This is a genomic window from Pseudomonas syringae (genome assembly GCF_002157375.1).
Classification (GTDB): domain Bacteria; phylum Pseudomonadota; class Gammaproteobacteria; order Pseudomonadales; family Pseudomonadaceae; genus Aquipseudomonas; species Aquipseudomonas syringae_T.
The window spans coordinates 1-115,343 of the sequence record NZ_MTSA01000015.1 but is presented as its reverse complement, the minus strand read 5'-3'; the positions used below and the strand labels follow the sequence as shown (position 1 = coordinate 115,343).

101 protein-coding genes, 2 tRNA genes, 1 rRNA gene and 7 pseudogenes (1 of these 111 running past the window's edge) are annotated in these 115,343 nt (G+C 57.5%); 76 read left to right on the top strand and 35 right to left on the bottom strand.

Annotation, left to right across the window (positions count from 1 at the left end; translation table 11 throughout):
* The 3 genes and pseudogenes from BW686_RS19470 to BW686_RS19460 all read left to right on the top strand — a co-directional run.
* Nucleotides 1–405, top strand: the 3' portion of a protein-coding gene (locus BW686_RS19470) for a S41 family peptidase (protein ID WP_084919135.1). 933 nt of this gene lie to the left of the window's left edge; only the last 405 of its 1,338 coding nucleotides appear in the window; its start codon lies beyond the left edge, outside the window; its stop codon occupies nucleotides 403–405.
* 3 nt (nucleotides 406–408) lie between these two features.
* Nucleotides 409–1,191, top strand: a complete 783-nt coding sequence (locus BW686_RS19465; RefSeq protein WP_084919134.1) for a divergent polysaccharide deacetylase family protein — start codon at nucleotides 409–411, stop codon at nucleotides 1,189–1,191.
* A 158-nt stretch (nucleotides 1,192–1,349) separates the two neighbouring features.
* Nucleotides 1,350–2,855, top strand: a pseudogene (locus BW686_RS19460) (trypsin-like serine peptidase).
* A 4-nt stretch (nucleotides 2,856–2,859) separates the two neighbouring features.
* Here BW686_RS19460 and BW686_RS19455 read toward each other — a convergent pair.
* The gene (locus BW686_RS19455) at nucleotides 2,860–3,615 is read right to left on the bottom strand and encodes a substrate-binding periplasmic protein (protein WP_084919133.1); all 756 of its coding nucleotides are present in this window, start codon (nucleotides 3,613–3,615) and stop codon (nucleotides 2,860–2,862) included.
* 214 nt (nucleotides 3,616–3,829) lie between these two features.
* Here BW686_RS19455 and BW686_RS19450 point away from each other — a divergent pair, with 214 nt between their 5' ends.
* Nucleotides 3,830–5,350 (top strand): trypsin-like serine peptidase, encoded by a 1,521-nt coding sequence (locus BW686_RS19450; RefSeq protein ID WP_084919132.1) that lies wholly within the window; start codon nucleotides 3,830–3,832, stop codon nucleotides 5,348–5,350.
* Nucleotides 5,351–5,407: 57 nt separating this feature from the next.
* Here BW686_RS19450 and hisF read toward each other — a convergent pair whose 3' ends face one another.
* From hisF to BW686_RS19415, 7 genes are all read right to left on the bottom strand, one after another.
* Complete coding sequence (gene hisF / locus BW686_RS19445; RefSeq protein WP_002551458.1) at nucleotides 5,408–6,178, bottom strand: imidazole glycerol phosphate synthase subunit HisF; 771 nt, start codon at nucleotides 6,176–6,178, stop codon at nucleotides 5,408–5,410.
* A gap of 19 nt (nucleotides 6,179–6,197) precedes the next feature.
* On the bottom strand, nucleotides 6,198–6,935 hold the full coding sequence (gene hisA, locus BW686_RS19440; protein WP_084919131.1) for a 1-(5-phosphoribosyl)-5-[(5-phosphoribosylamino)methylideneamino]imidazole-4-carboxamide isomerase: 738 nt from the start codon (nucleotides 6,933–6,935) through the stop codon (nucleotides 6,198–6,200).
* A gap of 93 nt (nucleotides 6,936–7,028) precedes the next feature.
* Entirely contained in the window at nucleotides 7,029–7,289 is a 261-nt protein-coding gene (locus BW686_RS19435) for a DUF2164 domain-containing protein (protein ID WP_084919130.1), read from the bottom strand.
* Between the two features lie 4 nt (nucleotides 7,290–7,293).
* Entirely contained in the window at nucleotides 7,294–7,932 is a 639-nt protein-coding gene (hisH, locus tag BW686_RS19430; protein ID WP_084919129.1) for an imidazole glycerol phosphate synthase subunit HisH, read from the bottom strand.
* Nucleotides 7,932–8,525: an imidazoleglycerol-phosphate dehydratase HisB gene (hisB, locus tag BW686_RS19425; RefSeq protein ID WP_005896079.1), complete on the bottom strand. Its 594-nt coding sequence runs from the start codon at nucleotides 8,523–8,525 to the stop codon at nucleotides 7,932–7,934. The genes hisH and hisB overlap by 1 nt, the downstream gene beginning before the upstream one ends.
* A gap of 92 nt (nucleotides 8,526–8,617) precedes the next feature.
* The gene (locus BW686_RS19420) at nucleotides 8,618–9,817 is read right to left on the bottom strand and encodes an amino acid aminotransferase (protein WP_084919128.1); all 1,200 of its coding nucleotides are present in this window, start codon (nucleotides 9,815–9,817) and stop codon (nucleotides 8,618–8,620) included.
* Between the two features lie 339 nt (nucleotides 9,818–10,156).
* Nucleotides 10,157–11,818, bottom strand: coding sequence for an OFA family MFS transporter (locus tag BW686_RS19415; protein WP_084919127.1), 1,662 nt, complete (start codon nucleotides 11,816–11,818; stop codon nucleotides 10,157–10,159).
* Nucleotides 11,819–12,306: 488 nt separating this feature from the next.
* Here BW686_RS19415 and BW686_RS19410 point away from each other — a divergent pair, with 488 nt between their 5' ends.
* The 4 genes from BW686_RS19410 to BW686_RS19395 all read left to right on the top strand — a co-directional run bounded on the left by BW686_RS19410 (nucleotide 12,307) and on the right by BW686_RS19395 (nucleotide 16,134).
* A complete protein-coding gene (locus BW686_RS19410; protein WP_084919126.1) occupies nucleotides 12,307–14,532 on the top strand; it encodes an AsmA family protein in 2,226 nt (741 codons plus the stop codon).
* Nucleotides 14,533–14,620: 88 nt separating this feature from the next.
* Complete coding sequence (gene mutY, locus BW686_RS19405) at nucleotides 14,621–15,688, top strand: A/G-specific adenine glycosylase (RefSeq protein ID WP_084919125.1); 1,068 nt, start codon at nucleotides 14,621–14,623, stop codon at nucleotides 15,686–15,688.
* On the top strand, nucleotides 15,685–15,957 hold the full coding sequence (locus BW686_RS19400; RefSeq protein ID WP_084919124.1) for an oxidative damage protection protein: 273 nt from the start codon (nucleotides 15,685–15,687) through the stop codon (nucleotides 15,955–15,957). The genes mutY and BW686_RS19400 overlap by 4 nt, the downstream gene beginning before the upstream one ends.
* 101 nt (nucleotides 15,958–16,058) lie before the next feature.
* Nucleotides 16,059–16,134, top strand: a tRNA-Phe gene (locus tag BW686_RS19395).
* 158 nt (nucleotides 16,135–16,292) lie between these two features.
* Here the strand turns inward: BW686_RS19395 and BW686_RS19390 are convergent.
* On the bottom strand, nucleotides 16,293–16,664 hold the full coding sequence (locus BW686_RS19390) for a ribbon-helix-helix domain-containing protein (protein ID WP_256898925.1): 372 nt from the start codon (nucleotides 16,662–16,664) through the stop codon (nucleotides 16,293–16,295).
* Nucleotides 16,665–16,794: 130 nt separating this feature from the next.
* Here BW686_RS19390 and BW686_RS19385 point away from each other — a divergent pair, with 130 nt between their 5' ends.
* From BW686_RS19385 to BW686_RS19365, 6 genes and pseudogenes are all read left to right on the top strand, one after another.
* A complete protein-coding gene (locus BW686_RS19385) occupies nucleotides 16,795–17,049 on the top strand; it encodes a type II toxin-antitoxin system RelE family toxin (RefSeq protein WP_084919177.1) in 255 nt (84 codons plus the stop codon).
* The gene (locus BW686_RS19380; protein WP_084919123.1) at nucleotides 17,033–17,359 is read left to right on the top strand and encodes a helix-turn-helix domain-containing protein; all 327 of its coding nucleotides are present in this window, start codon (nucleotides 17,033–17,035) and stop codon (nucleotides 17,357–17,359) included. The genes BW686_RS19385 and BW686_RS19380 overlap by 17 nt, the downstream gene beginning before the upstream one ends.
* Before the next feature lie 75 nt (nucleotides 17,360–17,434).
* The gene (locus tag BW686_RS19375) at nucleotides 17,435–17,713 is read left to right on the top strand and encodes a hypothetical protein (RefSeq protein WP_004655093.1); all 279 of its coding nucleotides are present in this window, start codon (nucleotides 17,435–17,437) and stop codon (nucleotides 17,711–17,713) included.
* A gap of 323 nt (nucleotides 17,714–18,036) precedes the next feature.
* Nucleotides 18,037–18,813 (top strand): annotated as a pseudogene (locus tag BW686_RS27590) (PAS domain-containing protein); the annotation flags it as partial.
* 63 nt (nucleotides 18,814–18,876) lie between these two features.
* On the top strand, nucleotides 18,877–19,383 hold the full coding sequence (locus tag BW686_RS27585) for a methyl-accepting chemotaxis protein (RefSeq protein WP_373271041.1): 507 nt from the start codon (nucleotides 18,877–18,879) through the stop codon (nucleotides 19,381–19,383).
* Nucleotides 19,384–19,532: 149 nt separating this feature from the next.
* Nucleotides 19,533–20,018, top strand: coding sequence for a hypothetical protein (locus BW686_RS19365; RefSeq protein ID WP_084919121.1), 486 nt, complete (start codon nucleotides 19,533–19,535; stop codon nucleotides 20,016–20,018).
* 44 nt (nucleotides 20,019–20,062) lie between these two features.
* Here BW686_RS19365 and gabP read toward each other — a convergent pair whose 3' ends face one another.
* A complete protein-coding gene (gene gabP, locus BW686_RS19360; protein ID WP_084919120.1) occupies nucleotides 20,063–21,454 on the bottom strand; it encodes a GABA permease in 1,392 nt (463 codons plus the stop codon).
* 60 nt (nucleotides 21,455–21,514) lie between these two features.
* On the opposite strand from gabP, the gene BW686_RS19350 reads away from it, so the two are divergent.
* The 6 genes from BW686_RS19350 (at nucleotide 21,515) to BW686_RS19325 (ending at nucleotide 26,253) form a co-directional block, all read left to right on the top strand.
* Nucleotides 21,515–21,919: a hypothetical protein gene (locus BW686_RS19350; RefSeq protein WP_256898923.1), complete on the top strand. Its 405-nt coding sequence runs from the start codon at nucleotides 21,515–21,517 to the stop codon at nucleotides 21,917–21,919.
* A 60-nt stretch (nucleotides 21,920–21,979) separates the two neighbouring features.
* Nucleotides 21,980–22,753, top strand: coding sequence for an ABC transporter ATP-binding protein (locus BW686_RS19345; protein WP_084919118.1), 774 nt, complete (start codon nucleotides 21,980–21,982; stop codon nucleotides 22,751–22,753).
* 14 nt (nucleotides 22,754–22,767) lie between these two features.
* Nucleotides 22,768–23,532, top strand: a complete 765-nt coding sequence (locus tag BW686_RS19340) for an ABC transporter substrate-binding protein (RefSeq protein ID WP_084919117.1) — start codon at nucleotides 22,768–22,770, stop codon at nucleotides 23,530–23,532.
* Nucleotides 23,533–23,598: 66 nt separating this feature from the next.
* Complete coding sequence (locus BW686_RS19335; RefSeq protein WP_084919116.1) at nucleotides 23,599–24,294, top strand: ABC transporter permease; 696 nt, start codon at nucleotides 23,599–23,601, stop codon at nucleotides 24,292–24,294.
* On the top strand, nucleotides 24,291–24,980 hold the full coding sequence (locus BW686_RS19330; protein WP_084919115.1) for an ABC transporter permease: 690 nt from the start codon (nucleotides 24,291–24,293) through the stop codon (nucleotides 24,978–24,980). The genes BW686_RS19335 and BW686_RS19330 overlap by 4 nt, the downstream gene beginning before the upstream one ends.
* Before the next feature lies 1 nt (nucleotide 24,981).
* A complete protein-coding gene (locus BW686_RS19325; RefSeq protein WP_084919114.1) occupies nucleotides 24,982–26,253 on the top strand; it encodes a methyltransferase in 1,272 nt (423 codons plus the stop codon).
* A 296-nt stretch (nucleotides 26,254–26,549) separates the two neighbouring features.
* On the opposite strand, the gene BW686_RS19320 is transcribed toward BW686_RS19325, so the two are convergent.
* Both BW686_RS19320 and BW686_RS19315 read right to left on the bottom strand, forming a co-directional pair.
* Entirely contained in the window at nucleotides 26,550–26,876 is a 327-nt protein-coding gene (locus BW686_RS19320; RefSeq protein WP_084919113.1) for a DUF6124 family protein, read from the bottom strand.
* Nucleotides 26,877–27,299: 423 nt separating this feature from the next.
* A complete protein-coding gene (locus BW686_RS19315) occupies nucleotides 27,300–28,313 on the bottom strand; it encodes a J domain-containing protein (RefSeq protein WP_084919112.1) in 1,014 nt (337 codons plus the stop codon).
* Nucleotides 28,314–28,798: 485 nt separating this feature from the next.
* On the opposite strand from BW686_RS19315, the gene BW686_RS26915 reads away from it, so the two are divergent.
* From BW686_RS26915 to BW686_RS19290, 4 genes are all read left to right on the top strand, one after another.
* The gene (locus BW686_RS26915) at nucleotides 28,799–29,026 is read left to right on the top strand and encodes a hypothetical protein (RefSeq protein ID WP_179149318.1); all 228 of its coding nucleotides are present in this window, start codon (nucleotides 28,799–28,801) and stop codon (nucleotides 29,024–29,026) included.
* Between the two features lie 56 nt (nucleotides 29,027–29,082).
* Nucleotides 29,083–29,158: transfer RNA gene (locus BW686_RS19305), tRNA-Thr, on the top strand.
* 136 nt (nucleotides 29,159–29,294) lie between these two features.
* A complete protein-coding gene (locus tag BW686_RS19300) occupies nucleotides 29,295–29,918 on the top strand; it encodes a hypothetical protein (RefSeq protein ID WP_143514202.1) in 624 nt (207 codons plus the stop codon).
* Between the two features lie 692 nt (nucleotides 29,919–30,610).
* Nucleotides 30,611–31,231 carry a LysE family translocator gene (locus BW686_RS19290; RefSeq protein ID WP_084919174.1) on the top strand — a complete coding sequence of 207 codons (621 nt, stop codon included), beginning with the start codon at nucleotides 30,611–30,613 and terminating at the stop codon, nucleotides 31,229–31,231.
* A gap of 61 nt (nucleotides 31,232–31,292) precedes the next feature.
* Here BW686_RS19290 and BW686_RS27215 read toward each other — a convergent pair.
* Nucleotides 31,293–31,545: pseudogene (locus BW686_RS27215) on the bottom strand (IS66 family transposase); the annotation flags it as partial.
* Nucleotides 31,546–31,719: 174 nt separating this feature from the next.
* On the opposite strand from BW686_RS27215, the gene BW686_RS19280 reads away from it, so the two are divergent.
* Nucleotides 31,720–32,469: a hypothetical protein gene (locus tag BW686_RS19280; RefSeq protein ID WP_084919110.1), complete on the top strand. Its 750-nt coding sequence runs from the start codon at nucleotides 31,720–31,722 to the stop codon at nucleotides 32,467–32,469.
* Between the two features lie 10 nt (nucleotides 32,470–32,479).
* Here BW686_RS19280 and BW686_RS19275 read toward each other — a convergent pair whose 3' ends face one another.
* Together BW686_RS19275 and BW686_RS19270 are read right to left on the bottom strand one after the other, a co-directional pair.
* Nucleotides 32,480–32,953 (bottom strand): GNAT family N-acetyltransferase, encoded by a 474-nt coding sequence (locus tag BW686_RS19275; RefSeq protein WP_084919109.1) that lies wholly within the window; start codon nucleotides 32,951–32,953, stop codon nucleotides 32,480–32,482.
* A gap of 81 nt (nucleotides 32,954–33,034) precedes the next feature.
* Nucleotides 33,035–33,357 (bottom strand): annotated as a pseudogene (locus tag BW686_RS19270) (GNAT family N-acetyltransferase); the annotation flags it as partial.
* A 134-nt stretch (nucleotides 33,358–33,491) separates the two neighbouring features.
* Here BW686_RS19270 and BW686_RS19265 point away from each other — a divergent pair.
* The 3 genes from BW686_RS19265 to BW686_RS19255 all read left to right on the top strand — a co-directional run bounded on the left by BW686_RS19265 (nucleotide 33,492) and on the right by BW686_RS19255 (nucleotide 34,834).
* A complete protein-coding gene (locus BW686_RS19265; RefSeq protein WP_084919108.1) occupies nucleotides 33,492–34,022 on the top strand; it encodes a hypothetical protein in 531 nt (176 codons plus the stop codon).
* Between the two features lie 240 nt (nucleotides 34,023–34,262).
* Nucleotides 34,263–34,502: a type II toxin-antitoxin system RelE/ParE family toxin gene (locus tag BW686_RS19260; protein ID WP_084919107.1), complete on the top strand. Its 240-nt coding sequence runs from the start codon at nucleotides 34,263–34,265 to the stop codon at nucleotides 34,500–34,502.
* 5 nt (nucleotides 34,503–34,507) lie between these two features.
* A complete protein-coding gene (locus BW686_RS19255; protein ID WP_084919106.1) occupies nucleotides 34,508–34,834 on the top strand; it encodes a helix-turn-helix domain-containing protein in 327 nt (108 codons plus the stop codon).
* An 85-nt stretch (nucleotides 34,835–34,919) separates the two neighbouring features.
* Here BW686_RS19255 and BW686_RS19250 read toward each other — a convergent pair whose 3' ends face one another.
* The 5 genes from BW686_RS19250 to BW686_RS19230 all read right to left on the bottom strand — a co-directional run bounded on the left by BW686_RS19250 (nucleotide 34,920) and on the right by BW686_RS19230 (nucleotide 42,178).
* The gene (locus BW686_RS19250) at nucleotides 34,920–36,194 is read right to left on the bottom strand and encodes an OprD family porin (RefSeq protein ID WP_084919105.1); all 1,275 of its coding nucleotides are present in this window, start codon (nucleotides 36,192–36,194) and stop codon (nucleotides 34,920–34,922) included.
* A 224-nt stretch (nucleotides 36,195–36,418) separates the two neighbouring features.
* Nucleotides 36,419–36,625 carry a hypothetical protein gene (locus BW686_RS19245; RefSeq protein WP_179149320.1) on the bottom strand — a complete coding sequence of 69 codons (207 nt, stop codon included), beginning with the start codon at nucleotides 36,623–36,625 and terminating at the stop codon, nucleotides 36,419–36,421.
* A 220-nt stretch (nucleotides 36,626–36,845) separates the two neighbouring features.
* Nucleotides 36,846–37,952 (bottom strand): agmatine deiminase, encoded by a 1,107-nt coding sequence (aguA, locus tag BW686_RS19240; RefSeq protein WP_084919103.1) that lies wholly within the window; start codon nucleotides 37,950–37,952, stop codon nucleotides 36,846–36,848.
* 5 nt (nucleotides 37,953–37,957) lie between these two features.
* Entirely contained in the window at nucleotides 37,958–38,836 is an 879-nt protein-coding gene (gene aguB / locus BW686_RS19235) for an N-carbamoylputrescine amidase (protein WP_084919102.1), read from the bottom strand.
* A gap of 429 nt (nucleotides 38,837–39,265) precedes the next feature.
* A complete protein-coding gene (locus BW686_RS19230; RefSeq protein ID WP_084919101.1) occupies nucleotides 39,266–42,178 on the bottom strand; it encodes an aminotransferase in 2,913 nt (970 codons plus the stop codon).
* Nucleotides 42,179–42,417: 239 nt separating this feature from the next.
* Between BW686_RS19230 and rfbB the strand changes: the two genes are divergently transcribed.
* From rfbB to BW686_RS19205, 5 genes are all read left to right on the top strand, one after another.
* Nucleotides 42,418–43,500: a dTDP-glucose 4,6-dehydratase gene (rfbB, locus tag BW686_RS19225; RefSeq protein WP_084919173.1), complete on the top strand. Its 1,083-nt coding sequence runs from the start codon at nucleotides 42,418–42,420 to the stop codon at nucleotides 43,498–43,500.
* Nucleotides 43,501–43,580: 80 nt separating this feature from the next.
* Nucleotides 43,581–44,126 carry a dTDP-4-dehydrorhamnose 3,5-epimerase gene (gene rfbC, locus BW686_RS19220; RefSeq protein ID WP_084919100.1) on the top strand — a complete coding sequence of 182 codons (546 nt, stop codon included), beginning with the start codon at nucleotides 43,581–43,583 and terminating at the stop codon, nucleotides 44,124–44,126.
* A gap of 170 nt (nucleotides 44,127–44,296) precedes the next feature.
* Nucleotides 44,297–46,105 carry a sensor histidine kinase gene (locus BW686_RS19215; RefSeq protein ID WP_179149317.1) on the top strand — a complete coding sequence of 603 codons (1,809 nt, stop codon included), beginning with the start codon at nucleotides 44,297–44,299 and terminating at the stop codon, nucleotides 46,103–46,105.
* Nucleotides 46,102–47,487 (top strand): sigma-54-dependent transcriptional regulator, encoded by a 1,386-nt coding sequence (locus tag BW686_RS19210; RefSeq protein WP_084919098.1) that lies wholly within the window; start codon nucleotides 46,102–46,104, stop codon nucleotides 47,485–47,487. The genes BW686_RS19215 and BW686_RS19210 overlap by 4 nt, the downstream gene beginning before the upstream one ends.
* A complete protein-coding gene (locus tag BW686_RS19205; protein ID WP_084919097.1) occupies nucleotides 47,474–47,947 on the top strand; it encodes a YiiD C-terminal domain-containing protein in 474 nt (157 codons plus the stop codon). Before BW686_RS19210 ends, BW686_RS19205 begins: the two co-directional genes overlap by 14 nt.
* Before the next feature lie 182 nt (nucleotides 47,948–48,129).
* Here BW686_RS19205 and cysQ read toward each other — a convergent pair whose 3' ends face one another.
* The gene (gene cysQ, locus BW686_RS19200; protein ID WP_084919096.1) at nucleotides 48,130–48,972 is read right to left on the bottom strand and encodes a 3'(2'),5'-bisphosphate nucleotidase CysQ; all 843 of its coding nucleotides are present in this window, start codon (nucleotides 48,970–48,972) and stop codon (nucleotides 48,130–48,132) included.
* A complete protein-coding gene (nudE, locus tag BW686_RS19195; RefSeq protein ID WP_084919095.1) occupies nucleotides 48,969–49,535 on the bottom strand; it encodes an ADP compounds hydrolase NudE in 567 nt (188 codons plus the stop codon). Before nudE ends, cysQ begins: the two co-directional genes overlap by 4 nt.
* 96 nt (nucleotides 49,536–49,631) lie before the next feature.
* Between nudE and yrfG the strand changes: the two genes are divergently transcribed.
* The 5 genes from yrfG (at nucleotide 49,632) to BW686_RS19170 (ending at nucleotide 55,187) form a co-directional block, all read left to right on the top strand.
* On the top strand, nucleotides 49,632–50,312 hold the full coding sequence (yrfG, locus tag BW686_RS19190) for a GMP/IMP nucleotidase (protein ID WP_084919094.1): 681 nt from the start codon (nucleotides 49,632–49,634) through the stop codon (nucleotides 50,310–50,312).
* 41 nt (nucleotides 50,313–50,353) lie between these two features.
* Nucleotides 50,354–51,235: a LysR family transcriptional regulator gene (locus BW686_RS19185; protein ID WP_084919093.1), complete on the top strand. Its 882-nt coding sequence runs from the start codon at nucleotides 50,354–50,356 to the stop codon at nucleotides 51,233–51,235.
* 102 nt (nucleotides 51,236–51,337) lie between these two features.
* A complete protein-coding gene (gene fdhD, locus BW686_RS19180) occupies nucleotides 51,338–52,174 on the top strand; it encodes a formate dehydrogenase accessory sulfurtransferase FdhD (RefSeq protein WP_084919092.1) in 837 nt (278 codons plus the stop codon).
* Complete coding sequence (locus BW686_RS19175) at nucleotides 52,171–54,507, top strand: FdhF/YdeP family oxidoreductase (RefSeq protein ID WP_084919091.1); 2,337 nt, start codon at nucleotides 52,171–52,173, stop codon at nucleotides 54,505–54,507. The genes fdhD and BW686_RS19175 overlap by 4 nt, the downstream gene beginning before the upstream one ends.
* A gap of 215 nt (nucleotides 54,508–54,722) precedes the next feature.
* Complete coding sequence (locus BW686_RS19170) at nucleotides 54,723–55,187, top strand: glycine zipper domain-containing protein (protein WP_084919090.1); 465 nt, start codon at nucleotides 54,723–54,725, stop codon at nucleotides 55,185–55,187.
* A 55-nt stretch (nucleotides 55,188–55,242) separates the two neighbouring features.
* Here the strand turns inward: BW686_RS19170 and BW686_RS19165 are convergent, their stop codons facing one another.
* Nucleotides 55,243–57,171 carry a RecQ family ATP-dependent DNA helicase gene (locus BW686_RS19165; RefSeq protein ID WP_179149316.1) on the bottom strand — a complete coding sequence of 643 codons (1,929 nt, stop codon included), beginning with the start codon at nucleotides 57,169–57,171 and terminating at the stop codon, nucleotides 55,243–55,245.
* Nucleotides 57,172–57,350: 179 nt separating this feature from the next.
* Here BW686_RS19165 and BW686_RS19160 point away from each other — a divergent pair, with 179 nt between their 5' ends.
* On the top strand, nucleotides 57,351–58,172 hold the full coding sequence (locus BW686_RS19160; protein ID WP_084919088.1) for a hypothetical protein: 822 nt from the start codon (nucleotides 57,351–57,353) through the stop codon (nucleotides 58,170–58,172).
* A 618-nt stretch (nucleotides 58,173–58,790) separates the two neighbouring features.
* On the opposite strand, the gene BW686_RS19155 is transcribed toward BW686_RS19160, so the two are convergent.
* Nucleotides 58,791–60,956: a M48 family metallopeptidase gene (locus tag BW686_RS19155; RefSeq protein WP_084919087.1), complete on the bottom strand. Its 2,166-nt coding sequence runs from the start codon at nucleotides 60,954–60,956 to the stop codon at nucleotides 58,791–58,793.
* Nucleotides 60,957–61,647: 691 nt separating this feature from the next.
* On the opposite strand from BW686_RS19155, the gene BW686_RS19150 reads away from it, so the two are divergent.
* From BW686_RS19150 to BW686_RS26910, 18 genes are all read left to right on the top strand, one after another.
* The gene (locus BW686_RS19150; protein ID WP_002551426.1) at nucleotides 61,648–62,397 is read left to right on the top strand and encodes a hypothetical protein; all 750 of its coding nucleotides are present in this window, start codon (nucleotides 61,648–61,650) and stop codon (nucleotides 62,395–62,397) included.
* Nucleotides 62,398–62,466: 69 nt separating this feature from the next.
* Entirely contained in the window at nucleotides 62,467–63,000 is a 534-nt protein-coding gene (gene tssB / locus BW686_RS19145; RefSeq protein WP_002551425.1) for a type VI secretion system contractile sheath small subunit, read from the top strand.
* A gap of 14 nt (nucleotides 63,001–63,014) precedes the next feature.
* Complete coding sequence (gene tssC / locus BW686_RS19140; RefSeq protein WP_084919086.1) at nucleotides 63,015–64,517, top strand: type VI secretion system contractile sheath large subunit; 1,503 nt, start codon at nucleotides 63,015–63,017, stop codon at nucleotides 64,515–64,517.
* Between the two features lie 27 nt (nucleotides 64,518–64,544).
* A complete protein-coding gene (gene tssE, locus BW686_RS19135; RefSeq protein WP_084919085.1) occupies nucleotides 64,545–65,027 on the top strand; it encodes a type VI secretion system baseplate subunit TssE in 483 nt (160 codons plus the stop codon).
* Entirely contained in the window at nucleotides 65,027–66,859 is a 1,833-nt protein-coding gene (gene tssF, locus BW686_RS19130; protein ID WP_084919084.1) for a type VI secretion system baseplate subunit TssF, read from the top strand. Before tssE ends, tssF begins: the two co-directional genes overlap by 1 nt.
* Nucleotides 66,823–67,893, top strand: coding sequence for a type VI secretion system baseplate subunit TssG (tssG, locus tag BW686_RS19125; protein WP_084919083.1), 1,071 nt, complete (start codon nucleotides 66,823–66,825; stop codon nucleotides 67,891–67,893). Before tssF ends, tssG begins: the two co-directional genes overlap by 37 nt.
* The gene (gene tssH, locus BW686_RS19120; protein ID WP_084919082.1) at nucleotides 67,890–70,493 is read left to right on the top strand and encodes a type VI secretion system ATPase TssH; all 2,604 of its coding nucleotides are present in this window, start codon (nucleotides 67,890–67,892) and stop codon (nucleotides 70,491–70,493) included. The genes tssG and tssH overlap by 4 nt, the downstream gene beginning before the upstream one ends.
* A 25-nt stretch (nucleotides 70,494–70,518) precedes the next feature.
* Nucleotides 70,519–71,274, top strand: coding sequence for a type VI secretion system lipoprotein TssJ (gene tssJ, locus BW686_RS19115; protein WP_084919081.1), 756 nt, complete (start codon nucleotides 70,519–70,521; stop codon nucleotides 71,272–71,274).
* A complete protein-coding gene (gene tssK, locus BW686_RS19110) occupies nucleotides 71,271–72,614 on the top strand; it encodes a type VI secretion system baseplate subunit TssK (RefSeq protein WP_084919080.1) in 1,344 nt (447 codons plus the stop codon). Before tssJ ends, tssK begins: the two co-directional genes overlap by 4 nt.
* Nucleotides 72,611–73,324 carry a type IVB secretion system protein IcmH/DotU gene (icmH, locus tag BW686_RS19105; RefSeq protein WP_084919079.1) on the top strand — a complete coding sequence of 238 codons (714 nt, stop codon included), beginning with the start codon at nucleotides 72,611–72,613 and terminating at the stop codon, nucleotides 73,322–73,324. Before tssK ends, icmH begins: the two co-directional genes overlap by 4 nt.
* A gap of 30 nt (nucleotides 73,325–73,354) precedes the next feature.
* Nucleotides 73,355–77,272, top strand: a complete 3,918-nt coding sequence (locus tag BW686_RS19100; RefSeq protein WP_084919078.1) for a type VI secretion protein IcmF/TssM N-terminal domain-containing protein — start codon at nucleotides 73,355–73,357, stop codon at nucleotides 77,270–77,272.
* Between the two features lie 31 nt (nucleotides 77,273–77,303).
* Entirely contained in the window at nucleotides 77,304–78,227 is a 924-nt protein-coding gene (gene tagF, locus BW686_RS19095) for a type VI secretion system-associated protein TagF (protein WP_084919077.1), read from the top strand.
* Nucleotides 78,224–80,716: a type VI secretion system membrane subunit TssM gene (gene tssM / locus BW686_RS19090; RefSeq protein WP_084919076.1), complete on the top strand. Its 2,493-nt coding sequence runs from the start codon at nucleotides 78,224–78,226 to the stop codon at nucleotides 80,714–80,716. The genes tagF and tssM overlap by 4 nt, the downstream gene beginning before the upstream one ends.
* A 154-nt stretch (nucleotides 80,717–80,870) precedes the next feature.
* Entirely contained in the window at nucleotides 80,871–81,389 is a 519-nt protein-coding gene (locus BW686_RS19085) for an Hcp family type VI secretion system effector (protein ID WP_084919075.1), read from the top strand.
* Between the two features lie 90 nt (nucleotides 81,390–81,479).
* Complete coding sequence (tssA, locus tag BW686_RS19080; RefSeq protein ID WP_084919074.1) at nucleotides 81,480–82,577, top strand: type VI secretion system protein TssA; 1,098 nt, start codon at nucleotides 81,480–81,482, stop codon at nucleotides 82,575–82,577.
* Nucleotides 82,578–82,754: 177 nt separating this feature from the next.
* Nucleotides 82,755–83,180 (top strand): DUF2628 domain-containing protein, encoded by a 426-nt coding sequence (locus tag BW686_RS19075; RefSeq protein ID WP_084919073.1) that lies wholly within the window; start codon nucleotides 82,755–82,757, stop codon nucleotides 83,178–83,180.
* A 35-nt stretch (nucleotides 83,181–83,215) separates the two neighbouring features.
* Nucleotides 83,216–83,536 (top strand): hypothetical protein, encoded by a 321-nt coding sequence (locus BW686_RS19070; protein ID WP_084919072.1) that lies wholly within the window; start codon nucleotides 83,216–83,218, stop codon nucleotides 83,534–83,536.
* A 97-nt stretch (nucleotides 83,537–83,633) separates the two neighbouring features.
* On the top strand, nucleotides 83,634–83,795 hold the full coding sequence (locus BW686_RS26910; RefSeq protein WP_179149315.1) for a hypothetical protein: 162 nt from the start codon (nucleotides 83,634–83,636) through the stop codon (nucleotides 83,793–83,795).
* 925 nt (nucleotides 83,796–84,720) lie between these two features.
* Here the strand turns inward: BW686_RS26910 and BW686_RS19065 are convergent.
* The 7 genes and pseudogenes from BW686_RS19065 to BW686_RS19025 form a co-directional block, all read right to left on the bottom strand.
* On the bottom strand, nucleotides 84,721–85,068 hold the full coding sequence (locus tag BW686_RS19065; protein WP_084919070.1) for a hypothetical protein: 348 nt from the start codon (nucleotides 85,066–85,068) through the stop codon (nucleotides 84,721–84,723).
* 3 nt (nucleotides 85,069–85,071) lie between these two features.
* Entirely contained in the window at nucleotides 85,072–85,626 is a 555-nt protein-coding gene (locus BW686_RS19060; protein WP_084919069.1) for an HD domain-containing protein, read from the bottom strand.
* Nucleotides 85,627–85,805: 179 nt separating this feature from the next.
* A pseudogene (locus BW686_RS27210) lies at nucleotides 85,806–86,131 on the bottom strand (hypothetical protein).
* 55 nt (nucleotides 86,132–86,186) lie between these two features.
* On the bottom strand, nucleotides 86,187–86,501 hold the full coding sequence (locus BW686_RS19045; protein ID WP_084919067.1) for an immunity protein Tsi6 family protein: 315 nt from the start codon (nucleotides 86,499–86,501) through the stop codon (nucleotides 86,187–86,189).
* Between the two features lie 477 nt (nucleotides 86,502–86,978).
* The gene (locus BW686_RS19035; RefSeq protein ID WP_084919066.1) at nucleotides 86,979–87,287 is read right to left on the bottom strand and encodes a hypothetical protein; all 309 of its coding nucleotides are present in this window, start codon (nucleotides 87,285–87,287) and stop codon (nucleotides 86,979–86,981) included.
* A gap of 214 nt (nucleotides 87,288–87,501) precedes the next feature.
* The gene (locus BW686_RS19030; RefSeq protein ID WP_084919065.1) at nucleotides 87,502–87,807 is read right to left on the bottom strand and encodes a hypothetical protein; all 306 of its coding nucleotides are present in this window, start codon (nucleotides 87,805–87,807) and stop codon (nucleotides 87,502–87,504) included.
* 8 nt (nucleotides 87,808–87,815) lie between these two features.
* Nucleotides 87,816–89,276 (bottom strand): DUF6861 domain-containing protein, encoded by a 1,461-nt coding sequence (locus BW686_RS19025; RefSeq protein ID WP_084919064.1) that lies wholly within the window; start codon nucleotides 89,274–89,276, stop codon nucleotides 87,816–87,818.
* Between the two features lie 659 nt (nucleotides 89,277–89,935).
* On the opposite strand from BW686_RS19025, the gene BW686_RS19020 reads away from it, so the two are divergent.
* The 11 genes and pseudogenes from BW686_RS19020 (at nucleotide 89,936) to BW686_RS18965 (ending at nucleotide 99,914) form a co-directional block, all read left to right on the top strand.
* Nucleotides 89,936–91,771, top strand: a complete 1,836-nt coding sequence (locus tag BW686_RS19020) for a type VI secretion system Vgr family protein (RefSeq protein WP_084919063.1) — start codon at nucleotides 89,936–89,938, stop codon at nucleotides 91,769–91,771.
* A gap of 21 nt (nucleotides 91,772–91,792) precedes the next feature.
* Complete coding sequence (locus BW686_RS19015; protein WP_084919062.1) at nucleotides 91,793–92,395, top strand: DcrB-related protein; 603 nt, start codon at nucleotides 91,793–91,795, stop codon at nucleotides 92,393–92,395.
* Nucleotides 92,392–93,531, top strand: coding sequence for a GH-E family nuclease (locus BW686_RS19010; RefSeq protein WP_084919061.1), 1,140 nt, complete (start codon nucleotides 92,392–92,394; stop codon nucleotides 93,529–93,531). The genes BW686_RS19015 and BW686_RS19010 overlap by 4 nt, the downstream gene beginning before the upstream one ends.
* The gene (locus BW686_RS19005; protein ID WP_084919060.1) at nucleotides 93,532–94,131 is read left to right on the top strand and encodes a suppressor of fused domain protein; all 600 of its coding nucleotides are present in this window, start codon (nucleotides 93,532–93,534) and stop codon (nucleotides 94,129–94,131) included.
* Between the two features lie 847 nt (nucleotides 94,132–94,978).
* Nucleotides 94,979–95,332, top strand: coding sequence for a hypothetical protein (locus BW686_RS19000; protein ID WP_084919059.1), 354 nt, complete (start codon nucleotides 94,979–94,981; stop codon nucleotides 95,330–95,332).
* 193 nt (nucleotides 95,333–95,525) lie between these two features.
* A pseudogene (locus tag BW686_RS26905) lies at nucleotides 95,526–96,165 on the top strand (RHS repeat domain-containing protein); the annotation flags it as partial.
* 315 nt (nucleotides 96,166–96,480) lie between these two features.
* The gene (locus BW686_RS18985) at nucleotides 96,481–96,936 is read left to right on the top strand and encodes an SMI1/KNR4 family protein (protein WP_084919058.1); all 456 of its coding nucleotides are present in this window, start codon (nucleotides 96,481–96,483) and stop codon (nucleotides 96,934–96,936) included.
* 278 nt (nucleotides 96,937–97,214) lie between these two features.
* Nucleotides 97,215–97,565 (top strand): annotated as a pseudogene (locus BW686_RS18980) (RHS repeat protein); the annotation flags it as partial.
* A gap of 225 nt (nucleotides 97,566–97,790) precedes the next feature.
* Complete coding sequence (locus BW686_RS18975; protein WP_256898900.1) at nucleotides 97,791–98,333, top strand: hypothetical protein; 543 nt, start codon at nucleotides 97,791–97,793, stop codon at nucleotides 98,331–98,333.
* A 235-nt stretch (nucleotides 98,334–98,568) separates the two neighbouring features.
* Nucleotides 98,569–99,120: a hypothetical protein gene (locus tag BW686_RS18970; RefSeq protein WP_084919057.1), complete on the top strand. Its 552-nt coding sequence runs from the start codon at nucleotides 98,569–98,571 to the stop codon at nucleotides 99,118–99,120.
* A 365-nt stretch (nucleotides 99,121–99,485) separates the two neighbouring features.
* Nucleotides 99,486–99,914: a DUF2628 domain-containing protein gene (locus BW686_RS18965; RefSeq protein WP_084919056.1), complete on the top strand. Its 429-nt coding sequence runs from the start codon at nucleotides 99,486–99,488 to the stop codon at nucleotides 99,912–99,914.
* A 69-nt stretch (nucleotides 99,915–99,983) separates the two neighbouring features.
* Here BW686_RS18965 and BW686_RS18960 read toward each other — a convergent pair whose 3' ends face one another.
* Nucleotides 99,984–102,437, bottom strand: coding sequence for an alpha/beta fold hydrolase (locus BW686_RS18960; RefSeq protein WP_084919055.1), 2,454 nt, complete (start codon nucleotides 102,435–102,437; stop codon nucleotides 99,984–99,986).
* Nucleotides 102,430–102,912 carry a cell division protein gene (locus BW686_RS18955; protein ID WP_084919054.1) on the bottom strand — a complete coding sequence of 161 codons (483 nt, stop codon included), beginning with the start codon at nucleotides 102,910–102,912 and terminating at the stop codon, nucleotides 102,430–102,432. Before BW686_RS18955 ends, BW686_RS18960 begins: the two co-directional genes overlap by 8 nt.
* A 266-nt stretch (nucleotides 102,913–103,178) precedes the next feature.
* On the opposite strand from BW686_RS18955, the gene BW686_RS18950 reads away from it, so the two are divergent.
* Nucleotides 103,179–103,979: a mechanosensitive ion channel family protein gene (locus tag BW686_RS18950; RefSeq protein ID WP_084919053.1), complete on the top strand. Its 801-nt coding sequence runs from the start codon at nucleotides 103,179–103,181 to the stop codon at nucleotides 103,977–103,979.
* A 119-nt stretch (nucleotides 103,980–104,098) separates the two neighbouring features.
* Here BW686_RS18950 and BW686_RS18945 read toward each other — a convergent pair whose 3' ends face one another.
* Nucleotides 104,099–105,580, bottom strand: a complete 1,482-nt coding sequence (locus tag BW686_RS18945; protein WP_084919052.1) for a YdgA family protein — start codon at nucleotides 105,578–105,580, stop codon at nucleotides 104,099–104,101.
* Nucleotides 105,581–105,735: 155 nt separating this feature from the next.
* On the opposite strand from BW686_RS18945, the gene BW686_RS18940 reads away from it, so the two are divergent.
* The 7 genes from BW686_RS18940 (at nucleotide 105,736) to BW686_RS18910 (ending at nucleotide 114,993) form a co-directional block, all read left to right on the top strand.
* Nucleotides 105,736–106,425, top strand: coding sequence for an HAD-IA family hydrolase (locus tag BW686_RS18940; protein ID WP_084919051.1), 690 nt, complete (start codon nucleotides 105,736–105,738; stop codon nucleotides 106,423–106,425).
* A gap of 20 nt (nucleotides 106,426–106,445) precedes the next feature.
* Nucleotides 106,446–107,453, top strand: coding sequence for an aldo/keto reductase (locus BW686_RS18935; protein WP_084919050.1), 1,008 nt, complete (start codon nucleotides 106,446–106,448; stop codon nucleotides 107,451–107,453).
* 317 nt (nucleotides 107,454–107,770) lie between these two features.
* Entirely contained in the window at nucleotides 107,771–108,508 is a 738-nt protein-coding gene (locus BW686_RS18930; protein ID WP_084919049.1) for a GntR family transcriptional regulator, read from the top strand.
* Nucleotides 108,509–109,277: 769 nt separating this feature from the next.
* Entirely contained in the window at nucleotides 109,278–110,075 is a 798-nt protein-coding gene (locus tag BW686_RS18925) for a DUF3050 domain-containing protein (RefSeq protein WP_084919048.1), read from the top strand.
* A 19-nt stretch (nucleotides 110,076–110,094) separates the two neighbouring features.
* Complete coding sequence (locus tag BW686_RS18920) at nucleotides 110,095–111,042, top strand: diiron oxygenase (protein WP_084919047.1); 948 nt, start codon at nucleotides 110,095–110,097, stop codon at nucleotides 111,040–111,042.
* On the top strand, nucleotides 111,039–114,482 hold the full coding sequence (locus tag BW686_RS18915; RefSeq protein ID WP_084919046.1) for a non-ribosomal peptide synthetase: 3,444 nt from the start codon (nucleotides 111,039–111,041) through the stop codon (nucleotides 114,480–114,482). The genes BW686_RS18920 and BW686_RS18915 overlap by 4 nt, the downstream gene beginning before the upstream one ends.
* A 34-nt stretch (nucleotides 114,483–114,516) precedes the next feature.
* The gene (locus BW686_RS18910; RefSeq protein ID WP_084919045.1) at nucleotides 114,517–114,993 is read left to right on the top strand and encodes an SRPBCC family protein; all 477 of its coding nucleotides are present in this window, start codon (nucleotides 114,517–114,519) and stop codon (nucleotides 114,991–114,993) included.
* Nucleotides 114,994–115,112: 119 nt separating this feature from the next.
* On the opposite strand, the gene rrf is transcribed toward BW686_RS18910, so the two are convergent.
* A 5S ribosomal RNA gene (rrf, locus tag BW686_RS18905) occupies nucleotides 115,113–115,228 on the bottom strand.
* Between the last annotated feature and the right edge of the window lie 115 nt (nucleotides 115,229–115,343).

Below are 115,343 nucleotides of genomic sequence, written 5' to 3'. Positions count from 1 at the left end.
GCGTCGGAAATCGTCGCCGGTGCCCTGCAAGACCAGAAACGCGGGATCCTGATGGGCACCGACACCTTCGGCAAAGGCTCGGTACAAACCGTTCTGCCGCTGAACAACGACCGCGCGCTGAAGATCACCACGGCGCTGTATTACACGCCGAACGGTCGCTCGATTCAGGCGCAGGGCATCAACCCTGACATCGTGGTACGCCGGGCCAAAGTCACCAGCGAAGCGGACGGCGAGAACTACAAGGAAGCCGACCTGATGGGCCACTTGGGCAATGGCAACGGCGGCGCCGACAAGCCGACCGTCAAGGGTGGCGCAGCGGCCAAGGCGCGTCCGCAGGATGACGACTTCCAGCTCAGCCAGGCGCTCAGCCTGCTGAAGGGGCTGAGCATCACCCGCGGCAACTGACGGATGCGCGTTCTCGCCCTGTTGCTGCTGACGTTCTCGATCACTGGTGCCGTTCATGCGGCGCCAGTCGAGAGCGCAGGCAAAGCGCCTACCGCTTACCTCAGCCTGATCATCGATGATCTGGGCCAGAATTCGGAGCGCGACAGCCGCACACTGGCGCTTCCCGGCCCGGTCACACTGGCGATCATGCCCGACACCCCACACGCCACCGACTTTGCCCGCGAGGCTCATCGCGCCGGTAAAACGGTGATGCTGCACATGCCGATGGACCCGGCCACAGGCCCATATGCCTGGCACCCCGAACTGCCTCTGCCCGAGCTGGAAAGCCGTCTCAATGCCGCGCTGCTGAAGGTGCCGTACGCCGCCGGCATCAATAACCACATGGGCAGCCGCATGACTGCCGAGCCTGTCGCCATGGCCTGGCTGATGGCCGAGTTGCAGCGGCGTCATCTGTTCTTTGTCGACAGCCGCACCAGCGCCAAAACCGTGGCCGCCGCCGAGGCGCAGCGAGCAGGTCTGGCCAGCGTCTCGCGCGATGTGTTTCTGGACGACGAACGCACCGCCGAAGCCATCACCCGACAGCTGCAAATCGCTATAAAACTGGCCCACAAGCAGGGTTCGGCCGTTGTAATCGGCCACCCCTACCCCGTCACACTGGACGTGCTGGAGCGCGAACTGCCTAAGCTGAAGGCTCAAGGTGTCGAATGGATCGACCTGCGCAGCATGATCAGCGAGCGTGGCAATCAGGCAAGCGCGGCGCACGGCAAGAACGGGCTGTATCGCTGAGCCGGCCCGCACGGAGTCAGCGCATTCCATCCGTGAAGTAAGGCAAATCTGTTTTCGATGCCCACTGCCCGTCAAGCCTTGATAACCCTGTCAATTCCGACTTAAAGGATAAGGTCTCCACAACGGAGACCAAGATACGGTTATCAAGGACGATAATGATGAAGCAACTCACACTCTCGGGAGCATTCTGCATCGCGGCGCTGCTCCCCTTCTCTGCCCATGTTTCCGCTACGGATCTGGGCGAGGGCCTGCTCTCTCTGGCCCCTTCGAAAGCACTGTTGAACGCGGACGGCTCACGCGATCACTGGAACGGCATTGGTCGCATCAAGAGCAAGACCGGCTCCAACTGCACTGCAACACTTATCGATACGCGAAGCCCGGACAGTCCGTCTGATGCCTCGGCTTATGTCATCACCAGCGGTCACTGCATCAATCGCCAGACCGGCATGATGATCACGGATGGCGAGATCGAAGGCAGTATCCAGTTCAACTTCTTTACCGACAGCACGGCACGCAGCTACCCCCTCAAGCGCGTCAACTGGAGCAGCATGCAGGGCGTGGACCTGGCAATTGTCGAGTTGCAGCCCACCCTCGATACGTTGATCAATGACGGAATCCGTCCCCTCAGACTGGCCACCGAAATGCCGGAGCAGGAGCGCGAGATTCTGTGGGTCGGAGCGCCGCTGAACAAGGACACCGGCCACTTGCGCATGGCGGCGTGCGTTCACAAAACCTCGCAAGAGATTCTGGAGCAGCCGTGGGTCTGGCGGCACACCGTACGAAACCAATGCCTGGACGTGGACACCGGCGCGTCCGGCAGCCCTCTTCTGACCCGGGACAATGGCGAGATTTATGCGATTCTGAACCTCACCAACCAGCCCCCGGATACGGAGCCCCCTGTCGAAGATCACAGTGATCAGGTACCCGGCTTCCCGCCGATGGTTGCCGACAGTAACTATGGCAATCCGGTTTCTGTCTTGAACACCTGCTTTGTCAGCGGCACCTTCGTGACAGACCCGGAACGATGCCAACTCTTCCCCACGTTTTCGGTCGATTTCGACACCTCGGGCAAGCAACCCGCGCAACGTGCAAGGGCCCGGCTGGACGCCGAGGGCAATAATGTCTATCCGTCTTGGGACCTGCGCTTTACGGTAGACACGCCCTTCTACCGCTAAAAGAAGGTCGATTCCGCCATGCAATGTGAAGAACGACGTGGCTATAGCCGTGCCATCGCATCACAGGAAGCCTCCATCGATGCGCTGGTCGATACCCGGATCGGCATCAACTGGATGTGCATCGTCGGCGTCTCGTCCGCCGAGGAGCGGCCAAGCAAAGGCCTGATGCGCAATGCGCTGACGCTGGCGATGGAGCTGCACCCGGCCGGACCTACGCCAGCGCCGCAACTGCAGGTGCAAAAGAGCCGGTTTGGCGCGTATTCGGTAAGCTGGATTCATGACTCGGAGCTGGTTGACTATCACACCGTCAAAACAGGGCCGCCGGAACTGACGGACTGTGCAGACCCTGAAGGTTTCAGGGCGCAGTTCCGCAGTATGGTCTTACGCAGAGAATCACTGCCGATGAAGATATGCACTTACGCCCATGACATCAATGACCAGCCTTCCGCGTTGCGAGAGGACATCATTCCTGCACCTGCAGCAGGTTGAACGGTTACTGATAGCGCGCCTTGGCGGCGTCCACCCAGCCTTCGGCGCGCATCTCGTCCAGGGCGCTTTGCAGGCGGGTAACAACTTCGTCGGGCGTGCCTTTGTTGAGGGCCAGGTACAACTCGGCGTGGTTGAAACGCAGCACCGTCTTCAGCCCGGTGACGCCTTCCAGCTTCGCCAGGTAGCGACCCACCGGGTCGCCTACTGCCCACAGGTCGATCTGTCCGTTGACCAGCTTTTTAACGTTATCGCGATCGCGCAACATCAGAATCGGATTCAGCCCGATGGCATTGAGGCGCTCGCCAATGGCGTCGCCCTTGTAGGCACCGACCTTGTAATCCCTGGCCTGCTCCAGTGACGTCAGGGTAATCGGGCTGTCACCGCGCGTGAGCATGATCCAGTCGTAGGAACCCACCGGGCCCACCCATTTGAAGAGTTTTTCCCGTTCGGGCAGGCGGGTGGTGGAAAACACGCCGTAGCCGGGATTCTCCAGCGCGAGTTTGTAAACGCGATCCCACGGAAAGCGCAGGGTCATGCTGTAACCGATGTTCGCGCGCTTGAACATCTCGCGCACGACCTCAGCAGCAATACCGTCGATGTTGTTTTCCTGAGCGAAATTCTTGCCATCGACCGCCATATTGAACGGCGGGAAATTTTCGGTCAGCAACACGACGGAATAAGGCGATGACGGGTCAGCACGAGCACCTTCGCCCAACAACACGCCGACCCCGATCAGGGCAAGAAATAGACGTTTGAACATGTTCCGGCACTCGATCGTGAACGACGCATGCAGAGTGCCGGGAACCCGGTGTACTGTCTAGCCCGGTACTCTGCGATGTCGCTTACAGACAACTCAGGGATGAACGTACGAAGCCCGGTCCTGAGGACAATCAGGCTCGGTAACTATTTACCTCACGCCTCGCCACAGAATCTTATTCAATGCCAGGTACCCATACCACTATCAAGGAATGATGATGGACATTGAAAAACCGGTTCTTCTGGCACTGTTCGCGGCGTCGATAACGACTGCGGTGTCAGCACAACAGCTCGACTTTGGCGACGGCATGCCACCTTTCACCCCCTCCATGCTGCTCGAAAACAAGGAAGGCAAGTTCGATCACTGGAATGGCATAGGCCGCCTGGAAAGCCGAGGCAACCGCATGTGTACCGCAGTGCTGATCGACCCGCGTACAGACCCGCAGACTGAAAGCTCTGATATACCCGCCTACGTGTTGAGCAGTGGCCATTGCACCTACACCCATCCGAGCCAGTTGGGTGTCGATCTGGAAATCGAGGGGCATGTTGAATTCAACTACTTCAAGGATCTTCCAAAAGCGCGAAAAAGCTATCCGCTGAAAAGAATCCAATGGAGCAGCCTGCGCGGCACGGACCTCGCGGTGCTTGAGCTGGATACAACGCTGTCCCGCTTGCTGGAGGAAGGCATAAAACCGCTGCTCATGGCAGACGGCGCGCCCAGCGTCGGCATTGACGTACTGTCCGTCAGCGCACCCGTGACGGCCACCGGCTACACGTTACGGATGGCGGCGTGCAAGCTCGAGTCGATAGCCAACATTGTCGAACACCCCTACACCTGGAATGCCAACCAGACCAACAGATGCGAAGACGTCTTGCCAGGCAGCTCAGGAAGCCCGCTCATTGATCGTCATACAAACAGGATCATTGGCATCATGGGCACCACAACCCGAGGTGCGACCGAGCAGGCCCGCTGTTTTGCCGACTCGCCCTGCGAAGTCAACGACGGGAAGGCGTCGTGGAGTGCCAATACCAACTACGCAAGCCCGATAGAATCCCTGCCTGCCTGTTTTGACGAGGGTGTGTTCGATATCGCTCGCCCCGCCTGCAAGTTGCAGCCCGCTGCGCAACTGACGCTCGCCAACCCGGACTACCGCAAGCATTACATCAGGCTCGAACATGATGAGAACGGAGACGTGATTGCCCCGCGCTGGGACATGAAATTCACCGTCAACACGTCAATGTTCAAGTTCAAGGCCACCCAAAACCCGCTCGAGTGCCGCGAACCCGAAGGATACCGAAGCTCCAGAGATGCGCGTACCGCGCATATCAACGCGATTATCGGCACTGAGCCGGGCCTGTATTCGCTGTGTGTAGCGGGCCATAACGGCCATCAGGGCGCGGAGCCGGGGGTGCGGGAAAATGCGTTCATTCACACGGTCGAGCTGGTCGAGGCGAACGAAACGCCTGCACCCCATGTGACCATCGAACGGCTGGATAACGGCAAGCACCAGGTAACCTTTATCGCCGGTTTACCGACACATGCCAGCCACGCTTATAAATTCGGGGCACCGGAACTCACGGACTGTGCTGATCCCACTGGCTACAAGACGGTCTTCTATAACTTCACCATCAGCCCGAAACTGCTGCCTGTCAAACTTTGTACGCTGGCAAAAGACGAAGCGGGCCATCCGTCAGAACCCCGAACGGACATGCTGCTGGAGCCCGAATCGGCAGGCTGAAACAACACGAGCGCAGCCTTTGTGAAAGGATGCGCTCGCGTTTCAGGACAATGTCACTCAGCGCACGACGATCCCGCGACTGGCCATATAAGCCTTGGCTTCGGGAACGGTGTATTCGCCAAAATGGAAAATACTCGCCGCCAGCACAGCACTGGCGTGGCCTTCGATCACACCGGCAGCCAAGTGTTCGAGGTTGCCGACACCACCAGAAGCAATCACCGGAATACCCAGGGCATCGCTGATCGCACGGGTCACGCCCAGGTCGAAACCGTTTTTCATGCCGTCCTGATCCATGCTGGTCAGGAGGATCTCGCCAGCGCCGAGGTCTTCCATTTTCTTCGCCCAGAGCACCGCGTCCAGCCCGGTAGGCTTGCGTCCACCGTGGGTGAAGATTTCCCAACGCGGGGTTTCGCCAGGACCTGAAACCTTCTTGGCATCGATAGCGACCACAATGCACTGCGAACCGAAGCGGGCAGCGGCCTCACCGACAAACTCGGGGTTGAACACGGCTGCCGTGTTGATCGAGACCTTGTCCGCGCCGGCGTTAAGCAGGTTGCGGATGTCCTGCACGGTCCGCACGCCACCGCCCACGGTCAGCGGAATGAATACCTGACTGGCCATGCGCTCGACGGTATGCAGCGTGGTGTCACGGCCATCGACGCTGGCGGTGATGTCGAGAAAGGTGATCTCGTCCGCACCCTGCTCATCGTAACGACGCGCGATTTCAACCGGATCGCCAGCATCGCGAATGTTCTCGAACTTGACGCCCTTGACCACTCGACCGTTGTCGACGTCCAGGCAAGGAATGATGCGTTTGGCTAGGGCCACAGAGTCAGTCTCCAGCTATTCAGCGTTGTTCGCGGTCGCAGAGCGCCTGCGCTTCAGCCACATCCAGCGTGCCTTCGTAGATCGCACGGCCGGTGATTGCGCCGATAATGCCCGGAGCCTTTGCATTCAATAGCGCCTGAATGTCGCCCAGGTTGTGGATGCCGCCCGACGCGATCACCGGGATTCGCGTGGCCGCCGCCAATGCGGCCGTGAACGGGATGTTGCAGCCTTGCATCATGCCGTCTTTGGCGATGTCGGTGTACACGATGGCCGACACGCCGTTGGCTTCAAAGCGTTTGGCCAGGTCGATGACCTGCACGGTGCTGACCTCGGCCCAGCCGTCGGTGGCGACAAAGCCATCCTTGGCATCCAGACCGACGATCACCTTGCCGGGGAACGCACGGCAGGCTTCGGCCACGAACTCGGGTTCTTTGACGGCCTTGGTGCCGATGATGACGTAGCTCACACCCGCTTTGACGTAGTGTTCGATGGTTTCCAGCGAACGAATGCCGCCACCGATCTGGATCGGCAGGTTCGGGTAGCGTCTGGCGATGGCCGTGACTACATCACCGTTGACCGGCTGACCTTCGAACGCGCCGTTCAGGTCGACCAGATGCAGACGACGGCAGCCGCCGTCGACCCACTTGGCAGCCATCGCCACCGGGTCATCGGAGAACACCGTGGAATCTTCCATCCGGCCCTGACGCAGACGCACGCAGGCGCCGTCTTTGAGGTCGATAGCGGGGATAATCAGCATGCTTATTCCTTGGTCAAAAAGAGCGGCAAGCTGCAAGCGATTCGCTGCAAGTCTGCATACTCACTGATTCTTGCAGCGTGAAGCTGCTTTTAGCTAATTCTTTTCGAGTGCCCAGAGATCACTTTCGATGCTCTCGAACCGCTCTTTAAGGTGCTGCTGAACATCGAAGATGGCGCGATTGTAGTAATGCGGGGCGATTTCGCGTGTGAACAGCTCCAGCACTTCCGCCACTTCAAACGACCCGAGCTCCAGCTCGAAGCGATCTGCAAACAGGCGCTTGAGCTTGTCGATCGCCTGCTGCTCATGCTCAGGCGAAAGGGTCAGGATCGGAGGTTTGCCCTTGGCTTTGCTCATGGGCTTACCAGCGACCATCCCAGGCGGCGAAATTCTGCAGCAATTGCAGGCCGTGGGTATGGCTTTTCTCCGGGTGAAACTGCACCGCGAAACGCGAACCGTCGGCCAGTGCGGCGGCGAAATCGAGGCCGTAGTGACCACGCCCGACCACCTGACGCTGATTGGCGGCATCGATGTAGAAACTGTGTACGAAGTAGAAACGCGCCAGGTCCGGAATGTCATGCCACAGCGGGTGATCCACCGCCTGAGCCACCTGATTCCAGCCCATGTGCGGCACTTTCAGGTGCTCGCCGTCTTCATGCAGGTCCTTGCCGAAGAACTTCACCTGGCCGGGGAACAGACCGATGCAGTCCACGCCGCCGCTCTCTTCGCTTCTGTCGAGCAACGCCTGCATGCCGACGCAGATGCCCAGAAACGGACGGTCCTGGCTCACTTCCCGAACGAGCGAATCAAAGCCCAGACGGCGGATCTCGGCCATGCAGTCGCGAATGGCGCCCACACCCGGAAACACCACACGGTCGGCTTCACGAATAACGTTGGCATCGCTGGTAATCAGCACACGGCCTGCGCCCACATGCTCCAGCGCCTTGGCGACTGAATGCAGATTGCCCATACCGTAATCGATGACCGCCACTGTCTGCATCAGAGCACACCCTTGGTAGAGGGCATCTGACCAGCCATGCGCTCATCCAGCTCGACAGCCATGCGCAGGGCACGACCAAAGGCTTTGAACACGGTCTCGATCTGGTGGTGAGTGTTGGTGCCACGCAGGTTGTCGATGTGCAGCGTCACGTTCGCGTGGTTGACGAAGCCCTGAAAGAACTCCTGAAACAGGTCCACATCGAAGCCGCCGACCGTCGCGCGGGTATACGGCACATGCATCTGCAGGCCCGGACGACCCGAGAAGTCGATGACCACACGCGACAGCGCTTCGTCGAGCGGCACATAGGCGTGGCCGTAACGACGAATGCCCTTCTTGTCGCCGATGGCCTGGCTGAACGCCTGACCCACGGTGATCCCGACGTCTTCGACCGTGTGGTGATCGTCGATTGCCAGATCACCCTTGCACTCGATGTCCAGGTCGATCAGCCCGTGCCGGGCGATCTGGTCGAGCATGTGCTCAAGGAAAGGCACGCCGATATCGAATCGGGCCTTTCCGGTGCCATCCAGGTTGATCGAGGCTTTGATCTGGGTTTCCAGAGTATTGCGCTCGACGTACGCCTTACGTTCGACCATCACCAGCTCCGCAAAATCATTGGGCGAAAAAAGGCGAGCATTATAGGCTCAGAAGCGCTCGCCATGAAGCAAACAGACGACCAACAGGCCATTTAGTGAGTGAAGAGGCTCGCGATTGCATCACACACTTTGTCGATATTCCCTTCATTAAGCCCTGCCATGCACACCCGACCGCTGCGCAGCATGTAAATGCCGTGAACGTCTTTGAGTTCATCAACCTGCTGAGGGGTCAGCCCGGTGTAGCTGAACATCCCGTTCTGCCGGAGGATGAAACCGAAATCACGCCCGGGGACTTTCTGCGCAAGCACCGACACCAGACGCTTACGCATCTCGATGATGCGCACGCGCATGGCTTCGACTTCGCTCAACCACTGGTCACGCAGGTGCGGTGTGTTGAGCACCCTTGAGGCCAGAAACGCGCCATGCGCGGGGGGGCTGGAATAGTTGCGGCGCACAGTGGCCTTGAGCTGGCCGAATACGTTGGCGGCCGAGGCAGTGTCTTCGCAAACCACCGACAGCCCGCCGACCCGCTCGCCGTACAGCGAGAAGATTTTCGAGAACGAATTACTGATCAGCGTTGTAATGCCCGCATTGGCCATCGCACGGATCGCATAGGCATCTTCGTCCATGCCCTTGCCGAAGCCCTGGTAGGCGATATCCAGAAATGCGATGAGCTGACGGTCCTTGATCACTTCGATCAATTGATCCCATTGCGCAACCGACAAGTCGGCCCCTGTCGGGTTGTGACAGCACGGGTGCAGTAACAGGATGCTTTGCGCGGGCAGGCTCTGAACAGAGTCGAGCATGGCGTCGAAGCGGACGCCGCCAGTCTGCGCATCGAAGTACGGATACGTGTTGACCTTGAAGCCCGCCCCTCCGAACAGTGCCAGGTGATTTTCCCAGGTCGGATCACTGACCCACACCTGAGAGTCCGGGAACGCATACTTGAGGAAGTCGGCGCCCACTTTCAGCGCGCCCGAGCCGCCTACGGTCTGGATAGTGGCCACACGACCGGCCTGCACCAACGCATGGTCCGCGCCAAACAGCAGGGTTTGAACCGCCTGCCGATAAGCCGCCAGCCCTTCCATCGGCAGGTACACCGAAGCCACCTGCTCGCCTTCAGCCAATTGCTGCTGTGCTGCGGCCACGCATGCCAGTTGCGGGATGCGACCCTGCGCGTCGTAATACAGACCGATGCTCAGATTGACCTTGTCCGCACGGGAATCCTTGCCAAAGGCTTCCATCAGCGAAAGGATCGGATCACCGGCGTATGACTCCACGTGGGCTAACATGCAAACAACTCCTTCAGGCAATAAAATCGGGGCTGACTAATGTAGCAGCGTCTGAAGGGAAACGGGCAGTGCGTCGAGCCAATCAGACTCACTCAACGGCAAAGTGTTGACGCTGTAGGAGCGAGCTTGCTCGCGAAAGCAATGGTTCAAACGCCACAGTTCCTGGAAAAGCTGTACTGACTTCTTCGCGAGCAAGCGAAGCGTCGCCCGGCTCGCGCCCACAGGCCCTCCAGCATCATGAAAGACATACCAACGCTAGAGCGTGCCGCACGAGAAGTCTGCGGGCAAAAAAAAGCGCCGGCACCGAGGTGCAAGCGCTTTCTTGTGACCTACAGGCTTTTAGTGAAACAGCACTGCGGTCTTTTGCAGGGTGACCCAGACGCCCCACGCCAGCGGGATGCCAACGGCCAGCCAGGCGGCGATGACCAGCGGCTTGCTGCTGTCGGATGCTTTCCACTCCAGCGAAGTGGTGGCATTGGCGCCCTTGTCGTGACCGATGGCTTGTTCAGCGGCCAGTTCGGCGTCCGTCATGAAGTACTTGTCGGCCACCGGACGAATCAGCAGGTTGCAGATAAAGCCCAGCACCAGCAGACCCGACAGGATGTACAGCGTGATGTCATACGCATCGGCACGCGCAACACCGTGGCTGAGTTGGTACTCGCGCAGGTAGTTGACCAGTACCGGACCCAGCACACCTGCTGCTGCCCATGCGGTCAGCAAACGACCGTGGATCGCACCGACCATCTGCGTACCGAACAGGTCAGCCAGATACGCCGGAACCGTCGCGAAACCACCACCGTACATTGACAGCACCACACAGAACGCCGCAACGAACAACGCAATGCTGCCCATGTGACCCAGTGTCGGAACCGACGCGTAAAGCAGGAAGCCCAGCGCGAAGAACACGAAGTACGTCGCCTTGCGACCGATGTAATCCGAGCACGAAGCCCAGAAGAATCGACCACCGATGTTGAACAGGCTCAACAGACCCGTGAAGCCCGCAGCAATCGCAGCAATGGCTTTCAACTGATCAGCATTAAGCTGGCCGAACGTCAGATCGTTACCCAGCAATTTACCGGCGAACACTTCCTGCAGCAGCGGCGAAGCCATGCCCAGGATGCCGATACCGGCCGAAACGTTCAGGCACAGCACCAGCCAGACCAGACGGAACTGCGGCGTCTTCCAGGCCACGCTGACATGCACGTGACGGTTGGTGATCATCGAGTTCTTGGCCTTGGCCGCCGGAGCGGTCCAGCCTTCAGGTTTCCAGCCGGTAGGCGGAACGCGGTAGCCCAGAGCGCCACCGATCATGAAGACGAAGTAGATCACCGCCATCACGACGAAGCTCTGCCAGACGCCAACACTTTCAGCCGATGCAAAGTGGCCCATCAGCGCAGTGGCCAGAGGAGCGCCCACCATCGCGCCACCGCCAAAGCCCATGATCGCCATACCGGTAGCCATACCGCGCTTGTCCGGGAACCACTTGATCAGGGTCGACACCGGGGAGATGTAGCCCAACCCCAGACCAATACCACCGATCACACCCGACCCTAGCCACATCAGCCAGATCTGGTGCGTGTAGATACCCAACGCGGAAATCAGCAGACCACCACACCAGCACAGTGCCGAAACAACACCGGCCTTGCGTGGACCTGCGTGTTCCAGCCAGCCACCCCAGATGGCAGCCGAGCAACCCAGGAAGATGAAGAACAGCGTGTAGATCCAGCCCAGCATGGAGATCTGCCAGTCACAGGTCGACGCGAACATCTGTGCGAAGAACCCCATGTCCGGTGTGCAAGCAACAGGCGTGGTAACACCGACTGCTTTGGACAGTGGCAACCAGAACACCGAAAAGCCATAGGCCATACCGATGCAAAGATGGATTGCCAATGCGGCAGGTGGAACAAGCCAGCGGTTGAAACCGGGCTTGGCGATAATGCGCTCTTTGGACAAGAACGCAGGCTGAACGGCTTCGCCGCCCAAGGCTGTACTTGTGCTCATTATAATTACCCCAATGTGTGAAGCTCGCAGATGGTCCGCTGGTCCGCCACAGACTCCATGACGTGCGGCCATGTCTGTTTTATCGGCAGGTTATTCAGATACGTGACAAAAAGACGCACCCGACCCAACAAAAACGGAGACTATCACTCTCTGATGGCAAATAAGCATCTTCTTACATCCTTTTTATTATCACTTTCAACACGTTAATCCACGCTGTCTATTACCCCATAGATGCACTCAATTAAGCGGTACAGAAAATGTATTCAGTCGTTAGTTAGGCCACTAACTTCCTGATCTGCCTGACTCACGCCACACCCCCAAAAGATATATCGTGGTGTGTCGAGCCGCTCACCGTCGGTACGCCCCGAAGGCACGTGATCGTTTCGAACCCGTCCTCGAGGTGCAATAACGGCATCCACGGCCCGGGATGCTCGCCGGGGCGGTATACTCCCGGGCTAATTTTTGAACATCGACACAAGGACTCGCCCATGAAAGCGTTCGGCAAAATCCTGGGGCTGTTTATTCTCGGGCTGTTGCTGATCATCGTGGCTCTCGGCTTCGCCCTGACCCACCTGTTTGATCCCAACGACTATAAAGACGAGATTCGACAGCTGGCACGCGACAAGGCCAACGTCGAGCTGACGCTCAATGGCGATATCGGATGGAGCCTGTTCCCGTGGCTCGGCCTGGAATTGAACGACGCCCACGTTGCGACCCTGACCGCCCCCGATCAGCCGTTTGCCGATGTGCAGATGCTGGGCCTGTCCGTGCGTGTTCTGCCGCTGCTTCGCCGCCAGGTGCAGATGAGCGACATCCGTGTCGAAGGCCTGAACCTGACGCTGCACCGCGATGAAAACGGTCATGGCAACTGGGAAGACATCGGCAAGCCGGCAGCGGCTTCCAACGACACGCCCGGCGAATCGACACCCGCGCCGGCACCGGACGCACCTAAAGCGGATCGCCCTGCCCAGCCGATCAGGCTGGACATCGACAGCCTGACGGTCAACAACGCACGTGTGGACTACAGCGACGCCAGAAAAGGTCGCACGTTCACGGCCGAGAGTATCCAGTTGAGCACCGGCCCGATTCGCGAAGCGTCCGACATCCCGATCAAACTCACGGCGTTCCTCAGCACCAACCAGCCCGTTGTGCGCACCAAGACCGAACTGGTCGGCCAACTGCGCATGGACCGCGTGCTCAAGCGTTATCAATTCGAAGACATGCGCCTGTCCGGCGAAGTCGCAGGCGAACCGTTGCAGGGCAAGACCGTTACCTTCTCGGCCCAGGGCCAGTTGCTGGTAGACCTTGCCGCGAACATTGCCGAATGGAACAGCCTCAAAATCTCGGCCAACCAGTTGCGTGCGCTGGGCGAACTGCGCGCCCGCGACCTGGACAAAACCCCACAGATCAGCGGCGGCCTGTCCATCGCCCAGCTTGATCTGCGCACGTTCCTCGAAAGCATCGGCCGGCCCCTTCCGGCCATGACCGAGGGCGCACTCAGCAAGGTTGAAATGGTTACCCGCCTTGCCGGCACGCCCACCAGCCTTGCGCTGGAAAACCTCAACCTGAAAGTCGACGACAGCAACTTCACAGGCCGCATCGCCGTGGACGACTTCGCCCGACAGGCGCTGCGCGTCCAGCTCAAGGGCGACACGTTCGATGCCGACCGTTATCGTCCGGCCGAAAGCGAGGAAAGCAAAGGCGCCAAGGCCGCCCGCAAATCCGAAGTTCAATCGGGCGAAGCCGCCGCCGTTGCGGGCGACTCGCCGCTGCCGGAGCAACCGACCAAGGCGGCCTGGAGCACGGCGAAGCTGCTGCCGCTGGAGCGCTTGCGCACGCTGGATGTCGAGGCTGACCTGAGCTTCGGCAAACTGACCCTGAACAAACTGCTCATCGACAACGCGGCGTTCAAGACCCAGGCCAGCGGTGGCCTGATCAAGCTTGATACGTTGAGCGGCAACCTCTACAACGGCGACTTCGAGGTCAAAGGCAATCTGGATGCACGCCCGGACATTCCGGTGGCGAGCGTGCAGACGCGCATGGCCAAGGTGCCGGTCGAGCGCGTTCTGGAAAGCCAAGGCCAGACGCCGCCGGTACGGGGCCTGCTGACGCTGAGCAGCGACCTCACCGGCAAGGGCAACAGCGAAAAAGCCCTTATCGACAGCCTCAACGGCACCGCCAGCTTTGCCCTCAATAACGGCGTGCTGGTCAATGCCAACCTGGAACAGCAACTGTGCAAGGGCATCTCGACCCTGAACCGCAAGCCGCTGACCGGCGAACCGCGCGCCAAGGACACGCCCTTCCAGCAGCTCAATGGCAACCTGGTGGTGCGTAACGGCGTGGCCAGCAACCCTGACCTCAAGGTCCGGATTCCCGGCATGACCGTCAACGGCAATGGCGATGTGGACTTGCGCGTGCTGGGCATGAACTACCGCGTCGGCATCATCGTCGAAGGCGACAAGAGTGACATGCCTGACCCGGCCTGCGAGATCAACGAGCGCTACGTCGGCATCGAATGGCCGGTGCAGTGCCGTGGACCGCTGGAACTGGGTGCCAAGGCGTGCCGCCTGGACAAGGAAGGCGTCGGCCAGATCGCTGCAAAACTGGCAGGCGACCGGATCAGCGAAAAGCTTGAAGACAAGCTGAACGAGAAACTGGGCGACAAGGTCAGCCCGGAACTCAAGGACGCGCTCAAGGGACTGTTCAAACGCTAACGCAATGAACGACGGCGGAGCGTCAGCCCAGGCGCTCCACCGCACCGGCAAAACCCTTTTCACACCCCGACGACGAGAGCCACCCGGCATGCAACCCGAACAATTCTCCAGCGCCGTGCTGGACTGGTACGACCGTCATGGCCGGCATGACCTGCCTTGGCAACAAGGCATCACGCCTTATCGGGTCTGGGTATCGGAAATCATGCTTCAGCAAACACAGGTCAGCACCGTCCTGAATTATTTCGACCGCTTCATGGAAGCCTTGCCGACCGTGCAGGCGCTGGCTGAAGCCCCCGAAGACGAAGTGCTGCACCTGTGGACCGGGCTGGGTTATTACACCCGCGCCCGTAACCTGCAGAAGACCGCCAAAATCGTGGTTGCCGATCACGACGGCGAGTTTCCCCGCGACGTTGAACAACTGATTCTGCTGCCGGGCATCGGCCTGTCCACGGCTGGCGCTATTGCCAGCCTGAGCATGGGCATTCGCGCGCCGATTCTCGACGGCAACGTCAAACGTGTTCTGGCGCGCTTCACGGCGCAAGAGGGCTACCCCGGCGAACCCAAGGTCGCCAAACAGCTGTGGGCCACCGCTGAGCGCTTTACGCCGCACAGCCGGGTCAACAACTACACCCAGGCGATGATGGACCTCGGTGCCACGCTCTGCACCCGCAGCAAACCCAGCTGCCTGCTTTGCCCGCTGGAGCGCAGTTGCGAGGCGCACATGCTCGGCCTGGAAACCCGCTACCCGATCCCCAAACCGCGCAAGACCGTACCGCAGAAACGCACTCTCATGCCGATGCTTGCCAACGGCGACGGCGCGATTCTGCTTTATCGCCGTCCTTCCAGCGGCTTGTGGGGCGGTCTGTGGAGCCTGCCGGAACTAGATGACTTCGCTGAGCTGCAACACCTGGCCGCGCAGCACGCGCTGGAACTGGGCGAACACCACGAACTGCCGGAGCTGATCCACACCTTCAGCCATTTCCAGTTGAGCATCGAACCCTGGCTGATCAACGTCCAGGAGTCGGCCCATCACGTGGCCGAGGCCGACTGGCTCTGGTATAACCTCGCCACCCCGCCACGCCTGGGCCTCGCTGCCCCGGTGAAAAAGCTGCTCAAACGCGCAGCCGACGTATTGAACGCAGGAGAGTCGTCATGACCCGTACCGTAATGTGCCGCAAATACAAAGAAGAACTGCCCGGCCTGGAACGCGCCCCGTATCCTGGCGCCAAGGGCGAAGACATCTTCAACCACGTCTCGCAGAAAGCCTGGGCCGACTGGCAGAAACACCAGACCCTGCTGATCAACGAGCGCCGCCTGAACATGATGAACGCCGACGATCGCAAATTCCTTCAGACCGAGATGGACAAGTTCCTCTCAGGCGAAGAATACGCCCAAGCCGAAGGCTACGTTCCCCCCGAAAAATAAAGCGTTCCACGCAGTGAAGGTCGTAAGCGTCGGTAATAATTCAAATTTTTAAAAAAACACGCTTGACGACCTCCTGAAAAACAAGTCTAATGCGCCCCGTTGCCCAGATAGCTCAGTCGGTAGAGCAGGGGATTGAAAATCCCCGTGTCGGCGGTTCGATTCCGTCTCTGGGCACCACCTTTCGTTTTCAGGTGATGCCAAGCACACCCGAAAGCACACAAGAAGCCCGCCCCGTGCGGGCTTTTTGTTGTCTGGGTTTTCTTTGGCGCGCGCGTGAGTAATGACTCGCTTTACAAACCAGCAAGTCAGTCGCTGTCAGATATAAGAAGGCTCATTCATCCGCTCATGCAGCAGGTGCAAGCCGATACCCAGCCCTTCGCTTTCAACGCTCTCTGCTTGAACTGATCGACATTGAATGGGCGAGACTCCCCGCTCGACTCGCCTTCGATCAGCGCCAGCCGGATGGCTTCGATGCCAGTTCTCCGAGCTTGCTCATGCCGGATAAAATCGCGATTACATCCGCTGTCATGGGTACGGTCGCCCAAGTCGACCGGCTCTTTTACACAACGGTGCTGCTGTCCAACCAAGGCGATGATTTTCCTTACGGCTTCCATAATTGAACCGCAGGTTCGCTTATTGATGATGATGCCAACATCATCACATTGTTGCGCAGCGCTGGGCGACCGGGCAAAGCGCATAGCGTCCATTAATGAAAATCCGGGCGACGTCACGAAGCAGCTTCACCTACGGAAACATCAAGACAAGGAGAAACGATTGCCTCCGGACCAAACATAAGCAAATATTTGAAAAAGCTTATAAAAGACCTATATTTTGCCTATAAACTCCGTCAGCTGGACTCGAAAAGCCGTCAAGCAGCTCTTGAAGCTACATAGTCAGCATCAGGCCCAGGTTCGCGATGCAGTTACCCTGCTTGAAACCATGCCGGACGTCATTAATGTCAAAGCCCTGACCCACAACCAGTACGGGTATCGGCTGCGAGTAGGCACCTACCGTGTACTATTCGATTGGGATGGATCAGTCAGGATTGTCAGCATTCAAGAGGTAAAAAAACGTAATGAGCGCACCTACTGACGTTCAGATAATCAACGGTCCCGACGGAAAGCCGGCCTTCGTGGTAATTCCCTATGCGCAATACATTGCCACGAATAATGCTGAAAGTGACCTGATCCCCCACGAAGTGGTCAGCCGCATGGTCGACGGTGCCTCTCCCATCAAGGCATGGCGTGAATATCTGGGCCTCACCCAAGAACAGGTCGCCGAGCGCATGGGCATCAGCCAGCCGGCTTACGCGCAGCAAGAAAATGCCACGAGGCCTCGTAAGGCCACACGCGAAAAAATCGCGGCGGCCTTCGACATCAGGGCGGACCAGCTGGCGCTGTGAGCACCCCCATCCCATTGAACTAATTTTCCCCGCCCGCCCTCGAAGCCATACATTTGCTTTCACAAGGAACATTACGTGCTCAAGTTTACTGCCTCTGCCCTCATCATCGCTGCCACCCTCGGTCTGGCTGCCTGCGACAGCAAGTCTGAGCAGAAAGCACAGGATGCTCAGGCTCACCAGGAAAAATCCCAAGAGAAGATGGAGTCTGCTCAGGACAAGGTGAACGAGGCTGCCAAAGAGAACACCGAAGCGGCCAAGGACAAAGCGGCGTCCAAGGAAGCGGCGGCTGAAGAGTCGAAAACCTTCGTGCCGACCTCCGAAGTGACCAACACCATTCAGCCGGAAAAAAAGTGAAAACAGTGAAAACTCTTCACAAACTTTTCACAGGCGGCACGGCATTGTAGAGCTGCTCCCAAGTGTGAATCCTTAAGCCCGCTCCCCCATCGCGGGCTTTTCTTTGTCTGACGTTTGGCAAATGCCGGAGTGAAGCGATCACTCGGCAAGCAATCACAGAAGCACTTCCCTTCAGACACTCCACCCGAACGGGTCTACGTTTTTTTGACGCCCGAATTCCGTCCAGTCTTTTTCTCTACGACCTGCACTGACAAATTAATGTCGCAACCTTTTGTGTCGATACCCTGATCACGCAAGTCCACAAGTACACCAAGGGGCAGGTTATGTTCGGGAACAAGAGCAAAGCTGAACTGACAGCCATGAAGGCCGAGGTAGATGGACTCAAAGGACTGACAAACGCACTGGAAAAATCAATGGCGGTGGTCGAGCTTGGCCTCGACGGCAAGATCCTTCGCGCCAATGATAAATTTCTCGCCACGATGGGTTACCGAGCGGAAGAGCTGTCCAGCAAGACACACCGCGACTTCTGCGAGCCGGAAATGCTGCGCAGCCGCGAGTATGCCGATCTCTGGGCGTCCCTGAAGGCTGGCAAGTTCATCTCCGGCACGTTCAAACGCATCAACAGGAACGGGCAAAGCGTCTGGCTTGAAGCCAGCTACAACCCGGTGTCCGATGCGCAGGGCAAAGTGATCAAGGTGGTCAAGTACGCACTGGACGTCACCGCGCGCGTCATGCTGGAGAACGAAACCAACAGCAAGCTCGCCGCCGTCGACAGGGCGATGGCTATCTGCGAATTCGAGCCCAACGGCAACGTGATCACGGCCAACAACAACTTCCTGCACGTCATGGGTTATTCGCTCGCGGAAATCAAAGGCAAACACCACCGATCGTTTTGTGAGCCGACACTGGTCAACAGCCCGGAGTATTCCGACTTCTGGCGCAAGCTGAACCAGGGCGAGTTCATCGGTGATCAATTCAAGCGCCTAGGCAAACATGGTCGGGTCGTCTGGCTTGAAGCAACGTACAACCCGGTTTTCGATGTGGACGGCAAGCTCTACAAGATCGTCAAATTCGCCAGCGACATCACTCACCGGGTTGAAAAGCAGGAGGCCGACGCCCACGGCGCTTCACGCGCTTACCATATCTCGGCAGAAACCGAGAAAGTGGCGGAACAGGGAACGCTGGTCATTCAGGAAACCGCCCGGGAAATGCGTCAGATTGCCGAAAACATCGGCGCATCCGCCAAGCTGGTCAGCCAGCTGGGGGACCGCTCTGAGCAGATTACGGCCATCGTCAACACCATCCGTGGCATTGCCGATCAAACCAACCTGCTGGCGCTCAACGCAGCCATTGAGGCTGCACGTGCAGGCGATCAGGGGCGTGGGTTTGCGGTGGTTGCCGACGAAGTCCGGCAACTGGCGGGCCGTACCAGCGGTTCGACCACCGAGATTGCTGAAATGATCGGCAAGATCCTCGCCGAAACCCGTGAAGCCGTCGCCAGCATGAGTGCTACCCAGGAAGGCGCCAATCGTGGCGTGACCCTGGCGGATCAGGCTGGACAGGTGATCGTTCAGATCCGTGACGGCGCGAGCGATGCGGTCGAGGCCGTCAACATGTTTGCCAATCGCATGGACGAAGCTGAAGCGTTTGCAAAGCCGGGCAAACGATGACGCACCGGTAACCAGCTGACGAAAACCCGCGCTTTGCGGGTTTTTTATTGGCCGGGCGCTGCATTGCGTGCGCCCGGCACCTTGGTTATCGAGCCCGTCTGCGTTTCAATAGCGGCCATTGCACTTAATCGCCAGCCAAAGGAACGCTCATGGCCTCGCCAGACAAACAGCAAAAACGTGCCAAACGCGCCAAGATCAAGGCCAAGCAGAATCGTTCGGGCAAGGCCGCAAACAGCCTTGTCCACCCGGTGTTTGCCTCGGAGCAGGTCAATCAGCCGTTCGATGACGTCGAGCTGGACCTCAACACCTTCGACTTCAACGACATCGTGGAGAACGGCTTCGACCCGGCCGACTATGACGACCTGTTCGTGGCCATGAAGGCCGCCGAAAACATCAGCCAGCTCGCGCTGTGCGTCGTCTTCCTGCAATACCCGGTATTGGCCCTGGTCGTTTCCGAAGAGGATGAGGACCCTGCCACAGACTTCATGATGGGTTTGCTGATCGTGTACCGCGCCATGTACCACGATGAAGACGAGGACGCCGCTATCGAGTGGATCGAAAGCCCTGCGTTCCAGAAGGATTACACCCTGGCGTCGGACTTGCTGATGAAGAGAGACACTAAAGCTGCACGCTGACCGGGATCGTGCCAACGCAAAGCGTCGGCACGATAAGCACTCGGTCAACCCAGCGCAGCAGCGCCTACACGCCCGGTCTTGCGACGGTGCGAAACGATCAGGCCGGCGCCGATCACCAACAGGCTGAGCACGCCGGTGGCGATGATTTCGATGCGGTGATCTTCCTGAATCAGCATGATCGTCAGCACCGCAACGATGAACGCGATCGCCGCCCAAGTCAGCCATGGGAACAGCCACATCTTGAAGTCGATGGCCTCGCCCGCCGCAATACGCTTCTGGCGCATCCGCAGCTGCGAAACAGCGATCACCAGGTACACCAGCAGCGCGATGGCGCCGGAACTGGCAAGCAGGAAATCAAACACGGCAGCCGGTGCGATGTAGTTGGCGAACACCGTCAGGAATGCTGCAGCAGTCGACATGATCACCGCCCAATATGGCGTGCCGCCCTTGCTGGTGCGCTTGGACAGCGCCGGTGCATCGCCACGCTTGCCCAGCGAAAACAGCATGCGCGAAGCGGTGTACAACGCCGAGTTGAGGCAACTGGTCACGGCGACCAACACCACCAGGTCCACGATCAGCTTGGCGTTCGGAATACCCATCGCATCGAGCACGGTCTGGTACGAACCCACCTCGGCCAGGCGCGGATCGTTCCACGGCACCAGCGACACCACAATGAAGATCGAAACCAGATAGAACAGAAAGATCCGCCAGATCACCGAATTGGTGGCCTTGGTGATCTGCTTGCCAGGGTTCTTGGACTCTGCCGCTGCGATGGTCACGATTTCAGTGCCCATGAACGAGAACATGGTCGTCAGCATTGCCGCCAGCACCGCCCCCATGCCATTGGGCAGGAAACCGCCGGTGTCGAACAGATGGCTGACGCCACTGACATTGCTGGTTGGCAGCAAGCCGAAGATCGCCGCCACACCCAGCACCACGAACGCGATGATGGCCACTACCTTGATCAGCGCAAACCAGAACTCGAACTCACCGTAGTTCTTCACACTGAACAGGTTGGTCGCGGTCAGCAGCAGCGTGATGACCAGCGTAAACATCCAGATCGCAATGTCCGGAAACCAGGCATGCAGGATCGTTGCGGCGGCGTTTGCCTCCAGCGGGATCACCAGCACCCAGAACCACCAGTACAACCAGCCGATGGTAAAACCGGCCCAGTGCCCGATGGCACGGTCGGCATAGGTCGAAAACGAACCGGTATCCGGTGACGCCACGGCCATTTCGGCCAGCATGCGCATGACCAATACCACCAGCGTACCCGCTGCGGCATACGCCAGCAGCACGGCAGGCCCGGCCTCTGCAATCGCGTGGCCGGAGCCGACGAACAAACCGGCGCCAATCACGCCAGCAATCGACAGCATCGTGATGTGTCGAGGTTTCAGCCCTTGTTCGAGCTCGGAAGAGTTAGCGGTACTGCTCATAAAACCACCTGTGCAAGACGAGCGAGACACACCGGAGCGTTACGTAAAGAGAAACCTACGGTGCCGTTCTTTATATTTTACGCAAGAATTACGCCAAAATATTTCAAAGATGACGTCGATCAGGGAATACGAGGCCTGTGGCTTGACCCGCGCGGCATGCGCGATGATGGCTTTTATATGCCGTCTGTAGGATTTGTTACCGAACGCCTCAGATTCGTCTACACGTACGCACCAAAAACGCCCCAAACCCCTCACCAGGCGCAAACATGGTGCAGCGATCAGGCCGCCGCTCAGCAAATGCTACTTCCAACACCGGGCCAAAGCTGGCAACATCGCGCCTTTTTCGCGCACGCCCCTGTTTTACCGGGCATTATGCTTGCCTTCCTGCGACCGTCCGCTGCCAAGATGAGACACCCCGTCGAGCGCCTCCATACTGGACGCAAGACGCCGATGGTTGTCCTTTAAACGCTGTGCTAGCGTGGCGCACGCCAGTAGCAGGCGCGCACACTTAAACGAGGACCCCACATGGCCGAGGCCACGCCCGCCCTGGAAATACGCAACCTGCACAAGCGTTACGATCAGCTGGAGGTGCTTAAAGGCATCTCGCTGACGGCACGCGACGGCGACGTCATTTCGATCCTCGGTTCCTCCGGCTCCGGCAAGTCCACCTTGCTGCGCTGCATCAACCTGCTCGAGAACCCGCACCAGGGCCAGATTCTGGTGGCCGGCGAAGAGCTGAAACTCAAGGCCGCGCACAATGGCGAGCTGCTGGCTGCCGATCACCGGCAGATCAACCGTCTGCGCAGCCAGATCGGCTTTGTGTTCCAGAACTTCAACCTGTGGCCGCACATGAGCGTGCTCGATAACATCATCGAGGCCCCGCGTCGCGTCCTCGGCCAGAGCAAGGCCGAAGCCATTGAAGTGGCAGAAGCCTTGTTGGCGAAGGTCGGGATCGCCGACAAACGTCACGTCTATCCCGCTCAACTGTCCGGAGGCCAGCAGCAACGTGCCGCCATCGCACGTACCCTGGCCATGCAGCCAAAGGTTATTCTGTTTGACGAGCCAACCTCGGCACTCGACCCGGAGATGGTTCAGGAAGTGCTCAACGTCATTCGCGCACTGGCCGAAGAAGGCCGGACCATGCTGCTGGTGACCCATGAAATGAATTTTGCACGTCAGGTATCAAGTGAAGTGGTGTTTTTGCATCAGGGAATGGTCGAAGAACAGGGCACACCGCAGCAAGTATTCGAAAACCCGCTGTCGGCACGGTGCAAACAATTCATGTCGAGTCACTGCTAACGGAGCAACACCCCATGCAGATGTATAAAAAGATCTTGATGATCGCGGCAGCCACACTGGCTTTCAGCAGCGGTGCCTTCGCCGAAAAACTGAAAATGGGCATTGAAGGCGCTTATCCGCCCTTCAACAGCAAGGACGCAAGCGGACAAGTCGTCGGCTTTGATCGCGAGATCGGCGATGCGCTGTGCGCCAAGATGAAAGTCGAGTGTGAAGTGGTGACGTCCGACTGGGACGGCATCATCCCGGCCCTCAATGCGCAGAAGTTCGACTTCCTGATCTCGTCGCTGTCGATCACCGACGAGCGCAAGGAGGTGGTTGATTTCACCAACCCGTACTACTCGAACAAACTGCAGTTCGTGGCACCTAAAACGTCGTCCTTTGACGTGTCGTCCATCGACAAGCTCAAAGAAAGCGTCGCCGGCAAGTCAATTGGCGCACAACGCTCGACACTGGCCAGCACCTGGCTGGAAGACAAGCTTGGCATCATGGACGCAAAGCTTTACGACACTCAAAACAACGCGTTCCTTGATCTGGTGTCCGGTCGCGTAGACGCCATGCTGGCCGACAAATACGCCAGCTACGAGTGGCTGAAAAGCGAAGCCGGTCAGAACTTCGAGTTCAAAGGCGAGCCCGTCGAAAACAACGACAAGATCGGCATCGCCGTGCGCAAAGGCAATGACGAGCTGCGCGAGCGCCTGAACGTTGCCCTGAAAGAAATCATCGCTGACGGCACCTACAAAAAGATCAACGACAAGTATTTCCCTTTCAGCATTCTCTGATTCACCTGACAGCGTCGCCGCTGCTTCAAGCCGAAGCGCGGCGACCGGTCCTGACAAAGCCTGCCCATGAACATTGATCTCCACGGATTCGGCCCGGCCCTTGCGGCTGGCGCGCTGATGACTGTCCAGCTTGCACTCTCGGCCTTGTGCCTCGGTCTGATGCTCGGGTTGCTTGGCGCCTTGGCCAAAACCTCGCCCTACAAGCCCCTGCAATGGCTGGGCGGCACTTACTCCACACTGGTGCGCGGCATTCCCGAACTGCTCTGGGTGTTGCTGATTTACTTCGGCACGGTCAACGGCATGCGCGCACTGGGCGAGCTGCTGGGCATTCCCGACCTGGCACTGAGCGCCTTCGCCGCCGGGGTAATCGCCCTTGGACTGTGCTTTGGCGCATACGCCACCGAAGTGTTTCGCGGTGCGATTCTCGCCATTCCCAAAGGCCATCGCGAAGCCGGGCTGGCGCTGGGCATGTCGCGCTCGCGCATCCTCTTCAAACTGGTGCTGCCGCAAATGTGGCGCATCGCCCTGCCCGGCCTGGGCAACCTGTTCATGATCCTGATGAAAGACACCGCGCTGGTCTCGGTGATCGGCCTGGAAGAAATCATGCGACACGCGCAGATCGCCGTCGGCTTCACCAAGGAAGCCTTCACGTTCTATATGGTCGCCGCCGTTATGTACCTGGGCCTGACCGTACTGGCCATGATCGGCATGTACTTCCTTGAAAAACGTGCCGGACGCGGCTTTCTGAGGAGCGCGACATGAACTGGGACGTCATCATCAAGTGGCTGCCGCGACTGGCACAGGGCGCGACACTGACCCTGGAACTGGTGGCCATCGCCGTTATTGCGGGGCTTATTCTTGCCATCCCGCTGGGTATCGCTCGCGCGTCCCGGCTTTGGCCGGTGCGCGCACTGCCCTACGCCTACATCTTTTTCTTCCGCGGCACGCCATTGCTGGTGCAACTGTTTCTGGTCTATTACGGCCTGTCGCAGTTCGACGTCGTTCGTCAAGGGCCGCTGTGGCCTTATCTGCGTGACCCGTTCTGGTGTGCCGTGATCACCATGACCCTGCACACCGCCGCCTACATCGCGGAGATCCTGCGCGGCGCGATTCAGGCCGTGCCGGTGGGTGAAGTCGAAGCTGCGCGTGCGCTGGGCATGTCGAAATGGAAGGCGCTGTTCTACATCGTGCTACCCCGGGCCGCACGCATCGGCCTGCCCGCTTACAGCAACGAAGTGATCCTGATGCTCAAGGCCAGCGCCCTGGCCAGCACCGTGACGCTGCTGGAGCTGACCGGCATGGCGCGCACGATCATTGCCCGCACCTACTTGCCAGTGGAGATCTTCTTCGCCGCCGGCATGTTCTACCTCGTCATGACCTTCGTGCTGGTGCAAGGCTTTCGCCTGCTGGAAAAGCTATTGCGCGTAGACGCGACCCAGGGACGCTGATATGAAAGGTGCTGGCGTTGACCCAGCCAGCACCTCGTCACGCGAAACCATCGATATGCCATCAGACCCATGCTTGCAGGATGAACACCTCGGCAGCCACTTCAGTGCGCTGGACAGCTTCCTGTTCGCGCATCAGGCCTTGTGGCGGCCCAAGCCGTTCACACACCTGCGCCTGCCGTGGGAAAGCAAATACCCGGAGCTGGCGCACTGGCTGCGGCAACGCACGCTGGATCAGGCAGAAGCCGCGCACAACCACCCGGAACAGCTCGACGCACCCTTTCCGTTCTCGCAACTGGCTGCCGAAGCGGTCGCGCTGAGCCACGTCGCCGAGTTGCCCGGTTATCCGCTGGAACCGGTCGATACACGCATGAGCGTCGATGTGCCTGGACGCAAATGGCAACAGATCGAAGCCTTCGCCAGCCACCTCGACATGCGTGATACCGCGACTCACTGGCTGGACTGGTGCGCAGGCAAGGGCCATTTGGGTCGTCGTCTGACCCAGCGCGGCCAAAGCCTGACCTGCCTGGAGCAAGACCCGGCGCTGATCGAAGCAGGCCTGGCCCTCAGCGCCCGGCAAGGCATCGAGGCGCGGCATGTGCAGCAAGATGTGATGGCCGACGACGCCTGGCGCTGCCTGCAACCGCATCACACCCCCGTTGCGCTGCACGCCTGCGGCGACCTGCACATCCAGTTGATGGAGCTGGCCAGCCAGACCGGCTGCCGACACATCGCAATTGCGCCCTGCTGCTACAACCGCACACAGCAAGACCACTATCAGCCGCTGTCCCGCGATGGCAAGGCATCGGGGCTGAAGCTGTCGCGAGACGAACTGGGCCTGCCCTTGAGTGAAACCGTGACAGCTGGCGCTCGCGTACGCCGCCAACGTGACACGTCGATGGCTCGCCGCCTTGGCTTCGACCTGCTGCAGCGCCGCCTGCGTGGCGTTGATGACTACTTGCCTACGCCTTCTTTGCCGACGTCATGGCTGGATGAGCCTTACGCTGACTACTGCGGTCACCTGGCCAGACTCAAGCATTTACCCGCCCCCGGTAAACAGGACTGGGCGCATCTGGAAGCTGCTGGCTGGCAGCGACTGGCCGAAGTGCGCAACCTGGAGCTGCTGCGAAACCTGTTTCGGCGCCCGCTGGAAATGTGGCTGGTGCTGGACAGGGCGATGTATATACAGGAGCAGGGTTATAGCGTCAGCGTTGGCGCTTTTTGTGACAGCCAGCTTACCCCTCGCAACCTGCTGATTCTGGCGCGAAAAACCTGAGGCAAAACACAGGAGCAACCTGTGGATAAGTCTGTTGATGAAAATGTGGATGAGTGCGTTAAAGCTTGGCGCGCCAGTTAATCAAGCCCCTGATTTTTTCTCGCCCTACTTCTCAATGCCCGCAAAAACAGTGCTTTGCGGCACAATCAGGCCTATTGCACATATCTGGTCACGCGCGCAAATTTTTATACGCCAATTGTGCATAAAGATTTGGTAAAGGCTCTGGCACAAGCCTGTAAGGCGATTGAATCGTGTACAGGTAACGGGCCTGTACACGATCATTTTGACGTGATGTTTCAGATCTCTTCCACGCACTCCAGCGAACGCTCGACCATGACTTTGGCCATTTCCATCATGTGCATGGAGGCGAAGGCCAGGTCTCGCTGCGAGCCGTCCAGTTCATCGCCAAGTTCGTGGGCAGTGGCCGTTGCACAACGCAGAAAATCCAGTGCATGCACTAACGTTGCTTCGAGGCTGATGAAGTCGAATTTGCTGTCGTGGGGTTCTTTGGGTGGTCGGGAAGTGGGCAGATAACACGCCATCGCACGCTTGACGACAGCCTTGTCGAAGACCGGCGCAGTGCTGGACTGTTTGTTGGGTGGATCGGGGGTTACTTTGACCATGCTTAGCTCCTTCTATGAAGTCGCTGCCAATTCGCTACTAAACGAAAGGCGGCGACTGTACGCGAGTTAGTAGACCGGTGAGCTAAGAACCGGCGCACCCGAAGGTGCCAAGCGCACAGCCGCCATAGCATCGGGACGAAGCCTGATGAAACGCGGTTGTGTTACGCCTTAACTCACTGCGGGCTACTAAACCCGATCGCTGATGTGCAGCGACGAAGGGATATTAGAAGCACAGATCGAGAGGCGCAAGCGGTCGGGGATTCTCTCGGAAATGTCCTTCAAAAGAAAGAGACCAAGCCTTCAAAAACCGGCCTGAAAGCGTTGCAAAAGATGATCTCTACGCACGATTGCCGAAGCCCGTGGGAGCGGACTTGTCCGCGAAGACTGAACAGGCGACGCCGCACTCACGTAATGGCTCAACCGCTAAAACTGATCATCCTTCAACCGCGTAAACGGCACACTACGGTTCTGCAACTTGCGCAACGTCAGCTTGTAGGCACTGGACTTGATCTGACTGCCCATCGGCGTTTCTTCCAGCAAAATACGGCCCGACGCAAACGCGCAGCCCGTACTCATCATCTTGTACTTGAGCAGGTACAGCCCAGGGTCCATCTTGGCAAAACTGAACACCGCCCCGGCCGGCACAAACGCATGCCGAAACGCTCTGCGCCCTACCGCATCCGTGACCTTGGCGTACACCGCCGACTCCCCGGCGGAGTTATCCACAGTAATCTGCGACCAGCCGTTGTCCTTGAGCAACGGCATGCCCTTCAGGTAACCCGGCTTGTCCGGCCACGGCTCGCCCATCGGGTCCAGCGCTGGCAACTCACACTCGGAAGCCACCGGCTCAACCGGCTTTGCCGTGCTGACCACGGGCGACTCAACCGCAACGGCCGGAGCTGGCTTGACCCACGTCTGCGCAACCGGCGCGGGTTCGGCCGGCACAAAAGATTTACCTGCGTTCGGGTCATACCCCATCCACGCCCCGCCCGCGCAAAAAACCACGAACAGCAACGCCCAACGCAACGCCTGACGGCGACGTCGACCACGGGGAGAGGATGCGGGAGAAGGAGAAGCCTTGGGAGTCGCCCCTGGCTGCACATTGCGCTGCGGCGCGACAGGCGCATGGGCTGACGGCGAACCATAAACATGGACCATCTGCCCTTTCACCGCCTGCGCCTGCCTGCGGCGAGCAGCGTCCGCACGGGCCTTGTGCTCGTCGGCAGCCAACTGCGCATCATACGCCGCACGCCGTCCGGCATCCGACAACACATCATGGGACGCATTGACGACGCCCATCATGTCCGAGGCGTAAGGATCGGAATTCCTGTCCGGGTGCAGCTTCTGCGCCAGCTTGCGATAAGCCTTCTTGATCTGCTCAGGAGAGGCATCGCGAGCAACACTCAGCAGCTCGTAATGCGTGGGTGTTCTCTGCATTGCACTTGCTGTCCATGGCCGACTGCCATTTTCGATACAACTGTATCGGCCACAAAAAACCAAACTCCAGCAAAAATGCCACGCCAGCGCCCCACAACAGGAACCACCGCACAGAAAAATGCCCGGATCCAGAGGATCCGGGCATTTCTTCAAGTATCGATGAAGCTTTCGTGAGCATCCAGACGCACATTCATGCGATTCAGACGCCAATCCTCAGCCCCACCTTGCGCACAACCCGAAAGGGCCAGACGCGATACACATGTCCTTCAACAACTCTTCAGTGAATGACCCGCCTGCGGCATACAACACCCGAAGCCCGGTTACGATCCATCGCATCACTCATCAGATAGTCCTTTATCTGCTGGCTGAAAAGCTAACGGCCTGTGCTGCTGACTCAGTAGCCCGGGCCGTTGAGAACAAGCCTATGCAAAGCACCCTCACCCTGCAACACCCCCAAAACGACCGCACCTGCCCAGCGCCTGTTCATGCACCAGATCGCCATCCTCGCTGGACGCATCGGTTTGCACCGCCTGGTTAAAAATCCACCGACCGCCAGCCCCGAAGCCCTCAACGACGAGCGGCAAAAACACACTCAAAACCACAGCACTCACACACCCCAAACAGACCAATCCCCCCAAACCAAAGGAAACGTCCTGCACCGCCGACGGCTCACGTCCGATGAAAAACGCCAACGGTCGATTTTTTTCAACTGAATCAGACAGCTAGGGTTTACAAGCGCATCAGACTCTATATACTCGCAGCCCATTACGCCGGTATAGCTCAGTTGGTAGAGCAACTGACTTGTAATCAGTAGGTCCCGGGTTCGACTCCTGGTGCCGGCACCATACGCAGCAACAAGAAAGGCTCACCGAAAGGTGGGCCTTTTTTGTTTTTGGGATTGGAAACGCTGGAGCAGACGTCTAGTGATATGCACGGAGCAATCACTCATGACACAGGTTCACATTCAATATGGAGGAGAAAATGGCAACCACCGTACAAGAAATATTGGCCCGAAGCGGAGCTCTGGGCTACATCGTAGGCATATTGGTAGCCTTCCAATTTGCTCTCAAGCTGCTCAAATCATCCTTCGATTTTCATAACGAGCACCTGGCTCAGCGCAAATTCAAACGTTTGAAGGAAATGAGCGCATACACAGTGGAAGGCAGCCTGCCCCATGAGTTCTTGAAAACCGCTGCAGGCGCCGAAATTTTTAAGACCACCACAAAAATCGATACCTCGCCTAACAAAGCCAAGGCGCTCATGGCAGCGCACGCTGCGGGAAACCTGACACTGGCGGATATGAAAGTGGTGGCGAAAAGTATCGACGTTTCCCCCTCCGGGCGCGTAGTAGTCGTCAATATTCCAATAGACAAGAAGGTATCGGCCTACGCTGGCGCTATTTTGGCCGGGATGCTATTCATCTACTGCAATATCGTCATGGCTTACCTGGGTGTCACGGGAAAACCCCAAGCTCAAATGGCAGGTCTTTTCATCATGTTCTGCGGCACACTGGTAGCACGCGGGATGTCTACAGAACTTAGACACCTGAAAAAAATCAAAAAGCTCCAATCACAGCTGGACGCCAACCCACTTGTCGTCACATAAGACACGCAACGCACAATTTTCTGTCGCTCACCGTAAAAATGATGTGCCCCAATCCAAAGCTGCTTCACTACGTCTTAATGCTGTTTAGCCTGCATGCTTTTCGTAAAATCTGGCCAAGTCATCTTCCAAACCTCCACGTCGCCCTCGCGAGCAAGAGGGGCCGTCTTTAGCAGGGAGGTGTAAGCCTTGAGTTATCGGAGACCGCATAAGCAACTGACTGGAGCAATTGGCAGAGCCTCAAGAGCTGGGTCAAGAACTCAGCATTGGTTGCCTCAGACCAAGCTCGGCCGTACCTGAGAGTCAGGTGTATGGTGGTCACTGGGTCTCCATTCTGAGCAGACTCAAGCGAGTAACGTTCACCATCCGAAAATGCACCTTGAGCAGATCCAGGGAACACCGACTCTAGAAATGTGATCACGACCTCAGGGCATCCAATATCTAGCACATCCTCAACGTTGGACAGATCCTCTTCACTGAGGTCTGTAGGCTTCAAAATAATAATGTCAAAGCTCATTCCTGCGGGCTCCCATCTTGTAATCCATTTGGCATCAGCATTGTAAGCGTCCGGGGGATACACCTTTTTGAATGCGCCAGCGTCCTGACAGTACATGCTCCACTCAGGACCCTAAGGACAGTGGCACATGCGGCAGCTCAATTGTAAGATTGAAGCAAAAATGGTTATGGATCTCCATATGAACCTTGCGACACTAGCGTTATTCCTGCCCGCCTGCTTTGCCCTGAATATGACGCCAGGGCCTAACAATCTGTTGTCGATCAGCAATGCGACACGCTACGGATACCGCACATCATGCTTGGCAGGTGCTGGTCGCTTGATAGCGTTCGCGGTGATGATTGCGCTGGCTTCGACAGGCTTGGCCGTAGTGCTGCAAACTTCAGAGTTAATCTTCTATGGGATCAAAATAGTTGGCGCAGCATATCTTTTCTATTTGGCATACCAGTTGTGGAGCGCTACACCGCAAGCGGAAGCCGAGTCAAAGAACGTCCCGTTAGGTCTATACGCGCTGGCAAGGCAGGAATTCCTCGTCGCCGCTGGTAACCCCAAAGCCATCCTGATTTTTACCGCGTTCTTGCCTCAATTCGTCGACCCAACGGCAGATATTGGTTCTCAGTTTACGTTGCTCGGTCTTCTGTTTTTGGTGTTGGAGTGGATTGCCATTGGCATCTATGCGTACATCGGATTGCATATGCGCCGCTGGTTTGCTCTGCCTCGTGGCAAGCAAATGTTTAACCGTTGCTGCGCTGGTTTGTTGTCGGCTGCCGCCTCGATGCTATTGATGACACGCCGAGCGTGATCCGCAGTAATTGGATGGCGTTTAGTGCCTCTGACTTATCTGCAAGGTTGGATGGTTGCCGCTTGTGTGGATGCAAATGATCAGTTTCACTCACCCGTTGCGTCGGCAGGCGCGTGAGAACGCCTTTTCAGATAAACAACCGGATCATACCTTCTGCCGCGCAGCCTGAATCAAGCTCATGATCACAACTGCCCGTTCGACGCTACGCAGCGATCCTGCAAAAAGCCAGTTCTTGCGTCCAAAAGCCCTTGGACGGATCCGGTTTCGCACCAATTATTGATAGGTACGGCCCCGCCATCAAGGTAGAACGTCAGATGCCCCCTTTTTTCCAATCTGATAAATGCTCGACCGGCTCTGATGGAGCGCCAGAATCACTTTTATACGCTTGCCCGAAACATCTTGAACAGGTTGGCCCGACCAGCCTCTGTTAAAGCTGCCCTGAACTGCGTCGATACCCTGTCTACACCCCGCAATCATGGATCGATGAAATGGTTATCTCACTTACCCCCGGCAACAACACGTCTCCAACCGTCACCCTTCCCCATTCTGGCGTGACGCTCACTCCGCAACCGCTCACCGACGCGCAGAAGGAAGCGCTGAAGAACGCTGCCGCCAATACGCCTGTCACCACGCCTGCCGTCGTTTATCACCCCAGCACCGAGACCCCGGCGACTACAGAGCCGATGGTGGTGATCGAGACATGGATTGGCCGTTCCCAGTCACCTGAGTTCCCGCAGAAGGCTGCCGAACACAGGACGTCGACGGAGGCGTTGAAGACGTCGTATGAAGCGTTCAAGTCGACGCTGGCGTCGGTCTATCCGGATCTGGCGAGCAAGAAGTTCGGCTTCACGATTGAAGCGAGTGGCAATTTGAAGGCGACTAACAGTTCTGGTGAATTGAGCGAAGCGGACACCAAACAGCTGAACACGCTGTTGAATGCGTCCAGTGGGCTGAAAGCGGCAGCCACCACTTATCGCGAAACGGCCATTGATATGGTCGATGCCGACTCGCCGTGGAGCGGCAGTTATCTGGGACGGTACAACCTGACCAAGGAGAACTTCGCCAACTCGCTGGATTTGGGCGCTTTGTTTATCCCCAAGACGTCGACGCCATCCAAGGAGCAAATGGACGGCATGTTCTTCAATCAACTGGCTTACAAAGGTGAGCTGCACACCCAGGAAACGGAAGCGGCGATGCTCGCTGCGCGTGCGGCTGAAAAGGCCGCGACAGCGGGCTGATCACAACCCGTTAGCGTCTCATCAGACGTTGCGGGCGAATGTAGTAGTTGTCGAACTCGCCACTTTCAACGAGCTGAAACCCGTGGCGGACGTAGAAGCGGTTGGAGTCGCTTTCTTTCAGGGCGACCACTCGTATTGTCGATGCGGTTGCATCCGCTTGTGCGAACACCTGCCGAAGCACGGCAGAGCCAATGCCCAGCCCTTGAGCAGCCGGCTTGATATATAGGTGATCCAGCAACAGGCCATCGCTGGTCGGTTTGACGGCCATGAAGCCGACCTTGCTGCCGTCTACCTGAATGTAGTGAGTGTACATCGCAGAAAACCCTTCTCGAAAACGCTCTCGGGCGCGCACCGGATCGAACCGGCCAACACGTTCGAGGCTTTCGCGCATGGCTTCGATACGTATGGCCACCAACGTTTCGAAATCTTCGGGTTGGACCGTTACCAGGGTGATGTCGGGGTCGGTCTTGCGGGTCAATGGCATTCGGGTCGCTCCCTGCTTATTGGCAATGTCACTTGCGCTCGTGGTTTTGGGCAACAGATTAATGCCCGGTCTGCCTTCACGTCAGGCGCTCGAAGTGCCTGTCTGTAGCGCCCGCGCCAACCACTCATCCAGACTTCCACCTCGAACTGTCCGCTGACAAACGCCCCGTCGTGTGTGCTCACTTTGCGCATGCCTTCGTTGATCGAGATGCGCCGCGAGGCTTCATTAGGGGCGGCTTTGGGCACTTGCATCAGGGGCATACCCATCACGTCGAACCACTGTCGATTGGTCAAGCGGCAGGCCTCTTTCATGTAGCCGTGGCCTTGCCAGTCCGGGTGCAGCCAGAAGCCGCGGTTGTTGCCGGGGTGGGTCATCAGGGTGATGCTGCCGATGATGTCGTGGGGGTGATGGTCATGATGATGCCCCTGTTCGTCGAAAAGTGCTCACTGGATGAACGGTCCCGTCTACCGGGATTTAAGTCGAACTGCTGGATGCAAGCGGGGGTCTATCCAGCATCTTTTACACATCGGTAACACCAGTGCCCAGAATCATAACGGATGAAACTCCCGCGAAAGTCGTGGATGAGCAGCAGGTCAAATTGTTTGGCTCGCCCAAGGAACGGCTGGACTTTTATCGACGCGAAATTCATTACGAAACCACTAACCTCTCCAACCGAACCAACGCCTATTTGTCGGCGCAGTCATTTCTGGTGATCGCCTACGCGTCGTCAATGGCCAACATGAACCCGGAATGGGGCGTGATGTTCACGCTGGTGATACCGCCGATGCTGGCCTTGCTGGGGCTGCTTAGTACGCTGTTCGCCTGGCCGGGTATTCGGGCGGCCTGCGACATCATCCAGCATTGGCATCACAAACAGGCTCAACTGCTGCTCAGCGAGCCGGTCATCGGGCTGACCTATGACGACTCGCCATTGTTCAGCGATTGGGAGTCCAGTGAAACCGGGCCGAAAAAATCCTTGCTGTTCTCCAAGCGCAGTCCTTGGTTGTTCAGCTTTTTCTGGATATTCCTCGGAAGTTTCGCCGTGTGTGTTCAGTTGATTGCGGATTGAGAGCGCGGATCCAGGAAGATGATACCGGTAAAGATGTGATGCATCGCATCACACATCGGGCGCCCTTTTACGATCAAAATCCAGGCGCCAGATTGCCTCGCTGGCAGCCTCTGCTTTCTCAGTTCTGAAAAAGCATCTGACACTAATCCTTCGATCAAGTATTCAGTCCGTAGCTGCAAGCGTGCAAGCTCTCATGCACTCATCGACCCGCATTGACGCCGATCGTCAAGAGGGCCGCACCTGGAATACCCGTTCTCCAGCGGGCTGCATGGTACTCGACACAGCCACATGCGTGAGTTACGTGTGCAAAGCGCAGCCAAGCCAATCAGGATCTTTTATGCATTTGATCCCACTCGCACCGCGATCCTCCTGATAGGTGGAGACAAGACAGGAGATAAGCGATTCTATGAACGGATGCTGGCTATCGCAGATCGTCTTTATGACGAGCACCTTGCAGCACAGCAAAATGAAGACAGGTAGCCATCATGGCCGGAAAAAAATTTTCAGCTCTACGCGAAAAAATGTCGCCCGAAGCTCAGGCTCGCGGGCAAGAAAAGTTTGAACAACTGCGCTCAGAAATGGATCTCGCCGAGCTTCGCCGTGCAAGGCTGCTTTCCCAAGAGTCGCTCGCTCAGCTTCTGCAGGTCAGCCAAGGCAGCGTGGCGAAAATGGAGAAGCGTACTGACATGTACATCAGTACCGTCAGACGTTTTATAGAGGCTATGGGGGGCGAGTTGATCGTGACGGCCCGATTCCCGGATCACGCGATACATATCACTCAATTCGCCGATATGGGGAAACCGAAAGACTGATCAGCCATGCAGCATTAAGCGGAACCGTTAAAAAATGCCCCGGCTAGAAACCGGGGCCTCTTGTTACGGCTTGACCGCTACCCCGTCAGAAAACGCTGATCGGATAATCCACGAAAATGCGGGTTTCATTGCCATCGTTGTTGTAGGCCTGTGCGTCGTCGGAGACGCGCAAGAATGAGTTGCGCAGGCGGATCGAGAGGTCTTTGGCCGGGCCGCTTTGGACCACGTAGGTCAGCTGGCTGAAGATCTCGCGCTCGGTGCCGTCGCCGCTGCCAACGGTGCCGTCGTCGATGTTGTCACCGCGCACGTAGGCGGCCTTGTAGCTCAGGCCCGGCAGGACGAGGCCGGACAGGTCCACGCCGTAGGCTGCTTGCCACGAGCGCTCGTCCTTGCCGTTGAAGTCAGACCAGTAGGAATTGGCGAGGTAGATGGTGTTGCCGCCATCACCAAAGCCACCATCGTTGCGATAGCCGCCGTAGGCGTAACCCATGTCACCGGTGCTGCGCTGGTGCGCTAGGGTAAAGGAGTGGATACCGACGGCCCAAGTCGCCGCCAGGCTCCATATTTTGTTGTCACGCGCGTCGCTGGTGGTGAAGTCTTTATCCAGCCTGGTCTTGTAGCCGTTGAAGTCGAAGGTCAGGGACTGGTCTTGCGGCAGGGCAAAGACGTAGTTCAGGTTGATGTACTGCTTTTTGAGCACGTCTTCGTTGTCGGAGGCGTAAAACGCAGCACTGAATTCATCGGTGAATTTGTAGCTGGCGCCATAGACGTTGATGCTTTTCAGATCACCGCTGTCGCGACCTTCGGCACTTTTGCGGGCTTCCTGGGTGAAACGCCCTGCAACGACTTCAAGCCCGTCAATCTCTTTAGAGGTGATCAGGGTGCCGGTGTAGCTTTCTGGCAGCAGACGAGAGTTGTCGTAACTGAGCACCGGCAATTGCGGCATCTGCTCGCCGTATTTGATGATGGTATTCGAAAAGCGCGCCTTAACCGCCGCGCCTGCGCGGGACAGGTCATCGGCCGCAGCACCACTGTCGCCCTGCTTGAAGAAATCGATGCCGCCATTGCCACTGCGTCCCTTGCCGCCGTCCAGGCGAATGCCGTACAGCGCAAAGGCATCGACGCCCACACCGACCGTGCCTTGCGTAAAACCGGACGCGAACGTGCCCATGAAAGCCTGGCCCCATTCGGACTTGTCTTCACGGCCATTCTTGAAGTCGCGGTTGATGTAAGCATTGCGCAGGTCGACGTTCAGATGGCTGTCTTCGACGAAACCTTTCGAGTCTGCCTGCCCCTGGGCCAAGGCCTCACCGGCGCTGATGATGCCCAAAGCGAGCATGCCCATACGTTTGTTAAGCATCTTGTCTTCCTTTTCTGCACATTGACATGCGCTGTGGCGACGGCTATTGGCCGTCCTGGCTTCCAGTCTCTGAACAAGCAGCATGGAAAGCCGCACGAGGTCATCGCAGTGGACTACTGATGCACGTAGAAGGGTCAAGCCACAGGCAGTGGGGCGCGAATGCTAGTCCCGGTGCCTGGGGGTGTCAAACACCCGGATGATCAAACTGAAGTCTGGTGTATGACCTAATCTGTCAGCACGCGGAAGAGTGCTTCAAATTCCGCATCGTTGAGCAATCCTGCGGGGTAGCGCTGCAATAACATTGCGCGCACGTCCGGTCTTGGTTTTGCAGGCCTGGTTTTCCTTAACCACTCCGCCAGCAACTGGCGGGCCTCGTTACTGGGGGAAGCAGACAAACCACGTACATACTGCGGGTTCATACCTGCGTTCATAACGAAAACCTCTTGATTCATGAGGGGCTAAATCTACTGGTGCCATATGACAGTCAAGCTAATAAAACGGGTTTTCGCCAACCGAATTTACTGTCACGGCCGATAAATCTGATGAGGGACGTTATAGAGTAACGCATAAAAAAAGCCCATCAGATGATGGGCTTAGTAGAGCAAAATCGGGACCAGCCAGTTACTGCAAGATACAACTAGTTACGAAGTATTACCCTTTAAAGGGGGCGGGTTGTTGCTGCGTCAGGCAATGAATATTGCCTCCACCCAGCAGTAACTCACGGCCCGGGGTCATCACCACCTCGTGCTCCGGAAACAGCTTTTGCAGGATCTCACGGGCCTTTTCGTCCATCGGATCGTCGAAGCTCGGTGCAATGATGCCGCCGTTGACGATCAGAAAGTTCACATAAGAGCCGGCCAGACGCACCGATGGGTTGCGTTCCTGGCTGCCATGCACCTGATCGACGCCCGCGCATTCTTCTTCTGTCGCGAACAATGGGCCTGGAATCGGCATTTTATGAACGATAAACGCGCGACCCCGTGCGTCCACAGTGTTTTCGAAAATACTCAGTGCCGCGTGACAACGTGAGTAGTTGGGGTCTTCGGGATCATCGGTCCAGGCCAGTAGCACTTCACCCGGGCGCACGTAACAGCAGAAGTTATCCACATGCCCGTCAGTTTCGTCGTTGAACAGGCCGTCAGGCAGCCAGACGATTTTATCCACAGCCAGATAGTCGCTCAGCACCGCTTCGATCTGTTCACGGGTCAGGTGAGGATTACGGTTGCGGTTGAGCAGGCACTCTTCGGTGGTGATCAGCGTGCCTTCGCCATCGACATGGATCGAACCGCCTTCGAGCACGAAGCCTTCGGTGGCGTAACGTGGGCAACGCTCGATTTCCAGCACCTTGCTGCCCAGTTGCGAGTCCAGGTTCCACGGCGAGTACAGCCCGCCGTCGAAACCGCCCCAGGCGTTGAATGCCCAATTCACGCCACGCACTTCGCCACGCTCATTGATGACGAAGGTCGGGCCGCTGTCACGCACCCAAGCGTCGTTGCTGCTCATTTCCACAACGCGAATGTTCGGCATATCCAGACGCGCACGAGCGTTGTCGTACTGCCCGGCAGACACCGCGACGGTCACCGGCTCAAAGCGAGCGATGGCTTTGGCCACTGCAACGTGTGCGGCCTGGGCGGGCTTGCCACCCAGGCGCCAGTTGTCTGGGCGCTCTGGCCAGACCATCCAGATCTGGGTTTGCGGCGCCCATTCGGCGGGCATGTGAAAACCATCGGCGCGCGGCGTGCTGTTGAGCGTGGTCATGGCGATCAGGACTCCAGCGAACCGTCGAGGGTCTTGACCGCGCCGTACAGGTTCGGACGGCGATCGCGGAATGTGCCCCAAGCGCTGCGGATGTGCTCCAGTTCGTCCAGGTCGAAGCTGTGGACCAGCACGCCTTCTTCGGTTTCGTTGAGCTCGGCGACTTTTTCACCGAACTGGTTGGCGATGAACGACGAGCCGTAGAAGGTGATGTCGTAACCGTCCTGTTCTTCGTTGCCGATGCGGTTGCTGGCGATCAACGGCATCAGGTTCGCGCCGGCATGGCCTTGTTGCACACGCTGCCAATGGTCGCGGGAGCTGATGGTCTTGTCATGCGGCTCGCTGCCGATGGCGGTCGGGTAGAACAGGATTTCTGCACCCTGCAACGCCATGCTGCGTGCGCACTCCGGGAACCACTGATCCCAACAGATGCCGACGCCGATCTTCGCGTAGCGGGTCTGCCAGACCTTGAAACCGGTGTCGCCCGGGTTGAAGTAGTACTTTTCGTGGTAGCCAGGGCCGTCCGGGATGTGGCTCTTGCGGTAGATGCCCAGGTTGGTGCCGTCTGCGTCGATGATCGCAATGGTGTTGAAACGCGCACGACCCGCCAGCTCGAAGAAGCTGATCGGCAGCACGACTTGCAGCTCTTTGGCGATCTTCTGGAAATGCTTGATGGCAACGTTGGATTCAAGAGGGGTCGCCAACTGCAAGTAGTCCGAGTTCGGCTTCTGGCAGAAGTACGGGGTTTCGAACAGTTCCTGAATCAGGATGATCTGTGCGCCCTTGGCGGCAGCTTCACGGACCAGCTTTTCAGCGGTCTCGATGTTGGCTTCCAGATCCCAGGAGCAGGCCATCTGGGTAGCAGCGACAGAAACGATACGGCTCATGAAAATATCTCCAGGGGCGGTTGCAAGGACTTATCACCATAGCAGACGGGCGATGACGATTATGGCGGTCTTTATAGCGGATAAAAATCGGGTTTAAAAGGGTATTTCTTCTTTTAATCCGGATTACCTAGAATTTATATCGATATAAATCTATATACAGGCTCAACTTGGCACTTGAGCGCGGCCGACAATGTGACGCAGAGCGTCACGCAATGCGTTCCCACGCTGGAGCGTGAGGAACGAGCGGTGTTCGGGACGACGCCGACCGTGCGCAGCAAGCAACATCCGGGAGGACGCTGACCGCGCAGCGAGCGACATCCGGGCCGACGCTGACCTTGCGCAGCGAGCGGCCTCCGACCCCCTATCGTGCCGACGCTCCGCGTCGGTATGCCGTTCTGGACGCTCTGCGTCCTCTGTCAAAAACAGCGCCTACTCCAGTTCACGCAAGACCTTCGACACGTTATCGACAAAAAAATCCACACTCTGGCGGGTGGTACACATGGGAGGTTTGACTTTGAGGATGTTCAGGTAATCACCGGTCGGCTGCATGAAGATGCCCAGCTCACGCAGGCGTTCGCAAAGTTGCGCGGTTTCTTCGCTGGCAGGCTCCAGGGTCTGGCGGTCACGGACCAGCTCTACGCCCAGATAGAAACCCGTACCATGCACGGCACCGATCAGCGGGTGTTTATCGGCCAGCGCCTGCAAACGCGCCTTGAAGTGGTCACCGACAATCCGGGCGTTGTCCCATAGTTTTTCCTCTTCCATGACATCCAGCACCGCCATGCCGATCCGGCAACTGACCGGGCTGCCGCCGGATGACGAGAAGAAGTAACCCTCTGCCTCCAGCGCCTCGGCAATCTCACGGCGGGTAATCACCGCGCCCAGCGGGTGGCCGTTGCCCATGCCTTTGGCCAGAGTAATGATGTCCGGCACCACGCCCTGCTCTTCGAAGCCCCAGAAGTAATGACCGAGACGGCCATAGCCCACCTGCACTTCATCGGCGATGCACACACCACCCAGGGCGCGAATCTTCTGGTAGACCTGTTGCAGGTAGCCGGGCGGCAGCGAAATACCGCCTGCATTGCCATACACCGGCTCGCAGATGAAACCCGCCACCTGACGTTGCTGCTCGGCCAGCGTTGCCAGCACCTGGTCGACGCTGCGCACATAATCCGGCGCGCTGTCCGCCCCCCGGAACGGCCCACGATAGGTGTTGGGCGCGGTGACCGGATGCACCCAGTCAGGGCGGGTGCTGAGCGCCTGCGGGTTGTCGGCAATCGAGGTGGAAATCGCATCGGTCGCCACCGACCAGCCATGATAGGCCTCCAGCACACTGAGCATGTCGCGCCCGCCGCTGTAGGCCCAGGCCAGGCGAATCGCCAGGTCGTTGGCCTCGGTGCCGCTGTTGACCAGAAACACCCGGTCCATACCAGCAGGCGCCAGCGCGAGCAGACGCTCGGAAAACTCGGCAATGGCCGCGTAGTGAAAGCGCGAATTGGTGTTGAGCAGCGACCACTGCCGGGCCGCTTCATGGGCCATGCGCGGATGACCGTGGCCGAGGACGGCGACGTTGTTGAGCATGTCCAGATACGAACGGCCCTGCATGTCGATCAGGTGGTTGCGCCAGCCGCGCTCGATCTGTGGCGGTGCCTGATAATAGTGTTTTTGCGACCGGGCGAAGCTCGCGTCACGGCGCGCCAGCAAGGCCGCCGAGTCCTGAAGCGCGGGCGCATCGCAGTCGAAACCCAGCAAGGCCGAAGGCGACGGGCAGAACCTGCGCCAGGCTGCTGCCCATGAAGGCGTCGTGAACAGTGGCGGGCTGAGGTTTTCAGCGGTACACAGTTGCAGCAGCACCGAGCCAGCGCCCTGCCCGATCAGCGCGCCTGCCTGAACCCGGTCAGGCAGCGCAACGTCCGGCAACACGCCCCATAGCTTCAGGCTTATCGAGTCACCGATCAGCAATAACGCTGCATCGGCGGTCAGGCGCAACGCAGCGTCGAACGGAGCATGCAGCCGCGTCTCGGCAGGCACATGCAGTTCGACGTGCAGGGCGAACGTTTCGGGTTCTCGGTCACTGTCAGGCAACGTGCGCGACAGCCGATACTCTCCAAAACGACTGGCAGCCAGGCCGTCGTCGCCAGCGGCCTGAGAGAGCAGGTATTCATCGATACCGTCTTGTTCCCAGTTGCCCGCGACGAAGTGTTCGCTGAGCACACCCAGGTCCACTAACGTCGGCTTGCACCCTTGCAGACCAGGCAGCAGAGGCTGATAAACGGGTTGAGCGACAGGTGGAAAATCCACCCCCACGGCCTGCAGGATCGCCGTTTCCATCAGCGCCATCGGCACCGAGGTGGCGACGTCGAAGATGTTCCATTCGCCGGCAACGTTGGCCTGAATGTACGTGTTGTCTGGCTCGACACTGGCCTGTTGTTCGCTGCTGAGCACCAGCACCGCAGAGCGCGCCACGATCAGTGGCCAGAGCGCCTGCCACTCTTCAGTCTTCAGCGGGTTCAGGGCCTGATAGGCGCGGATCGCCGGCAGGATGTAAAGCGGATCACCCTCGGCATGATGCAACAGCGCCGCGCAAGTGACCGACAGGTCGGCCACGCGCCAGGTGCTGACCAGATCACCGAAATCGATCAGGCCTTGCATCTGCCAGTGGCAATGGCTGTCACGCTGCCAGACCACGTTGTGTTCAGTGATGTCCAGATGCACCGCCTGTATCGGCAGCGCCGGGATCAATGGCAGCAGACGGCGATGGGCCTGCTCTGCCGCCTCGATCACGCACGCTTGAGCGTCGGCATCGGTGATCACCGGCAGCAGATGTCTGGTCAGTGCATGAGCGTGGCGCGGGTCCCATTGCAGAATGCGCTCCAGGCCGGGATGCTCGAAATCCGCCAGCGCCAGATCGACGCGCGCACACAGTTCCCCCAAACCGGTCACCACCTCATGGCTCAAATGCCCGGCATGACCCAACGACTGCCCGTCGATGAACTCCAGTAAGCGCATATGCACCGCCTGCCCGTCGATCTCGATGGACAACAGCTGCTCGGTGTCATTGGCGCGAATTACCCCGGGGACGCTGACCGTGCTGTGGCTCGCCAAGTGTTGCAGCGCCGCATGCTGGGCGTTCAGTTCTGTCGGTGAATAGGCACCGTGACAAATCTTCAGGACGTAGCGCCGCGTGTCGGTTTCAAGCAGAAAATTACGATCCTGCTGGCTGCCCAGTGCTTTCAAGGTGCCGCTCAAACCGTAATGCTGTTCGAGCAATTGAAGCGCCTGGTCGAGACTGACATCAGGGCAAGGCAGGCTGGAGCGGCGGATAAGCGTGGCGAGCGGCATCATGACCTCAGTGTCTGTAAGGGCCTGGGGGTGTAAGGGAAAGGGGCAGTGAACGGCGCGTCATAAACCATCGGAACACTATAGCGGCCTCGGCGCACGCATCCCTCGGTTGAGCACCTCACGCCGAAAGATGACAGCCGTTTTATCAGATTCCTCACGAGATGAGTGCTGACCTGATCCTGCCACGGGCATTGAGACGCTATGCTGCACTACTTCAAAACACACAAGAAGGTCAGTTCATGCGAATACTCGTCACCGGAGGCGCAGGTTTCATCGGCTCGGCACTGATCCGCCACCTGATAAACAACACCGCACATGACGTGCTGAATTTCGACAAATTGACCTACGCAGGCAATCTCGAATCGTTACAGTCTATTGCCACCAACACGCGCTATGAGTTCGTGCAGGCGGATATCTGCGATCAGGCCAGGGTCGGCGCGGTCCTGGAGCGGTTCGCGCCTCAGGCGATCATGCACCTGGCGGCCGAATCCCATGTCGATCGTTCAATCGATGGCCCGGCCGAGTTCGTGCAGACCAACATTGTCGGCACCTACAGCTTGCTGGAAGCCACGCGCGCTTATTGGCTGAAGCTGCCGGACGCCGAGCGTCAGGCATTTCGTTTTCACCATATTTCCACTGACGAAGTGTACGGTGACCTGCACGGCGTCGACGATCTGTTCACCGAAACCACGCCGTATGCGCCCAGCTCGCCCTATTCGGCGAGCAAAGCGGCGTCCGATCACCTGGTTCGCGCCTGGCATCGCACTTACGGCTTGCCCGTGGTGGTGACCAACTGCTCCAACAACTACGGGCCGTTTCACTTCCCCGAAAAGCTGATCCCGCTGGTCATTCTTAATGCGCTGGCGGGCAAACCGCTGCCGGTGTACGGCAATGGTCTGCAAGTGCGCGACTGGCTGTACGTCGAAGATCACGCACGCGCCTTGCTCAAGGTCGTGACCGACGGTGCGGTCGGTGAAACGTACAACATCGGTGGCCACAACGAGCAGAAGAACATCGACGTGGTGCGCGGCATTTGCACCTTGCTTGATGAACTGGCCCCGCAGCGTCCGGACGGCGTGCAGCAGTACAGCGACCTGATCACCTATGTGGTTGATCGGCCGGGCCACGATCAGCGTTATGCCATCGATGCCGGCAAGATCGACAACGAGCTGGGCTGGACGCCTGAAGAAACCTTCGAATCGGGGCTGCGCAAGACCGTGCAGTGGTATCTGGATAACCTGGACTGGTGCCGCAGGGTTCAGGACGGCAGCTATCAGGGCGAACGACTGGGTTTCACCGACCCGAAGGACCTGCTTGCCTGATCGCCATACTTTTCGACGGGCACGCGTCAGTGCAAACTGTCGAACCGCCACCATTTATTCAAGATTGCAGGGGAAGTCACGTGAACGTAGTAGCCACAACATTGCCGGAAGTCCTGATTCTGGAACCCAAGGTATTCGGTGATGAACGAGGCTTTTTCTATGAAAGCTTCAACGCCAGGGCTTTTCAGGAAGCCACCGGCCTGACCCGGCAGTTCGTGCAGGACAACCACTCACGCTCGCAAAAAGGCGTTCTGCGCGGCCTGCATTATCAGATTGAAAACGCGCAGGGCAAACTGGTACGTGTCACCGTTGGCAAGGTGCTCGACGTTGCAGTGGACATCCGTCGCAGCTCGCCGAACTTCGGTAAATCGGTCACTGTAGAGCTGTCTGCTGAAAATGCTCGTCAGTTGTGGGTGCCGGAAGGCTTTGCGCATGGCTTCGTGGTGCTCAGCGAGCATGCCGAATTCCTGTACAAGACCACCGACTATTACACGCCGTCGGCCGAGCGCTGCATTGCCTGGAACGACCCGGACCTGGCTATCAACTGGGAGTTCTTCGGCAAACCCAGCCTGTCCGAAAAGGATCAGCAAGGCAAAAGCCTGAAAGAAGCCGACCTGTTCCCTTGAGCCGGTGACCTCTGGCAGCCCGGCCAATTGTCGGGGTGCCGGATAGGTCGGCGGCGGGCATAATACGCGCCTGATGCCCACGTCAGGATCGACCGGGTGTTCCTGTTGCCTGCTGCGGCTTTGTCGTCGGCACGCATCGTCAACCACTCGGCGACAGCCAATCGATGACCATGACCCCTGCTTTGCCGCCCCGCCCCCGCTGGCGCAGCCTTGCCCTTCTGGCGATTTGCCTGGCACCGCTGTTGTGGCCGCTTGAGCACCTGGCCGAGCGCTATTACCGCAACGTGCTGGCCAACCAGAATCGCCAGACCCTCGACCTGTACGTCGCCAACCTGCTCGGTACGCTGCACCGCTACGAAACCCTGCCGCAGATTCTCGGCAACCTGCCGGCGTTGCGGGGCGCGCTGGCGGCGCCGAAAGAGGCTACGACGCTGGAAAACGCCAATCACCTGCTCAGCGACATCACACGGCAGACCGGCGCCGACGTCATGTACCTGATGGACACCAACGGCTTGACCCTGGCGGCGTCGAATTCGGGCCAGAAAGACAGTTTCATTGGACGCAATTTCTCGTTCCGGCCCTATTTCATCGATGCGCTGGCAGGCAGAACAGGTCGTTTCTTCGGCCTGGGCACCACGTCCGCCAAGCGCGGTTATTTTTTCGCAGGCCCCGTGAGCGATGGCGAGCGGGTCATTGGCGTGTTGGTGGTCAAGGTCGATCTCGACCATACCGAGACACTGTGGGGCAAGACGCCTGAGCAACTGCTGCTGACCGATCAGAATGGCGTGGTGATCCTCACGTCCAACCCTGAATGGCGCTTTCGGGCGACCCGTGACCTGACCGATGACGAGAAAAAGGCCATCGTTGCGATCCAGTCCTACCCGACCCGTGACCCACGCCCCTTGAGGATTGATGAACACGCCTGGCTGACCCAGACCCAGGCGATCGAAGAAACCGGCTGGAACGTGAACATTCTGGCACCCCGCGCGCTGCTCGACCGCCAGGTTCGCACAGTGGTGGCAATTGGCGGCGCGGCGCTTCTGGTGTTGATGCTGCTGCTGGGCCTGATGATGCAGCGTCGTCGCCACTACCTGGACCGCATCGCCTTCGAGGCCAAGGCCCGGCGCGAGCTGGAAATGCGCGTGATCGAGCGCACCAGCGACCTGGAAGGCCTCAACAGTCGTCTGCGCCAGGAAGTGCTGGAGCGCGAACAGGCGCAGCAGGAACTGGTGCAGGCCCAGGACGAACTGGTCCAGACCAGCAAACTGACCGCGCTCGGCACCATGTCGGCGAGCATCAGCCATGAGCTGAATCAACCCTTGGCCGCCATCCGCAGTTACGCGGAGAACTCCGAAGTGCTGCTTGATCATCAGCGCACCGATGAGGCGCGTGGCAACCTCAAACTGATCAGCGAACTCACCGGGCGCATGGCCTCGATCATCGCTCACTTGCGCGCCTTCGCCCGACGAGACCGCCACGCGCCTGAAAGTGTGGCGCTGCAACCGGCGCTGGACGATGCACTGGCGTTGCTGGCCAAACGTCGGCGTGCGATGGAAGTCGAGCTGATCCGGGATTTGCCTGATGCGACGCTGTGGGTGCAGGCCGGCGAAACGCGGCTGCGTCAGGTACTGGGCAATCTGCTGGCCAACGCACTGGATGCCCTCACCGAAAAAGGCCCGCCGCGCAGGCTGTGGATAAGTGCCGAGCAAACCGTCGAGGGCGTCAACCTGTACATTCGTGACAACGGCCCCGGCTTTTCTCAGGAAGCCCTGGCGCGGGCTCGCGAACCCTTCTTCACCACCAAGACCCGCACCCAGGGCCTCGGACTGGGTCTGGCGATCTGCGATACGCTGATGCGCGCGCTGGGCGGCGAATTACTGTTCGCCAATCACCCGAGCGGCGGCGCCGTGCTTACCCTGCGCCTGTGTGCCGGTGCTTCCGGGGCCAACCTTCAACCGCCAGAGGACCTTTCTGCATGAGTTCGGACACAGCCATCGACAGCCAGATTCAGGTGGTGCTGATCGACGACGACTCGCACCTGCGGCAGGCCCTGCGCCAGACACTGGACCTGGCCGGCCTGAACGTGCTGTCGCTGTCTGAAGCCACCGGCCTTGCCGAGCGCATCGGTCGCGACTGGCCGGGCGTGGTGGTCAGCGATATCCGCATGCAGGGCATGGACGGGCTGGAACTGCTCGACCAGCTTCACCAGCAGGACCCTGACCTGCCGGTGTTGCTGATCACCGGTCATGGCGATGTTCCGCTGGCGGTGAAAGCCATGCGCGCCGGGGCCTACGACTTTCTGGAAAAACCCTTCGCCAGCGATGCCATGCTCGACAGCGTGCGCCGTGCTCTGGCCCTGCGTCGTCTGGTGCTGGATAACCGCAGCCTGCGCCTGGCCCTGAGTGATCGTCAGCAATTGAGCACCCGGCTGATTGGCCAGTCGGCGTCCATTCTGCGTCTGCGCGAACAGATTGGCGCCCTGGCCGGAACGCGCGCCGACGTGTTGATTCTTGGCGAAACCGGCGCCGGTAAAGAAGTCGTTGCCCGTGCCCTGCATGATCTGTCCAACCGCCGCAGCGGCCCGTTCGTGGCCATCAACGCCGGGGCGCTGGCCGAATCGGTGGTCGAGAGCGAGCTGTTCGGTCATGAGCCTGGCGCGTTTACCGGCGCGCAAAAGCGGCGCATCGGCAAGTTCGAATTCGCCAACGGCGGCACGCTGTTTCTCGATGAAATCGAGAGCATGAGCCTGGACGTTCAGGTCAAGTTGCTGCGCCTGCTGCAGGAGCGTGTTGTGGAGCGGATGGGCAGTAATCAGCAGATCCCGCTGGATATCCGCATCATTGCGGCGACCAAGGAAGACCTGCGTCAGGCGGCTGATCAGGGACGCTTCCGGGCGGATTTGTATTACCGGCTGAACGTGGCCTCGTTGCGCATACCGCCGCTGCGCGAGCGTGGCGAAGATGCGCTGATGCTGTTCGAGCATTACGCCGACGCAGCCAGCATGCGCCACGGCATTCCCAAGCAGGAACTCAAGCCGGGCCAGCGGGCGTTGTTGCTGCGTCATAACTGGCCGGGCAACGTCCGCGAACTGCAAAACGCCGCCGAACGTTTTGCGCTGGGTCTGGAACTGGAGCTGGAAGGTGGTGATGCAGAGCAGGCGCCGCCGCCGAGCGGAGGTTTGAGCGATCAGGTAGAAAGCTTCGAGCGGGCCTTGATTGCGGCGGAGCTGGCTCGTCCGCACAGTTCGGTGCGCAGCCTGGCCGAAGCGCTGGGCGTGCCACGCAAGACCCTGCACGACAAACTGCGCAAGCACGGCCTGAATTTCGGCGACAACAGCGGAGGCTCCGATGACGCCGATTGAGCCTGAAGAGGAGGCGGCCCGCGAACTGGAAACAGTGCTGCACCACGACATTCCGCTGACCCGCGAGATGGGCATGCGCGTGATCGACTGGCACCACCACACGCTGCGTCTGCACCTGCCGCTGGCACCCAACGTCAACCACAAAAGCACGCTGTTCGGCGGCAGTCTGTATTGCGGTGCAGTGCTGGCCGGTTGGGGCTGGTTACACCTGAGGCTGCACGAAGCGGGAATCACCGACGGGCATATCGTGATTCAGGACGGGCAGATCAGTTATCCACTGCCGGTGCGCAGCGATGCCATTGCCCGGTGCGATGCGCCAGAGGCGGCACAGTGGGAAAAATTCATCACCACCTACCAACGCCGAGGCCGCGCCCGCCTGACCTTGCACACCTGCATTACGGCGCAGGACAGCGACGAACAGGCCGTGCGGTTTGTGGGGCAGTTTGTGTTACATCGGTGAAGCCAGCGCACGAAAATTCATCGTCTGAACTATCGTCTTCGCGATCCGCAGGGTTGACGAAGCTTATGTGCGAGCCTGCTCGCGAAGAGGCCGGCACAGGCCCCGGAAATGGCGTTGTTTGGGCTATTGCTTTCGTGAGCAAGCTCACTCCCCAAAGTGAACTTACCCTGGTGTGAACGGCTTCAGGACTGTGCCAATACCAGCAGTTTGTCGCGCCATTCGGCGTTGGCCGGCAGCGCCAGAAAGAACGGGTTGAGCAGCGATTCACGTGCCGGGTAGCTGAACGGTTTGCCGTCCAGTTGCAGCACTGCGCCTCCCGCCCCCTCAAGCACGCCTTGCGCGGCTGCCGTGTCCCATTGCGAGGTCGGCGCCAGTCGTGGGTAGCAATCCGCAGCGCCTTCGGCCAGCAAGCAAAACTTCAACGAACTGCCAATGTTGGTCAATTGCAACGGACCAAGTCCGTTCGCCAGACCGGCCAGCAAATGCTCCTGCTCCGGGCTGGAATGGCGACGGCTGGCGACCACGGTAAAGGTCTGCCCTTCACCAGGCTGATTGCGCACTACAATCGGCTCGCAGTGATCAATGTCATCGCTGCGCCAGGCACCCAGCCCGGCGCCACCGAAATAACAGCGGTTGTTGGTGGGCATCGAGACCACGCCGAACACCACACGCCCCCGCTCGATCAGCGCGACGTTTACGGTGAATTCTTCACTGCCGGAGATGAACTCCTTGGTGCCGTCGAGCGGATCGACCAGCCACCAGCGTTCCCAGCTCGCACGCTCACTGAGCGGGATGTCGGCGTCCTCTTCGGACAGCACGTGAATGCCTGGATCAAGCTTTTGCAAGCCCTCGACCAACACCTGATGAGCGGCCAGATCGGCGGCAGTCACCGGTGAGTCGTCAGTTTTTGTGGTCACCGTCACGTTGGCGCGCCAGAACGGCAGGATCACTTCTCCGGCCAGGCGAACAAGATCGATAACCGGAGCCAGCAGCGGATGGGGCAGGTCTTGTAACGAATCGGTCATGGCTGAAACAGTCCACGCTGGGTCAACAGGTCACGGGTAAGGTACAGCGCGGCCAACGCACGGCCTTCGCTGAACTGGGCATTCTGCGCCAGGCTCGACAGCTCCCGAAGGTTGATCCGGTCAACCCGAATCGGCTCGGGCTCGTCACCTTCCAGACGCTCTTCATAAAGATCGGTCGCCAGTACAACCTGAATTTTCTGGCTCATGTAACCCGGCGAAAGGGACAACTCGGTCAACAGCTCCAGTTGTCGTGCGCCAAAACCGGCTTCTTCCTTGAGCTCACGGTTGGCGGCCGCCAGCACGTCTTCGCCTGGCTCGATCAAGCCTTTGGGCAAGGACAGCTCGTATTCGTCGGTGCCGCCGCAATATTCTTCGATCAACACGGCGTGGTCGGCATCGAGCATCGCCACGATCATTACCGCGCCGGGGCCTGTGCCTTTGCTGGCCAGGCGTTCATAAGTCCGCTCGACGCCATTGGCAAAGCGCAATTGCAGCTCTTCAACGCGGAACAGACGACTGCTGGCGACGATGGCGCGGGCGAGTACGGTAGGTTTCTGACGCATGACAGGCTCCTTTACATGAACGAGGTACTATACCGAGCTTTTCCCGATGTCTGTGTCGGATATGCTTAACCGATATCAACCCCTGACGAGGCCAGAATGCTTTCCATGCCCTGGAGCGAAATCGACACCGTCCTGCTGGATATGGACGGCACGCTGCTCGACCTGCATTACGACGAACACTTCTGGATGCAGCATTTGCCACAGCGCTATGCCGAATTGCACGGTATCAGTTTCGCTATGGCCTGGCTTGAGCTGAAGCCACTGTTCGAAAATAACGCGGGCACGCTCAACTGGTACTGCCTGGATTTCTGGAGTGCCGAACTGAAGCTGTCGGTGCGCGATCTGAAACGGGAGATTGCGCACATGATCGCATTGCGCCCGGATGCGGAGACCTTCCTGGCGGCGATCAAACAGGCTGGCAAACGCGTGATCATGATCACCAACGCGCACCGCGATTCACTGTCGCTGAAGATGGAGCGCATCGAACTGGCGCCTTATTTCGAGCGCATGATCAGTTCCCATGATTACGGCTTTCCCAAGGAAAACCAGCAATTCTGGGATGCACTGCAGGCCGAGACCGATTTTGATCCGGCGCGCAGCCTGTTCATCGACGACACCCTGCCGGTGCTGCGCAGCGCCCGGCAATTCGGCGTTTCCCATCTGCTGGCCGTCAGCCAGCCCAACAGCCAGAAAGGCCCCAAAGACACTGAAGAATTCGCTGCGGTGGATGATTATCGGGAACTGATCAAGGGGCTGCTCGACCATCCACCAGCCTGAATGCGTAGAATCGGCTGTCTGGACGGCCCACCGGAGTGACTATGGACATCAAGCAACTTAAATTTCTGATCGCCCTTGATGAAACGAGGCACTTCGGCCAAGCGGCTGCGCGCTGCAATATTACTCAGCCGACGCTGTCGATGCGTCTACGCAATCTGGAAGAAGAGCTTGGCCTGCCGCTGGTCAACCGGGGCCAGCGTTTTGAAGGTTTCACCGCGCCCGGCGAACGCGTGCTGGCGTGGGCACGCACAGTGCTGGCTGCTTACGACGGCTTACAGGCTGAAGCCGCCGCCTGCCGGGGCCATCTGGTCGGCACGCTGCGCCTGGGCGTGGTGCCATTGTCGAGCTTCGATCCGTTGCCATTGCTGCATCGCCTGCACCAGATGCATCCCAACCTGCGCTTCGAACTGTCTTCACTCAGCTCCGAGCAAGTGCTGGAACAACTAGCAAGCAACCGTATCGATCTGGGCGTCTCCTACCTGGAGCGACTGGACAGCGAGCGCTTCGACTCGCTGACCCTGGACGACACGCGCATGGGCCTGCTGTACGACCGTCGGCATTTCTCCTTCGGCGACGCACCGCTGAGCTGGGCAGACCTGGTCGAACTGCCCTTGGGCATGCTGACCAGCGGCATGCATTTTCGGCAATCCATCGACCACAACTTCCATAGCCGGAACCTGCAGCCTCACCCGTTGATACAAACCGATGCCGTTCATCAGTTGCTGCAGGCCGTACACGGCGGGTTTTGTTGCGCGATCATGCCGCTTGATGGCGGCCTGGAAACGCTCACCGAACATTTGCACCTGCACCCGATTGCCGACGCACGTACATTGGCCCGGCTGGGCCTGATCATGCGCCGCAGCGCGCCGCGTTCCGCGCTGGCTGAAGCCTGTTTTGCGCTGGTTGCAGAAATCCCTCGCTGAAGTGCTGATCGACGTCATCTATCGGCGCATCAGCATTAGCGATTAGACGATAGCCAAGAAGACGCCTAGTCTTGCAGATGTCAATCTGCCGGTACTCAGCCCATGCACGTCACGCGCAAGGTCAGCTCGGCGCCCGTTTCCGCGCCAGCCCCTGAAGCAAGTCAGACCTACAGCTACTCGAACCTCGAGGGGCAGGATGCTGCACGCAATGCGCTGGCCGAAGAAGTGGCACTGGCCATTGCCTACAACGGCATCAGCCAGGCCGTCATGCTGGTCAGCCCGACCGATCTGGAAGACTTCATCGTTGGCTTCAGCCTCGGCAGCGGCATCATTGCTTCGCGTGATGAAATTTACGATTTCAAGCTCAGCGGGTGTGGCTCGGCGATGCAGGCTGAAGTCGAAATCGCCAGCCGCGCGTTCTGGGAACTCAAACAGCAGCGTCGGCAACTGGCGGGCACCAGCGGTTGCGGGCTGTGCGGCGTCGAAGCGGTCGAGCAGGCGCTGCCTGAACTGAACGTGCTGCCCGGCGCGCCTCTGCCGCCGATTCAATGGCTGGAAGGCCTGCGTCAGCGCATCGGCGAATTCCAGCCCCTTGGCCGCCATTGCGGCGCGGTGCATGCCGCGGTTTTCATGGACAGCGCCGGCCAATTGCTGTTGGGCCGCGAAGACATCGGGCGGCACAATGCGCTGGACAAATTGATCGGCGCGCTGATCCGTCAGGACATTCCTGTGGACGGCGGCGTGGCCATCGTGACCAGCCGCTGCAGCCTGGAACTGATTCAGAAAGTATTACGCGCCGGCATTCAGACACTGGTCAGCCTGTCGTCGCCCACCGGCCTCGCCCTGCAATGGGCGCGCCGTCATAACCTCAATTTAATTCACCTGCCGCAGCACAGTGCGCCGCGGGTCTATAGCCCTGCGATGGAGATTCAACCGTGAGCACTCATCACCAAGCCGACAAGACACCTACCCCTCGCTACAAGCCATACAAAGGTGCGGCAGGCGGTTGGGGCGCACTGATCAGCGTGACGCAACACTGGCTGGGCAGCGACAATGCGCTGAAGAACCTGCGCATGATGCTCAAGACCAACCAGAACGGCGGCTTTGACTGCCCGGGCTGCGCGTGGGGTGATTCGCCGGAAAGCGGCATGGTGAAGTTCTGCGAGAACGGCGCCAAGGCCGTCAACTGGGAGGCCACCAAGCGCCGCGTTGACCCGTCCTTCTTCGCCCGCCACAGCGTCAGCGCGCTGCTGGAACAGAGCGATTACTGGCTTGAGTATCAGGGTCGCCTGACCGAGCCGATGGCGTACGATGCCGAAACCGACCGCTACAAACCTGTCAGCTGGGACGATGCGTTCTCGCTGATCGCCAAGCACCTGAACAACCTGCCCAGCCCCAACATGGCCGAGTTCTACACGTCGGGCCGTGCAAGCAACGAGGCGGCGTATCTGTACCAGTTGTTCGTGCGTGCTTTTGGCACCAACAATTTCCCTGACTGCTCGAACATGTGCCACGAAGCCAGTGGCGTCGCGCTGTCACAAAGTGTCGGCGTGGGCAAAGGCACGGTGACGTTCGATGATTTCGAACACGCCGACGCCATTTTTGTCCTCGGCCAGAACCCTGGCACCAACCACCCGCGCATGCTTGAACCTCTGCGTGAAGCGGTACAGCGTGGCGCACAGGTGGTTTGCGTCAACCCGCTCAAAGAGCGTGGCCTGGAACGCTTCCAGCATCCGCAGCACCCGGTCGAGATGCTCACCAACGGCGACCGCCCGACCAACACCGCTTACTTCCGTCCTGCGCTGGGTGGCGACATGGCCTTGCTGCGCGGCATGGCCAAGTTCCTGCTGCGATGGGAGCGCGAAGCACAGCTGGCCAACGAGGCGTCGGTGTTTGACCACGCGTTCCTCAACGAACACACCGAAGGCGTGCTTGATTACCTGGCGGCCATCGATGACACGTCGTGGGACGAGATCGTCGAGCAGTCCGGCCTGCCCCTGACCGACATCGAGCAATCTGCGCGCATGTACGCCAAGGGCAAGAACGTCATCATGTGCTGGGCGATGGGCATCACTCAGCACCGTCACTCGGTGGCGACCATCCAGGAAATCGCCAACCTGATGCTGCTGCGCGGCAACATTGGCCGTCCAGGCGCAGGTCTGTGCCCGGTTCGTGGTCACAGCAACGTGCAAGGCGACCGCACGATGGGCATTAACGAACGCCCGCCGGTGTTTCTGCTGGACGCCCTGGAAAAGCGCTTCCAGTTCAAAGTGCCACGTGACAACGGGCATAACGTGGTCGAAGCCATTCACGCGATGGCTGAAGGTCGCGCCAAGGTGTTCATCGCGCTGGGCGGTAACTTTGCCCAGGCCACCCCGGACAGCCACCGCACTGCCGAAGCGCTCAGCAACTGTGACCTGACGGTGCAGATCAGCACCAAGCTCAACCGTAGCCATCTGTTCCACGGCAAAGACGCGTTGATCCTGCCGTGCTTCGGTCGTACCGATATCGACGTCCAGGCTCAAGGCCCGCAGGCGGTCACGGTTGAGGACTCGTTCAGCATGGTTCACGCCTCCAACGGCCAGTTGCAGCCGCTGTCGAAGCACATGCGTTCGGAGCCCGCCATCATCGCAGGCATCGCCAACGCGACACTGGGCAAGAAGCCGGTGGACTGGTTGTGGCTGGTAGAGGATTACAACCGCATTCGAGACCTGATTGCCGACACCATTCCGGGCTTCAAGGACTTTAACGAACGCGTCAAACACCCAGGCGGTTTCTACCTGGGCAACGCCGCCGGCGCCCGTCGCTGGAACACCGCTTCGACTCGCGCCAATTTCAAGTCCAACGCGCTGCCGCTGAGCCTGATCCATGAACGCATCAGTTCGACCGGGCAGATTCCGGACCTGATCATGCAATCGATGCGCTCTCACGATCAGTACAACACCACTATCTATGGCCTGGACGACCGTTATCGCGGTGTCAAAGGTCAGCGCGACGTGCTGTTCGTCAACGAAGCCGACATCATTCGACTGGGCTTCCAGCCGGGCCAGAAAGCAGACCTGATCTCGATCTGGAGCGATAACCGTGAGCGTCGCGTGAAGGGCTTCACCTTGCTGCCGTTCGACATCCCGGCCGGTCAGGCTGCCGCGTACTACCCGGAAGTCAACCCGCTGGTGCCGCTGGAAAGCGTCGGCGATGGCAGCAGCACGCCAACGTCGAAGTTTGTCGCGATTCGTCTGGAACGGTCGGCAGAATCAGCACGTATCGTCTGATGCCCGTCGCCGTTTCAGTTGCCCACAAAAAAGGCCCGTTTCAGTTGAAACGGGCCTTTTGCAAGTCAGCTAAGACTGCGTTTTATGATTTAAGTTCCTTAACCAAAACAGGCACTTAGGCTTATTTGTGGCAAACGTGTTACTCGTCGGATTTGAATTGCTACATTCTTCACTTGACACCAATATCGCGCCGTCATCCCTATGAGATTCCATACATGAAGTATTCCTCGATACTGTTGTTGTCTCTTACCTTGATCAGTGGTGCAGCCTCTGCGGGCGGCAATATTGAATCAGGCGTAGGCGGAGCATTGGGTGGGGTACTCGGTTCGGTTGTCGGTCAACAGATCGGCGGCAGCACCGGTTCAGCGATTGGCGCAGGCGTCGGTGGCGCAGCCGGTGGCGCGGTGGGTGCAGATCGCCGCAATCGTACAGAAGCCGCCATCGGCGGCGGCCTGGGCGCGGCAGGCGGTAACGTGCTGGGCCGCAGCGTGGGCGGCAACACCGGCAGCCTGGTGGGTTCAGCCGTAGGCGGGGGCGGTGGCGCTGCGCTCGGCAATTACATGGGCAACGAAAGCCGCAGTGAAGACCGTCGCTATCGCGGCGGCCGTGATGATCGTCGCGATTACCGTGGCCACGGCCATCGCCCGAAACACCATGGTCATCGTCGCCACGATCGTTGATCGCTGATGCGCTGAAGTATGGCAACCGGCCGCTCTCGAGCGGCCGGTTTTCGTTTTAAAGCCTCGCCTGCACCCACGCCCTCACCTGCGCATAGGGGTAATCCTCCAGCACCGCAAACCCGGTGGTGGCGCGGGCCTTTAGTTTGGTGAACAACGGCACACTGATGCCGCACAGAAAACGCGTCAGGCATTCCGCACTGGGCAACTGGCCGGTGTAGTCCTGATGCTTGTGGATAAAGTCTGCGCAGGCCTGCTGAAAGTCGCGGCTTTCCAGCGGTTCCAATGCGGGCGGCTCGGGCAGGTATGCGACGTCGCCGTGGCAGACCGAGCAGTGGCCACATTGCTGCGGCGCATTGAGATCGCCAAAGTAGCTTGCCAACCGATGAGTCAGGCATTGATCGCTGGCAAACACGTCAAGCATGGTGTGAATGCGCGCCACCTCGGTGGCCTCGTGATGGGCAAAATAGTCGTGCAGCTCGGCGCTTAGGGCCTGGGGCTCGAAATCGCTGCGCAACAGGCTGTACACCTCGGTCATCTGTTTGCTTTCAAGCTCGATCCAGCCCTTTTCCTGAAAGTAATCCAGCGCCTTGACCACCCGCCCTCGCTCGGCACCGTATTGCTGATACATCGCGTCAAAGTTGACCGTGGCCCAGGTCCGCGCCCGGCTGGACGTATCAATCAGCGCTTGAACGAACTGCTGCCGCTCGCCTTCGAAACGCGCCATCAGGTCATGCGGCTGAAGCAGGAACTTGAAACGGTACTCCGCAAAGTAAGCGTAACGCGGGGCAATGATCCCGCGCAGCTCCAGCTGCACCAGCAATGTCTTGAGCGGCAACTGACGAATGTTGCTGAGATCGGCCAGCGGCCCGAGCAGAAACTCCCATTGCCCGTCAGCGCGCGCGTTGAGCAAATCCTCCAGCACGCGCGCAATCCCCTCGCGCTCTGGCGTATCGCCGTACACAAAGTTCTCCAGCACGTTGAGGCTGTCGCGATTGGCCAGCACCAGACAGTCGGAAGCCGCACCGTCGCGCCCTGCCCGGCCGATTTCCTGGCTGTAGTTTTCGATGGACTTGGGCAGGTCGAAATGCACCACGTTGCGGATGTCGCTCTTGTCGATGCCCATTCCGAACGCGATGGTCGCCACAATGCAATTCAGGCTGCCGCCCATGAACCGCTTCTGGATGGACTCGCGCTGATCATTGGGCAACCCCGCATGGTAGGCACTGGCCGGCAGCCCGTTCTGTTCGAGGTGGGCGGCGATGTACTCGGCGGTCTTTTGCAGCGTGACGTAAACAATCGTCGGCTGCCCCGCCCGCTCGCCGAGCCATTCCACCAGACGCCGTCGCTTGTCACGCCCGCTGACCGGCTTGACCCACAAGTGCAGGTTGGCGCGGTAGAAACCGGTGGTGATGACATCGTCAGGGGCGATGGCGAACTTGTCCTGCATGTCGATGATGACTTGCGGCGTCGCGGTCGCGGTCAGCAGCAAGGTCTGGGGGATATTGAACTCGCGCTGATAGTCCGGCAGCTTCAGGTAATCGGGCCGAAAGTTATGCCCCCACTCCGAGATGCAGTGCGCCTCGTCGACCACCAGCAAGGAAATCGGCACTTGGGCGATGAAATTGCGGAAGCGCTCATTCTTGAGCCGTTCGACCGAGATCATGAGGATTTTCAGCTCCCCGGAGCGCGCCCTGGCCATCACGTCAGCGACGTCATCCCGGCTCTGCGCCGAATCGATGCTCGCCGCCGAAATGCCGTGACGGTGCAGAAAGGCCAGTTGATCCTGAATCAGCGCCAGCAACGGCGAAACCACCAGCGTCAAATGCGGCAGCATCAACGCGGGTAACTGGTAGCACAGCGACTTGCCTGAACCGGTCGGAAAAATCGCCGCCGCCGAGCGCCCCGACAGCACAGCACTGATGGCCGCCTCCTGCCCCGGCCGGAACTGCGTGTATCCAAAAACCTGTTCAAGACGCTGGTGCATTCGCGGTTCTTCCATCAGTCAACAAAACGGTCACAACCTTAGCGCGCCAGGCTTGCCGCACATAGCGTCAATGCGTTACAGAAACACCGCGCACAGCCGATAAACTTGAGATTTCATGCCAGCGGCGTCACCAGAAGACGCCGTGCTTACCTCCACATAACGCTTGATCTGGAGCAGGAATGGATTCCACACAGCAATCCGAGGACGACGGGGTTATCCGTATTCAGCGCCTTGTGCCGGGCCAGGTCGATGTGGTGCTGGGTTCGCACCCCAGCCGAAAACGTCTGGTTCAGCCTCGTCGATCCCGCCCCTACGCACTGTGGCTGGCAGGCCTGATCGTGGCCGGATGCATCGCCGGGATGGTCGCCTCCCACCAGCGAGGCCCCAAAGCTGCGCCTGAGCCGCTTATCGAACACTCGCCGGCAGAAACACCGGTGACCGTGATCGACAGAGAACCCGCAACAGCCGCCAGTTCTCCGCCCGCGCAATCAGGCAGGCCTTCTGACCTTCTGCCCGTCTCGGGCACTCAGAACCCGCCGGTTAACGTTCAGCCTCTGGACACCTGCATAAAGAACGGCAACGTGATTGATGAGAGCGTACTGAACTGCCGATTCGGCCAGATCCCTCGACCAACTCAGGCGGAAACGGCCAAAGGCATGGTGTCCGCAGACTACATGGCCGATTTCAAGGCCAATGCAACCCGCAGCCCCGCTCGTTCCTCCAGGCCCTACAGCGTTGCGACGGTCTCCATCCGCGAGTGGGATGGCCGCAATCGTTACCGTGCGCAATGGCGTGTGTACGGCAACACCATCGACGCCGACAGCGTGTGCCAGAACTTCGCCATTCACTCACTGGAGCGCCGAGAGTGCCGTAAGGCGGCGCAGGTCAACTTCAGGGAGGAATGCCGGGAATGGACCCGCCGCGCCGCCCGAAATCGTGATGAAGAGAGCAAAAACGCCGAGCAGCGCTATTGCGACATAGCGGCGACGTTTACGCCCTAGCGGTCAACGCGAGCCCTTGCAGGCTGGGGCTCATAGCGGTGATTGAGGCTTTCTGGGCGGGGATGCACAGACGAATATTCGGAGAAACCTTACGCTCTTATAGCCAATCGCTTACACGCAAAAAGGTAATTTGGCTATTTTGCGCCCCTCGTATGCACCGTAAGATTGGATCCAACAACTGGCGAACAAGGAGTTCGCCAGGATCAGGGACGATCGACCATCGCCGGGAAGGCAGCCGACAGGGAGTTGGAATGGTCTTGGTACAAACCCGCTTCGGCGGGTTTTTTTATGCCTGCGATTTTTGCCTTCGACCCATCTGCCGGATCAGGTTTTTTTTCTGACGCCAGGATACCCGGCTGCCCGACCCGCTCTCCGAGGCGACTCGATGAGCTATAGCGAAAGGCTTACACGCGCTGGAGGAAGTTGGCTATTTCCGACCCGGGGCAAGCCTCGTAAGATTGGATCCATCAAGTGGTGAACAGGAGTTCACCACGATCAAGGATGATCGACCATTGCCTTGGAGGCAGCCGACAGGGAGTCGGGATGGTCTTGGAAAAACCCGCCTCGGCGGGTTTTTTGTTGCCCGCAGAAAAGTCGAGCGGTACACCGCCCCCCCTTCTAAACCTTCGTGAAACGCTGCTCCAGCAGGCGCCGTGCAACGCCAGCGTTCACGTAGTCCGCGATCAGTTGGCCCAGCTCGTCGGGCTTCAGCTTTTTCCCATCCCGGCAGAATTGCGCCAGCATCAGAACAACGCGGCGCTTCTTCTTGAAGACTTTCGCGTTCGGTGAAGAGAATGAACGTGACGCTCGTTCGGGCAAGGGCGCCTCGTCGTCCAGGTGCAAGGTTAAAAATGCCCCATAAGCGACATGCAGATCGAAATCAGCGATGTGCTGAACAGGAATGGGGGACTTCAGGTTGGCGAACACAAAGTGATCCGGAGTCAGCACCAAGGCGGTCTTGTTGGCACGCAAGCATAAACGCAGGGCGAAGGGCAGCAGAAGGGCCGCGAACAACATCAGGATCCCCGCTGCAATCAACAAGTCATTTCGCTTCTCTGTAAGCCCTTGGTGGGAGGACAGCCCTTTGACCATCATGACGATGCCCAGTATCAGCAAAGGGGTCAGTATGATCAGGAACAGTATCCCCCGCAGACGAGCGCCTTCATGCAAGGCGACGTCACCGCTGACGCTGTTGGCACGTGTGCGTAGTTCGGTCACCAGCTCCGCGTCATGGGCGACCTGATGACACATGAAGTCCTCGGTGAGGCGGACGCGCAGCGCCTGGGGGTCGATGAAATAGTGATCCATAGCAGCGCAGGCCTGGGCTGCAATCACCGGTCGGGTGCCTGCGCGGATCGCTTCATCGGCAGCGACGTGCAGGGCCGCCACGCGCTCGCCATTGGAGGGATGCGTGTCTGACGGGTGCGGTAACTGAATGGCCATTTCTTCTTCAGGCAGCGCCAGCGTCTGATCGGCCAGTTCATGCAGCACGCTGGTCGGCAGGTCCTTGGTCAGCACCTGCCCGGGCTCTGGGTTGGTGGCATGAGCAATGTGCAGGTAAACACGTTCTTGCAGCAGCGGGTCAATCGCCGAGATACGCACCAGCGCCGAGGCGGCAGCCGCATTGCCCGCCAGTGTCGCACCGGCCGCATCAGCAGCCAGTTCCCGCACACGGCTCCAGTGGTTGACGGTGTGATCGAAGCTCTCCAGGAAGTAAATGCCCAGCATGAAGGCCGGACGCAAGATCGTGCGCTGAAGTACATCGCTGAACAACATGGTTTCAGCGATCACGCCCAGGCTGCGACCGATGCCATCGTAAATGGGTAGAAAGCGCAGGCTGTATTCAGTGTCCTCACCGGCAAAATGCGCCAGCTCGTGACCGATCACCGCACGGGTTTCGGCAGCATCGATCAGCCCCAGGTACATGATGGGCACATGCAGGGTACGGCCCTTGAGGGTGACTTCGGATGGCTGAAGAGAGACGTCGCTCGACGTGACGTAAAAGCCCTCGGTCATGCCCAGCACGATGTGATCCGGTGACAGCGCACCGAGCCGCCCGGCCAGGTCGCGGACATCAGCCCATAGCACCGGTGCCTCGTCAGGCGTGACTTCCCGTCCCAGAACCTGCATCGCGGTGGGTTCGAACATGCGCAGCATGACGCGCAATTGTTTGCCCATCTGCCAGATCGAATACAGGCACGCGGCGACCACCATCAACACGACGATGATCAATTTGAGCTCGCCCGCAGCCATGCGGCCCGCATGCCACAGGCCCAAGGCTTCAAAACTGAGGATGGCAGACACTGCTGCGCCCATCGCAACGATGTGCCCCACCAACACAAAGGGCAGAATGCGACTGACCCGGCTGAACGTGTGCAGCAATCGCTCGCGCGAATGAAGCGCGCGCGAGCCGGCCCACTTGAGCCCTGCCAGCCCGACACCTCCGACCAGCGCAGCCAGCAGGCCCAGCGCGATGACAGCCCTGGCCAGCCAGGTGGTGACGTGACCCAGCACCACCACCGTGTCGAGGCCCTTTTCTGCCTCTTCGAGACGAGCCAGTGCCATCGAGATACTGATGTTTTCTCCGTCTATCTCGATTGTTCGCGTCAGGGCGCTGGGCGATCTGGCCAGTTTTTCGAAATAGGGACGGGCATGCAGGAGTTCGGCTTGAATCTCGGTCAGGCGCTGAGTGTTGTCGACACTGCGCTGCAATTGCCAGACACCGACAAGATTCAGGCCCAGGGGCAACAAAATGAGTACAGCAATGAGCTTGTAGATTTTCATGAGGCTGGCTCAAGAGGTGCGTGCCGCTGGCCGTCCTTAGCGCGCACAAGGTCCATGAGACAAAACGCCGTAGGCGATTGCGTGGTTGTAGAGCGGTGGTGCGCTGGCGGCGTTATACCGCGATCCGGCCGAAGATGTAACAAGGTCGTCCGTCCGGGCAAGTCACAACACAGTGCGCTGCCCCACCTTCCAGCAGCGGTAAAGGGCGCCCGGCGATGCCATCATCTTTTTCAAGGGAAATCCACTGCGCTTTTTAGCGTGTCCGCGTTAGAGGCTCAGAAATAATTGTCAGCAGATGAATCGCTTCATCTTTCTGCGCTTAATTTAGCGCTGGAAATGGATCGGGATAAGTCCGCTAAACCCTTTGAAATCAGTACCTACGGTTATATTCAAGATGTAATGCGATAACGTGATAGCATATGGGCATCATTGCTTACTGTAACAAATCCGAGAAAATATCTACCGTCTGTAGGAACTTTCCTACCAAAAGTACTGCCATAGACCACATTGCTGGCTATACGATACCTATATGCCAGTACACAACCCTCCCTCATTATGTCAGTGCGTTTTGCAGTGATTCACACGTCAAAACCACTTTGTGAGCAGGTGTGCAGTCGAGAAACTCGCAACCCTTTCCCGTCCCCGGTCTGATCCGGGAAGCGGTCGTGAAGGGTTCAAGGACGATGTACCGATGACTCAGACGTTCGATATAGAAGCATTGATCAAGCTGCGCAAACAGACGCGCGCTATTTCCGACGCACTCAAGGTGCAGGCGTCCGACTATCTGTCGACCCTTGCGCTGCTGATACGCCCGCAGACGTTCTTCGGTGAATACCTGCAGGGCGCGCAACGCAGCAGCGGTCGCGAGACCCAGCACCACTTCAAGGAGCTCAAAGAGCTCTATGACCGCATTGCCTCGGCTGAGCCGTTCAAGCTGGTCAATGAACTGGAAGTGCCACTGAACCTGATCAGCACGACGCCTGAGCTGTTTCCACTCGAATACGACATGGTCTTGTCACAAAGCGGGCAGACCATTCGCATCACCAGCCCGGTTCGCTGGGTGGTGGGCTTCAATTCGTTCGATCTGGCGCAGTTTCGCAAAGTGATCAAGGACCCTAATCGCAGCAGCGCAGAGCTGTATCGCTACGTTGTGCATTATCTGGTGCTGTTCTATTGCCTCAGCAAGTCGCCGGGCATGAGCCGCCTGTTTGAAGGGCTGCGCTTTCCGGTCAGTTTCGAGCGTTTGAAAGACTTCGGCGATCTGCCGTTTTGCGTGATCAGTTCACCTGTGCGCTCCGAGCTGCCGGATGAATCGGTCATTCGCAACAGCACACAGATCGCAGGCAACACAAGCTTCGAAGAGTTGGTCGGACACGAAAACATTCTGGAAATGAACGATGAAATCCGTCAGCGCCTTTTGCTGACGATTGAAGGACTCTAATCGCGCCTGGCCTGCAGCAGGCCCGGTACGCAAACGACTTGCAGCGAGTTGCTCGCACAGGAGATGACGATGGCGAAGAAGGAAAGTACCCAGCACAAACTTGACCGCGTTCGCGCGCCTCGGGTCCATATCACCTACGACGTGGATATCGGTGATGCTCAGGAAAAGAAAGAGCTGCCGTTCGTTGTAGGCGTTTTGGGTGATTTTTCCGGCAATCCGCTGGAGCCGCTGCCCAAGCTCAAGGATCGCAAGTTCATCTTCATTGATCGCGACAACTTCAATGGCGTCCTGAAAGGCATCAAGCCGCGCCTGGCGTATCGCGTCGACAACACGCTGGCCAAGAACGGTACACAGCTGGGTGTCGAGCTGAACTTCAATGCCCTTGAGGACTTCGAGCCGCAAAACGTCGTCCGCCAGGTCGAGCCGCTGCGCAAGCTGCTGGAAGTGCGTAACAAGCTGGCTGACCTGCGCAACAAGATGGGTGGCAACGACAAGCTTGAAGAGCTGCTGATGGACGTGCTGCAGAACACTGAGAAGCTCAAAACCCTGGGCAAGGAATTCGGTCGCGAAGCCGCCGTTCCAGCCACCGATAGCAAAGAGTAAGGAGGAGCCTGACGATGACCGATAAGCAAACCGTGACTCAGCAGGACGCTGCTCTGGTTGAAGTTGAAAACTTCGCCCCGCAATCCTCCCTGCTCGACAGCATCATTTCCGAAAGCCGCGTTGCGCGCTCCGAAACCGAGCGCACCCGTACCCGCGACCTGATCGGCGAACTCGTGGCCCAGGTCCTGGAAGGCGAGATGACGCCGAGCAAGGACCTGATTGCCGTGCTCGACGCACGTATCGCTGAAATCGATGCGATGCTCTCCGAGCAGATGAACGAGATCATGCATGCCCGTGAGTTCCAGCAGCTGGAAGCCTCGTGGCGCGGCCTGAAATATCAGGTTGACCAGACCGAGACCAGCACCACGCTGAAGATCCATCTGCTCAATGCATCGAAGAAAGACCTGGTTCGCGACCTCAAGGCCTCGTCCGAATTCGATCAGAGCGCACTGTTCAAGAAGATCTACGAAGAAGAGTACGGCACCTTCGGTGGTGCGCCGTTCGGTATGTTGCTGGGTGACTACGAGTTCAACCGCAGCCCGGAAGACATGTACCTGCTGGAAGAGATCTCCCACGTCGCCGCCGCCGCCCATGCGCCGTTCATCTCGGCAGCCTCGGCTGAACTGTTCGGCTGGGACTCGTTCACTGACATGGCCGGCCCTCGCGATCTGGCGAAGATCTTCGACACCGTCGAATACGCCAAGTGGAAGTCCTTCCGCGCGTCCGAAGACTCCCGCTACGTCGGCCTGACCCTGCCGCACGTGCTGGGTCGCCTGCCTTACGGCCCGGATACCACGCCAGTCGAAGAATTCAACTTTGTCGAAAGCGTCGATGGCCGTGACCACAACAAATACCTGTGGATGAACGCTGCCTACGCACTGGGCACTCGCGTGACCGACGCATTCTCCCGCTACGGCTGGTGTGTGGCGATTCGCGGTGTTGAAGGCGGTGGTCTGGTCGAAGGCTTGCCGACTCACACGTTCAAGACCGATGACGGCGAAATCGCGCTCAAATGCCCGACTGAAATTGCCATCACCGACCGTCGCGAGAAAGAACTGTCGGACCTGGGCTTCATCCCGCTGGTGCATTGCAAAGGCACTGACTACGCCGCGTTCTTCGGCACTCAGTCGACCCAGAAGCAAAAGCAGTACAACACCGATATTGCCAACGCCAACGCCCGTCTTTCGGCGCAACTGCAATACATCTTCGCGACCTCGCGTATCGCTCACTACATGAAAGCGATCATGCGCGACAAGATCGGCAGTTTCGCGTCCCGCAAGGACGTCGAGCTGTTCCTCAACAAGTGGCTGTCCAGCTACGTGTTGCTGGATGACACCGCCAGCCAGGAGGCCAAGGCCAAGTTCCCGCTGCGCGAAGCGCGTGCCGAGGTCTTTGAAGTGCCAGGCAAACCGGGCGTTTACAAGGCTGTGACTTACCTGCGTCCGCACTACCAACTGGATGAACTGACCGCTTCGCTGCGTCTGGTCGCCGAATTGCCACAATCGACTCGCGGCTAATATCCGTCACTTAGCCAGGGAGGCAACATGAGTAGTCAACACAAGCTGTTGCCTTCATTGCTGGATCGATTGCTCGATGATCGTCCGCATCAGTCCATGGAAACGGCATCGCAACGCCTTTGCTCGCTGGCCGATTACAAGGCCAGCATCGTTCGTGACCTGGAGATTCTGGTGAACACTCGCCAGTCTCTGGTCGCTGGCGAGCTTGAAGGCTTTGCCAATCTGAGCGGCACCATTCTCGATTACGGTATGCCCGACTTCACCAGCAGGAGCGTACTCGACCCTCAGGACCGCTTGCTGATCCAGCGCCAGCTGGAGAAGGCGATCTCGGTGGGAGACCGACGCTTTCGCAGCGTGAAAGTCCAGTTGCTTGCACAACAGACCGGCCAACGCATGCTGACTTTTCGTGTGGACGCAGTACTGCGTCTTCAGGACATTTCGCGTCAGGTTTCTTTTGACGCCGTGCTGCAGGTCAACACTCAGGAATACAAAGTGCAGAACCTCAACTGATGCTCGACGATCTGCTGCCCTATTACGAGAAAGAACTCTCGCACCTGCGCTTTCTGGGCCAGGAGTTCGCTGCTCAATATCCGAAGATCGCGTCGCGACTTCTGATCGAGGGCGATAACTGTGAGGACCCGCATACCGAGCGCCTGATCGAGGCGTTCTCGTTCCTGTCTGCGCGCGTACACAAGAAACTCGATGATGAGTTTCCTGAAATCGTCGAGTCGTTCCTGGAGGTGCTGTACCCGCACTACCTGCGCCCTACCCCCTCGATGTCGATTGTCGAGTTCAACATGGGCAAGCAGGAAAAGGTCACCGAGTCCTATCGAGTGGCTCGACACACCGAGCTGCACGCCAATCCGGTGGACGGCATCGTGTGCAAGTTTCGTACGTGCTACCCGGTCGAAATGTGGCCGATTACCGTACAAAGCGCTTCGTTCATTGAAATGGAGCGCTCAGCGTTCAATGGCCACAGCGCGGACCTGATTGCGCGCCTTCGTGTCGGCCTGGCCGCCACCTCCGATGTTCTGTTTGGCAAGATGGAGCTGGACAGCCTGCGCTTTTTCCTTGATGGCGAAAGCACGCTCATGCATCAGTTGTACGAGCTGCTGTTCAACAACCTGGCCAAGGCCACGCTGTCATTCGAGGACGAAGGGCGACTTCGTGAAGTGGTACTTCCGGCCGGCGCGCTGAAGTCCGTGGGCTATGGCCTGGATGAAGGCCTTGTGGATTATTCGGAACGCTCGTTTCTAGGGTATCGCCTGCTGCACGAATACTTCACCTTCCCGGACAAGTTCATGTTCTTTGACCTGTCGGGCTTTGCGCGCATTCTGGCGGGCAAAGAGATCGCCAACGTCGAAATCAATTTCTACTTTTCCGACTATGACCTGACGGATCGCCTCGCGCGCCTGACCCAGAACATCGGTCGTAACAACTTCAAGCTCAACTGCACGCCGATCATCAACCTGTTCCGTCAGCAGGCCCAGCCGATCAAGCTGACCCACGTCCAGCACGAATACGCGGTCACGCCGGACGTGCGCCTGCAAAGCTCCGCCGAAGTGGTGTCGATTGATCGCGTACGCCGTGTGAAGAAAATCAACGGCAACGATCAGGTCGGCACGTGCCACCCGTTCTTCGAACCGCGCGGCGATCAAGGCCCGGGGCAGAGTTTCTGGATTGCGCGGCGGCGCCCGACGCAAAGCCGGCAAAGCGATGGCTCGAACATGTTCATCCGTGTCGTGGACCGCGACCTGGAGCTGATTGACTCCAATAACGACACGCTGAGTATTCGCCTGACGTGCAGCAACCGTGACCTGCCGCTGATGCTGCCGTTTGGCGGCGAGCGCGGGGATTTCAATATCCCGTCCAACTCGGTGATCAAAGACATCCGCTGCCTGCGCAAGCCCACTGCAACGGTGCGCGTACCGCTGGGCAACGGGGTGATCTGGCGCCTGATTTCGCACCTCTCGCTCAACCATATGTCGCTGGTTTCGAAGGGTCGCGAAGTACTGCTCGAACTGCTGTCGCTCTACAACTACCGCAACGTGTCGGCGATCCGCAAACAGATCAACGGGATTGTTTCGGTGACCAGTGAGCCGGTGGTGGCGCGTATCGGCCATCCCCGTCCGAACTTTGTCCGTGGCGTCGGCATCACGCTGAAATTCGATGAAAGCCAGTACACCGGCAGCGGCGTTTTCCTGTTCGGCATGGTGCTTGACCACTTCTTCGGTCAGTACTGCTCGATGAACAGCTTTACCCAATTAACCCTTCGCACCTTGCAGCGCGAAAAGAGAGTGGTCCAATGGCCCCCGCGAACAGGCGATCAACCCCTGGTCTGATCGACCAGGCAAGGGCTGAGCCGCACCGATTCGAATTTTTCCAGTTGGTGCGTTTGCTTCGCCTGCATTACAGCAGGAACGGTCGCATGGACCTGGAAACCAGGCCGCATGAGGACCCTTTGCGCTTTCGTTCGCAGTTGTCGCTCAACTTCCCGGCCAGTGAAGTCAGTGACCTGCAATTCGAACGCGAAGGCAAAGTCTCAGCGGCAGGTTTGCCGTTGTCCGAGGTGCAAGTCACGTTTATGGGGCTGGTCGGGCCGTCTGGCGTGTTGCCGCGCCCGTACACCGAGCTGCTTATTGATCGGCACATCCAGTATCGGGATGACGCTGCCCATGCGTTTCTGGATATTTTTTCGCATCGCATGACCACGCTGTTTTACGAGGCCTGGCAAAAGTACAAGTTTTACATCGAGTACGAGCGCAGCGGCACCTCGAACTTTGATCGTTATTTGCTCAACCTGGTGGGCTTTGGCCCCGAGGCGCTGAAACGCAAGTTCGACAAGGGCGAGTCTCCATTGCGCCGTGAACTGTTCAGTTATTTCTCGGGAATGTTCGCCCAGAAGCCACGCAATGCGCTGAACCTGGAAGTCATGCTGAGTTTTTACTTCTCGCTGCCGTTCAAGATCCAGCAGTTCGCCGGGCGCTGGTTGAAGCTCGACAGCGGCCAATGCACGCAACTGGGCCGCAAGAACGCCGTGCTGGGGCAAAGCGCCGTGGCCGGCAATCGCGTCTGGGATTACCAGTCGTGCGTGCGTATTGAAATGGGTCCGCTGGAACTGACCGATTACCAGCGCTTTCAGCCGGGCACTGTGGATTACCAGAAGCTTGTTGAACTGGTGCGTTTTTATATCGGGGCCGAACTGGACTTCCAGATTGCGCCGAAGCTCAAACGCGAAGCTGTACCCGTGGCCCGTCTGGGCCGCCAAGGCAACGTATCTCTGGGCTGGCTTGGCTGGCTCAAACGCCCCGGTGTCGACGTGGAGCCTTCCCGTTGCGCCCTTTTTCACATTCCTTTTGATGGGGTCTCCCTGTGAACCTGAAGTCCCTGTTCGCCAAGTTGAACGAAACGAGCCGTACCGCCACTGAAAGCGCTGCGGCGCTGTGCCTGTCGGAGAACCATTACGACGTCGAGGTCGAGCATTTGCTGCTGCAATTGCTGGACAGCAACGAGAACGATCTGCCGGTGATCCTGCGTCATTACGACGTGGTGCCTGATCGCCTGCAAGCGCAGTTGGTCACGGCGCTGGGGACGTTCAAGAAAGGCAACTCGCGGACGCCTGCCCTCTCGCCGCACATCACCCGCATGATCGAACAAGCCTGGGTACTGGCGTCGATCGAGTTCGGCCAGTCGCAGATCCGCACCGGCCACTTGATTCAGGCTCTGCTGGACGACGATGCATTGCGCCGTGTGGTCATCGGTTCGGCCCCGGAACTGGAAAAAATCAACGCCGACGACCTGCGCCTCAACCTGAGCGCGCTGGTAGAGGGCAGCCCCGAGACGAAGCTGAGCAAGCCGCTGGCCAACGCTGACGCCAGCACGGGCGCGACCACCAAAGGCAACGGCAAGACGCCGGCTCTGGATCAATACACGGTCAACCTGACTCAAAGTGCCCGCGACGGCCGTATCGACCCGGTGTTGGGACGCGAATTCGAAGTGCGGCAGATGGTCGACATCCTGACCCGCCGCCGTCAGAACAACCCGATCCTGACCGGTGAAGCCGGCGTTGGTAAAACAGCGGTCGTGGAAGGTCTGGCGCTGCGTATCGTGCAGGGCGACGTGCCATCGGTGCTCAAGGGCGTCGCCATACACACGCTGGATCTGGGCCTGTTGCAGGCCGGTGCCGGGGTCAAAGGCGAGTTTGAAAACCGCCTCAAGTCGGTCATCGAAGAAACCAAGCGCAGCCTGCACCCGATCATTCTGTTCATCGATGAAGCTCACACGTTGATCGGCTCGGGCGGACAGGCCGGGCAGAACGATGCCGCCAACCTGCTCAAGCCTGCCTTGGCTCGTGGCGAACTGCGCACCATCGCCGCCACCACGTGGGCGGAGTACAAAAAGTACTTCGAGAAGGACGCAGCCCTGGCGCGTCGCTTTCAGGTCGTGAAAGTCGAAGAGCCTGATGAAGACAAGGCCATCCACATGCTTCGCGGGCTGCTGGCGAAGATGCAGGAACACCACAAGGTCACGGTGATGGATGAGGCACTGGTTCAGGCTGTACGCCTGTCAAACCGCTACATCACTGGCCGTCAGTTGCCGGACAAGGCCGTCAGCGTGCTCGACACCGCTTGCGCCCGCGTGGCCCTGGGCCAATCGGCGCAGCCCGGCGCGTTGGAAGACTGCAAGCGTCACATCGATAACCTGAACGCAGAAATCGCTGTACTGGAGCAGGAGACCGCCAAAGGCAGCGATCACGCCCGTCGTCTGACCGCCCTGCACGAAGAGTTGAAAGCCGAACAGGAAACTCGCGAGGCACTGGAGCAACAGTGGAAGCGTGAGCTGGAACTGGTCGAGAAGCTGGGCGCGCTCAGCGTTCCGGAAAGCGGCGAGCCTGATGCCGAGCAGATCGCCGCAGTGCGTGCCGAACTGGCGAGCGTTCAGGGCGAGCAGCCGCTGGTCCATGCGTTGGTGGACGGCGGCACGATTGGCGAAGTGATTTCCGGCTGGACCGGTATTCCGCTGGGCAAGATGCTGCGCGACGAGATCGACACCGTGCAAAGCCTGCCTGCGCTGCTGGGTGAACGCGTGCTGGGGCAGGATCACGCGCTCGAAGAGATCGGCAAGCGCATCAAGATTTCCCGTGCGCGCATGGAAGACCCGAACAAGCCGATTGGCGTGTTCCTGCTGCTCGGCCCAAGCGGTGTCGGCAAGACCGAAACTGCGCTGGCGCTAGCCGACACCTTGTATGGCGGCGAACGTAACGTCATCACCATCAACATGTCCGAATACCAGGAGGCCCACACCGTATCCAGCCTCAAGGGCTCTCCGCCGGGTTACGTCGGTTATGGCGAAGGCGGCGTGCTGACCGAGGCCGTGCGACGCAAGCCGTACAGCGTGGTATTGCTCGACGAGGTGGAGAAAGCCCACCCGGACGTACTTGAGCTGTTTTTCCAGGTCTTCGACAAGGGCGTGCTGGACGACGGCGAAGGTCGCGAGATCAACTTCCGCAATACCGTGATCATCCTCACGTCCAACACCGGCACTGATCGCATCATGCAGTGGTGCCTGAACACCGAGCAGAAGCCGACCCCCGACGACATCGTGGAAGGTCTGCGCGACGAGCTGAATCAGGTGTTCAAGCCTGCGTTCCTCGGCCGTCTGACCATCGTGCCGTACTACCCGGTTCAGGACGCCATTCTGGAACGCATCGTCGGTCTGAAGCTGGAGCGCATTCGTAAGCGTTTCGAGCGCAATCATCAGGCCGTGCTGAGTTACGACCAGGCGCTGATCAAAGCCATTGCTTCGCGTTGCACCGAGGTGGACAGCGGCGCGCGCAACATCGACAACATCCTGTCCAAGACCCTTATGCCGGAACTCGCTCAGCGGGTGCTTGAGCGGATGGCGCAGGACAAACCGATTCAGAGCCTGACCATCGGCCTGGGCAGCGACGGCGACTTCGCCTACTCCCTGACCTGATCGATCACCCCATAGGTAGCACGTGATGAATAAAAGACTTCAAGGCAAGTGTTCCTCGAAGCCAGCCTTGGCAAGGTGCCTGGCTGTTCTGGCAGTGATGATGGCGCTGTCCGCCTGTGGCGTGACAGACCGTGTCGCCAAGCGCATGGATGACACCTGGGCTGGCGACATGATGTTCGGCGACAACGAAAAGGTCATCCTGACGACCGACGGCGGTAACCAGCTCAACCCCGATGAGTACGGCAAGCCGCTTTCTGTGGTGGTGCGCGTGTATCAACTGGCGTCGCTGGAGCGCTTCGAGTCCATCGACGCCGACAGTCTGTGGGACAACCCGCAAAAAGCCCTGGGCAATACGCTGGTCGAAAGCAAGGAGCTGATTCTGCTGCCGGGCATGGGTCAGACCGATCAATGGCCACTGAACCCGAGCGCCTCCTACGTGGGCATCGCGGCGTTTTTCCGGACGGATGAGAACAGCCGCTGGAAGGTGGCGTTCGACGCCAACACGTTGCGCAAGGACGGTATCTGGTTCTCGTCCGACGGCGTTCGCGTGCTGGTGGACAACAACTACATCCTCGCCGTCCGCGGTGTGGATGTATTGAACCGGCTCAAGACCGAAGAGCAGTTCACCCGGTCCAATTCCTTGCCGGAAAAACCTGCAGAAAAAACCCTGACCGATCGTGCGCAGGATGCAGCGATACAGCAAGTTCAGGACTCTGCCAGCAGCTCCGCGAAAAAAGCGGCGGACTCACAATTCAATTCTCTGTTGGAAGGCGCCAAATGAGTAAACAAAGCCGCGTGATGTGGTCGGAAGGCATGTTCCTTTTGCCACAACATTTCCAATATCAGGATGAGTTTCATCAGCATCAGCTCGCTGAAGCGACCCTGCGCAGCACGCCTTTCCACTGGGGCGTGCAGACGCTGGAGGTTGACGTCGAGGCGCTGGCCGCCGGCTCTCTGCAACTGAAGCGCCTGAAGCTGGTGTTCCCGGACGGCAGCCTTTACGACGCCCCGCAGCACGATCCGCTGCCAGCCGCTCGCGACCTGAAAAACCTCATCAAAGGCGGGGAAATCAAGGTTTACGCCGCGCTGAAACTGCCCGAGCCGTTTGGCCTGAACTACGTTGAAGACGGCCAGGAACAGAAGAGTGCCCGCCGCTTCCGTAAACAGTTCGACACGCTGCCAGACCTCAACGAAGGCGATCTGGAAAACGAGATCACCAGCCTGCGCCTGAACGTAGTGATGCTGGTCGATGGCGACAGTCTGGACGGTTACAGCTACTGCCCGATTGCGCGGCTGGCGCGCAACAATATCGGCGGTTTCAACCTGGACGCGCACTTTGTGCATCCCACCCTGCATGTGGGCACTCACGAGACGCTGGTCGGCCTCGGCAGACGTTTGATCAGTGTGCTGCAAGCCAAGAGCAAGGCACTTTCAGGCCGCCGCCGCGAGCGCGCGGATCAGATTGCCGAGTTCGGTTCCAGCGACGTGACGCTGTTCTGGTTGCTGAACACAGTCAACCGCGCCTACCCGCAATTGGCACACCTGCTCGCGCATCCACGTCTGCACCCGGAGCGTCTGTATCTGTTTCTTGCCGACCTGGCAGGCGGCTTGCTGACGTTCTCGCTGGACACGCAACTCACCGACATCCCGGATTACGACCATCAGGACCCGGCGGCCTCGCTGGTAAAACTCGACGAGCTGGTACGTCTGCTGCTCGAAAACGTGATCCCGAACCAGTGCATCGTCATCAACCTGAGTCAGGTCAGACCTTCGTACTGGCAAGGCCAATTGCTGGACCCACGCCTCACCGAGGCCGACTTCTATATCTCGGTGCATGCAGACATGCCCGGCTCCAGCCTGCTGGAACTGGTGCCGCGTGCGTTCAAGGTGGGTTCACCGGAAGACATCGAAGTGGTCGTCAACAGCGCCATGCCTGGCGTCACGCTGAACCACTCGACACGTCTGCCCAACGCGATTCCGGTGCGTCTGGACAACCATTATTTCTCCATCGAGCCGCATGGCCGGGTGTACGAGCGAATGATGGAAGCCCAGGCCATTTCCTTCTACGCGCCCAGCGCGTTTACCAATCTCAAGCTTGAACTGTTGGCGGTGCTTAAATGACTGAAGCCGTGATGCAAGGTGCCGCTACGGCCGCAACCGAAAAACCTACGCTCAAAGACCTGGTGCGGGACTTCATCACCATGGCGCTGATTGTGCGTCGCGGTCGCCAGGCGACCTCGGTCACGGCGTTCGAGGCGAGTGTCGATACCTTTTTCGCCAATCTGGAGCGTCAGGCGCGCAGCGCCAACTACAGCGTCGAGCAGGTCAAGGACGCCCAATACGCACTGTGCGCGTTTCTTGATGAAAGCGTGCTGCGCTCGGGCGATAACGACATGCGTCGCCACTTCGAAATGGAGCCGTTGCAGTTCCGTTATTTCGGGGTTCACCTCGCGGGTGAGGGCTTTTTCGAGAAGATCGAACTGCTGCGCGCCGACGTGAAGAAAAACCTGGATGTGCTTGAGGTGTATCACCTGTGCCTGGCACTGGGCTTCGAAGGCAAGTTCGGTCTGGGCCAGAAAGACCAGCTGCGCTATCTGGCCAACACCCTGGGCCAGGACATCGCACGGCATCGCAAGACGCCCAAGGCTTTGTCGCCTGACTGGGCCTTGCCTGACCAGGTGTCACAGATGCTTCGCCATGAAGTTCCGGTCTGGCTCTATCTAGTGCTCATTGCACTCGTGTGCCTGGCTGTCTATCTGACACTGGACTGGTTGCTGGGCAAAGACGTGGCCGCGTTGGCCGAACAAATCAGCCAACTGTTCAATGCGTGAGCCCCGATCAGGTAACCGAGTCAGGAAGACATGAAGACATTATTGCGTCTGTTAAAAAGTTTCTGGTTTCTGGTCCCGGTACTGTGGCTGGCGAGCCTGGCTGTCTGCTGGTTTTTCGCCCCCAGGATCAGCTGGCTGCAAGGCTATACGCTCGAAGCGATGGCGATCATCAGCGCCTTCTATCTGCTGCTGATCGTGCTGCGCCAGTACCGGCGGATCCGTACCGAACACAACCTCGAAAATCTGGTTCAGATCGAAGTTGACCGCTCGCTGAAATCGACGGGCGAGTTCCGTGATCAGCAAGTGCTTCGCGACCGTCTCAAGCACGCCATTGCCATGCTGCGTACCGATCGTTCGGCGGGCGGTGGCGGCTCATCGGCCCTTTACGACCTGCCGTGGTATCTGGTCATCGGCATGTCGGCGGCGGGCAAAACCTCGTTGCTGACGCGCTCGGGCCTGTCGGCCAGCATCGCCAGCAGCGCCAACGACACGGAAAGCGGCACTCAGCACTGCGATTGGTACTTCAGCCCTGAAGCCGTGATGATCGATACCGCTGGCCGTTACCTTCGTGACGACCAGTCGGCCAGCGAGTTCGCTGCGTTCCTGCGCATGCTCAAGAAGCAGCGCAGCAAAGCCGCCGTCAACGGCCTGGTGCTGGTGGTCAGCCTGCCGGAGCTGTTGGCCGCCTCTGCCGCCGAGCGTAACGAGATGGGCGCGCGCCTGGTCTCGCGCATCGAGGAATACACCGATTGCCTGGATGCCAACCCGCCGATTTACCTGATGTTGACCAAGACCGACCAGTTGCCGGGCTTCAACCAGGCATTCGACGGAATGGACCTGCACGAGCGTCAGCAGCCGCTGGGCATGACCTTCGGCCTGACCGAGGTCACCGCCGAAAGCCTGCGCTCGGTACTCAAAACCAAACTGGCAAACCTGCAGGCGCATGTCAGCCGTCACGTCGATTCGCAAATGATCGCACTGGGCGCTCATGCCAACAGCGCGCTGCTGAACTTCCCCAGCTATTTTGCTGAGCTGTCGACCATTCTCGAAGAGTTCCTGCAGCACTTCGCACGCAGCAACGTCAACGGTAATCCGTTGTTGTTACGCGGCCTGTACTTCACCAGTGCCCTGCAGACCGACAAGCAACTGACGCCGGTCTACGAAGACGATCTTGCCGAATCGTTCGCCTTGCTGCCGGCCTCCGAAGCCGCCGCACTGGAACACGAGGAAAATCGCAAAATCGGTGATCGCAGCTATTTCATCACTGATACCTTCCGCCGCGTCATCTTCCCTGACCGGGACCTGACGCTGTACCAGTCGCGCAATGGCCGCGACAGATCGATTGGCCCGATTGCCATCGCTGTCGCGCTGCTCGCCGGGCTGGCCTTCGTCGGCTGGCAGACCCTGTCGTTCCAGAACAACCGGCAGTGGCTGGCGTCGATCAGCCAACAGCTGACCGAACTGGAGCAGTCTCCAGACCGGGCGCAACGTCTCGCTTCCGGCCAAGGGCTGGAACTGCTGCGCAATCAGTTGGCGGTCATCGAGAAATACCGCACCAAGGGCGTCCCGCTGCAACTCAGTGGCGGCTTGTATCGCGGTGACGATATCTACCTCGCCACCCAGACCGCCTACTTGCAACAGTTGCGTACCCAGGCGCTGGAACCGATCACCCTGAAACTGCAATTGCAGATGCGCGAATTCAACGAGTTCGCCAAAACCATGGACCCGCAGTATGGCTTCGGCGCTGCACCGGCCGGTTCGGACACCAAAACAGGCAAGGCACGCGCTCAAGGTCAGAAACTGCTGGACCGCGGCGCTCGCAACCTGGCAGCAGGCCGTCCGACCAGCCTGAGCGGCATTCCGCGCAGCACCGGCGATGTGACCAATCGCCTGACCGGCGCCGCCAGAGGCACGGCCAGCCAGACACGCAGCGAGGCCATTGCCGCACTGCGCAACCCGGCTACCGCCAACGATGCAGCCGAGCTGTCGGCCACAACCGGTGGTTTGTCGCTGTCAGAAGAAATGCTCGGACGGCTCGATGAACGGCAAGTAGCGTCCATCATCGAGTCATACAACGCGCTCAAGCTCTACCTGATACTGACGCAGCCCACCACGCATCCGGAAACCGAGTTCGTCGGCGTCGCGCTGCCGGTGGCCTGGGCGGGTATTTCCAGCGAGGCCAACCCGATCAGCGACGACGTGATCGAGGACAACTCGCCGGTCTACGTGCAATTGCTCAAGAATGGCGATGCCCCTGCCATGCCACGCAATGAACAGCTGATCAGTGAAACCCGCAAGAGCCTGAAGTTTTTCATGATTTCCAGCTCGCTGGTGGACCGTGAATACCTGCGCCTGCAGCTGGAATCGAGCCGTCAGTTCCCGGCCATCGGCCTGAATGATCTGGTGCCGATGCCGGGCCGCCAGTTGTTGTATGGCTCGGAAGCCGTGCCTGCAATTTTCACCCGTCAGGGCTGGGAAGAGTTCGTCAAACCCGAGTTGATCAAGCTGGTGTCGGGCAACCTGCGTAACGAGTCGGACTGGGTACTCGATGGCGAAGGCGGTGACAGCGTCGTCCAGAAAGCCAACTTCGTCCGTGAGTTCATGACCCGTTACAAGCGTGACTACACACAGGTCTGGTACACCATGATCGACAGCATCGGTGTGCGTCGCTTCAGCGACATGGCCAATGCCACGCAACAGCTGTCGTTGCTCAGCGACGTGCGTAATTCGCCAGTGAAACTCCTGCTGTCGGCCGTCAACGACAACACCCAGTGGGACGTGCCTGCACCGCGTGAAGCGCAACAGACCGGGGTCAAGCGTGACGACGGTTTCTGGGGCAAGGTCGGCGGTATTTTCGACAACAAGGAAGCGGCGGCCAGCGTGCTGACCTCGCCCCTGCCTGCGGTCGACGACGGCAGCCTCGCCAAGCGTTTCGAACCTGTGTCGCGGGTGTTCGCAGCGCAGAATGCCGAAGGCGCCGACAGCACGATCATGGACCGCTACCTGGCCGCGTTGCGCAAGCTCAAGGTCAGGATGAGCAATATCCAGCGTTCGCAGGATGTCGGTAAAAGCAGCAAGCAGTTGATCAGCGAAACCCTGGAAGGACAGCCGAGCGAAGTCACCAACGTGCGCAACTACGTTGAAACCACGGTCGATACCAGCCAGGGCGGGCTATCCACCTCGCTGCAAAGCCTGTTCAGCCTGCCGATCCAGTTCGCCTGGGAAACCCTGCGTGACCCGGCTGGCGAACAGATCGCCAAAGCCTGGGCCAAACAGGTTGCCAAACCGTGGGAACAGGTCATGGCGCATCGTTACCCGATCGCTCCCGACAGCCGCAACGAGGCATCGGTGAAGGACCTGCAACGCTTCGTCGACCCGGAGTCGGGCCTGCTGCCTAACTTCAAACGCAACGAAATCGGCAATCTGTCCGATGGCGAAGGCCTGGGCATGAGCAGCGGCAGCAAAGCACCGCTGGTCAACCCGAAGCTGGTCAGCAACATCGACAAGGCCAGTTCGCTGGGTGAAGTCATCGCCAGCCTGTCGGATCGCGACAATGGCTTCGAGATCATGCTGGAGCCGTCGGCCTACTTCACCGACATCATCTTCACGCTGGATGGCCAGGAGCAGCATTACCGCAACGGCAAGACCAGCTGGAGTCGCTTCTCGTGGCCGGGCACCACGACGGCACCGGGCGCACGTCTGGATGTAGTGACGCTGACGGGCGAACGCATCACCGTCTTCGACTACACCGGGCGTTGGGGCCTGCTGCGCATGAACGACAGCGCACGCGTGGCCGACCTGGATGGCATCCAGCAACGTTTCAGCTGGAACACCGCCAAAGGCCCGGTCAGCCTCGTGGTTCGTAACTATGGCGGCGTGAAGCTGACTGACCTGGCGAACGTGAAAGCATTGAGCGCTTTGAACGCAACTGACGGGCGGACCAAGTGAGGATGAGCATGCCGGACCTGGAGGGCAGCCGATGATTGGCTGCTTCGGAAAAGTACCCGCAAGCGCAGATTTCGTCAGCCTGCATGGTGCCAGTGACGAAGCCTGCGAATTCGACGCGTGGCTGCAGGGCGCTCTCGCCGACATGCAGCACCGCGAAGACTGGCGCACGCTGTTCGACCGGTTGCCGGTGTGTTTCTTCAGTTACCGGGCGCGCAGCGGCAACTGGCTGGTGGGCGGTTTGATCAGTTCCCGGGACTCCAGCGCGCGACGCTACCCGTTTTTCATCTTTCAAACGGTGAAAGCCAGCGACGCCGGTGTGTTTGTGAACCCGTTCACCCTGAGCGAACTGTTCGCCGGGCAGATCAAGCCGCTGCTGCACATGGCGGCGCAAGGGGAAGGCACGGCAGTGCTGTTCGACCGCATACGGGCCTTGCGTCCATTGCAAGGTCAGGACTTTGAACTGTTCCGCCGCGTGCATGAAAAGTTTCTGGTGAACTTCACCTTGCGTGACATCGCGACCTCGCTGGAGAGTTCCTACCCGGAGTTCATCAGCAATGCCGTGCTTACACGACTGCAAGCGCTGAGTCGCCCGTCCCATAACTCGCCTATCGGGATTTCTCTGCCGCTGCCTGCCGAACGTGGCTTGAAGAACCCAACAGCAGATTTGTGGGTCCACTGGTTGTCGCGTCTCAATGTAAACAAGGCTGTGCCGCAGATCAGCATTCTGGCGGATGATTTCATGCGCCCCAGGCTGTTCTGCTTTCCGTCCCGCAACACCACAGGCGTATACCGCGTGGTGACGGGCGTGGGTACACATTCGGAGAACTATGACGTGCTGGCACCTTTCGACGCGTTCGACGAACACCACCAAAGCCATGTGTTTCCGGACATAGACCGCCCTCTTTATGACGTTATCGACCGTTTTGTCGATGTGCTGGATTTGAAGTCCGTATGAACAAAATCAAGTATTACTTCCTGCGCTATCAGCCCTACATCCTCGGGGTCTGCTTTTTCCTGGCGATTTTTATCGTCTGGAGCATCGGCCGAGCCTTGGGCTTCAGCTCGATGAACAGCTTGCTGACAGGTATCGGCCTGTTTCTGCTGCTGTCGGCTGCTTACGTTCTGCTGCTGTATCGCGGCGTGTCTCAGCATCAGAACCTTGAAGGCCTGCTGCGCGACGACGCCGATCAGGCCGTGCTCAATGCAAGCCCGGCGGATCGCGAAGAGATCAGCCTGCTGCGCGAGCGCCTGCTGCAAAGCATCGAGCGCCTGCAGAGCAACAAGCCGAACGGCTCCAACGCCAAAGACGCGCTCTATGCCCTGCCCTGGTATCTGGTGGTCGGCCAGCCCGCGGCGGGCAAAAGCACCATGCTGTATCAGTCAGGCCTCAACTTCCCTTACGCCGAACGCGAAGGCGCACGCGTCGCCGGGCTGGGCGGCACACGCAACTGCGACTGGTTCTTCAGCTCCGAAGCCGTACTGCTGGACACCGCTGGCCGCTACATGAACGACCAGGAAGAGGCCGGCAAATGGCGGGCGTTCCTGCAACTGCTGCGTCAGCATCGCCAGCGCAGGCCGCTCAACGGTTTGATTGTCACGGTCAGCATTCACGACATCCTGCAATCCTCGGTCGAGGATCAAGAGCGCATTGCCAAGCGTCTGCGCGAGCGGATTCAGGAAACCCACGCCCTGCTGGAAGTGCGCCTGCCGGTGTACCTGGTGTTCACCAAGTGCGATCTGGTGCCGGGCTTTGTGCCGTTTTATCGCCAACTGGACGATGTGGCGCGTGGCGAGGTGATGGGCAAGACCTTCGCGCACAAGGGCTACGAGCAGGCCGACTGGGGCCAGCGTTTCGGCGTGGCGATGGAAGAGCTGATCAGTTACTGGAAAGAAGTGGCGAACCAGCAACTGGTCCTTCAGGACATCCAGATCACGCGTCAGGACACTGCGGTGTACCGGTTCCCGCTGGAGCTGGAAGCGTTGAAACCGCGGCTTCGGCTGTTCGTCGATGCTCTGCTGCGCGCCAACCCGTACCAGAGCGCCGAAATGCTGCGCGGTTTCTACTTCACCAGCGCACTGGACGCCGATCAGCCGGAAATGGGCGGACACACCCGTCAGGTCACCGAGCGATTCCAGCTGGAAAGCGAGCAGGACAGCGTCGACGGCAATGCGCAGCCTCACCCGCTGTTCATCAACAGCCTGTTCCGCAAAGTGATCATCCCCGATCAGCATCTGGTGGCGCTGTACACCACCAACCATCGCGAGCGTCGTCGCAAAGCAGCGTGGGTTGGCGGTGCAAGCCTGGTTGCCTTGCTGCTGTGCAGCCTGTGGGGCTGGTCGTACTGGAACAACAAGGACAACATTCAGTCGATTTCCACCGAGCTTGCCCAAGCCGCCGCTGACGACAGCAAAGCCACGGGGCAATACACCGAATGGCAAACCCTGGATCGCCTGCGCTTCTGGACGTCGCTCTATTACGGCCGTCACCACGACGAAGGTGTGCCGTTGCGCCTGCGCCTGGGTCTTTACAAAGGTTATGACGTCGAGCCGCTGCTGCGCACGCGATACTTCAATCGCCTGGAAACGGTGATGCTCAAGCCGACCGCAGACAACCTGACGCGCTCGCTTTACCTGCTGACCACCATCAAAGTCTATCAGCGCAATGCCAAGGACCTGACACCGGTCACAGGCGTGGACAGCGTCGAGCCCAAGGCGCTGCCGCCGGATAACCGTGCGCAGTCCATCGCCGCGTTCGGCAAGGCCACGCTGGACACGTACGTGATGTTGTCACGCGCACAACGGGAGAAAGCCGACCCGGCCTTCCTGAAAGCGAAAATGCCTGATTACTGGTACCCGGCCATCGCGCGCCAGACCGGCAAGACCATCACCGCGAATGCCGAGGCAGGCTCTAATCAGGATTACGAGTACGCCAGTCGCCAGATCAACTTCTACAGCGATCAGATTCATGAGCTGGACGTGCCGCGGATTCTCGACAACGCCTTTCTGACATCCAGTTCGCGTAATTACATTAATAGTCTGCTGACGCAGTCGTTGAAGGCGATCGAAACCATCACGCTGGAATCGGACACGCTGTTTGCCTTTGGTCGTGCGGATTTCCAGAGCCTGAAAACCGAAGGTCAAAACCAGTTGAGCGCGATTGCCGGCAAGCTGCTGAGCACGCCGAACATCGGCAAGATCGTGATTGCCGGTCACGCCGACCAATTGGGTGATCCGCAGAGCAACATGCAGGTGTCCAAGCAGCGGGCGCAGACCATCAAGACCTACCTGGTCGGCAAGGGCGTACCCGCCGAGCTGGTGGACGCGGTGGGCGAAGGCAGCGAGAAGCCTTTGGTCAAATGCGATATGCAGCAACCCAGGGCGCAGTTGATTCAGTGCCTGGAGCCAAACCGGCGTGTAGAGATCGAAGTACGCGCACTCAACTGAGTGCGCGCTGACAGGAAACCGAAGCCCGGGTCGTCTTCATGAAACCGGGGCCGTGGTAAAAAACCTTTCTTGATTGTTTCAGGAAGGTTAATCAAAAGGGCCGTGTGCTGTCCGCAGACGTCACGGTTTTAAATGAAGAAAGGAGAAGCAGAAAATGGCATTTGATGCATACATCCAAATCGACGGCATCCCAGGCGAAGTTCTGGACGACAAGCACAAGGACTGGATCGAAGTGCTCGGCTATGAGTACGGCGCTACCCAGGCCACCTCCGCTACCGCCAGCTCTTCGGGCGGTGCTTCGTCCGAGCGCGTCGCGCTGAGCGACTTCAGCATCCGCAAGTCTGTGGACAAGGCTTCTGCGAAGCTGTTCGAAGCGTGCTGTAAAGGCACTCACATCGCCAAGATCCAGCTGAACGTCAACCGTGCAGGCGGCGACAAGCTGACTTACCTGACCATCAACCTGGAAGAAGTGGTCGTGTCTTCCGTCAAGGCTGTGGCTGGCGGTAACCAGCATGGCGAAGACAACGCGGTCAGCGATCTGCCGATCGAAGAAGTGACCTTCAACTTCGCTCGCATCAAGACCACCTACACCCAACAGAGCCGTTCCGATGGCCAGGGTGGCGGTAACGTTACCGGCGGCTGGGACCGCACTGCGAACAAAGTATTCGCATAAGCCCGTGACACCTCGGGTCGCGCATGCGGCCCGTCTTCACACCGTGTCTGTCCGGGCACGGTGTTCTTTTACCCTTGATCAGAGTTGACCATGTCTGAATTTCTCAACGACCTTTCGCTTGCCGATCTGACGGCGCCCATCAACGGGGGCAGCGGCGAAGACATGAGCTTTTCCACCCTGTTCGATCAGGTCAAGGAAGCTCGTCGAGCAGACCCCGACTACCTCACCCAAGGTGATTGGCAAACCGACCTGAAGTCTTCGGACTGGGATCAGACCATCACGTTGGCTGCAAAGGGCCTTGCAGAACAAAGCAAAGACCTGATGCTCGTCGCCTGGCTCAGCGAAGCCCTGGCGCACAAATACCACTTTGTCGGCATCACCTTTGGCCTGACCCTGGCCGAACGGATTCTGCAAAATTTCTGGGACGACCTGTACCCGTCGTTAGAGGACGGTGTAGAAGAGCGTGCCGCACGCCTGGCGTGGCTGAAAACCTCGCTGACCGACGTCGTCGGCGGGCTGCCCATTACCCAGGGGCAAAACTTTGGCCTGTTGCGCTATGACGAGTCGCGCCACGTAGAAAACCTGGCGCTGCAAAACCCCAAAGCCATGCACGCCGCTGTTGAAGAAGGCAAGATCAACGCCGAAATCTTCCAGCGTTCCGTGGTTTTGACCGACTCGGACCACCTGCGCCTCAAAGCCAGCGAAATCGCCGCCAGCCTCTACGCCTGCCAACAGCTCCAGGCCACCGCCGACACCCTGTTCGGCCGCGACGCGCCCAGCTTTGTCACCCTCAGCGACATCCTGCAACGCGCCGGGCAACTGACCGAGAAGTTGCTCAAGGACCGCGGCATCGAACTGAACCCGGTCCCCGCCGCCGCCGTTCAGGCCGCCCCCGAAATCGCCATCGACCAACCCGCAGGTGTCGCGATGACCCAGACCAGCCAGGACAGCGCCTCCGCACCACTGCGCACCACACCGACCACCCGCGACGAAGCCTTCACCATGCTCGCCGGCATCGCGCAGTTCTTCAAAAACACCGAACCGCAAAGCCCCGTCCCGTACCTCATCGAGCGCGCCATCAAGTGGGGCAACATGCCGCTGGAAGGCTGGCTGAGCGATGTCATCAAAGACAGCAACGTCGTGGACAGCATTCGTGATGTGCTGGGTACGAAAGAGCCGAAGCAGTAAGGGTGATCTGTAGGATCGGTCTGTATGAAGGTACGTACAGACCGTCGGGAAATGCACGACAGGACGAGTCCGTCTGTATGACTGACGCGCCCTCGATTTACCCGTATTTTGCGTCTTACCCAGCGCAGCAACAGGGAACGACCATTCACGTGATTCACACACATCAGGGATTAGAGAATGAACACGTCAGACCCGGTAAACGCATCAGGCCACTACAGCGACAAATGGAAAGAACGCTTCGCCTTTTTTGAAGCGCACGGCGGCCCGAGCGCACCGGGGTTCAGACCCGCGCTCAAGCAACTGCCGTTTCTGAAAAAAGTGAAAATCAACTTCAACTTCTTTGCGTTCTTTTTTGGGCCGGTTTATCTGTTCATCATGGGGCTGTGGAAGAAGAATCTGTCCTTTATCGTGATCATGGTGGTGGTGTCCGTCGCATCGGACATCGTGATGGAAATGTTTGATTTTCGCTACGCCAGAGAGGCCAGCTCTGCACTCGGCTTTGTATTTAACGCGCTCTACGGGCAGCTGACTAACTATGCCTATTATCTCAATGAAGTGAAAGGCAAGCAGAGCTGGAATCCCTTTGAGGGGATACGTTGGTAATGCGAGCACATGGGTTCTATTTCAGGGAGATTTAAATGTTTGAACCTGTAGCCATTACAGCATTATTACTGTTTTTTTTAGCGCTGGGATTTTTTACTGTCTACGCGCCGATTAGAACCATTGCTTCGTTGATTCGGCGTAACAATCCTCTTGACCGTGTGTCGCGGTTTTCTTACGCCATGTCGACCTGCTTATCATTTCCCGCGGCAGGCTATGCATTCCTCGTTGCTTTCGTTGATTCGGACCAGACCGAAACGTTTTTATGGCTTTCGGCCTATCTTTTTTTACAGGCAATAATGATGGCGGTACTGATGATTAAAACCAGAGGACGCTCAAGGCTTGATAGATTTTTGTAGCTTCCTGGCGTTCGCCTCACACAGTTGAAGTCTGCCGTTTGTAAATCCTACCTCTCATTTGGGCAGGCATGGAGCCATTAGTCATAGGGAAGCCAATATGCGCCCAATCATCGTTGTCAACGATCCCAACACCGATTCGGGTACCCGGGGGCTTCACCGCCACGAAGGCGCTTCGCACCCAGACGTCAAACCGAGCGACAATCGCAGTCTGTTCCGTAACAGGTATGACCAGTTGAGCAACCCGGAATCGGATACGTGATTGCGTTGGCGTGAATCGACGCCAATCCGCTTGCGTGTAGACGTTATCGATAAAGTTACCTACGATTCTTGGCTGCGTGCGTCTAAGGCAGCCAGACACGTGGCGCAGAAGGTGGTTTCGCACTGGGATTCAGATCAGGCAGTTGGGGATACTCTAAAAATGACGACTATGTACGACCCGGATCCGGCTACTTTAAAGACGGGGGCGATAACAGCGTTTTTTTTGTCATCGTCTCTGCTGCTTTTGGCCCAGCCAATTTCCCTGGCTACTGGTGGTTATATTGCTGTCTTACGGTTCTGATTTTTATTCATACCCTGTATCTGATTTATCGGTGCGAAAGCTTTACGAGTTTCACCCTTAGCCTGCTCTCTTCATTTGTCTTTTCGTTCGGATTTGCCGCAGCAGGGTTGGCCCATGTGATGCTTCTGAAGGACGTAGGGGCTTCTGGCGCTGAAGCTGCAACTGTGAACGCAGGTTTGATCGTGGCTATGCTCGCAATCTATGCCGGCATTTACTTCTCTGCGTCGAAGATCTTCCCTTTTTGTGTGACTGGAAATAGAGTCTCGCGGACGTCGGTGAAGTCCGCGAGGCTAAGTGCCGGGTTTATTTCAGGTGTTGGCATGTTGGCGTCCTCGGCGTTTGTCGGCTCTGTGTCGGAGTTGACCTCAAGTGCGGTGGCGGTGTTGGGCGCGTTCTTTATTTGCGTAGGTCTATTGGTGCATGAGCGACATGCAATCAGGGGGCTACGCACACTGCGCATTAAGCAGAAACTCTGCCCACCCCCTACACCTTCATGCAAATCGACGAGATTCGCGAGGCTCGCAGTCGCTGGTGGCTGGGCAGGCTGTTCAAGTGGGTCGCTTCGTGGCCCAGGTCGCCGGGCACCTGATATTCGATGACCGCTACATGACGGACCGGCACCCCGTTATCTATCGAACTGGATAACCCGAATCTCGCCATTCTCCACATTCACCGAGTAGGTCACACCATTCCAGCAACCTGCGATGACCTGAGCGTTGTCGTCGCAGTGAAGGCTCATAAACGGCTTGTCCGCCTGCGTACCGTGCGGGCTTTCCTCGATCTGCCAGAGCACTTCGCCAGCCATCGAGAAAGCGAAGATGTTCCGGTTGAAGCCCTCGCCCGGCGGGGATTCAAGCCTGATTAGCACTATCCCCTGAAACAGCAGAAACGTGTCCACCGGGTAAGGAAGGCAGACTCGCTGACTTTCTATCCAGAGATTCCCGTTCTCGATCCGACAATGATGAGAGGTCATTACTCAGCCTTCAAAGCCATCAACATAAAGCGCCTGATAACGCGCCATCGTATCGATGAGCCGCTGCTGCAGATACCCGTTCGCATGTCCCAAGGCTGCCAGGATCTGTGAGGACTCAACCAAATACGACGCTCGTTTTGCCTTCGTCCAAGTGGACGGTGCGGACTGGAGATTGGTGATTCGATCACACAACTTGACCGACGCAGCTTCTTTGGAATGACTCGCGATGCCAGCGAAATAAAGTGCTTCGGAAAACGGCACGATCAGGTTCTTGCTCAGGCACGCCACGGCTGAGGCGACCTCCACACCGAACGCTTCAGCCAACTCATCCTGAGTTACCGGCGTATCCTCCAGCACGTCGTGCAGCAACGCTGTAGGCAAGGCTATCTCAAGCGCACCCACGGACTCTTCGCGATGGGCAAAGATCAACTCGTTGGCAACCATCGCCACGTGGGTGGTGTAAGGAAGGTCCGAGCCTGTCATTTTTTGGCCGACGTGGGCATGGGAAGCAAATAGCCAGGCTTTGTTGTAGAGCTGTTGCGGGCATGGTTTGGACACTTGGGTCAGATTCCTTGAGACGCGATATAAGTCAGGGGCTGTGAGCTGATCTTTATGTAATCCATGCGTTGAAGTAGCTGCGCGGAAGGTGCGGGGCAGCAGGTGATCTTAGCGCTCTAGTGGTCGAGCATGTCGTTGGGGCTTCTCAAGTCGATCATGGGTCCTTCCAGGATAATCTTTCAAGGTGCAGAGCAGTATGGAAGCTGCTGCCTGGTGCCCAAGTCTATACCGCTTGTTAACGGCCAAATAGGCGTTACCCGCTTTGCGCCTGGCTTCTGGATCAAAAGATCATCCCGCTCTCTCCTGCGGCATGCCGTGGCGAAAGCATCCGCAGCAATGAGGTCTGTGTGGAAAAGATCAAAGCTGGCTTTGTCAACCTTGTAATACTCCTCGTAATCGATCAAGTCATTATTCACCGGAAATGGCAAATAAAAACGCCCTGAGGTTTCCTCGATGCCCAAGGAGAGCATGAGGTCACGATTAAAAAAGTGTCATTAAGTTTCATATTCCCTCTTTAGATTTCACTTCCCGAGCTATCTCTACATAAACCACGCGCTACCTTAGTCACGGTATAGAATGCCGGTGGGCAGTTTAAATTTTAGTCCGTTTGCTGACTGATTCGCGATGTAAAAAACATCCATCAGGGCTCGTGCCAGTTCGTAATCTGTTTCTTCAAACTCCTTGGCTGCAAGGGCACCGATGGAAAGCTTGTGAAGTCTGGACTTGTCTTTCTCAACACCCTCGAAAATGGATTTTACATAGAGAAGCTGATTTAGAACTGGTGCGTATATCGGGAACGCAGGATAGCGACTTATACGTACTCCGGTGAGTAAAACAGCATGATGTATAAATCCCATGGCGGATTCAAACTTCATTATCGGCCTCCTCCTAACACATAACATGCTTCATCACTGCGGCACACACGAGCTATTTTTGATTTCGTTCTGCACGAAGTATTTTTAAGAGCGGAGGTTCTCCGCCCGTAATCTCAATTGAAAATACAGCATATGCTTCTTCCAAATCGCTGTACTCCTGAAGTCCGTTTTCAGTAAAACGATAACACCCCGGAATCTTGCCCCATTGTATGGGTGATATAATACTTCTTGATTTCGCTAGTTCCAGCAATACCCTGAGGTCATTATAGAGATGTAACGCCTGAACATCTTTACTTGCATACTCCTTTAGCTTCGCCTCTAAAATTCTTGCTGAAGAGCTCAATTTTTCTATGTTAATTTTTAGCACCTCATGATTTGAACTGCCACAGTCAAAAAAAATTTATTCGACCCTCTACCCCTGCTAAAAATAAGCTGCACTGATTTGTTCATCACGCCTATTCCCTATTCGCAGATATTTCAGTCCTTAGCCATTTTGGCCAGCAAAATTTTGTAGGCCTCAGTCTCCCGTCCCTCGATGAGTTCCATATAGAAATCTGTATATGCAGCCTCCAAATCTTTATATGACTGTAAACTTGTCTCAGTGAAAAGCTTGTAACCTGGAATATCTCGCGGCTCTACCATTTCAGTGATTTGGCCTCGCTCTGCTCGGGAAAGCAAATCCTCAAGATTCAACAATAAAATTGAAGCATCAGGGTCGCGATGCTTATAAAATTCAAGCTTGTCGCGAAGCGTTGTGGCTGCCATTTTCAAAGCTTTAACATCCATACTTATGTTACTCCTAATTGCCTATGGTGCAGTTATCCTAGGCATTAGCCAATGCTTAGCTATTACAATCCAGACATGGCAATTGCAGTAGGATACTAGGCTAATTCTCACCGGTGCATATGCTATATGTCTCAGAAAGCAGGTCATGCAGCATCAGGATCGCAAGGCACGTGCGCCACACAGAGCAAAAGTTAACTGCCCGTGAAACTCACTTTCACTCCTCGCCCATTTCCCTTTTCAACTTACGTAATAAAGGAGTCTCTCCACCAGTCAGCTCAATCCTGAACTCTGCGAAAGCATGCTCAAGATGAGAATATTGTTGCAAGCCCTCTTCGGTAAATAGGTAACGCCCCGGAATGTCTCGCCACTGCAACTTAACTGTTATCATGCCAGATTCGGCCAGCTTCATCAGTGGTTCGATCTCAGCTCGAAGCTTTTCAACAACGGGATCTGACTTTCTCAAATCTTCAATCACGTCACGCAGCTTTTGCGTTTTTTGTTTAAGCTTTTCGATATCCATATAAACCTCTAGTTAAATATTGTACCTAACAGCTTGGGACTTCCCCATTCGCCACGATCAGGAACTATAGATTGAAAAACCTCACCGGTCCGGTTAATCACTCCGCCCAACTCTGTAGTAGGTGCTATTTTACTCACAAAAACTTCTGTAGGCTTTAACGGAGCGATCTGAAAAACCGAATAGCCGACGGACTCACTTTTTAAGGGCAATCCAAATGCGTCGGCAAGTGTTTTTCCTGACTTCATTGCGGCTTGAAGCTCTTCTAGCGTTGTAAAAAATGGAGAATAGCTAGTGACCTCTTGCCCTCGTGGAACGATTTTTATTAACGGTGAATTTACTGTTTTTATTTGGGGAATTGTAGAGCCGCTTGCCACAATGTCATAAGCTCGAGCATAAATACCGGTGGCATCTGTTTGTGGCGATGCTGCCTGGAGTTTACTTATTAGTTTTCCGCCTTCGGGCGTGGATAGAAAATCTGCAATTTGCTCGTCGGACAGCCCCAAAGTTTTGAATGTTTTAACCTCATCGATCTGTTTTTTTAATGGTGCGAAGCCTGAATCTTGCTTGGCATAGAACTCGCGCATATTATCGAGTTCTACGTTCTTTAGCGGAGCCGGCCCATTGACCTGCAATTCCGGCTGAGCCAACAACTTCTGCTCATTACGCGCCAGCCAATTCGCAAACTGCTTGTTCGAAATCTCTGCCTGAAGCTTGGCACTGCGCGCTGCGATGCTATCCATACTGCCCATAAGGCCTGCCTTGACCTGCCCACGCGTCATATAGGTCACGATGGCCGTAAAGAGCAGCAGCACAAGTTGCTCTTGACCCTTTGCAAGCTGGCGGGCAGCGCGATCAATGCGCTCCTGGATTTCGTATGCCGAACCACCAGTGGGGTCAAGCCCCTCGGGTTTCAGACCTTCGTCAGCATGCCAGGCAGTGGCGAAGCCTTCCTGCAGGGTAGAAAGGCAAGCAGGCAGGCCTTGGTAGAAATACTCAGCAATCGATGCGAGGCCCAGCGTCAACAAGATCAGGTTGCCAACCTGTAAACCAATGCCCGCTCCTGCTGCCGCTACGGGCACAGCGCCCACGCCAAAGAAAGCAGCCCCGGCAATGCCGCCAGCGATTGCACCGACAGCAACGCTGCCGCCGAGAATCATCGCCACTTCTTTAACCAGTTGCAGCAGCACCGGGAGGATCTGCTCGATCTCGATGGACGCCCATTTTCGCTTGAGGTCTGACTCAACAATATCGTGGGAAAGCCTCACGGCCGCTTTCACATAGTCAATGCGGTTGCCGCCCATGTATCCGTAGGCTTGAGTCGCGGTGGTATTGACGCGTCGCGTGAAGCCATTCCAGCTGTCATAGGTGCTTTGCAGCCCATCGCTGTAGGCTTGATTCAGCGTATTGAATTTATCATCGAGGTTTCGCTCGATGTCATCCCAGCTAGGAACATTGGCTAATAGGTCCATTTACACGTCACAGTCCTGGGTTGAAGGAAGCTAGCACCGGTGCCTTGCGTGGCCACGAATCAGCGTATTCTGGGCAGTACGTATGTCGCCTGTCAGATCTGAATATTTGAGCTGAATTTCAAGGCGAGCTCATTTTTCTCATCTGCGAAACAGACCGCAATGATGTCTTTAGGCCACCAATAAGTCGAGTCTTCACTTAAACCATTGTCAATGCTGAGTATTTACACATTGAAGAGTATCTGAGCCGGTGGAATCAAGACGCTGATAGATAGCGTTTTTCCGTCTTAATCACAGCCAACGCCTGAGCCGTATGGTTGTGGTTGACACGGCGCAGCACCACGGTGTTTCCTTTCGTACTTTACGACAAGGACTGTAACGGTTTTGTGAGAGATGTTGGTTAATTTTACTGACCTAGTGGCACTTTCACACTAATTTATGGTCGCACGCTGCAGTAATTGCGTGATGTGGAACGCGTCTGTAGCCCTGGTCCTACGAGATTTTCGGAGGTTTAGGGTCTTGCGCATATCTGTGGCCAACGTCAATCCAACGCCCTAAATGATTGATACTTAAGCTCCAGACCTACGCCGTGACCTGTCAGCTCGTAATCGTTAGCCGCTAAACCCGGCGGTGCTGGCCTCCCTGCCCTCAAGGAGATAGATATGTTGATGGACCTTGCCGCGATGCTTTCGCCGCAGAACCGGCGCCTTTTCAAATTCAAGAACCTCGCCAACCCCGAGCAGGAATTGCTTCTGGAGTCGTTCAGAGGAACTGAAGGTCTGTCGCGGGCGTATCAGTTTGACCTGCTGTTGGTGTGTCAGGACTCCGGGGTCGAGCTGAAGTCGATGATGGGCCAACATGTGGTCATCGAGATCGAACTGGCCGATGGCTCGCCACGCTACATCGCTGGCTACCTCACGCGCTTTGCCAGTGGCGGCAGCGACGGCGGCATGGCTAAATACACCGCAACGCTCAACCCCTGGTTCTCGATGCTGAAGAACCGCTTCGACACACGTATCTTCCAGGGAAATACGGTTGAGGAAGTCGTTACCCAAGTGTTCGCGATGTGTACCGCGTTCTCCAAGCATGAGTTTCGCCTGAGCAAGCCTCTCAAGCGCTATACCTACATCACTCAATACCGCGAATCCGACTTCAACTTCGTCCAGCGCCTGCTGGAGGAAGAAGGGATGTTCTATTACTTCGAGCATACTGCCGAAGGCCACACCATGATCATCTGTGACGACTCCACCACACTGGTGCCGTTGCCGGAACAGCCCCAGATACGCTTCCACTCGGCTTCGGTCACCGAGACAGCTGACTCCATCACCGACTGGAGCGGGGATCGCAAACTGCAGGCAGGAAAAATAGCGGTTCAGACCTTCGACTACCGTCAGCCGAACAACAGGTTGCCGGTTGCCATGAACAGCCTGAACAAACAAGGTGATGTCGAGAACTTCGAAGTATACGACTTCCCCGGTCAGTACACCCACGGCACCTACGATGAAGGCGAGGCGCTGCTGCGTCTGCGCGTTGAGGCGCTTGAATTGAGAGGCAAGAGCTTTCGAGGCGCGAGTAACTGTCGCGCGATGAAGCCTGGCTACACCTTTGAATTACTCCAGCATTACGACCACGATCAAGGTTCACCTGAAGACCGTCAGTTCCTGCTAGTTCTTGTGGATAGCGAAGGCCACAACAATTACCTGAACGGTCAGCAAGCCAGTTACCAGAACACCTTCTCTTGCGTACGCAAGAAGATAGTTTTTCGCCCACAGCTCACTACCAATCGTTCAGTCATTTCCGGTCCGCAGACTGCTATCGTCGTAGGTCCGCCCGGAGAAGAAATCTTCACGGACGAACTGGGTCGCGTGAAGATTCAGTTCCACTGGGACCGCAAAGGCGAACACAACGACAAAAGCTCCTGCTGGGTCCGCGTCGCTCAATCCGGCGCAAGTGGCGGTTTTGGTAGCATTCAGATCCCGCGCGTTGACGACGAAGTTGTCGTGGTCTTCCTTGATGGCAACCCTGACCGACCTCTGATCATGGGCAGCGTCTACAACAGCCAGAACACCCCGCCATGGTCTTTGCCAGCCAACAAGACACAGAGCGGTTTCCTGACTCGTTCCACGAAAGGACATGGCGGAAACGCCAACTTCTTTCGCTTTGAGGACAAGGCTGGCGCAGAGCAGGTAAGCCTGCACGCCGAGCGCAATCTGGACACCGATATCGAGGTAGATGAGAGCCACACTGTCGGAGGTAACCGGACCATTAAAGTGGAGGGCATGCACTCCGAAACTATAAAGCTGGAGACAAGCATCGCTGTCCAAGAAGGCTCGTATTTTGTGACAGTCGATAAGGGTGAAGTAAAAATAAAATCGGCCACATCCATCACGCTTGAGGTGGGCTCCAGCAAGCTCGTGATGAACGCTGATGGGACCATTACGCTGTCCGGTATCACAGTAAATATAGACGGCACTACCAAAATCAACCTAAACAAATAAGCGACCGACAGGAGTAGCCGCATGCGTCAACGAACGGATGGCCGTACAAGTTTTTATGATCGTCTATCAGAGAACCGCATTCGTGAGGAAAAGCGTCTGGAAGAGGAACGCCTTGCCCAAGAGGCGCTTGATGCTATTCCAGTGCCTAAACGCTTTCATACCAATGAGCTGAGTTTTATTCGCCCCCAAGGCTTCAAGGATAAGACCTTTCACGTGTTCACATTGACAGATATCGGACCTAGTCCTTTATCTGTAGTCATCGGGCGGACCCCAATTGAGGATAATGCCGATCTTGAAACCATGTCTCAGATGCTGTTGGATGATCTGAAAAAAGCATTATCTCATCTGGAATGGGTTGAACCGCTCTGCCCTGCGGAGGTTGCTGGTATAGAAGCACGGCGTATTGAATTCAAATGGCGGCAGCAAGGACTCCCCGTACACCAGCTGCAATTGATTTTCCTTCATCAAGATGAGCAAGGACATCCATTGTTGATGCAAATTACAGCGACCAGCAATCATCCGAACGGGATGACACCTGAAGAAAGGAGTGCATTCTATTCGGTGGTCCACACACTGGAGCTACGTCAGACTCCCTTGGCAGGTGAGGCGGTGGAACAAGTATGAGCGCCGCTGCACGCCTAAACGATCCGATTGAGCATACTGGGTCGCTGACAGGACTGCTTGCAGGGTTTGCTATCGGCGCTATTGGAGCAGCGTTGATTGTTGGCACGGGTGGGTTGGCTGCCGTTGCGATAGTCGGCGCGGCAGCAGCAACTGGCGCAGGTATAGGACAACTGGTAGGAAGCATGTCTTTCTGCAGCCACCAAACTGGCCAAATTATAAGTGGCTCCAGTAACGTGAACATCAATGGCAAGGCGGCAGCAAGAGCGCATGTTGATAAGGCGAGGTGCGATGATCATGGACCCGGCCCAAAAGTTTTAGCACAAGGTAGCAGCACTGTTTACATCAATGGCTATCCTGCAGCCCGAGTAAACGACCGCACAGAATGTGATGCAAAGATTAGCTCTGGTTCGAATAATGTCTTTATTGGCGGCGAAACGGAGACTACTGACGCGATAAGTCCTGAAGTGCCGGTGCTGCTTGAAAGAGGCATTTTGCTCATTGGCCTAGCAAGTGCTTTTGTGCTGGCAAGCCCAGCTGTTGTAATTGCAGGATTTGTAGGCGGTATCGCTGGGGGCACAATTGGCAACTGGGCTGGCGGCAAGTTGTTCGGTGAAGGATCGGATAGGCAAAAGCTCATGGCCTTCGGCGGCGCCCTGCTGGGCGGCGGTTTGGGTGTTAAAGGCGGGAAGTGGTTTGATGCTAGATATGAGGTTAAAGTTCAAGGTTTAGGTTCAAACCTAGGTAATATTCAAGTAAAATCTAAGACTGCAAACAATAAACCTTCCGCGCTGTCAAACAATAAAACTTCCGCACCGTCGAATACGAATTATAGCCGTGGAAAGTTCAGAAAAAATGTTCGCAAGACAGTATGGGAAAATGCCGAAAAAGAAAGTCCTGACGGTATAGTCAGAGATCCACTGCTTGAAAAGCCTATGAAATTTGACGAACCGTGGGATATGGGACACAAGCCCGGTTTCGAGCACTGGAAGCACGTACGTAGCGCAGAAGCCAGAGGTATCAGTAGAAAGCAATTTCTAGACGAGTATAATGAAGTAGAGCATTACCGGCCCGAGCTGCCATCTTCCAACAGAAGTCATAAAGGCGAGCTTGAAACTGATGATTACTATGGATACTAAATGAAAAAGCCTCCCAGCCTTCAGCTAAAAACAGTAGCAAAGCACATCCTCAATTTTTTTGGCGGCACGCCAACTGTTCATGCGTACTACGATGACTCTAGAGTTAGGTCGATGTCTATTGTCACGACGTTCGATACTATAGAGCCAGGTATCAAATCAATAGGCACTATCGGACTATCGGAAATACCATTAGTAAACGAAGACGGTACAGAATTTATAACCCGCATCGAACTTTGCTCTGCCGTTCCAACGACTTTTGAAGCTTGGGAAAATGTGATAGCGTCAGCAGCTTTCTTCATCGAACAAAGAAGAAAGCCCGTTGTTCCGGGCGCAGTATTGGAAAATGTTGTTAATGAATACTTTCCGAAAACCAAGATGCCTCACTTATATTTCTCCATACCTTTTTTATGGAACGATGGCCATTTTGAAGAATTGATTTTTGATGAAATCAAAATAAACTGGTTACAATGTTTTGCCATTTATGAAGTTGAAAAAGAATTTATAGATAAAAATGGCAGTGATGCTTTTGAGGATCTACTGTCCACACAAGAGACTGATGTGTTCGACATGGAGCGTGAGCATATCAGCTTGCCTTACTAGCGTGCTGTCTGAAAAATCATTTGAAATACTCTATTCTTTCTCCTTGATTATAGTAATGGGGGTGAAGATATAAGTGCCTAAGATACTCTCCTGAACAATGGAGGAAACTCCGAATCGAGCATTTGTAAAATAAGTAACTATCAGTCCGCGCGGCACTCGCCGCGCGAGAGTCTTCTGTTAGCGGCTCAAGATTGCTCAGCAGTTGTGATGGCTCACCTGGCTGGATTCTCTGTACTTGCCACTCTTTGGTGCTGACTCTTTTGATTTAGAATCTGACGGTTTGGTGGATGGGCCTAGACGCGGCGTAAGTCGTTCTTACCGCCAAAAGCACTGCCTTGTGTGCTTAAAATTTAGGTGATATCAAAGTACAACGTAGGCCCACTGCACCTGAAGCAGAAAACCCCGGCCCCTAAGCAAAAGGTCCATACTCGTTGGTCACTAAAGCACAGCGCGGTGTATTAAAATAAAAATCAAATAGCAGAATTCTAACCAAGGATGAATATAAATAATTTGAATGGGATAGAAGATTTACCAATAAAAGAACCAAAGGGGTTTCTAGATTTTGGGCCGAGGAGCGTGATAGGCTTAGGCTTGAAGAACCCGGCACTAGAAATTAGACCTCGGACCAAAAGGCAGATATATTAGCTAACAAGACGCCTAAATATAATGGAGAGCCAATACAAGGCCACCATAAATATAACGCATTAGATCACCCGCAACTTGCAAGCGATCCTAAAAATATTTACCCTGCAACTCGCTCCGAACACTTCGAGCGATGGCATGGCGGAAACTGGCAAAACGACTCATTCGGCAAGCCATTGAACTTTGATTATCCAGAGGAATTTTAATGTCTGTAATAGCTATAGTTATTGACGAAAAAAAAATGAAGCCCGCTGTGCTCATTCAGTTGCATAGAGCTTTAAATCAGCCTTTGCAGACACTTAAAACTCTTTGCCATGAAGGCAACCCTATACTAGAAATTGAGGTGTTCGAAGGAGACCTTCAAGAAAGATTAAAAACCATACGTGGAGTATTAAAAATCATCTCTGATGAAAAAATATCAGCAGATTTTTACGAAATCCCTTGCGGCGAGAAATATGCGGGAAATAAGCATCTTGACAAGCGAGCCGTTACTGCAGACTTTGTAAATAGTATGTTAGATGCTGTAGATGAGGAGTTCGATAGGCAGTCTGATAACTAATTTTTTGTGCGTAACGACATGCTCACTTATCAATCACTATTATATAGGCCAAAGTCAACACCCATTGGTCTAGAAGAATTAATATTACACAGAGTGAAAGCATGGTCAAGACGCGTCAATATGGCAGAAGCAAGTTTCGTCCTACGTTAGAGTTTGAGCAACAGCAAAACGGCCAAGTCTAAATACAAATAACGACGCCTGGGGCAACCTGATAGAGAAAACGATCGGCATCGTGCGCTGGCAGACCTTCACCTACGACTACGATAACCGCCTGGTCAAAACCGAGACCATGGCCAACAGCCAGATCGAGAGCACCAGCAGTTACCAGTACGACAGTCTTGGCCGTCGAATAGCTAAACAGTCCGAGATCAAAGGCCAGACCGACCACAAACGCTTCCTCTGGCAAGACCTGCGCATGCTGCGCGAAGAAAGCCCGGGCCAGAGCAGCCTGTACCTCTACGAACCCGGCAGCTACGCGCCGCTGGCCCGTGTGGATGAGAAAGAAGGCGAGCTAGAGAACAAGGTTTACTACTTCCACACCGACCAGATCGGCACACCGCTGGAAATGACCGATGCCGAAGGGCAGATCGTCTGGCAGGCGAAGTACCGGGCGTGGGACGCGATTGAAAAGCTGGTGGTGAACGAGGTCGAACAGAACCTGCGGTTTCAGGGGCAGTATTTCGATATCGAGACAGGGCTGCACTACAACACGTTTAGGTATTATGACCCGGAGATTGGAAGGTTTATTACGCAGGATCCGATTGGGTTGTTGGGTGGGTTTAATCTTTATCAGTATTCGCCCAGTCCTATCGGTTGGATTGATCCGTGGGGTTGGAACTGCATTCCTAATAAGGTTGCAGGGATGGCGAGAGAGGCTAGAGCTAAAGATTTGTATGGAAAAAGATACGGCAAGGAAAATGTCTTAAGCGAACGATATCTTCGCAATGCCGATGGGAAAATTGCCAAAGCCCCCCTAACAGGCGCGGCGGGTAGATTTTGTGATTAAGAATTCAGACGGGAGTGGCACTGCCAAAGAAATTACTAGCCTGACAGCTGACAAAACTGGTCAACTTTCAAAAGAAACTAGAGTTTAATGTTGATACTCGAGAGTATTGGAAATGGCGTGTAAATAACCAGGGATAAAGAATATGTCCAATATAGAAAACTTGAAAGAAAAATACAAAGCATATTATGACCTTGATAGCGGTTCGAAAGAAGCTTTAGAGTCCATAGAGAAAGAGCTGGCCATTAAACTTCCTCTCGACTTTAAACAAATTGCAATGTTTTACAACGGTGGCCTTCTCGGATGTATCAGTCATCATGCGATTTCAAGTGAAACAAATCCGTTAAATATAGTTGACGAGACACTCCGCCTTAGAAAATCGATAAACCTAACCGATAATTACATAGTTTTGGCTGAGCCAGCTGAAAGCATTATAGTACTAGACGTTTCAAGTGTCCCCGCCGTGATCTGGTGTGATGCGATTGATGCGATTGATGCTGAAAATATAAACACAAAAAAATTCAGTACGCCACCAGACTCTTGGGATAGCTATGCAAGTTTCTTCTCCTATTTATTAGATCGTGAAGAGTCAGGAGATTAACAACAAGGATACTCAATGACTAACCTAGCTAAAAAAATCAGGCTTTTTTGCACTTATTCAGCCTCATAAAGGCCTATAGCAAGACTTCGCAATCTCAACCGAGGATGCTAATGATTCTTGGTTGAGACCTCCAAGCGAGCAACAACCAGGCTTTAGTAAGTCAGCGTCTCATTATATTTTTTGGCTCTTTAATAATAAACCACGCAAATGGCTGCCAACATTGGCTCAGCCATTTGCTGCATTTTATTCATCGTCCTGAATAAAAATTAGCTGATCACAGCCTCGTCGCTGAAATCGACGCACTGGGACACAAGACCGAATACCTCAACGGTGAGGACGGCCTGCCGCACACCATCGTCGACCCGACGCTCAAGTCCAAATACCTTTGGTGGAACACCCTGGCTCAGGTCCAGCGCTTTCAGGACTGCTCGGGCAAAAGTACCTATTTCCGCTATGACGAACGCCATCATCTGGTCGCCGTGACCGATGCCCTGAACAACACCACCACGCTGGAACGCAAACCCGATGGCGAAGTGCTGCGCATCAACCACCCGGACGGCTCCCACGAAAGCTTTACCTACAACGAACTGGGTCAGGTGCTGACGCACACCGACGGCAAAGGTCAGACCATCACCTAGCGCGGCGAAACCCAGTACGAATACGAAGACAATGGTCAGTTGCTGGCACGCAACAACAGCCGGAGGGGTTCAGCTGGACGACACCCACAATGTCATGAGATAAAAAAATCTGTTGAAGGGTTAAACTTCGAAACCAACGTCTTCGGCCAACGCCATTGCCCTTGCCTACCACGGCGCGTACCACGACCTTTTGCCTTAAGCTCCTGAGTAATCCCTATGATTGCCTCCTACCCGGATACGATGAGAAAAGCACTTTACCTCCCGTTCTTTCTTATTTCTTTATGGGCCGTCTTGCTAACTTTAAAGTCTGACCTCTTTTGGCTGGTCGGCCTGGGCCTCTTCGCGCTATTCATTCGCACAATGTATTTGATCTATCTGAACGAACGTTTCACAGCTTTCGGCGCCCATTGCGTGGCCTGCTTGCTTTTCTTGTTTCAACTTATTGATACAAGCCTCATTTACCTTGTGGCCATATCTGACTACGGCAAGTCAACCCGCGACGCCACGTCGCTGGCGATGATTCCTGTCCTGCTGATGCTCGTTGAGTTTTTGTTTATTTACTTCACAAAACCTCGACCGGGAACAACCATTTTCGAGATCCGGGAGAACAGGATTTGCATGGAGAGCCATCACAGCAGTAACAGGATTATCAATATAATAGGTGGATGTTTTACTGCCGTAGGCGCCGCCTCGATGATTGGGTGGCATGTAGAGCAAATTGTATTGGCGATTATTGCGCTGGCCTTGATAAATCTTTAACTTCTTTATGCGTTCCGGAATTTTATTCGAATGCTGAAAAAAGTGCTGGCAATGGAAAGGAAACACAACCGTTCTTACACCTTTGAGTACATTGACCAGATCCGCGAAGCACGCAGTCGCTGGTGGCTGAGTAGATTTTTAAAAGGGTTCATATCGCTCAGCAAATGAAATCAGGTCGTGAGCCCATGTGCCAAAAAGACAACTCACCACCCCGACCCCACCAAGGAAGAAGAAATTGGGTAAACCCTCTCTCAGCAAGCCGGCTTATCTGGAGCCTATGGCGATGCATCGCAGCACGGTCGCCGCTTTCCGTGCGCGTTATCAGGGGTCCTTTCTGGCCCCGATCTTCATGGGCATATTTTCCCTCGCCATCACCGCTGGCACTGTGGCCGATGCGTACTTTCCGAATGATCTGGAGCGAGCGGGCCAGTCGATGATGCTCATGATGGGGGCCACGCTGGTGTTGAGTTTCGGAGGCATCATGATGAGTCGGGGGCACCCCTGCGGAATGTGGATATTGGCGGCCATTCTGGCGGGCTGTTTTTTAGCCGTGTTGCCCACTGCCCCTGCGCATTGGCGGCGCTTCGAGTTGATGTTCTATGTGCTGGGGCTGCTGTTCCCGCTGCTGGGCCTTTTGTCGCTCAACAGCAAGCGCGGCCGGGAGTTGCGCATGCAGTGGCGGATTATTCGAGCCGAGCGCAAGGAGATCCGTCAGGAAATGCAGCGCCGCAAGAACCTCGAGAAGCATCGTGAAAACCTGCGCAAGCGAAACGCGCTGCGCAAATGACCGTGTTCAGTCATGACTTTCTTGCGCCCAACAAAAAACCCGCCGAAGCGGGTTTTTCCAAGACCATCCCAACTCCCTGTCGGCTGCCTCCGAGGCAATGGTCGATCATCCTTGATCCTGGCGAACTCCTGTTCACCAGTTGATGGATCCAATGCTACGGGTCTCGCGTTCACCCGGAAATAGCCGACTTCCGCCAACGCGTGTAAGCCTTTCGCTATACCTTGGTTTTTCAGGCTCACCATCAACGTAGTAAGGCGCCTGCAAAGCTCATACAATCGCCCGCGTAGCGCTAAAAACAAGAACGGCAGAAACACAGGATTTCCCGGAAGAAAACGTCATCCCAACGGAACAAGAGGAGTAGACCCATGAGCGCAGCAGATCAGACTCAAAGCACTGGCAAGTACAGTGCGAAGTGGCAGGAACGTTTCAACTTTTTCGAGACTTACGGTGCGCCGAACGATCCGCGCTTCAAGCCTGCGGTCAACGCGCTGCCTGACTTCAAGAAGAAGTTGCTCGTCTGCGCCAACATCATCGCGTTTTTCTTCGGCCCGATTTATTTCTTCGTGCTGGGGCTGTGGAAGAAAAACCTGGCGCTGATCGGCATCATCATCGCGATCAACATCGTCCTGGCCCTGCTTTTCGGAATTTTCGGAATGGAGGTTCCAAAAGCATTGGGGACAGGCTTGAACGTCGTGTTTTCCATGATGTACTCCCTGACGGCCAACTACTCCTACTACCTCAAGGAAGTAAAAGGCGAGCAAGGCTGGAACCCGTTCAAAGGCATGCGTCTCTGACCTGCCGATAACCGGCCCGACACCCGCACTTCTCGATGAGCGTGCGGGTTCGCTGTGGATAAGTCACCTTCAGGCTTTATCATTCCCCTCAACCAGCCTCAGCACTCCATCCACGTACCGCACTTCCCTTCCCACCCACGTCACATCAACATTTGGCAGCACCGCCGATGGCTTGCGCAGTTCACGCAGTAATGTAGAGCCGTGTGAGAGACGCCCACCCATGCGCGCGATCACGGCGCGGGCGTTCTGGTAGTGCGCGTGGCGTCCGGGGTCGAGTGTGTCTTCGAGCAAGATGTCGTCGCCCAGAATGCCTTGGACCTGCCCGGGATAAATCATGAAGCCGGAGGCCTGTTCGGTGCCTTCACGACCGTCCTGCCAGAAGCTGCCGTCTCGGCTGCGAATATGCGGATGCGGCGCGAACCAGTGCGCTCGATCAGCAACCGGCATGGCGTGGTGCAGGCGGAAGAACACACGCATCAGGTTGTCGCGGTACCACTCCCGCACTTGCAGGTAGTAACCGCGCATGCCCGGCAGACCTGCGCGGTGCGCGAAGAGAATGAAACCCGACCAGCCCGGAAATGCCTGTAGCGGCAGGTCGGTCTGTGCCGGGCGTGGCGTGGCGGGGTCGGTTTCCCAGGGCAGCCTGTGCGGGCAGTGTTCAAGGTCGTCGTAAGCGGTGGGCGGACGCCCCAGCAAGCCACCGCCGCTGCTGGCCAGCGAGGTGGCGATGCACAGGTTGCCCTGCACCACGAAAACGTAGAAACGGGTGAACCAGTCGGCGAGTTGTTGGCCATCTGCGCCTTGCGTCGTCAGCGCATGCAGTTCACGGTCGAAACGGTGCAGTTGCTGTTCCAGAGTCAGCAGATGTCCGCGGGCAATGCGCTGCATGCGCAGGAACAAAGGCAGTGAGCGCAACAGGCGCAACGGTCGCCAAGGCAGATGCGGGGTCGCGCCGCCGACTTCACCAGCGTAGCTGCTGGATGCAATACCCCAATCAGCCAGGCGTGCGAGAAACAGGTCGTTGTTGATATAGGACGCCGCCCCAAACAGAGCGGTGAAGGGCTCGTTGTCCTGCAAGATGCGCGCGTCCCAGCGCGCCATGATCGCGGGGATACTGCTCGCTGCACGTCGCTGGGCGTATTCCACAAAGCGGCTGGGCTGTGGCGGCAGGATCTCGGCGATATTGGCGGCGGTCAGGTGACGACGCCAGCCGTAGTCGCTGATGGGTCGGTATTGCAGCAACCACAGCTGGCTGCCGTCCCAAGCCCATTCGACGTCACCCGGCACGTAGTGGAAGACTCGCAGAACGCCTTGTAGAAAGTCCCAGAGCATCGCTTGAGCCAACCCGTGGGAGGGTTTGAAACTGCCGCTGCTCCAGGATTCGCCGAGACGGGAAATGATCGCTCGCTCGGGGCTCGCCTGACCGTCGGCCAGCGACTCCAGATGCCCTTCGACCCACTCCAGTTCTATCGACAGGTGACGCACAAAAGCAATGCCGGAAAGCACCGGTTCAATGAAGCGCTGCACCACGACCTCTTCGACGCCCGCGCTGTGCAGTTCTGCAATACGCGCGGGCACGTTGCGGCCCGGTTCGCGAAGGAAGGTGGTGCTGAGCCCGGCATTGGCCGCATCGGCCTGATCCTCGCCGAAACTGGACGAGCGTACCGCCCAGATGGCGTCGGGCTGACGGTCGAGAAACGCCGGCAGCGCCGAGTCGCGTCCCTGCTCAAGAGACAAGGCCGCGGGTACCGGTTGGCCAGCAATGGCCGCCAGACGCAAGCGCCCGCCTTTGGTGTGTGCAACAAAGCCGCGCTCACCGGATTCCAGCCATTGGGCGAATTCGGCCGGCGAGTCGATCCACGGGTAATGCCCCCAGCCCGGCTTGAGTCTGATGGTCAGATCGGCACGGGCCAGAATGGCAGACCATGCGGCGGCCTGATCGATGCCCAACACCTTGTCCTGATCGCCCCAGACCAGCTCGATAGGGTCCTGCACCCACTCCAGTAAAGGGAGCGCGGTATCGGCACGCAACATATCCCAATACGGCACGAAGGCGCGGCAGCGAGCGTAACCGGCGCCCATACGCTGATAGTGCGAGGCGGGCCAGGCATGCCTGGAAAATTTGTGCGCAAACAGCTTGGGTTTGTTGGCCAGCAGCCAGTGGATGGTTTGGCGGATCGGTAGCGGCGACATCAGCGCAGGTAAACGGCGTTGCCAGAGGAAAGCACCCACAGGCGCCAGCAACACGCTTCTGCAGAAATGCCCCGGCTGACGTTGCAGCGCGTGCATGACCAGCAAGGCGTTGACGCCCACCGCCATGATCGCACTGCCTCTCACCGTCGCGGCCAGCAGCGCATCGGCGTAGGCTGCAATGTCGTCGCAGGGTGGTAACGGGTTGCTGCCGAAGCCGGGCAACTCCAGCGGTACAACCTGATAGCGCTGAAAGTGAGGCAGCGCGTCGTCCCACCACTCGGCGCTGCTGCCGTTGCCCGCCAGCAGGTACAGAATCGGCCGATCAGACATCGCGGGATTCCCTCAGCACAGCGCTGGCCAAGACGCGACGGTCATGGCGATACAGCCAGAACAGCGGCGGCAACAATGCCAGCAGCGCTGCCAGATCAAGCCACACATGCGACCAGACACCACCGCGGACGGAAATCAGTATGTCCTGGGGTGCCCAGAGCAACAGGCCCGCAATCAGCCAACCCCACGGCATTGCGCTTTTCAGGCGATTGCCCAAATGCACGAGCGCCAGCATGTACACGGAATACGTTTGCAGCGTGGCGCCGAACAACGCCATCCACCAAACCTGCTGTGCGCGAGCCGCAGCGGGAGCAGCCTCGGTCCAGAACGCCTGTTCAAGCGTGGTCAGGTAGCCGTCAAGCAAGCCGGAAAAACCGGCCCAAGTGAATACGATACTGCCCAGCACATGCGCTAATGCGACGGCATACAACCAGATCACCAGCGTGCGCCGCAGGGTGGCAGAAGGGAGCGGCATTGCAGGTCCTTGGATCGTCCGTGTGAGGTGCCGAGTGTAGCGATTTCTCGACGGGCTTAATACCGAGGGACTTTGTCTGCAGTCGCCCTCACATTTTCCCGTTCAGTTGTGCCCCAAAACCCCGCTGTAACGAACAGCGTCAGGGCTGAAAGCCTTTTGCCTCCAGTCAAAACTGCCAGTAGAGGCCGTACCCCGTTTCTGCCCACAGTAAGGCTCCGCCTGGCAGGCCATCTGCCGGGCGATGCCTGCGTTCAGGAGTTGCGTTCATGGATGCGCTGAATGTTATCAATGTCGGTACTGACCGAATCAATTCGTTGTTCAATGTCGTTCTGCAGTACGGAGCGACCATTGTTCTGAGGTTGGTGATCGCTGCACTGTTGTGGATTGTCGGACGCTGGCTGATCGGGGTTCTGGTCAGGATGGCGCAACGCTCGCTGACGCGGCAGCGGTTCGATCCGACGGTGCTGCGCTATGTGGGCTCGTTTATCACGGTGACGCTGAATATCATTCTGGTCATCGCCATTCTGAGTTACTGCGGCATCGAGACCACCAGCTTCGCAGCGTTGCTGGCAGCAGTAGCGCTGGCGATCGGCATGGCGTGGTCGGGATTGCTGGCCAATCTGGCGGCGGGCGGTTTTATCATCGTGTTAAGACCCTTCAAGGTCGGCGATGTCATCTCGGCAGCCGACGTGACAGGGACGGTAGTGGAAATAGGCCTGTTTGTGACGTCCATCAATACCACGGACAACGTGCTGAACCTGGTGGGCAACAACAAGATTTTCGCCGACACGATCATCAATTATTCCAGCAACGATTTTCGCAGCGTGGAGCTGACCGCGACGTTACCCGGCACCGCAGACGAACAGACGATCATCCCGCGCCTCAGGCATCAGGTCGGCTGCCTTCCCAACGTGCTGGCCAACCCTCCGGTCGATGTGCATCTCTCTGCAGCGACCGCAGACTCCATCACCCTGTCAGTGCGCCGTTATTGCCACAATGACCATTACGATTCGGTACACCGCCAGACGCTGGGTGTGATCAGGGCACTGATGCTGCATATGTCCTGAGACCGTCGAGCGAAGCGCGGGTCATGGTCAAACGGACATCGATAGTGAGCGAGGACTGACTCGGTAGCGCCAGCCCGCGTCAGGGCGACACTCGGCCGTCCTGACGCTCATGCTGCCACTTACTGGTTACTAAGTCCGCCGACCTTCGCCATGATGATGCTCATGAATTGCTGCACGGTCATTTTCTGGCCATTGAAGTCGACCATCTGATTGGCGTATCGCAGGTCGGAGACAATGTTGTCGCCGTCGACCTTGGCCAGTTGCATCATCTCGGCCATGACACTCGCCATGTCGCTGGCAGCCTTGGCCTGTTCTGCGATGACCTTGAGGTCGGTCTGGCCTTCGCGGATGGCCTGCTGAGTCGCTAGGTCGCGAATCATCGGCTTGGACAAGACCACCTTGGCGTTGACTTCGCCCAGGGTTTTCAAGAGCAGCGCATCGGAAGGCTGATCAAGCGGACCGGGATCGGCCAGGTCCACCGCGATACGCATGTGGCTTTCGCCGTTGCTGGTCTTGAGCGAGAGTTTTTCCAGTTCGATGTGCGGCTTGGCTGTCAGCAGCTTTTTCATCTGGGTGTTCATCAGCTCTTGATCGGCAGCGTTCAGTTCCAGCCGGAACGGGCGCTTCTCCAGTGCTGCCGCTTGCTGTTGAGGCAGGATTTTTTCCTGATACAACTGATACAGCGCCTGAGTGGCCACCACATCGAAATTGGCGATCTTGAAGCCCATGTGCCCGGCACCCACATCCTTGCCGCCATAGGAAATCATGCCGGCATCGTAGTTGACCTGCGCAGCCAGATTACCGGCATCTTCCTGCGCCAGATTGGTGTTGGTGAAGTCCTTGATCTGCACCTGGGGCTTGCCCACCACCTGGAAACCCGCATTCTGGATTTTCATGTTGGTATGGCCCAGATAGAAACCGGACTTGCCCTTGGTGCCGCCGGTGTCGAAGGTCATGCCCTTGACTTCGATGCTGACCGGGCCTTCAGGTGAAGCGACGTTAAGTTGCAGGTTGTCCATGTTGCCGGCAAGGCTGAATTTTTCGGCATCGGCCGACGACTCCGCGTTCAGGTCGAGCCCTGAAAACCTGAACGTCCCGTCCACGTCGGTCATTTCCAGCGGCGCCATCTGTAGCGTGCCCTGGGTGGCGCGGTCATAGCTGATGCTGGCCTGCCCTTTGAGCGGCGGGACGTCCTTGCTCATGGCAAACCATTTCTCGGCGCTGGGGCTTTTTTCCATCTGGAAATTGCTCAGGGCCATGACCGGCAGCAGGTTCAGGGTTTTTAGACGAGACAGAGGAATGGGGCCGTGTTCGATATGGTCAACAAACAGGAACTGGCCGCCCTGCGTGCTATCCGACAGGTTCTGGATATCTACGCGGTAGTGCGCCGTGCTGCTGAAGAAGTGCTTGTCCAGCGAGACCATTTCCAGTTTGACGCTGGTGTCCGTGCCATTAAACGACTTGGAGAGTTCCTGGTTGGCATTGCTGATGGCATCGTTCAGCGCACCCTCCAGTTGATTGCCCGTGTACCAGGCGCCGCCCGTAACCAAAGCACCCGCTACGACAATGACGCCAATCGCTATACCTGCTGATTTATTCATAGTGACTCGAAGATATCCGTTCTGATAATGGAGAAGTCGTACCGGGACCGGCAGCACCGCTTGAAAACCGCGAAAGATTATCAGAAACACAGGGTAGCCACGGTGTTCATGGAAACGTTAGGCTGAAACCGAATTCGAAAAACGGACGGGATCACATGAGCGAACAGCACAACGAACGAGGCCCGATCAAGGCCGTCATCTTTGATATGGATGGTCTGTTGCTGGACACCGAGGGTGTCTACACGGAAGTGACGCATCTGATTGCCAGCCGTCACGGTCGAACCTTCGACTGGTCGATCAAGCAGCACACCATTGGCCGCGGCGCCCGGGACTTCTCGGATTACGTGATCAAGACGCTTGAGCTGCCGATGTCCATCGACGAGTTTCTCGAGATCCGTGAGCCGATGCTTGAAGAGCGCTTCCCGCGCGCCGGGGCAATGCCGGGGGCCGAAGCACTGGTCCGGCATCTGGCCGCCTACAATATTCCCATCGCAGTGGGCACCAGCTCCTCGGTGCATTATTTCAAGGCCAAGACGACCCTGCACCGCGCCTGGTTCGAGCTGTTCGATACTGTCGTGACTGCCGATGACCCTGAAGTCGGCGCTGCCAAGCCGGCGCCAGACATCTTTCTGGTCGCAGCCCGCCGCCTCGGCGTCGAGCCGGCAGATTGCCTGGTCTTTGAAGATTCACCATTTGGCGTGACCGCCGCCAAGGCTGCCGGTATGTATGCCGTGGCCGTGCCGGACTCGCACATGCCGGTAGAGCAATACGAACATGCGGACCTGCTGCTTGATTCGCTGGCCGACTTCCCGCTCAAGGCGTGGGGGTTGCCTGGGCTCGACTGAATGAAAAGGAGATCATAAGCATGAATTATCGAACCCTTGGCCAGTCCGGCCTCAAGGTTTCCACATTGACCCTTGGCTCGATGATGTTCGGCGAGCAGACCGCCACCGAAGAGTCGCTGCGCATCATCGACAAGGCCCGGGACCAGGGCATCAATTTCATCGACACAGCGGATGTCTACAACGGCGGTCGTTCGGAAGAGATCGTCGGCAAGGCCATCGCGGCGCAGCGCAGCGATTGGGTTCTGGCCACTAAAGTCGCCATCGGCCCCGCAGACGGCATGCCCAACCGGGCAGGCCTGAACCGCAAGCACATCTTCAATGCCATCGAGAACAGCCTGCGACGACTGGACACCGACTATCTGGATATCTATTACCTGCACAAAGAAGATCAGGACACGCCGCTGGAAGTGACGGTCTCGGCGATTGGCGACCTGATCCGTCAGGGAAAGATCCGCTATTGGGGCGTGTCGAACTTCCGGGGCTGGCGCATCGCGGAAATCGTCAACGTTGCGCAGCGTCTGGGGGTCGACAAGCCGGTCATCAGCCAACCGCTGTACAACATCGTTAACCGTCAGGCTGAAGTCGAGCAGATCACCGCCGCCGCGTATCACGGCCTGGGGGTAGTGCCCTTCAGCCCGCTCGCACGCGGTGTGCTCAGTGGCAAATACGCGCCCGATATCACACCGGACAGTGAAAGCCGGGCCGGCCGTCAGGACAAACGCCTGCTGGAAACCGAATGGCGCGTGGAGTCGTTGCGTATCGCACAGCGGATTCAGGAGTACGTGCAGGACAAGGGTGTCGGCATTGTCGAATTCGCCATCGCCTGGGTGCTCAACAACAGGGCAGTGACGTCAGCCATTGTCGGGCCGAGAAACGAGCAGCAGTGGGACGGTTACACCAAAGCGCTTCAGGTGAACATCACCGCCGATGACGAGGCCTTCATCGACTCGCTGGTCACGCCCGGACATGCTTCGACGCCAGGCTTCAATGATGTTCAGCATTATGTGTCCGGCCGCCTGGTTCGCTGAGGCGATCCTCACCTGCGGCCTTATGCCGCGAAGGACAGCGTCACGGTGCTCTGGAATAACCGTTCCAGGGCGCTGTATCGCCACAGAACCTGGTAAAAACGGTGTACTTTCGAGCGCCCGTTCGGTACTCGGGGCGGATGAGCGTTAAGATAGTGTGCGTTTATTGATCATCGGGCGCCTGAAATGCTGTCCGGATCACGCTGCAAAACATAATGACGCTTCTATTTTCGCGACGTGCTGGCAAGGCTTGGCTAGTCTGTCGGCAATCCAGCGAATAATTGGACCCTGTCCAGTCAGGTTGATGAAGAAGTAGGCCGATGCGTAAATCAGATAGAGAAGCCTTTCTGGGCTCCGTACTGGGCAATGAGCAGCCTCCGGCGCACCTTGCCAGAACAGTGATTGAAGAAAAACTGCGGAACGCCATCATCGATGGCAGCTTGCCGAGCGGCACAGCCTTGCGCCAGCAAGAGCTGGCAACGCTGTTCGGCGTCAGTCGAATGCCCGTGCGCGAGGCATTGCGCCAACTCGAGGCGCAATCCCTGTTGCGCGTCGAAACGCACAAGGGCGCGGTGGTCGCGCCGTTGATCACCGAAGACGCTGTGGACGCTTATGCCCTGCGGATTTTGCTGGAGTCCGAGGCATTGCGCCTGTCCATTCCGTTGCTGGACGCCAACGACCTGGCCGCCGCCGCCGGCTACATCGAACAGCTCGAGGTAGAGACCGACTTCGGTCAGATCGGCAGGCTCAATCGGCTGTTTCACCTGTCGCTGTACGCCAAGACACGCAACAAGCGTCTGATGCGGCTGGTTGAAGAAGGCCTGAACGAAGAGGAGCGTTTTTTGCGCTTCAACCTCTCCGCGATGGGGCTTGGCAAGCTTTCTCAGGACGATCACTGGGAGTTGCTCCGGCTGGCCGAGCAGAAGGCCGTCGAGCCGTGTGTAGATGCACTGACGCTTCACCTCAACCGCGGCGTCAAGGCGGTCACTCAGTACCTGAGCAGCAACAAGGCTATCAACGCGAAGCCTTCCCGCACACAGAAGAAAAACCCCGCCTGAATAAGCGAAACGGTCGATCTGCAGGTTTTGAAGCATCACCTGCAGACTGACCGTCCGCGCCCCTCTGCACCTCTCCTCGCATTGCCGACACTTGGCATGGCGCTTTCATATCTATTTTCCTGATCACGGGTGGCCTGACACTGGAATGAGGCAAACTCGGTCGTGGTCCTGGGGAACCCACCCGGAGGGTATTGCCTGGAGACGGCTGAACTGCCCACGCAGGATCGGGACAGTTCTCTGTTCATCTGAACTCAATGGATAAGGAGTTGCTGAACGGGGCACACAGACATTGGAAGTCATTTCCAACACCGCCCATAAAAACCATTAACTTGATTATTCGGCTGAACGACAACGCTGAGTGAGGCATTCGCTCATTATTAATTATTCTGACTCAATCAGTCGGAAGGGTTGTCTGCACCCAAATAAACCACCTCACCGGTTGTTTATACAGCCTCTCACACGCTTAAAAACAGGCTGTTTAATTATTATTAAAAAATGATTGCACGCATTATTAAATATGTTTTAAGTTTTCCCCGCAGCCCACATAACCCGTTGCTGCAGCGCCCGGCTGACAAGGCCTGTGGCATCAAGCCGCTTTTGTAAATGAGCGTAAAGCCGTGAACTTACTGTGCTCCCCTGCGGTGAACAGCAGGCCGTCGTTCGCCTGTTGCACGGGTAAATGGCAGCCTTTGCTCTTGGCCTGTAACAGCAAGACTCATTGAAAGACCGTGCAACTTTAAATACTCCACCTGACCGAAAGGATATCGCCGTGCCTTGTGAGAAAACACGACTTGCCCATCAGAAAGTTGAACTGAGCCGCCACCCTATCTTTGCAGAAATTACTGCATTGCCTGTGCTGAGGCGCTTTATGGAAACCCATGTATTTGCGGTCTGGGATTTCATGTCGTTGACCAAGCGTCTGCAGCAGGAACTGACCTGCACCCAACTGCCCTGGCTGCCACCGACGGACGCCTCTGCCGCCCGCCTGATCAATGAGATTGTGCTGGGGGAGGAATCCGACGACAAGTTGGGACAAGGCCACTACAGCCACTTCGAGCTGTACCTGGACGCCATGCGCGAAATCGGCGCGAGCACCACACAGATCGAGCGCTTTATCGAACTGCAAAGACAAGGCGTGCATTACTCGATAGCGCTGCAGCAGGTCAATGCAGGTCAGGCGGCAACGGCCTTCGTGACACACACACTCGAAACAGCCCTCCATGCACCCGCACACAGCGTCGCCGCAGCATTTCTGCATGGTCGCGAGAGCGTTATCCCGTTGATGTTCCAAAGCATCCTTGATGACTGGGGCATCACCGTTAACCAGGCGCCGACCTTTCGCTACTACCTGGAGCGCCACATCGAAGTGGACTCCGAAGACCACGGCCCCGCAGCAGAACACTTGCTCGATCGCCTGGTCGCTGGCGACGCGCAGCGTGAGCGAGAGGTGTATCAGGCGGCCATCGCGGCCGTGGAAAGCAGGGTCCGGCTGTGGGACACGCTGCGCATCAGCATGCGCGCACCGCTGGCGCAGGCCAGCGTGCAGGACTCGGTCGCAACACTCTGACCCCTACAAGGAAGCCATCATGAAAGCAGAAGACTACACGTCGTTCATCGATGCGTGGGAAGGCCGCGCCACCATTCGTACTCGCCCACGCAGGATTGTCGAGAACGATGAAAAACTGATCTACCCCCTCAGCCGCCAGCCGTTGGTGCTTAGCGACACGTTCACCCGGGAGTGCGCACACTTGCGTGATTATGCGCTGGTGCAGAGCCTCTACAAGTTCATCAACGATGTGGTGATCTTTGAAACCGAGATCGTCGACAAAACAGCGCGCAGCATTGCCAAGGACAACTTCACGATCCGCTTTCCGTTTGCCTGCCGCTATGACGCGATGACCGTGGTGGTCGACGAGGATTATCACGCGCTGGTGGCGATGGACTTCATGCAACAGACCATCGCCCTGACCGGCATCCAGCCCATTCAGTTGCCTGAGGAGATCGAGCTCAGCCGTGCCATACCCGCCGCCCTCGCTCTGGCACCCGTGCATTTGCGCAGTGCCGTGGAACTGATCTGCGTCGCCATTGCTGAAAACACCGTCACCAACGATGTAGCCGCTTTCGCCAAGGATGACTCCATCAAGCAGTCGGTCAAGGGGCTGATGGCAGACCACTTGCTGGACGAGGGACGGCATTCGGGGTTCTGGGCACGACTGGTGCGGATCTATTGGCACACCGCAGCCGAACAGGACCGTGAGTGCATCGCCCGCATCATGCCCGTGTTCATCGCTCAATATTTAACCAATGACATCCAGAGCGGCTTTGATTTCACCTTGATTGACCACCTGGAGGTGCCTGAGTCGGTGAAGCAGGCGCTCAAGGCTGAAACCAGGGCGATGGACTTTCCCGTCAATCGCCATCATCCGCTGATCGGCAATATCGTGCGCTTCTTCAAGAACAGTTCGATGCTGGAAGACCCTTGCGTGCAACGCGCGCTGGCGGACTATCTGCCTGCTCAGGGCACACTGCAATGAAGCGCCTGGCGATCGTACTCATCGGTCACAGCTCGACCCTGAGCGCACTGAATACCGAGTTGCAGGATCATGGTCATGACGTGCGTCACCTGTCTGATCAACACGCGCTGCATGCCTTGTCGATGCCTGATGCTTCGATGGTGATCGACGATGGCAGCCTGCAACCGGGCGAGGCGCTGGCGAGCGGTGGCGATCATGTTCACCTGAGCCTGAGCGTCGGCTTCAGCGCGCCTCAGGACACAGGGCTGCCTCAACTGGAGCTGTTGTGTTGGCAGGGCGCGGCTCACGCTGGACGCTTGATTGCCTGCGAGTATTTGCCGATCGAGACCTCCGGCAACGGGCGCATGCTGCGCGATGAGGCGGTGGCGAGAATGGTGGACCTGGCGGCGTTGCAGGTAAGCCGGTTTTCAAGGGACGACGGCTATTTCAACAGCCTGCCTGCCGTGAAACCTGACCCGTGCGAACGGCAGGATGGCTTGCAGGCGCTGGATCAGTTGCTGTTTGAACATCGCCTGAACCAGACAGCGCAACCCCACCTGCTGAGGACTGCCGAAACACCGGTCACCGCACGACTGGAACAGGCACTGCTGAAGTTTGCCGAGCGCCCTGCATTGTCGATTCAGAACCAGACGTTCAGCTATCGAGCGCTGCAGGCGCGTAGCGTCGCTATTCAGCGTCTTTTGCTGCCCGTACTGGCACGTGCCATTGTTGATACGCCTCCGGTGATCGGCATTTGTCTGCCCAAGTCGGCTGAGCTGTATGCAGGCATTCTGGCAATTCTCGGCTGCGGTGCAGTCTATCTTCCGCTTGATCCTGGCCAACCTCTGCAACGCCAGCAATACATCCTGGAAAACTCGGGTGCGCTGCTGCTGTTGCACGATGGTTCGCACCCCTTGGCGGCTGCCGAGTTCCCTGCGCTGAACATCAGCGCAGTCAACCCGGTCGATGGGGCCTTACCTGTCAGGAGCGTCCAACCTGGTCCGGACGCTCCCTGCATGGCGCTGTACACGTCAGGCACCACCGGGCAGCCGAAAGGTGTGTTGCTCAGCCAGCGCAACCTCAGCCATTTCACAGCCTGGTACGCCGAGTATGTGAGCCTGAACGAACACAGCCGGGTGCTGCAATTTTCGACGCTGAGTTTTGATTCGTCGGTTATCGACATTTTCCCTACATGGCTCAGTGGCGCCGAGCTGGTAGTGCCGGATGAAGACCAGCGTCGTGATCCGTTGCAATTGGTCGCGTTTCTGCAGCGAGGCATCACACATGCGTTTCTGCCGCCTGCGCTGTTGAGCATTCTGCCGCTGGATCAGCCGTTGGGGCTTGAGCATGTCGTGACCGGCGGAGACGTCTGTGAACCACTCGTGATCGAGCAACTTGGCGGGCAGTGCCACTTCCATAACCTGTATGGCCCGACCGAGGCCACCGTTCTGGTTACGGCGTGCGAGTTCCAGCCATCCCGCAGTAACCGCCATCTGGGGAAACCGATTGCCAACAGCCAGGTGTGGATACTGGACGAGCACTTGCAGCCGGTCGCCGAGCAGACTCCGGGGGAGTTGTACATCGTAGGCCCCGGCGTGTGCCTGGGCTATGTGAACAATCCAGAGCTGACCGCCGAGCGCTATGTGTGGCTGACGGCGGCGGACGGGCAGCAGATGCGTGCCTACCGTACCGGCGATATCGCCAAGTGGACAGCCGAAGGAATCGTCCTGATCGGCCGCCGTGACAATCAGGTGAAGATCCGCGGCTTTCGGGTCGAACCTGAAGAGATCGAGCATTGCCTGCGGGCCAGTCAGTTGTACCGGCAAGTCGCGGTCGTGATCGACGGACAACGTCGGGTTCTGGCGTTTCTCGCTCAACCTCACGCAGAGCATGATGAACAGGCGCTGAGGTCACACGTGCAACGCCTTCTGCCGGACTACATGCACCCCGCCGTGTACACCGTATTGCCCGGCATGCCGTTTGCCAGCAACGGTAAAGTAGATCGCAAGGCGTTGCTGGAAATACCGCTGAGCTTTACCGAGCAGCACACCCGACGCTTGCCCGCAAACGAGCAGGAGCAGGCGCTACTGGAACTGTGGGCCGAGCTGTTGGAGTTGCCACCGAGAGATATCTCGACTGACGAAAGCTTTTTCAACCTGGGCGGCCATTCGATTTTGCTCTCGCGCTTGTTGCTGGGGATTCGCGAGCGGTTCGGGCGCAGCATCCCGATCAACCGTTTTATCGAAGCGCCCACGGTGCTGACCCTGGCCAACCTGATCAACAGCGATGGTGCTTCAACCTTCACGGTCAGCCCCCAAGCCCTGATGGACGCGAATCAGGGCATCACTCTGTCGACGCTTCCTGTCAGCAGACTGGGTGATGTTCATAAGGTGATCGTCACCGGCGCTAACGGTTTTCTGGGTGTGCATATCGTTGAGGCGTTACTGAATTGGGGGGCGACCGAAATTGCCTGCCTGGTCCGAGAGTCTCCGGGGCAAAGCGCACGGCAGCGTTTTGAGCATGCATTACGGGAGAACCGCCTGGATCATCTGGACCTGAGTCGGGTGCGCGTTTATGCAGCGGATGTCACCCGGCCCGGGCTGGGCCTGAGTGAGGACGTGTATGAGCGACTGGACCGTGAGTTCGGTGCGCTGGTGCATAACGCGGCCAACGTGAACCACGTTCAGGACTATGAGGCGCTGGCCAAAGACAACGTCGCTCCCATCTTCGAATGCCTGAAGCTGTGTGAAGGGCGCAGCAAGAAAATCTTCAATTTCGTCTCGACAGTGTCCGCCTCAAGCGCCATCGACGCGGCAGGTAACGTGCTTGAGCAGCCTGCCGCCGATACCCCGCCCATTTACATCAAGAACGGCTACAACCTTTCGAAATGGGTGGCTGAACGTGTCTTGCAACAAGCCCGCGATCAGGGCGCATGGGTAAACATCTACCGGCCCGGCAACATCGCCTTCAACAGCATCACCGGCGTGTGCCAGCCACAGAAAAATCGCCTGATGCTGATGCTCAAGGGCTCTTTGCAGCTGGGCCAGGTTCCGGCGTTCGACATCAACTTCGATCTGATGCCGGTGGACTTCCTGGCGCGATTCATCGGCTTTCATGCCAGTCGTCATGAGCGTGGCCGCGCGGTCTTCAATCTGCATAACCCCGAGCCCTTGAGCTGGACCTGCTACGTGGAAGCCTTCCGCGACGCCGGGTGCCCGTTCGAACTGGTCAGCGTAGCGCAATGGCAGGCCCAGCTCAGCCGGGTCGACAGCCAGAACGCGTTGTTTGGCGTGCTGGGTTTCTACCTCGACGGTTTCGAAGAGGACATCGGCGATATTTCGATGATCGAGTACCAGAACGCGCTGAACGGCATACGTCTCATGGGCGAGCACTATCCGCAGAAAACTCCGGCGCTGTTGCGCAAAGGCTGCGATTACCTGAAAGAAACCGACTTCATCTGAACAATAACCCCCACTGACGTAAATGGAGAAAGACATGCATACAATTCACAACCATCTGAAACCAGACACCCTGATCAAGAACCCGGAAATATGCCGTGTAGTGTCAGCAGTGGAAGTCCCCGGCGATGCCCATAGCGTATGGGCCGTTGTAGGTGACTTTGGCGGATTTCAGGCTTTCATTACTGCGCTGGAAAGTACCGAGGTCACAGGCACGGGCGCTGGCTCGGTTCGCAAGAAGCTGTTCAAGGACGGTAATGTGGCCATCGAGCAGTTGAATTCCCGCGATGATCAATCGCTGTGCATGACCTGGTCGTTGATCCACACCAGTTTGCCGGTCAGCAACCTATGGGCGGCGATGACCGTTGAAGCTACAGGTGACAAGGCGTGTGTTGCCAGCTGGACGATCATTGCCGATCCCGTTCAGGGAGGTCCTGAAGGCGCTGCTTTTGAAGCGTTTCTTCAGGGCTTTGCTGACGGTGCCATGAATAACGTGCGCAACCTGTTTGCCTGACAGAAGCGTTCCCGTAGCCCGCTCAGCGCGAAAGCCTGGGCGGGCTTTTTCATACGCAGTGATAGCCCATAACGACAAAACCCCTCATCGCCTAAGCGATGAGGGGTTTCGGAATTTAATCTTGACGATGACCTACTCTCACATGGGGAAACCCCACACTACCATCGGCGATACATCGTTTCACTGCTGAGTTCGGGATGGGATCAGGTGGTTCCAATGCTCTATGGTCGTCAAGAAATTCTGTTGCTGATCCGTTATCAGGTAACGTGCCAGCGAATATTGGTGACTTCTACTTAAACAAAAACCCTCAACGCGTCAGCGATGAGGGTTTTCGGAATTTAATCTTGACG

What these genes read in the sequence shown, in the direction of transcription:
- BW686_RS19465 (WP_084919134.1), top strand. Translation starts at nt 409, where the DNA reads ATGCGCGTTCTCGCCCTGTTGCTGCTGACGTTCTCGATCACTGGTGCC.
- BW686_RS19455 (WP_084919133.1), bottom strand. Translation starts at nt 3,615, where the DNA reads ATGTTCAAACGTCTATTTCTTGCCCTGATCGGGGTCGGCGTGTTGTTG.
- BW686_RS19450 (WP_084919132.1), top strand. Translation starts at nt 3,830, where the DNA reads ATGGACATTGAAAAACCGGTTCTTCTGGCACTGTTCGCGGCGTCGATA.
- hisA (WP_084919131.1), bottom strand. Translation starts at nt 6,935, where the DNA reads ATGCTGATTATCCCCGCTATCGACCTCAAAGACGGCGCCTGCGTGCGT.
- BW686_RS19435 (WP_084919130.1), bottom strand. Translation starts at nt 7,289, where the DNA reads ATGAGCAAAGCCAAGGGCAAACCTCCGATCCTGACCCTTTCGCCTGAG.
- hisH (WP_084919129.1), bottom strand. Translation starts at nt 7,932, where the DNA reads ATGCAGACAGTGGCGGTCATCGATTACGGTATGGGCAATCTGCATTCA.
- hisB (WP_005896079.1), bottom strand. Translation starts at nt 8,525, where the DNA reads ATGGTCGAACGTAAGGCGTACGTCGAGCGCAATACTCTGGAAACCCAG.
- BW686_RS19420 (WP_084919128.1), bottom strand. Translation starts at nt 9,817, where the DNA reads ATGTTAGCCCACGTGGAGTCATACGCCGGTGATCCGATCCTTTCGCTG.
- BW686_RS19415 (WP_084919127.1), bottom strand. Translation starts at nt 11,818, where the DNA reads ATGAGCACAAGTACAGCCTTGGGCGGCGAAGCCGTTCAGCCTGCGTTC.
- BW686_RS19410 (WP_084919126.1), top strand. Translation starts at nt 12,307, where the DNA reads ATGAAAGCGTTCGGCAAAATCCTGGGGCTGTTTATTCTCGGGCTGTTG.
- mutY (WP_084919125.1), top strand. Translation starts at nt 14,621, where the DNA reads ATGCAACCCGAACAATTCTCCAGCGCCGTGCTGGACTGGTACGACCGT.
- BW686_RS19400 (WP_084919124.1), top strand. Translation starts at nt 15,685, where the DNA reads ATGACCCGTACCGTAATGTGCCGCAAATACAAAGAAGAACTGCCCGGC.
- BW686_RS19390 (WP_256898925.1), bottom strand. Translation starts at nt 16,664, where the DNA reads ATGGACGCTATGCGCTTTGCCCGGTCGCCCAGCGCTGCGCAACAATGT.
- BW686_RS19380 (WP_084919123.1), top strand. Translation starts at nt 17,033, where the DNA reads ATGAGCGCACCTACTGACGTTCAGATAATCAACGGTCCCGACGGAAAG.
- BW686_RS19365 (WP_084919121.1), top strand. Translation starts at nt 19,533, where the DNA reads ATGGCCTCGCCAGACAAACAGCAAAAACGTGCCAAACGCGCCAAGATC.
- gabP (WP_084919120.1), bottom strand. Translation starts at nt 21,454, where the DNA reads ATGAGCAGTACCGCTAACTCTTCCGAGCTCGAACAAGGGCTGAAACCT.
- BW686_RS19345 (WP_084919118.1), top strand. Translation starts at nt 21,980, where the DNA reads ATGGCCGAGGCCACGCCCGCCCTGGAAATACGCAACCTGCACAAGCGT.
- BW686_RS19340 (WP_084919117.1), top strand. Translation starts at nt 22,768, where the DNA reads ATGCAGATGTATAAAAAGATCTTGATGATCGCGGCAGCCACACTGGCT.
- BW686_RS19335 (WP_084919116.1), top strand. Translation starts at nt 23,599, where the DNA reads ATGAACATTGATCTCCACGGATTCGGCCCGGCCCTTGCGGCTGGCGCG.
- BW686_RS19330 (WP_084919115.1), top strand. Translation starts at nt 24,291, where the DNA reads ATGAACTGGGACGTCATCATCAAGTGGCTGCCGCGACTGGCACAGGGC.
- BW686_RS19325 (WP_084919114.1), top strand. Translation starts at nt 24,982, where the DNA reads ATGAAAGGTGCTGGCGTTGACCCAGCCAGCACCTCGTCACGCGAAACC.
- BW686_RS19320 (WP_084919113.1), bottom strand. Translation starts at nt 26,876, where the DNA reads ATGGTCAAAGTAACCCCCGATCCACCCAACAAACAGTCCAGCACTGCG.
- BW686_RS19315 (WP_084919112.1), bottom strand. Translation starts at nt 28,313, where the DNA reads ATGCAGAGAACACCCACGCATTACGAGCTGCTGAGTGTTGCTCGCGAT.
- BW686_RS26915 (WP_179149318.1), top strand. Translation starts at nt 28,799, where the DNA reads ATGCACCAGATCGCCATCCTCGCTGGACGCATCGGTTTGCACCGCCTG.
- BW686_RS19300 (WP_143514202.1), top strand. Translation starts at nt 29,295, where the DNA reads ATGGCAACCACCGTACAAGAAATATTGGCCCGAAGCGGAGCTCTGGGC.
- BW686_RS19290 (WP_084919174.1), top strand. Translation starts at nt 30,611, where the DNA reads ATGAACCTTGCGACACTAGCGTTATTCCTGCCCGCCTGCTTTGCCCTG.
- BW686_RS19280 (WP_084919110.1), top strand. Translation starts at nt 31,720, where the DNA reads ATGGTTATCTCACTTACCCCCGGCAACAACACGTCTCCAACCGTCACC.
- BW686_RS19275 (WP_084919109.1), bottom strand. Translation starts at nt 32,953, where the DNA reads ATGCCATTGACCCGCAAGACCGACCCCGACATCACCCTGGTAACGGTC.
- BW686_RS19255 (WP_084919106.1), top strand. Translation starts at nt 34,508, where the DNA reads ATGGCCGGAAAAAAATTTTCAGCTCTACGCGAAAAAATGTCGCCCGAA.
- BW686_RS19250 (WP_084919105.1), bottom strand. Translation starts at nt 36,194, where the DNA reads ATGCTTAACAAACGTATGGGCATGCTCGCTTTGGGCATCATCAGCGCC.
- BW686_RS19245 (WP_179149320.1), bottom strand. Translation starts at nt 36,625, where the DNA reads ATGAACGCAGGTATGAACCCGCAGTATGTACGTGGTTTGTCTGCTTCC.
- aguA (WP_084919103.1), bottom strand. Translation starts at nt 37,952, where the DNA reads ATGACCACGCTCAACAGCACGCCGCGCGCCGATGGTTTTCACATGCCC.
- aguB (WP_084919102.1), bottom strand. Translation starts at nt 38,836, where the DNA reads ATGAGCCGTATCGTTTCTGTCGCTGCTACCCAGATGGCCTGCTCCTGG.
- BW686_RS19230 (WP_084919101.1), bottom strand. Translation starts at nt 42,178, where the DNA reads ATGCCGCTCGCCACGCTTATCCGCCGCTCCAGCCTGCCTTGCCCTGAT.
- rfbB (WP_084919173.1), top strand. Translation starts at nt 42,418, where the DNA reads ATGCGAATACTCGTCACCGGAGGCGCAGGTTTCATCGGCTCGGCACTG.
- BW686_RS19215 (WP_179149317.1), top strand. Translation starts at nt 44,297, where the DNA reads ATGACCCCTGCTTTGCCGCCCCGCCCCCGCTGGCGCAGCCTTGCCCTT.
- BW686_RS19210 (WP_084919098.1), top strand. Translation starts at nt 46,102, where the DNA reads ATGAGTTCGGACACAGCCATCGACAGCCAGATTCAGGTGGTGCTGATC.
- BW686_RS19205 (WP_084919097.1), top strand. Translation starts at nt 47,474, where the DNA reads ATGACGCCGATTGAGCCTGAAGAGGAGGCGGCCCGCGAACTGGAAACA.
- cysQ (WP_084919096.1), bottom strand. Translation starts at nt 48,972, where the DNA reads ATGACCGATTCGTTACAAGACCTGCCCCATCCGCTGCTGGCTCCGGTT.
- nudE (WP_084919095.1), bottom strand. Translation starts at nt 49,535, where the DNA reads ATGCGTCAGAAACCTACCGTACTCGCCCGCGCCATCGTCGCCAGCAGT.
- yrfG (WP_084919094.1), top strand. Translation starts at nt 49,632, where the DNA reads ATGCTTTCCATGCCCTGGAGCGAAATCGACACCGTCCTGCTGGATATG.
- BW686_RS19185 (WP_084919093.1), top strand. Translation starts at nt 50,354, where the DNA reads ATGGACATCAAGCAACTTAAATTTCTGATCGCCCTTGATGAAACGAGG.
- fdhD (WP_084919092.1), top strand. Translation starts at nt 51,338, where the DNA reads ATGCACGTCACGCGCAAGGTCAGCTCGGCGCCCGTTTCCGCGCCAGCC.
- BW686_RS19170 (WP_084919090.1), top strand. Translation starts at nt 54,723, where the DNA reads ATGAAGTATTCCTCGATACTGTTGTTGTCTCTTACCTTGATCAGTGGT.
- BW686_RS19165 (WP_179149316.1), bottom strand. Translation starts at nt 57,171, where the DNA reads ATGCACCAGCGTCTTGAACAGGTTTTTGGATACACGCAGTTCCGGCCG.
- BW686_RS19160 (WP_084919088.1), top strand. Translation starts at nt 57,351, where the DNA reads ATGGATTCCACACAGCAATCCGAGGACGACGGGGTTATCCGTATTCAG.
- BW686_RS19155 (WP_084919087.1), bottom strand. Translation starts at nt 60,956, where the DNA reads ATGAAAATCTACAAGCTCATTGCTGTACTCATTTTGTTGCCCCTGGGC.
- BW686_RS19150 (WP_002551426.1), top strand. Translation starts at nt 61,648, where the DNA reads ATGACTCAGACGTTCGATATAGAAGCATTGATCAAGCTGCGCAAACAG.
- tssB (WP_002551425.1), top strand. Translation starts at nt 62,467, where the DNA reads ATGGCGAAGAAGGAAAGTACCCAGCACAAACTTGACCGCGTTCGCGCG.
- tssC (WP_084919086.1), top strand. Translation starts at nt 63,015, where the DNA reads ATGACCGATAAGCAAACCGTGACTCAGCAGGACGCTGCTCTGGTTGAA.
- tssE (WP_084919085.1), top strand. Translation starts at nt 64,545, where the DNA reads ATGAGTAGTCAACACAAGCTGTTGCCTTCATTGCTGGATCGATTGCTC.
- tssF (WP_084919084.1), top strand. Translation starts at nt 65,027, where the DNA reads ATGCTCGACGATCTGCTGCCCTATTACGAGAAAGAACTCTCGCACCTG.
- tssG (WP_084919083.1), top strand. Translation starts at nt 66,823, where the DNA reads ATGGCCCCCGCGAACAGGCGATCAACCCCTGGTCTGATCGACCAGGCA.
- tssJ (WP_084919081.1), top strand. Translation starts at nt 70,519, where the DNA reads ATGAATAAAAGACTTCAAGGCAAGTGTTCCTCGAAGCCAGCCTTGGCA.
- tssK (WP_084919080.1), top strand. Translation starts at nt 71,271, where the DNA reads ATGAGTAAACAAAGCCGCGTGATGTGGTCGGAAGGCATGTTCCTTTTG.
- icmH (WP_084919079.1), top strand. Translation starts at nt 72,611, where the DNA reads ATGACTGAAGCCGTGATGCAAGGTGCCGCTACGGCCGCAACCGAAAAA.
- BW686_RS19100 (WP_084919078.1), top strand. Translation starts at nt 73,355, where the DNA reads ATGAAGACATTATTGCGTCTGTTAAAAAGTTTCTGGTTTCTGGTCCCG.
- tagF (WP_084919077.1), top strand. Translation starts at nt 77,304, where the DNA reads ATGATTGGCTGCTTCGGAAAAGTACCCGCAAGCGCAGATTTCGTCAGC.
- tssM (WP_084919076.1), top strand. Translation starts at nt 78,224, where the DNA reads ATGAACAAAATCAAGTATTACTTCCTGCGCTATCAGCCCTACATCCTC.
- BW686_RS19085 (WP_084919075.1), top strand. Translation starts at nt 80,871, where the DNA reads ATGGCATTTGATGCATACATCCAAATCGACGGCATCCCAGGCGAAGTT.
- tssA (WP_084919074.1), top strand. Translation starts at nt 81,480, where the DNA reads ATGTCTGAATTTCTCAACGACCTTTCGCTTGCCGATCTGACGGCGCCC.
- BW686_RS19075 (WP_084919073.1), top strand. Translation starts at nt 82,755, where the DNA reads ATGAACACGTCAGACCCGGTAAACGCATCAGGCCACTACAGCGACAAA.
- BW686_RS19070 (WP_084919072.1), top strand. Translation starts at nt 83,216, where the DNA reads ATGTTTGAACCTGTAGCCATTACAGCATTATTACTGTTTTTTTTAGCG.
- BW686_RS26910 (WP_179149315.1), top strand. Translation starts at nt 83,634, where the DNA reads ATGCGCCCAATCATCGTTGTCAACGATCCCAACACCGATTCGGGTACC.
- BW686_RS19065 (WP_084919070.1), bottom strand. Translation starts at nt 85,068, where the DNA reads ATGACCTCTCATCATTGTCGGATCGAGAACGGGAATCTCTGGATAGAA.
- BW686_RS19045 (WP_084919067.1), bottom strand. Translation starts at nt 86,501, where the DNA reads ATGAAGTTTGAATCCGCCATGGGATTTATACATCATGCTGTTTTACTC.
- BW686_RS19035 (WP_084919066.1), bottom strand. Translation starts at nt 87,287, where the DNA reads ATGGATGTTAAAGCTTTGAAAATGGCAGCCACAACGCTTCGCGACAAG.
- BW686_RS19030 (WP_084919065.1), bottom strand. Translation starts at nt 87,807, where the DNA reads ATGGATATCGAAAAGCTTAAACAAAAAACGCAAAAGCTGCGTGACGTG.
- BW686_RS19025 (WP_084919064.1), bottom strand. Translation starts at nt 89,276, where the DNA reads ATGGACCTATTAGCCAATGTTCCTAGCTGGGATGACATCGAGCGAAAC.
- BW686_RS19020 (WP_084919063.1), top strand. Translation starts at nt 89,936, where the DNA reads ATGTTGATGGACCTTGCCGCGATGCTTTCGCCGCAGAACCGGCGCCTT.
- BW686_RS19015 (WP_084919062.1), top strand. Translation starts at nt 91,793, where the DNA reads ATGCGTCAACGAACGGATGGCCGTACAAGTTTTTATGATCGTCTATCA.
- BW686_RS19010 (WP_084919061.1), top strand. Translation starts at nt 92,392, where the DNA reads ATGAGCGCCGCTGCACGCCTAAACGATCCGATTGAGCATACTGGGTCG.
- BW686_RS19005 (WP_084919060.1), top strand. Translation starts at nt 93,532, where the DNA reads ATGAAAAAGCCTCCCAGCCTTCAGCTAAAAACAGTAGCAAAGCACATC.
- BW686_RS19000 (WP_084919059.1), top strand. Translation starts at nt 94,979, where the DNA reads ATGTCTGTAATAGCTATAGTTATTGACGAAAAAAAAATGAAGCCCGCT.
- BW686_RS18985 (WP_084919058.1), top strand. Translation starts at nt 96,481, where the DNA reads ATGTCCAATATAGAAAACTTGAAAGAAAAATACAAAGCATATTATGAC.
- BW686_RS18975 (WP_256898900.1), top strand. Translation starts at nt 97,791, where the DNA reads ATGATTGCCTCCTACCCGGATACGATGAGAAAAGCACTTTACCTCCCG.
- BW686_RS18965 (WP_084919056.1), top strand. Translation starts at nt 99,486, where the DNA reads ATGAGCGCAGCAGATCAGACTCAAAGCACTGGCAAGTACAGTGCGAAG.
- BW686_RS18960 (WP_084919055.1), bottom strand. Translation starts at nt 102,437, where the DNA reads ATGTCTGATCGGCCGATTCTGTACCTGCTGGCGGGCAACGGCAGCAGC.
- BW686_RS18955 (WP_084919054.1), bottom strand. Translation starts at nt 102,912, where the DNA reads ATGCCGCTCCCTTCTGCCACCCTGCGGCGCACGCTGGTGATCTGGTTG.
- BW686_RS18950 (WP_084919053.1), top strand. Translation starts at nt 103,179, where the DNA reads ATGGATGCGCTGAATGTTATCAATGTCGGTACTGACCGAATCAATTCG.
- BW686_RS18945 (WP_084919052.1), bottom strand. Translation starts at nt 105,580, where the DNA reads ATGAATAAATCAGCAGGTATAGCGATTGGCGTCATTGTCGTAGCGGGT.
- BW686_RS18940 (WP_084919051.1), top strand. Translation starts at nt 105,736, where the DNA reads ATGAGCGAACAGCACAACGAACGAGGCCCGATCAAGGCCGTCATCTTT.
- BW686_RS18935 (WP_084919050.1), top strand. Translation starts at nt 106,446, where the DNA reads ATGAATTATCGAACCCTTGGCCAGTCCGGCCTCAAGGTTTCCACATTG.
- BW686_RS18930 (WP_084919049.1), top strand. Translation starts at nt 107,771, where the DNA reads ATGCGTAAATCAGATAGAGAAGCCTTTCTGGGCTCCGTACTGGGCAAT.
- BW686_RS18920 (WP_084919047.1), top strand. Translation starts at nt 110,095, where the DNA reads ATGAAAGCAGAAGACTACACGTCGTTCATCGATGCGTGGGAAGGCCGC.
- BW686_RS18915 (WP_084919046.1), top strand. Translation starts at nt 111,039, where the DNA reads ATGAAGCGCCTGGCGATCGTACTCATCGGTCACAGCTCGACCCTGAGC.
- BW686_RS18910 (WP_084919045.1), top strand. Translation starts at nt 114,517, where the DNA reads ATGCATACAATTCACAACCATCTGAAACCAGACACCCTGATCAAGAAC.